Below are 110,279 nucleotides of genomic sequence, written 5' to 3'. Positions count from 1 at the left end.
GGCCGGCAACAGACAATATCTGTTGCCGGCCGCCGTTTTGCTGGGCAGAGGCTACTGCTGTGCAGCGTCGTACGCCTGGATGACTTCGCCGGTCTCGGCGTCCACCAGCAGGTAGCTGGAGAAGTCAGTAGTCTCCAAGGCGTCAAGGACGGCAGGATCGATGGCATCGCTGGAGAAGGATTCATAGCTGAAGAGCGGGCCGAGCGGCATCTCGAACGGCTTCTCCTGCGGGCCCAAGAGCTGTGCAATGTTCGCCCCGGAATTTTCGGTGCTCTCGGAAGCCTGGGCCGGAACCACCGCAGCTGTGGCTGCCGTCAACACGGCGGCACTTGCAGCGAGCAGTGATTTTGTCGTCTTGCGCATCGCGAATCAATCCTGTTAAAAAGTCGTCTGATCAGTGAAAAAATAATTCACTTCCAAGCCTGTCGAACCGAAATCGGGAATCGACCAGTTCATTGACCGTGTCTTCTCCGCCGACAGGTCTACTGCTGGCTGGCGAAGAACTCCCGATCCAACAAGCCCATGATGACCTCGTCGTGGAAGACCCCATCGTGGAAGAAGGAATCGCGTTCCCGACCCTCGATGCTGAACCCTGCCTTTTCATAGGCTCGCTGGGCCCGCGGGTTGAAGGACGCAACACGCAGCGATATGCGGTGCAGCCCCAATTCCCTGAAGCCATAGGCGGTCATGAGCTTCACTGCCCTGGTGCCCAACCCCTGCCCGACCCACGACGGCCCGATGATCACAGCCATCGACGAGGAACGGTGGGGGAGAACGCCGCCATAGAGTGTGATGTGCCCGATGAAGGAGCCGCTGGCCTTCTCGAAGATGCTGAAACCGGCATCCCCCGTATTGGTTTGATTCTGGCTCCAGGAATTGAATAGGTCAACCAACGAGGCCGTCTGCCTCGGCTTGATCACCCGCTGCTGCAAGACCGCCCAATGCGGGTCGTTCCACCACTCGGAGAGCTTCCTGAAGTCTTCAGCTTCCGACTCTCGAAGCACAATTGCTTCGTCTTCAAGCAACAACGAAGCATAGGCTTGGGCATCTTCTACAGTGTTCCACTCGCGGTTAGTCTCCATGCCAACTACGATAGACATAGTCTGTCGACTAACCGATTATTTGTTTCAGTCACTGCAAGAACTCGCCTCATCTGAAAGCGACGCGCATGGGAATCATCTACAACACCTCGATGAAGCCGGGCAAAGACGAGCTGGTCTCGGCCTGGCTGGTCAAGCAGGCATTTTTCACCAGCAAACGCGAGCCGAACCTGCAGCATGTTGGCGGCTTCCGCTTAGAAGACCCGGCTGGCAAAGTGGGAATTGAATTCAGGTTCTATGCCGACAACGCCGACCTGAGCGACGTCGTCTACCACGTCCCGCTGACCTATCGAGAGGCCCCTCTCAAGGGTGCCCAGCAATACCTGATCGGCACCAGTGAACATGGCATCCTCGGCACCCGCTATATCTATGACGCGCTCGGGGATCCTGTCTTCACCGCGCAAGTCGCCGCGCTGGCCGCTGGAACCGCCGTGGCCCAGCACCGCTATGAATCATTCACCGAGGAGCCGCGCGTACAGCGCAGGGGAGAGCTCGCAGGAAAGAAACTTGAGGTCGTGCGCAAGCCGGTCGTGGGCGGGCAGGAACCCGAAGGGATCATCGGTTTCTGGGAGAACGCCCTGGGTCAGGAACTTCGCGGACTGGTATTGCGCACAGCGTAGCTGATTGGCCACATTAGGGCCTTGATGGGCGCCGGTACGGGATAGACTTGTCTATGAAACCCAACCGCCCATTCTAGGGAGATATATGTCTGCCATCAGCCGTGAGGACCTTGTGCACCTGGCACAGTTGGCCCACATCGAGATGAGCGACGCAGAGCTGGACAAAATGACCGGTGAGCTTGGCGCAATCGTCAATGCCATCGCCTCTGTCAGCGAAGTCGCATCCTCCGACGTCCCAGCTACCAGCCACCCGATCCCGCTGACCAACGTCCTGCGCGAGGATGTCGTAGGCGAGACCCTGAGCATCGACGAAGTGCTGCTCAACGCACCGGATTCGGACTCGGATCGCTTCAAGGTCCCAGCAATTTTGGATGGTGAATAATTCCGTGACTGATTTGATCCGTCTTTCCGCCGCAGAGCTGGCAGCCAAGCTGCGCTCCGGCGAAGCAACCTCCGTGCAGGCAGTCCAGGCGCACCTGGACCGCATCGCCGAGGTTGACGGCACCCTGAACGCCTTCCTGCACGTGAACGCCGAAGAAGCGCTCGCCGTGGCAGCCGAGGTGGACGCCATCCGCGCCGCCGGCGGCGCCGAGGCAGAAGCACTGCACCCGCTGGCCGGCGTGCCGATCGCGATCAAGGACCTGATCGTGACCAAGGGGCAGCCGACCACCGCCGCATCGAAGATGCTCGAGGGCTGGATGAGCCCTTATGACGCGACCGTGATCGAGAAGATCCGCGCGGCCAAGCTGCCGATGCTGGGCAAGACCAACCTTGACGAATTCGCGATGGGTTCCTCCACCGAGCACTCCGCCTACGGCGTGACCCGCAACCCGTGGAACACCAACCGCATTCCGGGCGGCTCCGGCGGCGGCTCGGCCGCAGCAGTGGCGGCCTTCGAAGCTCCACTGGCACTGGGCACCGACACCGGCGGCTCCATCCGCCAGCCGGGCGCAGTCACCGGCACCGTCGGCGTCAAGCCGACCTACGGCGCGGTATCGCGCTACGGCGCGATCGCCATGGCTTCCTCGCTGGACCAGATCGGCCCGGTCTCCCGCACCGTGCTGGACTCGGCGCTGCTGCAGGAACTGATCGGCGGACACGACCCGAAGGATTCCACCTCGCTGCCCAACGCCCTTGAGGGATTGGTGGCCGCGGCCCAGGAAGGCGCCAGCGGCGACCTGAAGGGCCTGCGCGTAGGCGTCATCAAGGAGCTGCAGGGCGAGGGCTACCAGGAGGGCGTGCAGGCGCGCTTCAACGAGTCCCTTGAGCTGCTGAAGTCTGCAGGCGCCGAGATCGTCGAGGTCTCCTGCCCGAACTTCAAGTACGCGCTGGGCGCCTACTACCTGATCATGCCTTCGGAGGTCTCCTCCAACCTGGCCAAGTTCGACGGCGTGCGCTACGGCCACCGCGTACTTCCAGAAGAAGGCCCGGTCACCATCGAGCGCGTTATGGCTGCCACCCGCGCCGCCGGCTTCGGCGACGAGGTCAAGCGCCGCATCATCCTTGGCACCTACGCACTGTCCGCAGGCTACTACGATGCGTACTACGGTTCGGCCCAGAAGGTCCGCACCCTGATCCAGCGCGACTTCGACGCCGCGTTCGAGCAGGCCGACGTGCTGATTTCCCCCACCGCACCGACCGTGGCCTTCGAGCTGGGTGCGAACGACAACGACCCGCTGGCCATGTACCTGAACGACGTGGCCACCATCCCGGCAAACCTCGCAGGCGTCCCAGGCATCACCGTGCCCGGCGGCCTGAGCGAGAACCTGCCGGTGGGCATCCAGTTCCTGGCGCCAGCCTATGAGGACGCCCGCCTGTACCGCGCCGGCGCAGCACTTGAAACCCTGCTGGAAAAGCAGTGGGGCCACTCGCTGATTTCGCAGGCACCAGCCATCGAATCCGCCTCAGTTGCACAGGAGGCCTAGGAAGCATGAGCAACTACACCGATGAACTAGTCGACTTCGACGAGGCACTGGACCGCTATGATCCGGTCCTCGGCTTCGAGGTCCACGTAGAGCTGAACACCAAGACCAAGATGTTCTCCGACGCGCCGAATGCCTTCGGCGACGACCCGAACACCAACGTCACCCCGGTGGACCTGGGCCTGCCAGGCGTACTGCCGGTGGTCAACAAGACCGCAGTGGAGTACTCCATCCTGATCGGCCTGGCGCTGAACTGCCAGATCGCCGAGAAGTGCGGCTTTGCCCGCAAGAACTACTTCTACCCGGACACCCCGAAGAACTTCCAGACCTCGCAGTACGATGACCCGATCGCCCACGACGGCTGGCTGGACATCGAGCTGGAGGACGGCGAGGTCTTCCGCGTGGAGATCGAGCGCGCCCACATGGAAGAGGACGCCGGCAAGCTGACCCACATGGGCGGCGCCGCGGGCCGCATCCAGGGTGCCGACTACTCGCTGGTCGACTACAACCGTGCCGGCGTACCGCTGGTGGAAATCGTGACCAAGCCGATCGTGGGCGCCGGCAAGCGCGCTCCGGAGCTGGCCCGCGCCTACGTGGCTGCCATCCGCGAGATCGTGAAGAACCTTGGCGTTTCGGATGCAAAGATGGAGCGCGGCAACGTGCGCTGCGATGCCAACGTTTCGCTCATGCCAAAGGACGCCGAGAAGTTCGGCACCCGCACCGAAACCAAGAACGTGAACTCGCTGCGCGCCGTGGAGCATGCAGTGCGCTTCGAGATCGAGCGCCACGCAGCGGTGCTGGATTCCGGTGCGAAGATCGTTCAGGAAACCCGCCACTGGCATGAAGACACCCGCACCACCACCTCGGGACGCCCGAAGTCGGATGCGGATGACTACCGCTACTTCCCGGAGCCTGACCTGGTGCCGATCGTCACCACTGCAGAGTGGATCGACGAGCTGCGCGCCCGCCTGCCGGAGCCTCCAGCAGAGCGCCGCAAGCGTCTGAAGGCCGAGTGGGGCTACGCGGACAAGGAATTCCGCGACGTGGTCAACGCCGGTGTGCTTGACGAGATCGAGCAGACCGTGGCCGCAGGTGCCTCCGCAGCTGTTGCCCGCAAGTGGTGGATGGGCGAGATCGCCCGTCTGGCCAAGGCGGCTGACAAGGAGATCGCTGACCTGGGCGTCACCCCGGAGACTATCGTTGAGCTCAACTCCCTGATCCAGGGCAAGAAGATCAACGATAAGATCGCCCGCCAGGTGCTTGAATTCGTTCTTGCCGGCGAAGGCACCCCAAGCGAAATCGTTGAGAAGCGTTCGCTGGCAGTCGTGAACGACGACGATGCGCTGGGCAAGGCAGTCGACGAGGCCATGGCTGCTATGCCAGACGTGGTTGAGAAGATCAAGGGCGGCAAGATGCAGGCCATCGGCGCGCTGATGGGTCCTGTCATGAAGGCAACCCGCGGCCAGGCCGATGCAGGCCGCGTCCGTGAAATCGTGATGGAGAAGCTGGGACTCTAGCCCGAGCTGAACCACCATCAACCGAAGGCCCGCACTGTTCAAGTGCGGGCCATCGGTCTATGGTCAACCTGTATGAGGGAAATCAGCAACTCAGAGCTTCTGCGCCTCGTTCGCAGGCAGCTGGATGGACCAGGTTTTATGGAAAAAGAGCTGGGCCGCTATTGCGTGGAAATAATCGGCTCCCAGCTGGTGCTCCGCTATGAGGGAAGCGGGGCCAAGCAGGGCCGATTCAAGACTGTTGTTGACATTCCTGAATTCATCGGCGATGACATTTGGAACGACTATTGCAATGACAGCAGCGATATTGGCTATTGGATCATCTGGGCAGTGGTAGTTCCGGTGAGCGAGGCGTACTGCACCGGCGACATTTTCACGCCTATGGATTCCGACGGCTATATCAATTTGCCGCTGGTTCGATAGGGAGCCGAAGGCTGGGCCGGGAGCTAAGCATGCTGGTGCGTCAGCGACGCCACGACGAACTTGCCTGAAGCCTCTATGGGGGAGTCCTCCAGCAATTGCGCCGCATCCAGATACGACAGCTGCTCCCCGTTGAGGGTGCAAGTGTCCTCCAATGCAATGAGCACTTGCAGGACGCCGTCTTCGAACTGGAGCCGCGGCGAGTCGACGATGGACACCGCAGGATTCCAGCACTCCCTGAATCCCATGACATTCAGGTCGAGAAAGCCTTCGCTGTGAGGAGTCGCTGAAACATCGTCTTCCCCTTCAAAGACGATGGTTCCCTCTACTGGGAGGAGGACCTGCCGGCCATTGAGCACCAAGTCCACCGCACCCGGGCCCAGAGCCACCTGTCCTCGCCGGACGCCTGAATAGTGGCTGTATGGCTGCGTCCCGGTAATTTCAGCAATGCTGATCTTCCATGTCCACTCTCCGCTTGACTCGGAGGCATCGCTGAAAAGTGTGCGGGTGATGCCTTTGCCGTTCTTCCACGGTTGCGGCGGCAAATCTGCGTAGCGGACAATGGGCAATTTCGTCATGAGTATTTGGTCCTTCGTATTGTGGCGGGATGAATTAATGCTTACATTCCGAGGCCATTGTTCAGCGGTTGAATTTCAAGCAGTGTCTGAACAGCCATAATCGCCGCTGTGTGCGGTGCTCCGTTCCAGTTCCGCCGTGGGTAGGATGAAGCCATGGAGCTGCACTTCATTCCAATGGATGAGTCCGATGTTGACGCCGTCATTGAGTTTCTGACCAAGAACAAATTTCCCTACCATGTACGCAGCGAATGGACGGATGACGATGCCGCCAAAATTGTGGGAGATGGGCGATTCTGGAATGCATCGTCGCAGGGCTACTGGATCGTCGACGGCCACAAACGTTTGGGAATGGTCAGCCTTGAGGACCTGGATGATGACTCGCCCATGTTCGACTTGAGGCTGTCCGAGGAACACCGCGGCCGCGGCCACGGTGTCGATGTCCTCAAGGCTCTCACGGATAAGGTTTTCACCGAGATGCCCGAAGCCATCAGATTCGAAGGGCAAACGAGGGAAGACAACATTGCCATGCGGAGAACATTTATGAAGGCTGGGTTTTTGAAGGAGGCGCACTACCGGCTGGGTTGGCCTGTTGGCGGAGGCCAGTTCGTATCATCTGTGGCCTATGCAATGATTCGGCCCGATTGGAAATCCGGAAAGACTACGGAATTCGTTTGGGAAGATTTGGCTTGATTGTGGCATGATGGCATGAATAATTGCCGGTAATATTTCAGCAAATTAGCAGGCCCATTGATTATTGTTTCAACATGGGAAACTTTCGAGTATTAAGAAAACCATCGCAGTTGGCATTCCTTGGTTTCTGGGCGGTGCTGGTGCCCGCCGTAATGACGGGATGCAGCTCGACTCCCGATTTGCCGCCGCCGTGCATGCCGCCAAGTTTTTCGACGTCTGTCAGCGAAGCTCGGGCTGGGGATACGGTCATCATTTCAGCGCCTGCTGCAACGTGCAATCCGAGTTACGGAGCGGACGCCAAGGTGGAAATTTCAATCTCTACAGCTTCCGGCGAGAAGCTGCTTGATACAAAAGCCGCCATGGAAGATAACGGTGCCTTCGAATACTCCTACCGAATACCGAAATCGGCCAAACCCGGTGTGCTGGCGGTCAGCGCAGCGCCCGCTGATGTCGACTGGTGTGATGACACCGGGACCAACAACCGGCTCAAGAATCAATCCGACATCGATCGGACCTCCTGCATGCTTCCAGTGAAGCAGATAGCCATAGTCGACTAGCGACACCAAGGATAGAAGGCTGGAACGATAATTTTATCGTTCAGGAAGATCGGGCAGACCGACATTTTCGCTGCTCAATTTCGAGCTCGATTGCAGGGTCTTGGCCTCTCCACAAAATGTCGCCGAGTCTCTTATTTGAAGCTGCTAACTTGTCGTAATCCTCCGCACTGAGTAAAACGTGCGAACGGCGTCCGTGGTCGGTAATTGTCACTGGCCCACGGAGAGCGGCTTTCTTCGCAGCTGATATGTCCCGGTCGAACTCTTGGCTGGTAAAAGTTGTGTCCATCACAATCTCGCTAAAGTATCTTCAGTAACTACTGTAGGCATTTCTAGTCGTGCAGAGAATGGCGGAGGACATTTTGTGGGCTGTGATGCACTATTGCAACGTGAACCGCTTTCAATTGAAAAAGATGGTCCTACACGCCCAGAAATGAATCTGGTTGGCTAGGCTCGAAGGATGACGTTAGAAATTAGGCCAGCTACTCTCGACGACGTGCAATCCATCCAAGAGATTGGCCTGTTGACTTGGCCGCCAACATACCTTCCATTCACTTCGCCTGACTACGTGCTGGCAAATCTCAATTCTTGGTGGAGTGGATCTGCTGTACGAGAATCAATCATGGTCGATACGACCCTGGTTGCACTCGAAGCTGGCCGGGCCATTGGCACATGCACCATCGGTGAGTTCGAGGGTGATGCGGTGATCTGGAAAATCTACGTGGTGCCGTCGGCTCACGGTCAGGGCATTGGGGCCGCCTTGATGCGTGCGGCGCTTGATCACATTGGGCGGCGGGAAGTTCGCCTTGAATTCGTCAAAGGCAATGACCACGCCTCGAACTTTTATGAACGCTTTGGATTTCGGTTTGATTTTGAGGAAGAGCCGGGCGACGGAACTACTACTGTTTGGATGAAGCGCCCAGTGAAGTAGTGCTTCTAGCCTACGATGGAGCAATGACTCTTCCCTCTCCATCGATACCTGGACTGCCTCCGGCCGAAGTAAGCATCGACCTAAACCTAGTTCGAGAACTCATCCTGCAGCAGGCGCCACGATGGGCTGGGGAACAGATTTCCTATGTGGCTACCGGTTGGGACAACGAAGTCTACCGGCTCGGAAACGAGCTGATCATTCGACTTCCGCGACGAGAACTTGGCGACGTGATCGGTCATAGCGAACGCCAGTGGCTGCCCAAATTGGTCGCAGAAACTGGCTTGGATATTGCCACGGAAATCTTCCATGGAGAGCCGACAGCAATCTATCCATTCACCTTCTCGGTAACGAGATATGTTCCCGGAAAAAGCGCAGCGACGTTGGAACGGACAGACCGGAACGGCTACGCAGCACAGCTGGCAGACTACTTTAATCAGCTGCATCAGCGCGCGGTCGAGCCGAGACCGGTGAGCAGCTACAGGGGATGTCCGTTGTCTGGACTAGATGAAAATACCAGAGGACAAATCGCCCTGTTATCTCCTGAACTCCGGGCCGCCGCCTCCGGGCTGTGGCAGGAAGCGGTCAGCGCACCAGTTTATGCAGGTCAACCTGTGTGGCTGCACGGCGATCCGCATCCGCATAACACGATCGTTGTCCCGGAAAACCAAGGATTTCGGTTGTCAGGATTAGTTGATTTCGGGGACTTGTGCACTGGGGATCCTGCTTCCGACTTAGGCATGGCGTGGATGCATTTCAGTGTGGATTCCGTCGAGAAGTTCATGGCCGAGTATGGCGTACAAGCGGACGATGCAACGTGGCTTCGATCCCGCGGATGGGCTCTGCGATATTCCATGTTGACCGCTGGGCTTGAAGAAGGCGATCCTCTGGGGGCCGTTGGCAGGCAGACCTTGAAGATCCTTCTTGCCTAGCGTTGCTGCCCACTACGATTGCGGAAGCAACCATTCCGAATGTCAGAATGAGCTAAGTTACCAAACATGGTCTCAGCCAGAGAAAGGTGCCAGCTTCCATGCCCCGAAAGACCGACCCGGCGCGAACCCGGAACTACTCCATGGTGCTTCGCGAGATTTTTGCCGGCCCCGGTCGTTCCCGCAAGGAGATTGCCGATTCCATTGGCATCAGCGCCGCCTCGGTGACTAGCATTGCCTCGAACCTGTTGGGCGGTTCGCTGATTGTTGAATCGGCCCCCGTTGCTTCAGGCCAGGGCCGGCCGCGAGTTCCGCTTGCGATCGATGCCGACTCTCAGCTGGTGATGGGTATTCATCTGGGCCCGCGGGTGACAGGAATTGTGCTGACAGGATTGGATGGAATTGCCAAGGCCTCTGTGCTGGTTCCTCACTCCGGGTTGGATGCGAGCACATCTTTTGACCTGGTGATCGAACAGGCTCAGCAGCTCATCGCAGATCATGCCAAGGGACGCAGGGTCCTGGGCACAGGTGTTGCCACCGGCGGCATCGTTGATCGCGTCAACGGCCGAATTGTGGAGAATTTGGGTGCCGGCTGGCGGGAGGTTCCGGCGGTGCAGATGCTTGCAGGCTTGCCCCAGCCGTTGATCTTGGACAACAACGCCCGAGCGGCCGCCCAATCGGAGCTCTTCTACGGACACGGGGCGCGAGAGCAGGATTTCCTGTTGATGGTGATCACCTCGGATCTTGGTGCTGTCATGGTCAGCAACGGCAAGATTCGTGCTGGCTGGTCACAGCACGCCGGAAATATTTCCCACCTCAAGGTCAGTGACGACGGATTCATCTGCGAATGCGGCAGGCGAGGGTGCCTGCAGGTGATGGCAACTGATGAAGCCACGGTCAGGCGTGCCCACGAAGCAGGACGCATGGACGTGGCCAACTACGGCGACATTGACCGGCTCTATGAAGCGGGGGATGAACAGATTCGCGCGCTGGTCGCCGACCGAGATGCTTTTGTCGCCAAGGCTGCGGCAACACTGTTCGACCTGCTTGATCCCGGGCTGCTGGTCATCGCTGGCACCCCGGCCGAACGCCCCGAAACCTTGACTCACGTGAAGTCAGTGGTCTCTGAATGGGCCTACCAAGGCGCCACTGCCGGCAGCCGTGTCGTCTACTCCAGCGAGCATGAACTATCGCTGTCGATCTTCGCTGCGAGCATCATGGTCAATGAAGTTCTGGCAGATCCATTAAGCTTCCTCACCGCCGCAAGTGAGCTTTCCGCAGACATGTAACTTCTCCTGCACCTGTTGACAGGCGGATCACAACATGTTTATTTTATTTCATAAAATAAAACAATGTGGCCGTAATCACGAATGTCGAGTCTGTGTGGACGCCGCATCGAGGAAGGAACCCGATGAAGCAATCGAAGAAGCTTGCGTTTGTTGCAGGCATTGCATCGCTGATGCTGGCGGCAACAGGCTGCTCGTCATCCGGCGGGCAAGCAGGTGCCAGCTCTGGGAACGGCGATGCTTCACTGTCGTTCATGACAACTGAGCCAAAGAGCATTACCCCTCAGAAGGATCCGGGAAGCCAGATCGGCATGGCGCTGTGCGCAAACCTCATGGAGGTCAACTCGCAGACGCAGAAGCTTGAACCGCTGGCAGCCAAATCGGTGGAAAGCAAGGACGCCAAGGTCTGGGACATTGAGCTTCAAGACGGTTGGACCTTCCATGACGGAACCCCTGTCACCGCGAAGTCCTTCGCTGACGCCTGGAACGCAACTGCCACAGGATCCAACGCCTGGCAGGGCAATGGAACCTTCGTCGCTTTCGAAGGCTACGACAAGATGAATCCACTGGACGGGAGCAAGGCGACTGCCGATAAGCTCTCCGGCGTCAAGGTCGTTGACGACACCCATCTGCAGGTCACCCTGACCGCTCCCAATGCCGACTTCCCCAAGATCCTGAGCACCAACCCGACCTGCCCCATGCCTGAATCGGCGTTCAAGGATCTAGACGCCTACGAACAAGCGCCGGTTTCCAACGGCCCCTACAAGTTCATCTCTTGGGACCACAACCAGCAGGTAGTCCTTGAAAAATGGGACGGGTTCAAAGGCGGCGACGGATTTACCGGTGGCGCCAAGACCCTGGTCGGCAAAATCTACACTGCCGTTGACGCGGCCTATACGGATATGACCGCAGGCAACCTGGACATGATCCGCAACGTCCCGGCAACCATGGTGGACAAAGCCAAGAGCCAGCTTGGTGACGAATCCTTGTATGAGGTCAAGACTGCTTCCAAGCAGCAGACCCTGCAGATTCCCGAGTATGTGAAGGAACTGAAGTCCCCGGCCCTGCGCAAAGCGATCTCCCTGTCCATCGACCGCGATGCCATTTCCAAGTCGCTGCTCAAGGGCTATTCAACCCCATCTGATTCGCTGGTGCCGCCATCGCTGGCATCCTATGTTGCAGGATCCTGCGAGGACTGCGTCTTTGATCCAGAAAAGGCCAAGAAGATTCTGGCTGATGACGGCGGCTTCGACGGCACCCTGATCATTGAAAGCAATTCGGCTTCCGACCAGCAGCTGGTGCAGGCGATTGCCAAGCAGATCCAGGACAATCTGGGCATCAAGGTTCAGCTGAAGCCGACCCTTGGCACCGAACTGTCCGAACGCCGCAACAACCAGAAGCTTGACGGTGCTGTCTTCGGACTATGGGGCTGGTCCTATATGTCTCCTGACCAGTACCTGAGCCAGTATGAGACCGGTGGCGACGGCAATGCGGCTACCGGCTACTCCAACAAGGAAGTGGACAAGCTGCTGAAGGCGGCGCGCGGCGAACTGGACGAGGCCAAGGCCACCAAGCTGTACAGCCAGGCAGAATCCATCATCATGAAGGACATGCCGGCCATCCCGCTGTTCATCCCGACCGACTTCGGGCTGCAGTCCAAGTGCGCACAGCTTAACGATGTGCAGGGAGACCTGCAGTACTACCGCGCCGGTTACGGCTGCTAGCCACGTTCCATCAGCTGCTGGTGCGGCCATGGTCCAACTGGCTCATGGCCGCACCAGCGGCAAGTAATCACGGGAGAACCCATGCTGGGATACACTCTTCGGCGCATTCTGCAGATGATTCCGGTGCTGCTGGGAGCAACATTCATCATCTACGCGCTGACCTTCTTGATGCCCGGCGACCCCATCGCCGCATTGACCGGAGAACGCCCGCTGCCAGAGGCTACTGTGGCGCAGATCCGGCAGGCGTACCATTTGGACGACCCATTCTTTGTCCAGTACGGAAACTACATTCTTGGCGTCTTCCGCGGAGACTTCGGGATCGATTTCTTCGGGCGTCCGGTCCTTGACCTGATTCTCGAGCGGCTGCCGGTGACCTTTGCCCTCGCAGTCACCGCGTGGGGGCTGAAGCTGGTGATCGGCCTGGTCATCGGCGTGTACGGCGGACTGCGAGCAGGCAAGGCGGCCGACCACTTTGCTTTGGTCTTCACCGTCTTGTTCATGGGCATCCCCGGGTTCGTGATTGCGCTGGGCGGGCAGACCTACTTCGGCGTCCATCTTGGCTGGGTCGACCCTGCAGGCATCCGCGCGGGATGGCCAATGGCGTTTATTCTTCCAGCGCTCGTCATGGCCCTGGAAGCTGCCGCCGGATTGGCCCGCCTGACCAGAACTTCCCTCGTCGACGTGCTGCGGGCCGAGTATCTTCGCACTGCGAAGGCCAAGGGTCTTTCCCCGCAGCGGATCATCTGGGGGCATGCACTGCGCAATGCCATGATCCCGGTAGTGACCTATCTGGGACTGAGCCTTGCCGGGATGCTCGGCGGCGCGGTCATCATCGAAGCCATCTTCAATCTGCCGGGCATCGGCGGACTGATGGTTGCGTCAATCAACAACAAGGAAGGCACCGTGGTGGTCGGCATCGCCACCCTGCTGGTGCTGGTGTACCTGGTCTTCAATCTGCTGGTTGACCTGACCTACGGACTGATCGACCCACGGGTGAGAATATGAGCACAACGATTACGACAATCTCGACATCAGACGGCGCGGATGCCGTCGACCGGGCTCCGAGCCCAATGCGCGGAGCCCACCGCCGCTGGTGGCTGCGCCCGCGCTTCGCCATTTCGGGCACCATTGTGCTGCTCATGATCCTGATGGCCGCCTTTCCGCAGATTTTTACCGGCTTTGGACCCGGGCCCACCGAGAACTGCGACATCCTGCTGACCAACCAGCCACCGAGCGCGGCGCATATCTTCGGCATCGACATTCAAGGCTGCGACTATTACACCAACATCATCTATGGGGCCCGCGCCTCCATCCTGGTGGGCATCGTGGTATCAGCCATTGCCTTCGGCATTGCCGCGGTTGTGGGAGCCATTGCCGGATACTTCGGCGGCTGGATTGACGCATTGATCTCCCGCATCTGCGACATGGCCTTTGGTCTTCCGTTCATCCTGGCGGCAATCGTCGTCCTGCAGCTGTTCGGGCAGCGCAATATCTGGACAGTGATCTTTGCACTGGCGCTGTTCAGCTGGCCAGGCGGTGTGCGTTTCATGCGCTCTTCGGTGCTTGAAGTGCGCAACCGCGAGTATGTTCAGGCCGCCAAGCTTCTGGGAGCTTCCAACGGCCGCATTATCAAAAAGCATATTGTCCCCAACGCCATCACTCCGCTGCTGGTCCTGCAGACGCTTGGCGTCGGCGGAATGATCTCTGCCGAAGCTGGCCTGACATTCATCGGCATCGGACTGACGCCGCCGGCAGTCTCCTGGGGCCTGCAGCTTGCAGCCGCTAGGGACTACATTGACGCAGCCCCGCATCTGCTGATTTTCCCGGCGATTTTCCTCACCGTGACAGTGCTTGGCTTCGTCCTCTTTGGCGAAGCCCTGCGCGACGAATTTGATCCGAAGGGCAAGTAATGACGCAGCTTCTTGAAGTACGTGACCTTCGCGTCCAATTCTCCACCGCCCAGGGGACGGCCACGGCGATCAATGGCGTGAACCTGAGCCTGGAACACGGACAGTCACTGGGAATTCTCGGCGAATCAGGTTCCGGCAAATCGGTGACAGCTCGCACCATCATGGGGCTGCTGGACATGCCGCCAGCAAAAATCAACGGCGGAGAAATTCTGTTGGAGGGCGAAGACCTGCTCACCGCCACCGCCAAGCGCCGCCGCCAGCTTACCGGCCCGGTGATGTCCATGGTGTTCCAAGATGCGCTGAGCGCGCTGAACCCAGTGCATCCGGTGGGACGGCAAATCGGTGAACTCTACCGGGTCCACCGGGGCTATAGCAGGAAGGCCGCCAAGGCAGCGGCGATCGAGATGATGGACCGGGTTCGCATCCCTGCCGCAGCCAGCCGAGTCAACGACTATCCCCACCAGTTCTCCGGAGGAATGCGCCAGCGAATCGTCATCGCGATGGCGTTGGCGCTCGACCCGCAGCTGCTGATTGCCGACGAGCCGACCACCGCCTTGGACGTCACCGTGCAGGCACAGATTCTTGAACTGCTCAAAGAGCAGCAGGCGGAAAACAATATGGGCCTGATCTTGATCACCCATGACATCTCGGTCGTCCGAGAAGTGACAGACCAAGTAGCTGTCATGTATGCCGGCCGCATTGTTGAGCAGGGGCCTACAGCCCACGTGCTCGGCGATCCACGCCATCCCTATACCCTTGGCCTGTCCCAATCAGTGGCCAACGAGGACTTGAAAGGACGGCGGCTTCCAGCCATCGAAGGCAGCCCGCCGGACCTGCTTGCGCTGCCGCGCGGCTGTTCTTTTGCCAACCGCTGTCCGCTGGCCGATGAGCAGTGTTCTTCGTCGGCGCCGCCGCTGGAATCGGTTGGCGCAGGCCGCACCTCAGCATGCTTCCACTCGGGAAAGGTTGCCTCCAATGTTGCATACAGCAATTGACAACGACGAACGGGCAGTAGCCAGCAGTCCCATCATGGAACTTCGCGGCATCAAAATGCATTATCCGGTGGCCAAGCCCATGCCTTTTGCTCCCAAGAAGGTAGTCAAGGCACTGGACGGGGTCGATTTGAAGGTCTTGGGATCGCAGACCTTGGGAATCATCGGGGAGAGCGGCTGCGGCAAGTCGACGCTGGCCAGGGTGCTTTCAGGCCTTGAAAAGCCCACCGAGGGCAAGGTCCTGTTTGACGGCGTTGACATCAACGAACTGCGCGGGGCCGAACGCGCAGCGATGCGGCGCAACATCCAGCTGATCTTCCAGGACCCCTACGCCTCGCTGGACCCGAGAATGACCGTCGAGCAGATCCTTTCAGAACCCTTTGAGATTCACCCCGACCTGGTTCCAAAGGGCGGCCGGAAGGCGAAGATCGCCGAGCTGATGGAACTGGTGGGGCTGAACCCCGACCACCTGGGCCGCTACCCGCACAACTTCTCGGGCGGGCAGCAGCAGCGCATCGGCATTGCCCGGGGGATCGCACTGAATCCCAAGGTGCTGATCTGCGACGAGGCAGTATCGGCCTTGGACGTATCGGTCCGCGCCCAGGTGGTCAATCTGCTGCAGGACCTGCAGCGCGAATTGGGGCTCAGCTTTGTTTTCATCGCCCACGACCTGCAGATTGTCCGGCACATTTCTGACGCTGTGGCAACCATGTATCTGGGCCGAGTTGTCGAGCAGGGAAGCTACGCACAGGTCTACGACCACAGCTCCCACCCCTACACCCAGGCACTGCTGTCGGCTGCTCCGGAGCTGCGGCAGGGGTCAAATACCGCACGCGAACTGATCATGCTGCAAGGAGATCCGCCCTCGCCCATTGACCCGCCCGCCGGATGCCGCTTCCACACCCGGTGTCCCATTGCGCAGCCCAGCTGCTCGGCCAGCGAACCGGATCTGGAAGAAACGGCTCAGGGGCATCAGGTGAGATGCTTCTTCCCTGGGCCGCTCGCGGGACGCTTGAACTAATTTTTATGGCAGTCAGACATGACGCCAGCTATGACAAGGAGAACTATTAATGGACCTCAAGGTCGGAATTATTGGGTTTGGTCTTCGGTCCTCATTGCACCGCCACCTGCAGCGCCCGGGGGAGGGCAGCGTCGTCAGCATCGTCTGCGACACCAGCCAGCGAGGCCGCGAAGACGCCGCCGCGGCACTGCCGGATGCGCAGATCACCGGGGACCTGCAGGAACTGCTGGACTCGGGAATCGACGCGGTGCTCGTCTTGACCCCCGACTACACGCACCGGGACGTCGTGGTGCAGACGCTGGAGGCAGGCATTCCCACCTTTGTCGAGAAGCCGCTGGACATCAGCATCGAGGCGGCCGACGAGATTCTCGCCACCGCGCAGCGCACCGGGACCAGGCTCTATGTTGGGCACAACATGCGCCACATGCCAGTGATCTGGCAGATGAAGCAGATGATCGACGAGGGAACCATCGGCGAGGTCAAAGCCGTTTGGTGCCGGCACTTCGTCGGCAACGGCGGGGACTACTATTTCAAGGACTGGCACGCCGAGCGCCGCTACAGCAACACCCTGCTGCTGCAGAAGGGCGCCCATGACATCGATGTGATCCACTGGCTTGCCGGCGGCTACAGTACCCAGGTCTCCGGCATCGGCTCCCTGGCAGTTTATGGGGACGTGGTTGACCGCCGGGACAATGCCGACCGCCGGCTGCGCGACTGGTTCTCGCTGGAGAACTGGCCGCCAGCCGAACAGACTGCCTTGAACCCGAACTTAGACGTCGAAGACATCTCGATGGTCCAGATGAAGCTGGACAATGGGGTGCTGGCTTCCTATCAGCAGTGCCACTTCACACCGGACTACTGGCGCAACTATACGGTGATCGGGACCAAGGGAAGGATCGAGAACTTCGGCGACGGCCCGGGAGATTTCATCCATGTCTGGACCACCAGGACAACGCATGGCTTTACCGAGCCGGATCAGAAAGTCGAGGTCCTCGGCGACGAAGCAGACCACGGCGGAGCCGACCCGAATCTGATTGCCGAATTCCTGCGCTTCGCCAAGGACGGAGGCGCCACGGAAACGTCGCCGGTGGCAGCACGCGCCGCGGTGGCAGTCGGGGATCTGGGCGCCAGGTCGCTGCGCTCGCAAGGCGAAGCCCTGCAGATCCCGCAGCTGGAAGAGTCGACGCTGCGGTACTTCGCCGCCAACCAGAGCACCGAAAGCGTGCGCTAAAGCGAATCGCTCAGAGTCCCTTGCGAGTAGGGATTCTGAGCGATTTTTCTTTGTCTAATGCGAGGCCAGGTCCGGCAGCTCGGCCATGTCGTTGAAGACGTGGGCGGCGCCTGCATCGAGCAGCTTCTGCGGCGCCGTGCTGGTCGGCCCGTTATTGGAGAAGCCGAAGACCGTGGCTCCGGCGCCGATCCCCGCAGTTGCGCCGGTGGCAGTGTCTTCAATGACCAGCGCCTTTTCGGGGTCGATGCCTAGAGATGCCGCCGCGGTCAGGTAGACGTCGGGGGCTGGCTTGGACTTGGCGCATTCCATTCCGCTGAAGACCCTGTCGCCGAAGTATTTGGACAGGCCAGCGATTTCCAGTTGCATTTCCACCTTGGCCCGGTCCGCCCCGGTGACGCAGGCGATATTCTCGCCGTAGAGCTCGTGGATCGCTTTCACTGCCTTGACTGCGCCGGTGATCGGCTGCAAGTCGGTGCGCAGCGCCGTATCGCGCCGTGCCCTGAAAGAAGCAATCCAGGCTTCGTCGATGCGCACGCCGGTGTGTTCCAAAATCGGTTCCCACTGGTCCTTCAGGGCTTTTCCGATGAAGATGCGGATGCATTCCTCTGCACTGATATCCCAGCCCAGCTCTATGAGCATCTGACGCAGCACGGAATTCGTAATCGATTCCGAGTCGACGAGTACTCCATCGCAGTCAAAGAGCACGGCTGAAAATTTTGGTTCCACGGTGCGTGGGTCCTTTCAGTTGTTGCTATGAGGCGGGGATCTGGTGCAGGATCCGAGCCAAGGGGGCGAGTTCCGGCTGCTCTTCGGCCTGCGCCAAAACACGCTCCAATGTGGCATCGTGGATCGGCTTGGCCCGCTGGTACAGGTCCTGGCCGATCGGCGTCAGCTCTGTATAAATGCCTCGGCGGTCATCTGCGCAGAGGACGCGCGAGAGCAGGTTGCGGTCTTCAAGCCGGGTGACCAGACGGGTGGTGGCACTGGGGCTCAATGCTGTGGCGCGGGCTAGCTGGGCCATGCGCATATGCCAGCCGTCCTGGCGGTTCAGCGCGTCCAAAAGTGTGTACTCCACCACAGAAAGGCCGACCTCCTTGCTGAGGTCTTTTTCCAATGCGGCGTCGATAATTCCGTGCAAAGCCGCCAAAGTACGCCATCCGCGGGCGCGGATTTCGACAGCGTCATCTGCGATTCCCATAATTTCCTCCAGATCATTGCTTGCGCTTATTAGTTGCGTATGCAACCATTGTATTCATCGACGCAATAACAAGCGTCTGCAACTATCTATCTCTAGTCTATCAGGAGTAACGCTATGCCGCTCGGTCTTATTGCACTGGCCATAGGTGCCTTCGGCATCGGCCTGACCGAATTCGTCATCATGGGCCTGCTGCCCGAGGTTGCCGCGGACTTCGCCGTGAGCGAGGCTGCCGCCGGCTGGCTGATTTCCGGCTACGCCTTGAGCGTGGTTGTCGGAGCCCTGGGCCTGACCGCCGCCACCGTCCGCTTGCCGCGCAAGCCGGTCCTCGTCGGACTGCTGGTGCTGTTCATCATCGGCAACACGCTCACTGCGGTGGCGCCGAGCTACACGGTGGCAATGATTGGCCGCATTATCGCGGCCCTGTGCCATGGAGCATTCTTCGGCATCGGCTCGGTGGTCGCCGCGGACCTAGTCCCGGCCGATAAGAAGGCCCGCGCCATCGCCATCATGTTCACCGGCCTGACTGCCGCCAATGTGCTCGGCGTCCCCTTCGGCACCTTCCTGGGCCAGCAGGCCGGCTGGCGTGCAACCTTCTGGGCCATCTCCGGTATCGGCGTACTCGCCCTGGTCGGCATCATCTTCCTGGTCCCAGTGCTCAAGCACGTCGGCGAGCAGATCTCGCTGCGCAAGGAACTGGGAGCCTTCCGCAACTCGCAGGTATGGCTCTCCCTCGGAGTCACCGTGCTCGGCTACGGCGGCATGTTCGGCGCCTTCACCTACATCGCCTACACCCTGACCGAAGTTTCGGGCTTCGCCTCCGCTACCGTGCCGTGGCTGCTGGTCCTGTTCGGCGTGGGCCTGTTCGTGGGCAACTGGCTCGGCGGCCGCATGGCCGACGGAAACATCGACCGCACCCTGCTGATCTTCATCGGCGCGCTGCTGGTAGTGCTGATCGGCTTCGGCGCACTGGCCACCAGCCAGATCGCTACCATCATCGCCCTGTTCCTCATGGGCGGGTTCGGCTTCGGCACGGTTCCAGGCCTGCAGTCCCGCATCATGCAGTACGCAGGTTCGGCTCCTACGCTGGCCTCGGGTGCCAACATCGGCGCCTTCAACGTGGGCAACGCACTGGGCGCCTGGGCCGGCGGCGTAGGCATCGCGGCAGGACTTGGCTACACCTCGCCGATCTGGATTGGCGCGGCCATCACCGTCGCCGCACTGCTGCTGATGCTTGTCGCAGCGGGGACCGCCAAGAAGCTCAACGCCCAGCCTGTTGAACTAGTTGCCGTCAACTAGGCGCAGACAGAATTCACATCTTCCCTTCTTTATCAACCATCCACATAAGGAGAGTCTCATGACTACCGCAATCCCAACCATCACCCTGAACAACGGCGTAGAAATGCCACAGGTAGGCTTCGGCGTCTTCCAGGTGCCGAACGAGGAAACCACCGCCGCCGTTGCCGAAGCGCTGAAGGCCGGCTACCGCAGCATCGACACCGCTGCCATCTACGGCAATGAAGAAGGCGTTGGCAAGGCGCTGGCAGAATCCGGCATTGCCCGCGATGAACTGTTCATCACCTCCAAGCTGTGGATCGCAGACCTGGGCTACGAAGAAACCCTGAAGGCCTTCGATGAGAGCCTGCAGCGTTTGGGTCTGGACTACCTTGACCTGTACCTGATCCACTGGCCAGCACCTGCCAAGGAACTCTACGTGGATTCGTGGAAGGCGCTGGAGAAGCTGTACGCAGAGAAAAAGATCCGCGCCATCGGCGTCTCCAACTTCCAGCCTGCACACCTGGAGAAGCTAATCGAGGCTTCGAGCATCGTTCCCGCCATCAACCAGGTCGAGCTGCACCCAGCCCTGCAGAACCGCGAAGTCATCGCGGCGAACACCAAGCATGGCATCGTGACCGAGGCATGGAGCCCGCTGGCACAGGGCGCCATGCTTACCGATGAGACCATCCTTGCTATCGCCGAGGCCCATAAGGCCACCGCGGCCCAGGTGATCCTGCGCTGGCACCTGCAGGAGGGGCGCGTCATCATTCCTAAGTCGGTCACCCCATCGCGCATCGCCGCAAACCTGGACCTGTTCGGCTTCGAGCTGACCAGCGACGAGCTGGCAAGCATCGATGCACTGGACCGCGACGGCCGCACCGGCCCACACCCGGACCAGTTCAATGGCTAATTTCACCGCAGTTTCGAACTAACTGCCCGGGGCCGACTACCCCCGGTCGCTGCTCCCGCCCTGCGGCGGGAGCAGCTGCCATTTAATGTTCCAGATCAAGGGTCCCCACCCCGAGCTGTTCGGAAGGCATGCTGAAAAGCAGCTGCAGACATCCATCCGTATAAACCTGTTCGACAGTAATTCCATAAACCTCGTTCAGAAGTTCTGGTTTTAATACCTCTACCGGTGTTCCGGCCGCCACGATTCGCCCTTCAGAGAGCAAGACGAGTTTGGTGCAGTATCGGGCGGCCAAATTCAGATCATGCAGGACAACAACTGTGGTCAGCCCCAGCCGCCCCACAAGATCCAATAGTTCGTGTTGATACCGGATATCCAAATGATTGGTCGGCTCATCGAGCAACAGGTGATCGGCCTGCTGGGCTAGGGCGCGGGCCATGAGAACTCGCTGCTTCTCTCCACCTGACAGCGTTGCGTAGCTTCGATCTGCAAGGTGCCGCACCTCAAGCATCCTCAGGGCCGAGGCAGCGGTGCGATGGTCCTCTACCGTAAATGAAGCAAGGGCGCCACGATGCGGAGATCGTCCCAGGAGCACCGTTTCGGCCACGGTCACCGGAAGATCTCCCGGAGATTCTTGAGCCACCACCGCCACACGGCGTGCCAGGGCGGTGCCGCGCAATTCGCCAATCGGCTGACCATCCACGGTAACAAGCCCGGCTCGCGGGCGCAGAGCTGCATACAGCGTCTTGAGAAACGTGCTTTTGCCGCTACCGTTGGGACCGATCAGTCCAAGCACCTCGCCGCTGTCAACATGTAGCCCAGCACCGTGGACAATCATCTGCCCGTCATATCCAGCGGACACGTCGGAAGCTGAGATCATCTTTTACACCACCTTCGGAAGGAAATGACTAACTATTTGAATTGAGTCGGCGCACCAAGACGAAGAGTAACGGGGCACCCAGCAACGCAGTGACGATGCCCAGCGGCAGTTCTTGCGGAGCAACCAGTACACGGGCCAGCACATCGGCCCAGACCAAGAAGATCGCGCCGAGCAGCGCTGCGACCGGGAGCAGCGTGCGGTGCGTGGCTCCTACACATAAACGGGCAATGTGCGGAACAATCAGGCCCACAAAGCCAATGCCTCCGGAAGCGGCAACCAGCGCGCCGACGCATAAAGCCGTCACGATCATGACTGCCGCCCTCAGCTTCGTCGGAGAAATCCCCAACGTTTGCGCCGTCGCATCGCCGGAGGCCAGCGCGTCCAAGGGCCTAGCCCTATAGAGCAGCATCACCAGAGCTAGCACCACGGCAGCCCATGTGGTCAGCGCCGATGTTCCGGTCGCCTGGGTCAGGGAGCCCAAGGTCCAGAACAGCACAGAGCGCCCGGCATTTGGATCGTCGGACGCAAAAATCAAGAGCGATGTGAGCGCGTTGAGCACGTAGCCGACGGAAACTCCTGCAAGAACCAAACGCACGGAGGTCATCTGCGATCCGACGCGGGCCAGCAGAAATACCGCTATTCCTGCGCCCAGCGCCCCGAGGAATGCGCCCGAGGCCAAGGACACCGAACCGATGCCGGCACCGGCCCCGAAGAGGATCACCGAGGCGGAGACCGCCGACGCGCCGGATGTGACGCCAAGCAGGTATGGCTCCGCGAGGATGTTTCGAGTCAGCGCCTGCAACGCCACACCACAGAGCGCCAAACCAGCCCCGACCGCCGCCCCCAACAGCACGCGTGGGGTGCGCAGCAGCATGACAATGGATTCTTCGGAAGTGCTCCACGTCGCCGCCTGCGATTCCCCGGACACCTGGCCGCTGAAAATCCGCAGCACGGTGTCAAGCGGAACAGCAACTGGACCCAGCCCGACGGCCAGCAGCATGGTGACCGCAAGCATCATGCCAAGGCCAAGAACCCACCACATCGAAGTGCGCCTTCTGCGTCCGTGCTCCAGATCATCGGCCCCAAAGCCTGTGGCTGTTGAAGTCACTTCTATTTGATTCAACCTCATGAAGTCTGCCCTGCCGGTTCCGAGGGCGATGAACCTATATTTAGGGCGGCAATCAACGCGAGCACGGTGAACCCGACAAGCACGGCACAGGCTGCCGGATATCCGGCAGCGGCCAGGGCCGCTCCGCAGGCCGCAGTTCCGAGGAACAGACCCAAGCTCATGCCCGCCGCGTTCAGGCTCAAAGCAGTCCCGCGGACGTCGGAACACCGCTGCACCAGCAGCGTCGTTACCGCCGCCGCGACGACCGCATGACTGGCTGAAAGCACCGCGGTGCCTGCCAGCGCGAGGGGAAGAACCGGAGAAAAATAAACACAGAGCAGGGCACCCAGTGAAGTTCCCAAACAGGCGACCATCCACATTCGAGGCCGCGGCGAAGTCCCTTCAGTATTCAGCATGCGTCCAGCCAGCAGATGGCCAAGGAAGAACGAACCGCCGCTCAGCGACCAGACGAACGCGAACCAGCCGGTTGAGAGATGGAACTTCTCGGCGTACAGCGGTGCAAGAAAAGCCAGATGCCCCATGAACGCGCCGGCGCGTCCGAAGGAAACCAACAGCAGCGCCCGAGCTCCGCGGATGCGGCTGAGCGCCTTGAACGCTGCAACATACTTCAACGGAGGTTTCGGGCTTCCTAGTTGGGTGCTCTGCCTGCCGAAACGCAGCAAGGCTGGTGCTAACGCGAACGCAGCAATCGCAATGGCAATGAGGTTTCCCTGCCAGCTCCACCACATGGCAGGCAGCACCAGCAATGGCGCCCCGGCGGTGGAGGCAAGAGTCTGCGCTGTCATCACCAGTGTTGCCGCACGACCGGCGGCGGGGCCTTCGCCGAATCGATCTGCCGCCGCCGTGGAAAGCGCCGGGTACAGCAAGGCATTGGACATGCCGGTTGCCAGACAGAAGATCGCCAATGCCCACGTTCCGGAGAAGGTGCCGATGATTGCGGCCAAGCCCATGAGCACCAGCGCGGCGGCCGCAACCCTTCCGGGAAGGATACGACCAATTAACGGAGCAAGGACAACTCCGACGATGACTGCACCAATGCCCGCCAAGCCGCGCAGCGATCCGATCTCTGCCACGCCAGCACCGGTCCATTGCGCTATGGGAATGAGGAATGTCGACAAGAGGGTAAAGGGCAGCAAGCCCAGCGCAGAGGCCAGCAGAGCGGGCCAGACGGCGGCGACGATTCGACGTTCGCTGGGAAGCGCCAATGAGGGATTCACTCGCGTATTGCTCATGCGTTGACCCCGAGTTTTGTGAAGATGATGGAGAGATCATCGGCGAAGTCCTGCACTTCAAAAGCTGACGTCAGTGGATGGTTCAGCAGCGCTTCTGCGCTGCTTATAAGGGCGGATTCATAGCGGTTCACGAGCTTGTCTATGGTTGGGCAGGCCACCGCGAGCTGGTGGGCAAGGCCCTGGATGATTTTGGTGCGGTAGTAGTCCTCCTTAGGCATGCGCGGAATGTCCCAGCGTCCGGAATCGTCGAGAAAAATGGGGCGAATGGGGATTGCTGAGAAATCAAAGTACCGTCCCGCCGCATCCGGTTCGGAGTATGGATCGATCAGCAATGATGCATAGCGGACGTACACCAAATATTCCTGCTGTATTGCGGGAAGAGAGTCAAAGGATGAAACCAACTCCGCTTCGATGCTTTCGGGACGGATCCGGTAGCCGTCAGAGAGCATGAATTCAAGCAGGTTGACTCCTGTTCCGCCTAGGGCCTGGATCAGGTCGGTCAATTCTCTCCAGTAATCAACCATGCAGCGAATCAGCGTGGTGGTGATGGGCCCTTCGGGATAGAGCTTGTAAACGAATAGTTGAGGCCCCGAAGGATTAAAGACGGCGTTGAGGGAGACATCGTTCATGAACAGTGCCGGGTGCACGTACAGCGACATGTTCCTGGCCTCGGCATCCAGGGGACAGGCCAAGGAGCGTATCGTGGTGCCGAGCGATTCGAATAATGTGCATAGGTGTTGCAGAGTCGGGGAGCTGTCGAGGGTCGAGCCTGCATAAATTCGCGCCTTGAGCCCGGTTGTCAGGACGGCGTTTCCGGGTGATCCTTCAGGCCATCTGCTGTCTCCGAGGTAGCTTGAAAAGCTGATGACTTCTGCAGATGCTGCCCGAGCGTCGAGGTATTCCTGCACTAAGGTCCCGGACCCCAGAGTGGGGGAGAGCAGCAGAACGTGTTCAGTGCGTTCGAGCACTGCGGCCGGCAGCTGGCGCAGCACCGGAAGATACGCGTCGGCAGGCACGGTCAGGACTAAAGTCTTCCACTCGCCGTTGACCGTCTCATATCCGATAAAGCGCCGATCGATGTGCTGCCTTCCGGCAAGCGCTTGGTGCGCGGTATTTTGAACGGTGGCGCATAAGCTGCCCTCGGCGTCGTCAAGGTTCTGGAAAAATTCTTGCGAACGGCGAGTGTCCCTTCCGACGAGTCCCAGGGTGCCCGTCAGCCGTCCCAGCAACAAAGACATTTGGACGGCGGTTGGCCCCGTGCCTGCGATCAGTATTGGTCCCAGTTCGTCCATTGTTCAGAACCCCTGTCCCTGATCGTCTGGTTTTACATACAGTGCGATATCGAAGACTTGATCCGGTTGGCAGACGGTTCTCTCCAAGCGCCACAACCTAGAATCGACTGGTTGGCTCGGATAGTTGAACAGCGATTTCAGATTGTCGCCGAAGCGCATCGCCACCACGACGTCTTTCCTGGTGAGGGCATGAAGCTGCTCCAACAGCTCGTACTTCGCGGCAACAGTTGAACTGATGACGACGTGGGTCACCTGCCCAATGTCATCCAATTCATTGATGCGACGTTCTGACAACCCGATCTCCAACCCTTCGCCGAGAAGCTGAACGACCTGGCGGCCTAGAGCGATGGCTTCGTCGTCGATGTCGATGCCGTAAGTTGAGGCACCGGTGAGCTGGGCGGTTGACAGCAGCGTCATGGGGAACGCCCCGGAGCCGATGAGCAGAACCTTTGAATCAGCCTTCGGCGCCATGGCGCCGAATTCCTCGGCGATGCACGATTCGATATTCAAGAAGTATTCTGCGGGCCGGCTCTGTCCTGCCAGCAGGTGCAGTGCACGATACTTCTCCATGACCGCGACTCCTCGCGCCGAGATTTCGCGCAGCCGGATGATGAGTTCTTCACTTCCGGGCTGAGTGGAGAAAGCTGAAAATTCCTGAGCGAAGGGCTCGTGTGTAATGAAGGTCGAGTATTCGCCAAGCAGCTCGTCGAGTTCTTGGGCGCTGTGCGTTGACCCATCGTAATTGCCGATGGCTGATTCGAAACGCGGCACAAAGTTTTCTAGAGCGGTGCGCATTTCCTGCGCTGTCGTTGCCTGCTTCTGAGATGGGTCGGTCAATAGCTTAGACATGAACATAGGCCTTTCCTTCGGCGACGATAGATACTTCTCCCGTGACGCGGAGATTGGTGATTGTTCCTGCCCGGTTGTCGGCGGCGACGTGGAGGATGCCGCCCGGCTGCTTCACTGCCAGTGATATGGAACGTTGGGAGCGAACTGACAAAAAAGCACCGAGGGCTGCAGTTCCCGAACCGCAGCTTCCTTCCCAGATCATGCTTCCCACCGCAGGAACATGTACCAGGGGAGTAATTGAGCGGTCGGCGGGGTTGTAGAGCATGACGCCGACAACGCTGGCAGCCTCCCTGGCCGCTAACTGGCGGGCCGCTTCTAGGGCATGACGGCGAAGGTTCTGCGTAGGAGCGGGGACTTCAACTACCAGATGCACCGAGTCATGGAATTTCACCACGCTTGCTCTGGAATGCTCTGCGGGAAACGAATAAGGTTCGATCTGCAACGGAGATGCAATACCCAGTTGGCAGCGGAATCCCTTCGAGAACGGCTCGACTCGGCAGGCGATTAGTTCATTGGTTCCCGAGGCTTCGATGACAAGGTCTAGGGATGCTTCTTGCTTTTGCTTCACCGTATGGAGGGCTGCCAATGCCATGCAGGCATTGGCACAGAATTCACCGCCAGCCATGGTTAGCCGCAGTGGAGCCCGGTCCGACGCAGAGGGAAGAACGAAACCAATTTGCTCTGCATGCAGATGCTCGGCACTTAGCAGCTGTTCGGCGATTGTCTGATAGTGCTGTACCGGGTGGTGGCTGGTGATCAGCACCGTGGAATTCGACGTTGGATTCAACTTGACGAAATCAATTTCGGTGACGTGCCGAAGGGCGTTTCGCCGGCAAGTGACGCCAGCGGCAGATGGGGATAATACTGAAGTGTGTTGTGCAGTTTTCTGCGTCACTGGCCTGCCAACCGGTCTGCCAGCAGTTCAACGCCGTCGACCGCTAGGGGCCCCGGTGATGAGTAGTAGTAGTTGAGAGGGAAGACCGAGCCGACGGTGTCGACTGCAGGCAGTCCATTGAGTTCTGGACGCCGGCGGAGATCTTCAATCACCTGTTCATCATTCTCAAGTGATGAAGTTCCGGTGGGGAGATAGAGTGCAAAGATCTTCTCGGCTGCGCTGTCAACGAGGCTTTCTGTAGATGGCTCGAAATAGCGTTTGGCAACGTCATTGAAGACATTGTTCATGCCAAGTAGTTCCAGCTGCTCTGAGATCAGCGATTCATGCCCGTAAGAACCCAGGGTTCCGGCCGCAGGTACGTATAAAGGCAGTGCTTGTTCTCCGGTTGAGTTCTGAACCTTATCGGCTGCCGCGGCGACGCGCCCGCGCATGTCATCGATCGCTGCCTCGGCTGCCCGTTCCGTGCCAAATAATTTTCCGTAGGATTCCACATCGTGGTAGATCTGATCGAAACCGTTGAGTCCGCCGGTGGATCGATCCTCGAAACCAGCACAGTAGCCGCTGACCGTCAGCATCTTGATGCCTGCTTCCTCGAGGCGTTCTGCCAGAGAATTCAGGTCGACGCCCGAGGTGATGTCTGTGCCAATGACTACGTCGGCTCCGGAATTGATGATCATCTCGTAAGACACATCATGAGAGTCCTCAACGACTCTTTCGGCATGGGCGACGGCATGGCTGGTTCTGTTGTCGAAAGGAACGTTCAGGCTTCCGGCATAGTGGGTGAGCTTGTCGCCGGCGCCCGCAGCCGTCAACAGTGCGGGTGCTTCGGAACCCACTGCGAAAACACTCTCGGGTTGATCCGCAAATTCCACGTGGCGGCCACAGCTGTCGAGAACAATGGGGTCGTTAGAAGTTGAAGGTCTTGGCTCCTGGGCCATCCCGCTAGGTGCTCCGCAGGATGTGAGTGTCAGTAGAAGAATTGCAGGAAGGGACATCTGCCAAAAATTTGCTGTGCGCAAGGATGGTGCCTCAATTCATGGTGGGCGGAGAAACGAAGGGTGCTTAGTGCTGGGATGCGACTTCGAACTAAATGCTAATGAGAATTATTCTCATTAGTCAAGAAGGGGGAGGTGTTGTCCAGGCTCAACTGCTATCGGCAGGAATGGTGCATGGCTAGGCGATTTCATGCCTACGCAACGTAAAATCTGCGTGAAGCCAGCGCCGAATCGCGGGGTGGAAGCATCAAACAGGACGCTGCAAGTAAAGAAAAACTCGACCGGAAAAGTTCCGGTCGAGCATGAAATATTACGATTTGAGCGGTTGCATGATGCGGCTTTGCTAGTACCGATTGAGTCTTCGGTCCAGCTCGTTGCGCACCTGAGGCCATTCGGCAACGAGTATCGAGAAGACTACCGTGTCGCGCAGGGACCCATCAGCCATGCGGGTATGTGCTCGCAGTACTCCGTCCTGCTTGGCGCCGAGGCGGCTGATGGCGGCCCGAGACTGCTGGTTCATCCAGTGGGTGCAAAATACCACCGCTTCACAATTCATCTGCTCGAAGGCGTGGGTTAGGAGCAGTCGCTTGCTCTCTGCATTGGTGCCGGTGCCGTGGGCGCTTGCGGCATTCCAGGTGTAGCCGATCTCCACCTTGGGAACCGATAGGTCGATGTCGCAATAGGTCGTCATGCCGATGATCTTTCCCGGTTCTCCGGTCTGGGGGTCATTGAGGCGAGTGGTGAATGGAAGCATGGAGCCCTCGGCTTGCAGTTTCAACCGTTTCTGAATCTCTGCAGCCATAGCTTCCGGACGCGGCACCGAGGTATACCAGAGATTCCACAATTCTCCGTCGCTGGCTGCTTCTACCAGCCCATCGTGATGTTCAATGGACAGCGGCTCAAGGGTGACTAGTTTTCCGCGAAGGGACAGCGGCTCGAATTCTGGCATGGCATTACTGTATGCGTGTGTGGCGTTACGGGAAACCTAGCCATAGGGATTCTTGGAGTGTCGGAACTCATCCTTAGGATGTTGCATAAGCAAAGGCAAGCGAAGGATCTAACGTGGAGCAATTTCAACTCATTGAACAACCGCCAACACTGGAAGAATATCTTTCCCTGCGCCGCGAATCGGGGCTTTCGCCCAAAACCCCTGAGCAGGGCCGCGGCGCAATAGAAAACAGCTGGTACTTCTGCCACTTTGCCGATTCTGAAACCGGGCGAGCGGTAGCCATGGGTCGAGTGATCGGCGATGGCGGCTGGTATTTTCACATTGCCGATATGGCAACGCTTCCTGCGTATCAAGGAAAGGGTTTGGGGCGCAAGATTATCGATACGCTGATCGCAAAGATTCGATCTAGTGCACCTGAAAATCCCTACATCACGCTGATTGCTGATCCGCCCGGGCGTAGGTTGTATGAAAAGGTTGGTTTCCACGAAATCTCACGCTCGCGGGGCATGCAACTGCCCGTCCAGCCGCTCAACTGATCACCAGCCGCTGGACCGTGCTTCTAATTGCCTCGATGACTTCAACAACTGGAGCGCGATGCAAGTGCTCTGCACGTACCAAAAGGTCGATTTGTCGACCGGAATTCAACCCCTTGATTGGTCGTAAAGTCACTGTCTCGTCCAATGAGCGCCGTGCCGTATACCGAGGAAGAATCCCCAGGCAGCCGCTGGCTTCGACCAGGGCGCCTGCCGTGGCGTAGTCATTGACCCGGTGCTCAATCTGCGGTGCGCTGCCTGCTAGGGCAGCGATGGTTTCCAGCACGTCCGCAGGGGAATAGCCAGAGCGTGAAACCACCCAGCGCTCGCCGATGACCTGGGTCGGGGACAGCTGCTCGAACTTGGCTAGCGGGTGGTCGCGGTGCAGGGCGATGTCCAGCGGCTCGAAAGCCAGAGGGATCACTGAAATGCGGTTTTCCGGCCACGGAGCGGTATGCGGCATGCGGTGGGCGAGGACCAGATCGTAGATCGACGTCAGTCCCGGGAAGTCCTGCTGGGAGACGTCTTCATCGGAAAAATGCAACTGCGGAAGCTGACCTTCGGGGAAGGCGAGCAGCGGGGCGAAGATCGTTTGGCCAATGGAGTGGAAGCCTGCAATTTTCACTGGAGTCGTGCGGTCCTGGTCCTGGCTCTGGATTTTCGCCGTTGCCTGGGCCAGTGTCGAAGCTACGTCTCCTGCAGCTGAAGCGAGAATTTTCCCCTCGGCGGTGAGAACGAGCCTGCGCCCATCTTTCTGGGTGAGGGGAGCAGCGAACCCTCGTTGCAGTTGCGCCAAGTGCTGCGAAACTGCTGAAGGGGAAACATAGAGGGCCTTTGCTACGGCGTTGACGCTGCCCAGATCCGCCAGCTCGCGCAGGATCTTCAGCTGATGTAATTCCATGAAGTAAATACTAAATCGTAAGATCAGTAAATCGAGGATCAACTAAGGTGTTTTAGTGGGGCTCCCGGTGCGACACTTGAAGTGAATCACTTCGATATGTGTTGCTTGCAACCTCCGATACCTAAGGACGCCTTGATGAAAGCCCTGTATAAGTCCGGCCCGCACGCAGGCCTAGAACTCGTTGACCGTCCAGAACCAGAGGTCGACGTCCACGACGTCAAGATCCGCGTGATGACCACCGGCATCTGCGGCACCGATCTTCATATCGAAGCCTTTGACGAAGCCGCCAAGGCAATGATTAACACCCCGCTGGTTCCGGGCCACGAGTTCTACGGCGAGGTTGTCGAGGTGGGCGATTTCGTCCACAACGTCAAGATCGGCGACCGCGTCTCCGGCGAAGGCCACATCGTCTGCGGGCTGTGCCGCAACTGCCGTGCCGGCCGCAAGCAGATGTGCATCAATGTGGATTCGGTCGGCGTGCAGCGCGACGGCGCCTTCGCAGAATTCGTCTGCATCCCTGAAAGCAACGTCTACGTTCACCGCGACGAGCGCATCACCCCGCTGCTGGGCGCCATCTTCGACCCATTCGGCAACGCCGTGCACACCGCGCTGCAGTTCCCAATGGTCGGCGAAGACGTGCTGATCACCGGTGCTGGCCCGATCGGCCTGATGGCGGCCGCAGTGGCCCGCCACATCGGCGCCCGCAAGATCGCTATCACCGACGTCTCCGAGCAGCGCTTGGAACTGGCAAAGACCATGGGCGTAGACCTGGCAGTCAACGTTGCCAAGCAGCGCATCCGCGAAGCGCAGCAGGAACTGGGCATGATGGAAGGCTTCGACTACGGCATGGAAATGTCGGGCCACAAGACCGCGCTGCCTGAAATGATCGAAAACATGAACCACGGCGGCAAGATCAGCATGCTTGGCCTGCCCAGCGAGTCCATCGACATCAACTGGGGCAAGGTGGTCACCCACATGCTGACCCTGCGCGGCATCTACGGCCGCGAGATGTTCGAGACCTGGTACGCCATGAGCGCCATGCTCACCAGCTCCGAGCTGATGCGCGAACGCATTTCCTCGGTAGTCACCGACTTCGTGCCGGCCAGCGAATGGCAGGACGGCTTCAACGCCGCCCGCGGCGGTCACGGCGGCAAGGTGGTCCTGGACTGGACCGTCTTCAACAAGTAACTTTCCGACTAGTTTTCTGACAAGGAAGTAGTACCCATGTACACCGATCTCAAAGAACAGCTCGCCGGTGAACTGGCAGAGCTGAAGACTGCCGGCCTGTTCAAGGCAGAACGCCACATCGATTCGGCCCAGTCGGCCTCCATCCTGGCAGGCTCGCTGGGCGACGAAGCCCGCAAGGTGCTGAACTTCTGCGCCAACAACTACCTGGGCCTGGCCGATGATGCGCGCATCATCGAAGCCGCCAAGCAGGCAATGGACGAGCGCGGCTTCGGCATGGCCTCGGTCCGCTTCATCTGCGGCACCCAGGATGCGCACCTGGAACTGGAAGCCAAGCTGTCCTCGTTCCTAGGCACCGAAGATACCATCTTGTTCTCCAGCTGCTTCGACGCCAACGGCGGCGTTTTCGAGTCTCTGTTCGGCAAGGAAGACGCCATCATCTCCGATGCGCTGAACCACGCTTCGATCATCGACGGCATCCGCCTGTCCAAGGCGGCGCGCTTCCGCTACGCCAACCAGGACATGGCAGACCTGGAAACCCAGCTGCAGGCCGCCGCCGCAATGAACGACGGCAAGGGCGCGCGCCGCACTATCATCGTCACCGACGGCGTGTTCTCCATGGACGGCTACCTGGCTCCGCTGGAAGCCATCTGCGACCTGGCGGACAAGTACAACGCACTGGTTATGGTGGATGACTCGCACGCAGTGGGCTTCATGGGCTCCACCGGCGCCGGCACCCCGGAGCACGCTGGCGTCTCGGACCGCGTAGACATCTACACCGGCACCTTCGGCAAGGCCCTGGGCGGAGCCTCGGGCGGCTATGTTTCGGGCCGCGGCGAGATCGTTGCGATGCTGCGCCAGAAGGCGCGCCCTTACCTGTTCTCCAACTCGGTGGCCCCGTCCATCGTGGCTGCGACCCTGAAGGCGCTGGAACTGGTAGTGGACTCCGGCGAGCTGCGCGAGAAGCTCTTCGCCAACGCGGCGCTGTTCCGCTCCAAGATGGCGGAAGCCGACTTCGAGCTGCTGGAAGGCGAGCACGCGATCATCCCAGTGATGTTCGGCGACGCAGTAGTGGCAGGCAAGGTGGCTGAGAAGATGCTGGAGCATGGCGTGTTCGTCACCGCCTTCTCCTACCCGGTGGTGCCGCAGGGCCTGGCGCGCATCCGCGTCCAGCTCTCCGCAGCGCACAGCGAGGCAGACATTGAAGCCTGCGTGCAGGCATTCATCGCCAGCCGCGACGCAGTGCTCGCTGCCTAAATCCCGAGCACAGCAAGCAGGGGCCGCCAGCCGGCCGGATCAGTCTGTAATCCCAGACTCTCCGGCCGCTGGCGGCCCCTGTCGGGTTAAAAACCGCGCTAGGCTCATCCAAGGGCCTAGAACCCGCCCATCTGCGACACCACTACTAAGGGGATAGATCCATGGCCACGCTGCTGCTGACCAACATCTCACAGCTGAACACCGTCGACGCCGCACACACCGTGATCGCCGATGCTGCGGTACTCATCGAAGACGGCCTGATCAGCTGGGTCGGTGCCGCAGCCGACGCCCCTGCCGCAGACGAGATCCACGATCTGGGCGGACGTGCAGTGCTGCCGGGCTGGGTCGACTCCCACAGCCACCTGATCTTCGCCGGAGACCGCGCCGAGGAATTCGCCGCCCGCATGGCAGGCCAATCCTACGCCGCGGGCGGCATTGCCGTGACCACCGAAGCCACTCGCTCCCAGACCGACACCCAGCTGGCAGACCTGGTGTCCGCACGCCGCCGCGAGGCCCTGTCCATGGGCACCACCTGGATGGAGACCAAGACCGGGTACGGCCTGAACCTCTCGGAGGAGACCCGCCATGCGGCGCTGGCCAAGCCCTTGGTGGAGAACCTGACCTTCCTCGGAGCGCACCTGGTTCCCGCTGGGCAGGACGCTGACGAATACACCGCCCTGGTCGCCGGGCCGATGATGGATGCGGTGGCCGCCAACGTCGACTTCGTCGATGTGTTCTGCGAACGCGGAGCCTTCAACGAAGAACTGACCCGCACCGTGCTGACCTCCGCAGTGGCCCACGGGATCGCCACCAAGGTACACGGCAACCAGCTGGGCCCAGGCCCGGGCGTCAAGCTCGCCGTTGAATTCGGCAGCGCCTCGGTGGACCACGTGAACTACCTGGATGAAGACGACGTGCAGGCATTGGCCGGCACCTGGACCGGGTGGGACGCCGCTACCCGCACCGGAAGCGCTGGCACGGTGGCCACCTGCCTTCCCGCCTGCGACCTGTCCACCCGCCAGCCTCTGGCGCCGGGCCGCGAACTGCTGGATGCCGGGGTGCAGATTGCCTTGGCCAGCAATTGCAACCCGGGGACCAGCTACACCAGCAACATGAACTTCTGTGTGGCGACCGCAGTGCTGCAGATGCACCTGTCATTGGATGAAGCCATCGAAGCTGCAACCTACGGCGGCGCATTGGCGCTGGGTGTTGCCGACAAGGTGGGTTCCGTGGAGGTCGGCAAGCGGGCAGATCTGCACGTGCTGGATGCTCCTGTGGCGGCTCATCTTGCCTACCGTCCGGGAATGAACCTGACCCATAGCGTGTACCAGGGCGGCGCGCTGGTCAGCGAAGGCTAGGAAGCCCACCTAGATTTTCTTCGGTGGCTGCCGCCAATAATTCCTGTGTCTGTACGATGTCGGCGAATCCGCCGCCGTACAAGTTGGCGGCAGTCACTGCGGAAAGCTGTTCGGCGCTGAACCTGCGTCCAGCTGGTCCCAGCAAATCGAAAGTATGGCAGGCGTCGAGTGCCACTTTCGTGCTGAAGCCCAGGTTCCCCGCCATCCGGGTGGTGGTTTCGACGCACATGTTGGTCTGGATTCCGCAGATAACTAGCTCACTGATCTCTTCCATATGTAGCCATTGAGCCAAATCTGGGGTGCCCAGAAAAGCCGAATTAACGGTCTTCGTGATGTGCACTGCCGAAACAACACCGCGCAAGAATGGCTTCAACTGAGCTGATTGATGCTCTGGGTAGAAGCTCGATTCTGGGTTACTGGACGTATGCGTCACCATCACGATCGGTTGGCCGATGTCAGTCCAATGTTTGACCAGCAGGTCGATGTTTGCTTCTGCTGAAGGATTATCGCGCGTACCCCAATATGCATGATTGTCGAATGTGTTTTGGACATCGATGACGACCAGCGCAATTCGCTGAGATTTTGGTTTCATGCCTTCATCATCTATTGATTGACGACTTGGCGACAGTGGCGTAAATGTCATTATCCGATGGATTCCCGCCATAAGCTATTTGCATGATTACAGTGGCATTGCTGTTGATTCCAGGTGCACGCTTATTCGACGTAGCCCTTGTCAATGAGACATGGGCGCCAACTCGGCTGTCCTCCGGAGAATTGGATGTCGACCTTCGCAGGTGTTCGGTTGTTCGAAACGTGCCTTTGAGCGATGGGGCATCATGTGCTTCTGATGAAAATCTGGCGTGGGCAAAAACAGCAGACTTGGTGCTTGTTCCGGGCCTGGAAGACCTGAATTCTGAGCTAGACATTCGGTATCTGGACGTGATCCGTGCTGTTCATGCGCGCGGCGGAATTGTTGCATCACTGTGTTCTGGGGCGTTCGTGCTGGCGAAATCAGGGATATTGGATGGCCGGCGAGCAACAACTCATTGGGCTCTGTCAGAGAGGCTTGCTTCTGCATTTCCACAGGTAGAAGTCGACTCCGGGGCACTTTTCGTCGGTGAAGGAAATGTGTGGAGTTCAGCAGGAGTCGCTGCAGGGATTGATCTTTGCGTCGAATTGATACGGCGGCTGTTTAACGCCCGCACTGCGAATATGGTTGCTCGGTCCATGGTGATGGCGCCGCATCGTGAAGGCGGGCAGGCTCAATTCATAGAGTCGCCGATTCCTGTTTCGGAACTAGAAGGGAAAGTTTTCGAGGCTGTTAGAGCTCTATTGCATTCTCAGCCTGCTGCACAGTGGAGCGTTGCCTCACTGGCTGGCGAACTACGGATGTCCGAAAGAACTTTTCTGAGAAAGTTCAAGGATGAAACTGGAACGACTCCGGCTCGATGGATTGCCTCGTGGAGAATTTCTGAAGCCTGCCGCCTCTTGGAAGAGAGCGAAGCCAGTATCGGTCAGATAGCCAGCAAGACGGGGTTCGCCTCTGAAGTAGCATTTCGGCAACGTTTTATCGCACTAAAGGGGACTGCTCCGAGCGAATATCGAAGGTCATTTCAGCTCAAGTTGGAACGTGCTACCAACCTTTGAAGTTAGTAAGGTGCCTCGGCTTGGGATGGAGCTAGGCTGGCAGCACGAAAATGCCATCGGGTGCTTCGAATGGCCCGCGGAGATTTTTGACTGTGTAGACGCTCACCGACCATGGAGATTCGGGTGTGAAGGGGTTCAGGTGCCAATCGCTGAATCGTTGCTGCACATGCAGTCCGTGGGATTGCGCTAATTCGTCTAGGTAGGCTGTGCCGTGAGGGGCCGCAGAGCTGGTTCCGATGACAAGTGACCCGAAGTTTGTGAGCCTCTGGCGGGCGAAGTCGAAAACGATCTGGAGTTCCGTTTCAGTCAGGAATTCAGGGACATTCCCCGAGGCGAGAACTACATCGAACCGCTCGGGCAGTCCTGCTTCGGAGAGCTTTGGATCAAACAGGGCGCCTGCATTAATCTGTCGGAACCACGAGGCGTCGTGTAGCGCTGTGGCCGCGAGGAACAGTTCCGGGGTCGGATCAATACCGAAGGCCTGATGTCCTCGGGATCGCAAAGCCGCAACGGCATTGCCGATGCCGCAGCCAATGTCCAAGATGCGTGCTCGCCGCGGGACCAAGACATCAATGAATCGAGCATCAACCTCGAAATCTACTCCGCGCTCAACAAGTGTCAGCATCTTTCGCGTGTACTCGGCATAGTTTGTCTGGGCACCCATGGATAAAGTCTGACATCAATGGCTTCAACCGACTTATTGGGCTCGCAGTCGATACACATTTAGCGATGAAAAGCCCATCCGTGATAAACAAGAACCATGGCTAATACTGCTTTCCAGGGAACCCCTGTTCAGACCGTTGGAGAACTGCCAGCCGTTGGCTCGCAGGCTCCTGCTTTTACTCTTGTCGGCACCGACCTGGCTGACGTCACCAGCGAATCGCTGGTTGGCCGCCGCGTCGTCCTCAACATCTTCCCATCGGTAGACACCGGTGTGTGCGCCGCCAGCGTTCGTCGTTTCAACGAACTTGCAGCTGGTCTGGAGAACACCACCGTTGTCACCGCTTCGGCAGACCTTCCGTTCGCACTGGGCCGCTTCTGCGGTGCCGAGGGCATCGAGAACGTTGTTCCAACCTCCGCATTCCGTTCGAGCTTCGGCGCAGACTACGGCGTGACCCAGGCTGACGGCCCGCTGGCAGGCTTGTTCGCCCGCTCCGTCGTCGTTCTGGATGAAGCCGGCAAGGTTGTCTACACCGAGGTAGTCCCAGAGATCACCACCGAGCCTAACTACGACGCAGCTATTGCAGCGCTGAGCTAAGCAACCACCTTCGGCAGTGCTCGCGCTGCTGACGCCAATAAACGGTGTTCCCAAGCCCTTCGGGGTGCGGGGACGCCGTTTTTTGTTTCCAGCTTGAAGGGAAGCTGTAAGTTTCTCCACTTCTTTGCTCCAAAGGATTTTCAAGTGAAGCAACTATCCCTATACTCTTTATAGATTGCTTATGATTGTTCTCTGTGAAAAATGATCATAAAACATCACAGAGACTTCTCCGGCTGATTGGCCGGTTGCGATGGAGACTACGAGGGAGAGCGAAGATGAGCGAGCAGTCGATTCTGGGCGCACACATGGAAGAAGAACTGGTTTCACAGCCTGCAATGTGGCGCCGTGCCATCGACCAGCAGCAGTCCGAGGACCTGCTGCCCGCCAAGGGACTGAAGGTAGCAGTCGTCGGCTGCGGCACCTCATGGTTCATGGCTGAAGCCTATGCTTCGGCGCGAGAAGCAGCAGGGCACGGCGTCACCGACGCCTTCGCCGCTTCCGAGGCCCGCATCGCCGGCCGCGACTACGATGTCCTGGTGGCGATCACCCGCTCCGGAACCACCTCAGAGGTGCTGCAGCTGCTCGATGAGCTGGCAGGCAGCATCCGCACCGTCGCGATCATCGGCGACACCACCTCGCCGATCGTGCAGAAGGTCGACGCCGTCATCGAGCTGCCCTACGCCGACGAGCAGTCCGTGGTGCAAACCCGCTTTGCCACCACAGCCCTGGCCTACCTGCTCTCCAGCGTGGGCGAAGACCTTGAGCCGGCCATCGCCCAGGCCGCAGAACTGGTCAGCCTGCCCACTGCCAAGGAGCTGGTCGACGCCGAGCAGTTCACTTTCCTGGGCCGCGGCTTCTCGGTGGGCCTGGCCCACGAGGCGGCCTTGAAAATGCGCGAGGCAGTCCAGGGCTGGACCGAAGCCTACCCGGCCATGGACTACCGCCACGGCCCAATCTCCATTGCCGCGCCGAACCGGGTCACGTGGATGCTCGGCACCCAGCCAGAGGGCTTGGATGCTGATATTCAGCGCACCGGCGCCATCTACATCAACGAGGACCGCCACCCGCTGGCAGACCTCGCCTACATCCACCGGGTGACCCTGGACCGCGCCCGCGCGCGCGGCCTGGATCCAGACAGCCCGCGCAATCTGACCCGATCGGTCATCCTGGAAGGCTAAAGGCCATGAACGAACACTTCCTGCTCTTTGACGTCGGAGGCACCGACATCAAAGCGGGGCTGGCCGACAGCAATGGCGAGATCCTGCAGGTCCTGCGCGAGCCGACCCGCAAGGTGGCCCCGGAAGATTCAGCGGAGGTTCTGGTGTCGCAGCTGCAACAGCTGGGCACCCGCCTGCAAGACAGGGCGGGAGCCGCGGCGGCTTCCGCCGGCTTGATCGTCTGCGGGCTGGTTGACGCCGACGAGGGCATAGGCATCTTCTCTGCCAATCTGGGGTGGCGCAATGCGCCGCTGAAGGCCATGACATCCACTGCTCTGGGGCTTCCGGTGGGCTTTGGTCATGACGTTTCGCTGGCAGCGCGCGCCGAGCTCGAACTGGGCAGCGGCGCCAAGGATGAGGCCTTGCGCCACAATGCTGTGGTCATGATCATCGGCACCGGCATTGCAACGGCATTGATGGTCGACGGGCGTCTGATCAGCGCAGGCGGCTACGCGGGGGAGCTGGGCCATTCCCAGGTGCCCGGCGGGTTCGAATGCCCCTGCGGCGCGACCGGCTGCCTTGAGACGGTTGGCTCGGCAGGCGCCATCGCCAAACGCTACTTTGACAAGACCGGCCTGAAGGTCGGGGCCAAGGAAGTTTTTGCTGCCCGGGCCGCCGGTGACGAATTCGCGGCGTCGATCATCAATGATGCAGTTGAAGCATTGACCTTCACCATGGCGCAGCTGTGCTCCTCGGTAGCTCCGGAAGGCATTGTGCTCGGTGGCGGACTGGCCCAAGCGGGCCCGGAGTTCTTTGCCGAGCTGGAACAGTCCCTGGAATGCAGGCTCTCCTTCCACCGCCGCCCGCGGCTGATCTCCGCCCATCTCGGCGCGGATGCGGGACTGCAAGGCGCATTGATCCTGGCCCGCGAGGCCAGCGGAGTGCAAGCTGGACAGGCCTCATGATCCTGGCCTTCACGCCCAACCCGGCCATCGATGAAACCTATACCGCTCCGGGCGCCGCAATCGACGCCAGCCACCGGGTGACCCTGCGCCACCGCCAAGCCGGCGGCAAGGGAGTGAACGTCGCCCGGGTGCTGCACAGCCAGCAGTACGAGGCCAGCGCGCTTTTTCCCTTGGGCGGGAACACGGGGCGGGAGTTCTTGGAAGAACTGACAGCGGCCCAGGTGCCCTCTACTGCGGTACCGGTGGGCGCCGCGACGCGCCGCTCCATGTCGTTCTTCGATCCCAAGGCAAATACCACCAGCGTCTTCAATGAGGCAGGGGCGCCGCTGACCGCCCAGGAATGGGAACAGGTTCGGGCCACTTATCTGCAGCTGCTCGAATCAGCACAGGCGGTGGGCATCTGCGGCTCCTGGCCTGCCGAGACCCGCCGATCTGTAATGCGGTCCTTTATCGTCGATGCGACCAAGGCAGGGGCCTATACCCTGGTTGATACCAGCGGAGACCTGCTGCTGGAAGCCGCTTCCAACGGCGCGGTGCTCAAGCCCAACGAACATGAGCTGCTGGCGGCCACCGGCGCGCCAACCCTGCTGGAGGGGGCGCAGGAGCTGCTGCGGCGCGGATCCGCAGAAATCTATCTGAGCGCCGGCGAGCGGGGACTCTACCACTTCACCCAGGAGACCCCGCTGATTGCGCACGCCCACTTGGGGCGCAAGCTGTCGGGCAACCCCACCGGCGCCGGCGACTCAGCGGTAGCCGCAATTCTCGCCAGCCACGTGGACGGCGCCAGCAGGGAAGAAACCCTGCGGCGCGCGGTGAGTTGGTCGGCTTCCACAGTGCTGATGCCAACCGCCGGGGTGCTGTCCCCTGCCCACCAGGCCTTGAGACAAGAGGTCGCCTATCGAATCCTGCCTGAGGGCGAGGACATCTAAAGGAGCAATCCCATGCCGCTAGTACCTACTTCTCAGATTCTCGACCAGGCTGTGGCGGGAAACTATGGCCAGGGCGCCTTCAACGTCATCCACCTGGAAACTGCGCAGGCGCTCATTGCCGGTGCGCAGCAGGTGAACCGCCCGGTCATCTTGCAGATCAGCGAAAACTGCGTCAAGTACCACGGCTCCCTGCGCCCCATCGCGCTGGCCGCCTTGGCCATGGCAGACGAGGCCGCCGTCCCGGTGGCCCTGCACCTTGACCATGCAGAGGATGAAGTCCTGGTCTATCAGGCACTGGACCTCGGCTTTGGTTCTGTCATGTATGACGGCGCCAAGCTGCCCTTCGAACAGAACGTCGAGGCCACGCGCAGGGTGGTGGCCGCGGCTCGCCGGGCCGGCGCCAGCGTCGAAGCCGAGCTGGGGGAGATCGGCGGCAAGGACGGGGCACATGCGCCTGGTGTGCGCACCGATCCGGACGAAGCAGTGCAATTCGTGCAAAGCACCGGCGTCGATTCCTTGGCTGTGGCCGTCGGCTCCTCGCATGCCATGCTCGAACGCGGGGCGTCGTTGGATCTTGGGCTGATCGCCGCGCTGCATGAGGCAGTAGATGTTCCGCTGGTGCTGCACGGCTCCTCGGGGGTGCCCGATGAAACCTTGGTAGCTGGCATTCGCGCTGGCATGCGGAAGATCAACGTTTCAACGCACTTGAACGGCTACTTCACCCGCGCCGTGCGGGAGTGGCTGGCCGCCAACGAGCAGGCAGTGGATTCCCGAAAGTATCTGGCCGCTGGGCGAAAGGCCATGTCAGCAGAGGCTGGGCGGATGCTTGAGCTCTTCGCCAGCGCCTAGCTCGTGGAATTTGCAGTGACCGTTTGAGTGATTATTTGATTGATTATGATCTTTTCGATCATTATCAAGCCAAAAAAATCACAGTTTCCTCTTGACGCAGGGTATGGTGCACCTCATACTCGAATAGAACATGATTTTTCTTGATCGATATTTCACGAAAAAATCATGAATCGTTCACTTGCACCGGTGCTGCGGCATCCCAAACGATTGAGGAAGACAATGAAACGATCCAAGCGCACAGCGGCCCTTGCTCTCTCGGCCGCAGCCGCACTGCTGCTGACCAGCTGCGGTTTCTCCGGCGACAAGGGCGGCTCGAACACCGCCGAAGGCGGCCAGACCACCCTTGAAATGCTCGTTCCAACCTATTCCACCGGCACCAAGGCCCTGTGGGAAGGCGTCATCAAGGATTTCGAGGCAGAGCACTCGGACATCAAGATCGATCTGGAAGTGCAGTCCTGGGAGAACATCGAAAATGTTCTGAAGACCAAGCTGCAGGGCAACCAGGCTCCGGACATCTACAACGGCGGTGCGTTCGCTGAGTACGCTGCCGAAGGCCTGCTGGCTCCAGCCACCGATATTGCATCCCAGGCAACCATCGACGACTTCCAGCCGACCTTCGCCGACGCTGAGAAGTTCGAAGGCACCCAGTACGGCCTGCCGCTGATCGCCTCGGCCCGTGCGCTGTTCTACAACGAAGACCTGATGAAGGAAGCCGGCGTCACCGAGGTTCCGAAGACCTGGGACGAGCTCTACGATGCTTCAAAGGCCATCAGCGAGAAGACCAAGTCCGATGGCTACGGCATGCCACTGGGCAATGAAGAAGCACAGGGCGAAACCCTGATCTGGTTCGCCGGGAACGGCGGCAACTTCGGTGACGCCGAAAAGATCGCGGTCAACACCCCGCAGGATCTTGAAGCCGCAGAGTTCATGCAGAAGATGATCAACGACGGCGTCACCCAGAACGATCCGGGAGCCACCCAGCGCACCCCGATGCTGAACACCTTCATCCAGGGCAAGCTCGGCTTCGCCTACGGTCTGCCTCAGACCGTTGGCCAGATCGAGAAGGAAAACCCGAAGCTGAACTACGGCATCGCACCGGTGGCCACCAAGACCGGCGAGCCTGCCACCCTGGGTGTTGCCGACCGCCTGATGTCCTTCAAGAAGGACGGCAAGAACTCGGCTGCAGTCAAGGAGTTCTTCGACTACTTCTACTCGGCTGACGTTTACACCAAGTGGGTCAGCACCGAAGGATTCCTTCCAACCACCAAGTCCGGTTCTGAGAAGCTCTCCGGCGACAAGGCCCTGAAGCCATTCCTGGACCAGCTGCCCAACGCAGTCTTCTACCCAACCACCAACCCTGCATGGAATGCCACCGACGGCGCATTCAAGTCGCTGATGGGTGAGATTGCCACCGGCAAGTCCGCAAAGGACGTCCTTGACGCAATCCAGGCTAAGGCCGACGCCGCGGCGAAGTAGCCCGCAGCAGCACTCCTTAGCTCACAGGCAGAGGCCCGGCGTGAGAACGCCGGGCCTCTTGTCAAAACACCGCACCCATTCTGCCGGTCCCTTCCTGGGCCGAATGCAACGAAAGCGAGCCGAGAATGAGCTCCTCATCACTGCCAGTCAAAGCCCCGGCAGGGCGCAAACGCAAGCGCAGCACCGACAACCAGTCTTTTCTCTCTTCCCTCCCGTGGATCGGCCCGGCACTGCTGCTGATCCTCGCGATCGTCGTATTCCCCGCCGGATACATGATCTACAACTCGACCCGCAAGATCTCTTCGGTCGGCACCGATTTGAAATCGGTCGGCTTTGACAACTTCGCCACGATCTTCTCCGACCCGGTGCTTCCCCGCATCTTGCTGAACACCTTCTTCTGGGTGGTCTCGGTGGTGCTGATTACCGTGATCCTCTCCCTGGCGCTCGCGCAGTTCCTGCACAAGCCGTTCCCCGGACGCACCCTGGTGCGTATGGCAGTGGTCGTTCCCTGGGCAGCTTCGGTCGTCATGACCACCACCGTGTTCTACTACGGCCTGGACCCGAACTACGGCATCTTCAACCACTTCTTCGTCCAGATCGGCTTGATGGATGAAGGCTTCGGCTGGACCAAGAACGCGGTGCCGGCCATGGCAGTTTCGGTCATCGTCGCCATCTTCGTGTCCATCCCGTTCACCACCTACACCCTGCTGGCAGGACTCCAGGCGGTTCCCACCGAGACCCTGGAAGCAGCCCGTATGGACGGCGCAGGCCGCTGGAAGACCTACATCTTCGTCGTGCTGCCGCAGCTGCGCTCCGCCCTGGCAGTCTCCGTGCTGATCAACATCATCAACGTGTTCAACAACCTGCCGATCCTCAAGATCATGACAGGCTCCATTCCCGGCAACGACGCAGATACCCTGATGACCTACATCTTCAAGGTGCTGCAGTTCGACCGCCGACTGGATCTATCTTCCGCCCTCTCGGTCCTCAACTTCGCGATCGTGCTGGTCATCGTCGCTATCTACCTAAAGACCGTCAAGCCAATGGATGAGGTTTAATCGTGGCTTTCCTCGACACAGAAGACCGCGCACCGCGCAAGACAGTCATTGGCCGCATGATTATCGGGCTGGTCGTCGGCCTGGTCTTCATGATCCCGTACATCACCATGATGATCGGCTCGCTCAAGACCCAGGCCGAGATCCTGCAGATCCCGCCGAACTACCTGCCGCAGGACGGCGCCCAGTGGTCGAACTACGTGAGCATGTGGGACACCCCCGAGACCCCGGTTCCCTACAACCTGGTTTCCACCATCGTCATCTCCGTGTGCGCCACCTTGCTGGTGCTGCTGGTGGCTACTCCCGCCGCGTACTTCACCGCGCGCTTCAAGTTCCCCGGCAAGCTCGCGTTCATGTTCCTGGTAATCGTCACCCAGATGCTGCAGCCTGCGGTGCTGACCGCCGGCTTGTTCAAGCAGATGCTCGCCTGGAACATCAACGACACCTGGCTGGCGATGATCTTGATCAACGCGGCCTTCAACCTCGCCTTCGCGGTGTGGATCATGCACTCCTTCTTCGCCGGCGTCCCCAAGAGCATCGACGAGGCGGCGCAGATCGACGGTGCAGGCAAATGGCGTGTGCTGTTCAAGATCAACCTGCCGCTGGTCTGGCCGGGCATTGTCACCGCAGTGATCTTCACCTTCGTCTCCTGCTGGAATGAATTCGCCGCATCGCTGGTAATCCTGTCCACCGCAGAGAACCAGCCGCTGTCCGTGGCGCTGACCAAGTTCGTCGGCCAGTATGCCACCGCATGGCAGTACGTCTTCGGCGTATCGATCGTGGCAATTGTTCCGGTGATCATCCTCTTCGCGATGATCGAGAAGCGCCTGATCGGCGGCCTGTCCGCAGGCGCCGTGAAATAAGGGTGGAACACATGTCTGCCAAGCTTCCGGCCCTGGAAATCGTCGCCACCAGCGGTGCCTGCGCACAGGCCGCCGCTGGGGCGGGAGCCGATCGGATCGAAGCCTGCGAGGCGCTGGAGCTGGGAGGGATCACCCCGAGCCCCGAGGTGCTCGACGATATCCTGGAGCACCGCCCGGCACTGGGCGTGCACGCACTGCTGCGCTGCCGGCCGGGCGACTTCCACTACGACCTGGCCGATGTAGCGGTGATGGAACGCCAGGCCCGCCGCCTGGTACGGGCTGGAGCCGACGGCGTGGTGCTCGGCGCGCTGACCGCCGACGGGCAGCTCGACCTGCAGGTCATCGGCAGGCTGGCCCAGGCCAGCCTTGAGGTGAACCCGGAAGTGGAAATCACCATCCACCGAGCGGTCGATGCCAGCAGCGATCCGGTACACGCAGTCTCCCAGCTTTTGGCACTTGGGGTAAAACGAGTGTTGACTAGTGGTGGCAGTGATGCCGCCGGCGATGGCATGGAAACCATCGCGCGCATGGTGCAGCAGGCCGGAACCACGATTCAAATCATGTCCGGTGGCGGAATGCGGGTGCAGGACATCGCTGCAGCACAAGCTGCGGGCGTATCCGCGGTGCATTTCTCCGCCAAGACACAGCAGGCTGGCACCATCAGGGTGTCGGCAGACCACGTCCGTGAACTGCGCAGCGCAGTGAACGCGCTCGATCGATAGGGAGCAGGATCTATGAAACGCGAGGAGCGGCTTAACCACATCCTCGATCTGTTGGCCAACAAGGGGCAGATCGATGTGGATGAGATCGTGCAGCAGCTGGGAACCAGCCCGGCTACGGCCCGGCGCGACCTTGACTCCCTGGCCGCCGCCTCGCTGCTCACCCGGACCCACGGCGGGGCGGTGTCCAACACCGTCGCCTACGACCTGCCCTCGCGCTACCAGCGCGAGGACCACGACGAGGAAAAGATACAGATCGCCAAGGTCGCCGCGGCCATGGTGGGCAGGGACATGGTCGTCGGGCTGTCGGGCGGCACCACCACCAAGGCGATCGCCACCGAGCTGAGCCTGCGCCAGGACCTGGTGGGGGAGCCCGGGCGGGTGACCTTGACGGTGGTGACCAATGCGGTCAATATCGCCTCGCTGCTCGCGGTGCGCCCGCATATCCGGGTAATGGTCACCGGCGGCGTGCTCAACGACCGCTCCTATGAGCTGGTGGGGCCGCTGGCCCAGTCCTCGCTGTCGAAGATCACCATGGACCTCTCATTCCTCGGTGTCAACGGGCTGGACCCCGAGGACGGGCTGATGGTCTCCGATGAGATGGAAGCGGCGGTGAACGAACTGCTGATCAGGCAGGCCACCCGCAGCTTCGTGGTGGTCGACTCCTCCAAGATCGGCCAGCGCTCGTTTGTGATCCTCGACCGGGAAAACCTCACGGGCGTGATTACCGACCAGCACATCAGCAGCGAACAGCGTGCGGCGCTGAATGCGGCGGGCATGCCGGTGACGGTCTAGTCCTTCGATGGCTCTAGGCTAGAGGCCGCGGGAATCCGCGGCCTTTGCCGCGTTAATGATGCGCGGGCCGATTTTGCGCAGCAGCTTGCCCAGCTTCGGGTTATCCGTGCGGGAGACCGTGTCCGAGAGCCGTTCAAGGCTCATCAATCCAAGCCAGATCTGCGCGCGGTGCGCCTGCTCGGCATCAGGGGCGATCTGCTCGATGAGATCCTGCCCATGCCACAGCGACAGGTAGGCGGTGTTCAGGGCAGGATCCCAGGCCGCCGCCAGATCCCAGTCCAGAATGCCGCTGATCTTCCCGTCAATCCAGTGCATATTGTGTCCGGCAAGGTCCCCATGGACCAGAGACGGGGGCACCTGTTCCAAAGCCTCCAGCTGGTTCCAGATCGCCAGCGAAGGCTGGCGCAGTTCCTCGGGCAGGGCGTTGTAGCTTTCGGCGACACGCTGTTCGGTCCATGGGCCGCGGAAGGCAAATGGCTCGGAGAGGTATTCGCTCAGCCCCGCTAGGTCCACCGCCGCAAGGTCGGCAACCAGCTGGCGCAGTATCTTCGCGTCTCCATGGTGCGGCGGATGGGCGGCTCCGGGCAGGAAGGTCATTGCCACGCTGCTCAGCGTGCCGCGGGTGACGACGGGGCTGAGCGCAGTGGGTATCGGGTAGTCCAGCTGCTGCGCGAGCAATTCATGCAGCTTGAGGATCCGAGGCATCTGGGCGGAGGCCGCCTCGGTGCGGGCCATGCGGATCACGGCCTGGTCGTTGGCGATCAGCACGGTGTGGAACTGCCCGCCTTCTTCAACATGGGCGTTCTCCCAGGAGAACTGCGGGCACAGCTGCTCGGCCAATGAAAGTTCGGCAGTGGTGGCTGGACGTGTCACTGACAGTTGGCTCTTTTCGACGGTGCGGTGGATTCAAGGCAATGAGAACAGCCTATCTGCTGGGCCTGTTCACAGGCATTTCTGCTTATGATCAACGAGTGGAAGACCCAAAATTGGCGCCTGCGGCGCGGCGGAACCTCAAACTTGAAATCCTGCTGGTGATGGCCCTGTCGCTGGGGCAAAGCGCTGTGTATTCGCTGGTCAGCTTCGCAGACAAGGCAACCCGCGGCCCCCTGGGCGGCCAGACCACCGCAATGAACACCGCCAAGAACACGCGCGAGTATTTCGATCTGGCCTACCAGCTGTTGGAAATCGGCTTCGCCCTGGTTCCGGTGCTGCTGGCGCTGTACCTGATGAAGCGCAGCACCGGGACGACAGCGCGGATGATCGGCTTCGACCTGCGCCGCCCCGGCCGGGATTCGCTCGCCGGCCTCGGCCTGTTCCTGGCCATGGGGATCGGCACGCTCGGGGTCTATGCCGCGGGGCGTGCCCTGGGCATCACCACTGCGTTATCCACGGCAAACCTCGGCGACTATTGGTGGAGCATTCCGGTGCTGCTACTCTCGGCGGCCCGGCACGCGGTGGTGGAAGAAGTCATCATGCTCGGGGTGCTGTTCACCTATGGCAGGAAACTGGGAGCCGGGGCCTGGAAGATCATCATCATTTCGGCGGCCATCCGCGGCAGCTACCACCTGTATCAGGGTATTGGTCCGATGATCGGCAACATGATCATGGGTATTGTCTTCGGCTGGGTCTACCACCGGTTCGGCAGGGTCATGCCGCTGGTCATTGCCCATTTCCTGCTTGATGCCTTCGGATTCGTTGGTTTCCTGCTGCTGGGGCCCGCCATTGGCATCGGCGCCTGACTCCGCATAGCCTGAGCCAATGGACATCGCAGAACTTGAAGAAGCAATGATTCCCCAGGCAGTTGAGCTGTGGGAGCGTACAGGACTCACGCGCCCGTGGAACGATGCGGCTGCCGATGCGCGCCAAGCACTTTCCACCGAGACTTCGACAATACTGGCACTGGTCCACGGCGGGAGCCTGCAGGCAACGGCAATGGCAGGCTTCGACGGCCACCGCGGCTGGCTGTACTATGTGGCGGTCGACCCGCAGCTGCAGTCGCGCGGCTTGGGGAAGCGCATCGTGCAGGAGGCCATCGAATGGCTGAAGGGTCGCGGAGCGGTGAAGGTGCAGCTGATGATCCGCAGCGAGAACAAGAAGGTGGCTGAATTCTACGAAGCGCTCGGATTTGAGGATGCTTCCGTGCAGGTCCTCGGCAAGAGGATCGCTCCTTAACGACCCAGATGCGAGGAATCTGGCACGTAAGCGGATAGAGTTGCTCCGGTATGTAAATTATCCAACAGGATGACAAGAATCTGTCTGATGGCATCCAATCTGTCAACAGCAGTGGAAGGGCGCCGTGTCTGCAACAGAGCTTTGGAGCAAATCCCGTGCCTCCTTCGTGCTGATGGTGATCCTGATCTGCACCGAAGTCCTCGCCCTGCTGCTTCCTGTTGAAGTTGAAGACACGACGCGTGAAGGCATGAGCGTAGCCTCGTCTTTCGGGCTGGTGTTCTGCGGTCTGATTATTGCCGCCTACAGCGCATGGACGGCTTCGAATTTTGCCCCTCGGCTGCTGAAGGGCAAGTACGGTGCCCCGCAAAAGCTGTGCTCGGCACTCAAGCTTGCAGCTCCTGCCCTGATCATCGGCGCCAGCGCCTATAGCCTGGGATATCTGACGGTGATGTACCGGCTGAGGCAGGTGTTCGCCCTTGAACCCAAGATGATTGTACTGGCCGCGGTGATGCTTCTGGGATTGATCTTCGGCGGGCTCGGCGTGGGGCTGCTCCTGCCCCGTTGGGTTGCCCTGCCGGTAAGCATTGTGCTTTTTGGAGGCCTGCAGCTGGCAGCACTGGTTCAAAAGACGCCGATGGTTTCCAATATGGCGGGCCTTGCCAGATGCTGTTCCACCGATTCAACTGCCAATCCGCAGGTCATTACCGCAGTGGGCCTGTGCTATCTCGGGTGGTTGGCCTTTGGCATGGTGGTTCTGCTGCTCAAATCCGGTTCGCTGCAGCGATGCAGCCCCCTTGCCGTGGCCGCATGCTCGTCGCTGCTGGTCGGCGGACTCTGGTCGGCGGCGGCAGTCAACGGCTTCGAGGCAGGGGAGCAGCAGGCAGTTGACCTGACGCCGAATCTTCAGTGCGTTGCCGGCGGAGCGGGGGCGAAGCACGACTATTGCTTCTGGCCCAGCGAGGCGGGGCAGTGGGAAGAGCTTGGACAGAATCTCGTCCAGGGGGTGCAGCGGCTTGAAGATGCCAGCGGCATTGAGCTGCCTCGAATCATCACCACCAGCAAGGGCTACGCGGCCGCTACCGGGGGCGAGCATGTGAAGCTCGCTCAGCAGTACACGGTGGAATCGGCGATGTGGGATCTTGCCATGCGCAACGTCAACGAGCCCGATCAGCAATGCATGGCTTCGCTGGAGCAGTCGGCAGCCTATGAAGACATCGTCGAGGAGGAATACAACCCGCGGGTGGGCCATCGCCAGCGCATGCTCCACCAGGCTCGGCTGGTGCACCTGTGGTGGGCATCCAGGGCTGATGAAGGCTACCTTAATCTTGACGATGAGACGGCGTTGGAAGTCTTGCTGGAATTGCCCAAGGAGCAGCAGGCTGACTGGGTCCAGCAGGCCCGTGCGGGAATTGACGAGTGCCGGTTGGTGGCTCTTCCAACCTCAAGCCAGGCTTCCTAGATCGCGCAGCCGCAGTTTTCCCAACGGGTGGTTAACCAACTTGAGGTAGGTGGGGACGCCGTTGTCCCCGCCTACCTCAAGTCCGGTGCTGTTCGTGTCCTACAGTGCAGCCCCTAGAGGACTACTGTGCCGCGTTCGGTCTCGAACGTCACGGACAGGATTCCCGGATTGCCGTTTGGCGCCTGGTAATTGGTGGTGACCCCGCCCAAATTGACGTTCTCCGGTTGGCCCAGCCATTCAAGGACGCGTTCTTGGGAACCAGCAATCGAAATCTCACTGATGGAGCCTACCGGCTCCAGGGCCTTGGACGGGTGCAGCTCCTCGGTGCCGTCGTCCCAGCGCAGCAGATAGGGCACCTGCGGATCGGCGATTAGGCCCTTGATGCCGATCTGCTGCCACGTCAATTCGCGGCCGTCGGGGAATTTGCGGTTGCCCGGGACTGCCTTGCGGCCCAAACGCTCCTCAGCTGCGCTGAGGTCTTCCAGCGATACGCACCAGCCCATCCAGCCGCCGCCGAGCTCGGAACGAGCCCTGACTGCCTGGCCGAAAGGCGCCTTGTCGCTGGCAGGGTGGTTGAGCACCTCAACAACCTCAAGGAACTGGTCGTGCTTCAAGGGGAAGATGACATTTCGAGTTCCGAAACGTGGATGCACGCCTCCCTTGACGAATTCCAAGCCCAGGGACTGCGAAATTCTCTCAGCGGTTTGCAGCAGCCCGTCGGGGCCGCATGCGTACGTAACGTGATCTAGCCTCATCATGTGCCCATCATGGCAATATTGTGATCCGAGTCTCTACTTAGGTGTGCCTAACCCGAGAAAATTGATCGAATAGTATGCGACAAAAATGTGATTATGTATCGAATGTGAACGAATGAGACATTCTATCTGTCGGTGAATTGCGCAATTATTCGATTTTCAGGCACACTGGTTACAGGTCATGAGTTCCAGTAACAAGCCCCGGCTTACTGGACGGCAACCCTCCAACCGCGGTGGGGTGCCCCGGGTGAAGACCTGGCTCAACACGCACAAGGCGTGTTGAACAAGCGCGGGTTACCCCTCTGGAAGCACCTATGCCTAGGTACTTCCTGCTGGTGTGCTTTTCAGTGGCGTACCCCCATAGTTACAGAACTTTTGGAGGCAACCATGAGCAATAACTGGTCATTCGAAACCCGTCAGATCCACGCCGGCCAGGCGCCGGATCCAGTCACCGGCGCACGCGCGCTGCCGATCTACCAGACCACTTCCTTCGTCTTCCCTTCGGCCGAAAGCGCCGCTGCACGCTTCGCACTGCAGGAGCTGGAGCCGATCTACACCCGCATCGGCAACCCCACCGCGGACGCGGTGGAGACCCGGATCGCAGACCTCGAAGGCGGCGTGGGAGCATTGCTGCTGTCCTCCGGCCAGGCGGCCACCACCTTCGCCATCTTGAATATTGCCGAGGCCGGCGACCACATTGTCGCCAGCCCGAGCCTCTACGGCGGTACCCAGAACCTGCTCAAGCACACCCTGAAGAAGCTGGGCGTCGAGGTCACCTTCGTTGCGGCTTCCGATGACCTGCAGTCCTGGCGCGACGCGGTGCAGCCGAACACCAAGGCGTTCTTTGCAGAAACCATTTCCAACCCGCGCCAGGACGTCCTGGATATCGAAAACGTCGCGGCCATCGCGCATGAGGCAGGCGTTCCGCTGCTGGTGGACAACACCCTTGCCAGCCCATACCTGATCCGCCCGATCGAGTGGGGCGCTGACATCGTGATCCACTCGGCCACCAAGTTCCTCGGCGGACACGGCAGCGCCATTGCCGGCGTGATCGTGGATTCGGGCAACTTCGACTTCTCCAAGGACCCGGAGCGCTTCCCGACCTTCAACACCCCGGACGAGTCCTACAACGGTCTGGTCTACGCCCGCGACCTGGGCGTAAACGGCATCCTCGGCGCCAACCTCGCCTACATCCTCAAGGCCCGCGTGCAGCTGCTGCGCGACCTGGGTTCGGCGCCGGCGCCGTTCAATGCCTTCCTGATCGCCCAGGGTCTTGAGACCCTGTCGCTGCGCATCGAACGCCATGTGGAAAACGCCACCAAGGTGGCGAACTGGCTTGAAGGCCGCAGTGACGTCGAGACCGTGGCCTACGCCGGACTGGAATCCTCGCCATGGTACGAGCTGGGCAAGAAGTACAGCCCGAAGGGCGCAGGCTCGATCATCGCCTTCGAGCTCTCCGGCGGCGCGGAGGCGGGCAAGGCCTTTGTCTCGGCCCTGCAGCTGCACTCTCATGTGGCAAACCTGGGCGATGTCCGGTCGCTGGTCATCCACCCTGCCTCTACCACCCACGCGCAGCTCTCCGAGGAAGAGCGCCTGGCCGCCGGCGTGCGCCCGGGCTTGGTCCGCCTGAGCGTCGGGCTGGAGAACATCGACGACATCCTGGCAGACCTTGAACTCGGCTTCCAGGCAGTGGCGGCCCTTGATGCCAAGGAACTGCAGGAAACCCGTTAGGCATGACATCCATTGTGACTACCAAAGACACTGTGGGGGCGGCGACTATCACCGAGGGCGAGCACGGCATTCTGCGCCGTGCCGCCGTCGGCGCCTACGACTTCGAATTCGGCGGACACCTGCCGCAGGTCGAGCTGGCCTATGAAACCTGGGGCACCCTGAACGCGGACGGCGGCAACGCCGTGCTGGTAATGCATGCGCTGACCGGCGACGCCCATGTTTCGCAGGGGGACTCGCAGACCGCGGGCTGGTGGGAGGACTTCGTCGGCCCCGGACTGACGGTGGACACCGAGAAGTATTTCGTGGTGGCGGCCAACATGGTCGGCGGCTGCAATGGATCGACCGGGCCTTCTTCGCTGGATGAGTCCGGAACGCCCTGGGGGTCGCGATTCCCCTTCGTGACCATCAAGGACTCGGTGCGCCTGGAGCAGCGCCTTGCGCAGCAGCTGGGAATCGACCGCTGGCATGCGGTGATCGGCGGTTCCATGGGCGGGGCGCGGGCGCTGGAATACGCGGTGCAGTTCCCGGACGAGGTGGCCAACCTTGTGGTCATGGCCTCGACCGGGCAGTCCAGCGCGGAGCAGATTGCCCTGGCACAGGTGCAGACCCAGGCAATACGGCTGGATCCGCATTTTGCCGGCGGAGACTACTACCTGAACCAGGCGCGCCCGGATGCGGGGCTGGGGCTGGCGCGGCGCCTGGCCCATATCAGCTACCGCAGCGAGGCAGAGCTGGAAACCCGCTTTGGCCGAAGGGCCCAGGACGGGGAAGTCCCCGACGGCAGGTTCCACGGCGCCCGCGGACGCTACCAGGTGGAAAGCTACCTGGACCACCAAGCCAACAAGCTGGTCAACCGCTTTGACGCGAACAGCTACCTGGTGCTGACCGAGGCTCTGATGAGCCACGATGTGGCCCGCGGCCACGAATCCTACGAGGCGGCGCTGACGCGTCTGGCTCCGGTAAACGTGGTGGTCGCCGCGGTGAGCACCGACAGGCTGTACTTCCCTGAACAGTCCGAAAGGCTGGCCGCCGCGCTGGTGCGCAGCAAGCCGGTGCACTATATCCAATCGCCGATCGGGCATGACGGCTTCCTCACAGATGCCAAGCAGCTTGATCCGGTGCTGCGCACCCTGGTCTTCGACGACTAGGAATATGGCCCCATACGAAAAACCAGCCGCACCAGTAATCGGTGGCGGCTGGTTTTTTGTGTCCTTGTGCCCGGGGCCTAGTTGCTGCTGTCGCCGGCGCCCAGCGAATCGTTGGCTGCGGTCTGCGAGAACGGAGTGGGGGTAGGGCGCTTGGGGGTGATTCCGTCGCCCGAGGACTGGTGGCGTAGGCGGCGCAGCACCCACGGCGCCAGGTGCTCGCGGGCCCATTGGAGGTCTTCAATGCGCGCTTCGCGCCAGGTGCGGGTGTCCACCACGGCCTCGACGCTGGTGTCCAGCTGGTGCGGGACGTTCAAGGAATCCAGGGCCATGGCGGCGATGCGCTGGTGCCCCAAAGGGGAGAAGTGCAGGCGGTCTGCAGACCACATCTGCGGCTGGTGCAGGTCGCGCAGGGCCCACATGTCGGCGACGATCGCGTCGTAGCGGGCTGCCACGGTGCGCACGTTTTCGTTGTAGATGGCCACGCGGCCGCGGATGCTTCCGAGCACAGGAGTGTCGCGGATGTCCGGGCCGGTGAACAGCAGGATTGTTGCGCCTAAATCACTGAGCCTGCTGATCATTGAGTCGAGCAGGTCTGCAATCTTGTCCGGGTCCCCGCCCGGACGCAGCACGTCATTGCCTCCGGCGCAGATGGAGACCAGATCCGGCTTCAGGGCGATGGTTGCTTCAAGCTGTTCATCGATGATCTGCTGGATCAAGCGTCCGCGGATGGCCAGGTTTGCGTAGGCGAATTCCGGGACGGTGCGGCTCAGCTCTTGTGCCAGACGATCGGCCCAGCCGCGGAACGCACCGGGGTTCTCCGGGTCTGGATCGCCTACGCCTTCGCTGAAGGAATCGCCCATGGCGACATAGCGCCGCCAAGGATGCGCAGTTGAATTGGCTGAATCTGAGTTCTCAAAACTTGGGGAATTAGGCACAGACTACATTGTTACTTGCCAGTAGTGAGGTGTCAACGGGCTGGGCAGCTACTCCGAGAGAATCTTCATCCTTGCCGCGGAATACTCTTCGTCGGTGACCATTCCCTTTCGTTTGAGTCCGTCCAACTCTGCAAGCTTCTGCTCTTTGGTTTGGGCAGGAGCGAGGAACTGGGAGTTGGCAGCCTTGACCGCCAAGTCTGTCTGCAGGGTGAAGATGTCAGCTCCGGCCTCCTTGGCTTTGCGGTAATTGCGCACCCAGAGAACAATCGCAGCAACGAAAACTCCTGCGACCAAAAGCATGACCACGAGGAAAAAGATTCCCATACCGCCGGCAAACAATTCAAAGGAATTCGGCACGAGCGGATTATTGGTGTCATTAGTGAACTGGTCCTCGACGTACTGGACTTCGAAGTTCATGGATGGCAAAGAAATCATGGCGCCCGATCTGACTAGTGAGCAGAAGTGAAGAAACTCTTGACTTCACTAGTCAAGCACGAAATATCGAGATTTACAGGCAAATAGTTCAATCGTTATATTTTCATGACCTGAGAAAGCTTCAGGCGGGCTGGATCGCGCTGGGACGTCGGCACTCGCTAGGCTGAAGGAACTATGACTACCAATGACGCACAGCCGGTTGCGCTGATTTCACGCAACGACGATTCACGCCTTGGCACGCCGCTGCTGGTGTTCCTCCACGGATACGGTTCCAACGAGCAAGATCTGATGGGCCTGTCTCAGTACCTGCCCGATGAATTTACCTACCTTTCGGTGCGTGCACCGCTGCAGGCAGGGCCTGGCTTCAGCTGGTTCCCGCTAAGCCAGGAAATCGACTACAGCATTGAATCGGTGGAAGACAGCATCAGGTCGCTGTGGGCATTCCTCGAGCCGCTGGCGAAGCAGCATTCCTCTGTGACGCTGCTTGGCTTCTCCCAAGGCATGGCCATGGCCACGTCGCTGGCCCGCTACCAGCGGGAGGCGATTGCCGCGGTGGTCGGACTCTCGGGCTTTGCCATCGAGGCGCCGGAATCTGATTTGTTCAAGGACGAGGCACTCATCGCCGCGCCGCTGCCGATGTTTTGGGGCAGGGATCTTGCGGATCCGGTCATCACCCGGGACAAGATCGCCTACACCCTGGGCTGGGCTCCGAAGCACACCGAGCTCGTCCACGAAACGTATCCGCAGATCGCACACTCGGTATGCATGGAGGAGATCCAGGACGTCGCCGCGTTCCTGAATCGGGTAGTGCTGGACAAGCAGCAGGACTAGGCGCGCGAAGCAACCTTCACGCACTCGCCCTCAACGCAGACGACGTCGCCCGGGCGCACCTGGGCGCCGCGTCGGGTTTCAACTTGGCCGTTGAGGGTGACAATTCCTTCGGCAATCAGCTCCTTGGCGTGGATTCCGTCCTCCGCCAGGTTGGCAAGCTTGAGCAGCTGGCCCAGGCGGATCGACTCGTCGCGGATTTCAAGATCAAAAGCATCAGTTGCACTCATGTTCTCCATTGTTCCCTACCGGTGAACGCCTGGAAGCATGCAAGAGGGAAAATAGCGGGGAAGTTCACGCTTAAGTTACCTGCCGGCGCTTAGTGCCACAGCCCTGGTAACGATAGGCTTGGCAGGTATGTATTTTTCTGCGGACCGCAACCAGCGGCCTCGTAAGTCCCTATGGAGTTGATATGGCGCCACAGTCCAAGCTTGATCAGGTCATTTCCCTCGCAAAGCGTCGCGGGTTCGTCTTCCAGGCCGGTGAAATCTACGGCGGTTCCCGCTCCGCATGGGACTACGGCCCCCTGGGCACCGAACTGAAGGAAAACATCAAGCGCGAATGGTGGCAGAACTTCGTGCGCGGCCGCGAAGACATGGTGGGCCTGGATTCCTCCATCGTTCTTCCCAAGGCAGTCTGGGAAGCCTCCGGCCACGTCGCCACCTTCACCGACCCGCTGGTGGAGTGCACTCAGTGCCACAAGCGCCACCGCCAGGACCACCTGATCGAGGCCTTCGTCGCGAAGAAGGGCCGCGAACCGCAGGACGGCATGAGCGAGATCGCCTGCCCTGACTGCGGCACCAAGGGCCAGTTCACCGAGCCGCAGCAGTTCTCCGGCCTGATGAAAACCTTCCTGGGCCCGGTGGACACCGAAGCCGGCCTGGCCTTCCTGCGCCCGGAAACCGCGCAGGGCATCTTCGTGAACTTCGCCAACGTGCTCACCGCCAGCCGCAAGAAGCCGCCGTTCGGCATCGGCCAGATCGGCAAGTCCTTCCGCAACGAAATCACCCCGGGCAACTTCATCTTCCGCACCCGCGAGTTCGAGCAGATGGAGATCGAGTACTTCACCGCACCGGAGGACGCACCGAAGTTCTTCGATGAATGGGTCAAGGACTGCTGGAACTGGTTCATCGACCTGGGCATCAAGGAAGAGAACCTGCGCCAGTTCGACGTGCCGGAAGACGAGCGCGCCCACTACTCGGCCGGCACCATCGACTTCGAGTACCGCTTCGGCTTCCAGGGTTCGGAATGGGGCGAACTCATGGGCGTGGCCAACCGCACCGACTACGACCTGTCCTCCCATGCCAAGGCCTCCGGCGCCGAGCTGTCCTACTTCAACCAGGCCAGCGGCGAACGCTACACCCCGTACGTGATCGAGCCTTCCTTCGGCCTGACCCGTTCGATGATGGCATTCCTGGTCGACGCCTACACCGAGGACGAAGCCCCGAACACCAAGGGCGGCGTGGACAAGCGCACCGTGCTCAAGCTGGACCCACGCCTGGCACCGGTCAAGGCCGCCGTGCTTCCGCTTTCCCGCAACGAGAACCTTTCGCCGAAGGCCAAGGACCTTGCCAACGAGCTGCGCAAGCGCTGGAACATCGACTTCGACGACGCCGGAGCGATCGGCCGCCGCTACCGCCGCCAGGATGAGATCGGCACCCCGTTCTGCATCACCGTGGACTTCGACACCCTCGAAGACCAGGCAGTGACCATCCGCGAGCGCGACACCATGGCCCAGGAGCGCGTATCCCTGGACCAGGTCACCGCCTACCTGTCCGAGCGTCTGAACGGAGCCTAGCCCGACGATGAACGAACTGGCATTCCGCCCCTGGCGTTCGGGCGACGACCTGCAGCTGCTGCAGATCTTCGGCGACCCGCGCTCGCCGCAGGCCCACCAGGACCGCACCATGCTGCGCGAAAACTCGGACGCGCCGTTCTCCCGCACGCTGGTGGCCACCGTTGACTCGGTGGCCATTGGCGCCGGCGTGGTCTTCGCTTCCTCGCTGCACCCGCAGCGCCTGTGGCTCTACGTCGAGGTGGCCCCGGACCAGCGCCGCAACGGCGTAGGCACCGCACTGGTGGAGCAGCTGCGCGCGCAGATCCCCGCATCCCAGGTCGGTGAGCTCAAGGCCCGCTACACCGTGACCGCCGGTGACGACGCCCAAGCGGCCGCCGGGTTCTGCACGGCGCTGGGGCTGGGGGAGATCCAGGTCTCGCGTGATGTCATCATCGAGCCCGGCGCCCTGGCCGAACCCGTCTTCGACACCAATGACCGCGTCATCGAGGACCTGGCCACCGGCAGCGTCGAGCTGACCAAACTCGTCATGGACTTCTACAACGCGGTGCATGAGGGCTGGGACCCGGCGAAGATGACCGTCGGCTCCGCCCAGAAGATGCTGCTGGATGAAAACACCGGCGCCCAGGGCGCCCTAGTGCTGCGCGACAAGCCGAAGTCTGAGGGCGGCGTGCCGCTGGCCTTCGCCATCAGCTACATTCCGGCGCGTGAGAACGCGCCGACCGATGTGCTGGTGGGCTACAACCCGGTGTTCAGCGACGACGAGGTGGCCGAGGCGATCCGCGACATGGTGGCCATGCTGGTCTACCAGTACCCGGTGAAGCTCGAAGTCGACTCCTCGATGTTCGTGCTCTCTTCGCTGGTGGATGCGCTGGCGAGTGTCGAGCAGGCAACTGTCATCTCGACGACGCATATTGTGGCTTCCGACGCCTAGCCGGAACTTCGACAGCACGGGATCCCCGCTACGGGGATCCCGTGATGTCGTTAAAAGACTTGTTAACCAAATGTTTGCCTTGCTGGCCTAGGCTGAAGTTCATGGAAAAACAGCATTCACCTGCCAAGGCGCTGGAAGTCTTCCGGGTGTTTCTCAAGCTTGGCGTGACATCTTTCGGCGGCCCCATTGCGCACCTGGGGTACTTCCGCACCGAAGCAGTCCAGCGCCGGCGCTGGCTGGAAGACCAGCAGTATGCAGACCTGGTGGCGCTGTGCCAGTTCCTGCCGGGGCCTGCCAGCAGCCAGGTAGGTTTTGGCATCGGCCTCTACCGGGCTGGACTGCGTGGTGCCATCGCTGCCTTCCTCGGCTTCACCTTGCCTTCGGCGGTGCTGATGGCGCTGTTCGCCTATGGTGCTTCGCTGTTTTCCGGGCCTGTCGGCCAGGGGCTGCTCCAAGGGTTGAAGATCGTGGCCGTGGCAGTGGTCGCCCAGGCGGTGCTGGGGATGGCCAAGTCGCTGACGCCGGATGCCCAACGCGCGAGCATTGCCGTCGCCGCTGCTGCGGCGGTGTTGTTGATCGGAGGAACTTTTGGCCAGGTGCTGGCCATCGCCGCCGGCGCGGCCGCAGGGTTTTTCCTTCTCAAAAACAGCGCCTCGCAAAGATCGCTGGGCCTGAATTTTCCCGTGAGCAGGCGGTTTGGAATGTGGTGCCTGGCGGCCTTCGTCCTGCTGCTTTGTGGGCTGCCGCTGCTTGCGGCGTCCACTGGATGGGCGGACCTGCAGCTCTTTGACGCATTTTTCCGCTCCGGGTCTCTGGTCTTCGGCGGCGGCCACGTGGTTCTGCCGCTGCTGCAAAGTGCCGTGGTCGAGCCGGGCTGGGTCACGGACCAGCAGTTCCTTGCAGGCTATGGCGCCGCGCAGGCAGTGCCGGGGCCCTTATTCACCTTCGCCGCCTATCTGGGAACCTTGTCCACCAGTGGCTCCGGCGGCATTCTCGGAGCCGCGATCGCGCTGGCGGGAATCTTCCTGCCAGGGTTCCTCCTGCTGCTGGGAGTCCTGCCATTCTGGAACTTGTTGGGCACCCGTCCGGCAGCCCAAGCTGCAATGGGCGGAGCCAGCGCCGCGGTGGTTGGCATCCTCGCCGCTGCACTCTATGACCCAGTATTTACCAGCGCAGTGACAGGGGCCGAAGAATTCGCGCTGGCCCTTCTATGTTTCGTCCTGCTGGCCTCTTGGAAGCTGCCGCCGTGGATCGTCGTGGTTGTCGGCGCACTTGGGGGAGTTGTTGTGGCGATCGCTAGTTGACCCTGGCGTCGACGACTTGCGTACCTGCGGCCAGGTCGTGCGGCCCGCGGCGATCGCGCTGAAACGCCACGCTTGCTACGTAGGCAAAAGGCAAGGCATCGGCGAGGAGTGTCACTGCCATGAGCCGGCGGTTGAAAGCAGGCTGGCCGGAGGAAACTCGTGCCACGATATGCCATACGGCAAAGTGCGCGATTTCCCAGGGGAGAAGTTTTATGGCTGTGCGCAGCAGGACCTGTGCCTTGGACGGCTTCCCGCCTGTCGCGGCATCGACTACCTTCAGCCCGAGCTTGGCCTTGCCCCACGTTGCCTGTGCTGAGAATGACTCGGTCGCATAGAGATAGATCCCCACCGGTGCTACCAAGACGAGGAAGCCCAGCGCCTGGGCGCCGGTGACTCCCAATTCCAGCCAGTTGTGGACTTTTCCGGTCAGCAGCCACAGCAGCAGAGTTGCCAAGGCGAGAACCGCCATCCACCCGAGGATCACTGAGTAGTCCAGGAGCATGGCCTTGAGCCTACGCGGGAATCGAGGCGGAACCAGAGCTGGCGAGAGCGGCATGCCCCGCAGTCTAGCATGGGGCAAATCACCTGAAAAGGGCACCTGATCCGGGCAAATAATGCTATTTTTCAACTATGAGCATCCTGCGGATCGAAGATGTTGAACAGGCGGCCTCCTTCCCAGAAGGTATGGAAATGGCTACCGAGAACGTCTGGGGCTACCTCCTGCTGCTTTGCCTGCAGGAATCGGGCCATGGTTCACGCATCGTGCGGGTCTCCCGCGAGCAAGAACCCATCGAATACCGCACAGAAATCGATGAGGGCATCCGCTCTCATGTCGCGGATGTTGACGGCGTGGATTATGCGCCGGGGTTCTTGGACTGGGCCTGGTACTTCCAAGCGCCAGGTCCGTGGATCAGCTTTTGGTCGAGGCTCGCCGATGCCATGGAGCCGCTGCTGGCTTCTGAGGCACCGACGCCGACGGAAAACTATCAGGCCATGAAGCAGGCGGTCGCGGCGCTGTTTGCCGACCGCTGACCTTAAGCAGCCGCTGGCGTTGGAAGCTACCCGGACTCTGCCCGGAAGCATGAGGCGAGGGCTATCCTTGAGCCATGTCTGGACAGCTGAAGTCCGCTGAAACCTCGGCTGCCGCGCTAGCCGGTTTCGCACTGATTGCGGCTGTTGCGGTGCTTGCGGGTTTGTATGGTTCGATTTTCGGACCGTACTACTCCGGTGCGCTCGCCATCATTATGCTGCTATGTGCTTTTCGGGCTTTGCGCATTCATCGCGCTGCGCGGGCACATGTTCTGCTGGTCATCAGTGCTGGTCTCATCGCAGGAATCTCGACCTATATTGTCCTGGGACTCGCTGGCTGAAGACCTGAAGGCCCGGCGGACCGGGATGCCTCGTGTTTCGCGGCGAATACTGCCTTGATCGGACTCGGGTCGCAGTACAGCTCATAGCGCGCGATCTTGCCCGCCTCATTAAACGTGACGACCTCGGTCTCGGGGTAGTCGAGCGGTTCGCCGAGAATCTCCAGATGATTGTTCATGGTGGCGAAAACAGTTGTGGCAGAAGCGTCGAGGCCGTGCACGATCACGCGGCGCTGGAGCATTTTCCAGTACACCAGGGTCTTTTTCAGATCTGCTATGACAGCATCGATGCCTTTGGATGCAGGAGCGTCCATCCCTCCAAAATAGAGGACGCAGTCCTCGGCAAGAAAAGCGGTCATCGCATCCCACGCTGATTGCGGTGAATCCAGGGTGAGTCCGATGATGGCGTCCCACCACTCTGAAAGTGTTTGGTGAAGCGCTGGGGCTTGAAGAATCGGATCGGTCATTGGGCGTCTCTTTCGTCTGTGACGGCTTCGCGACTGGCGATGGCTGTCCTGTAGCTGATGATCTTGTGATCGATGGCGGCAAGGTGCCGTTGAGTTTGTTCCAGTTGCTCGATCACGCGGGTGCGATGCTCTTCGAAGAAGGCCAGGCGCTGGCTCTCTGTGCCATCGCGGCGGCTCAGATCTGCGATCACACGGATGCTGGCAATCGGCATTCCGGTCTTGCGCAGCAGCACCAGGCCTGAAATCCATGCCAAATCCCGGGCACCGTAGCGCCTGCGGCCTCCTGCATCTCGTGGCGTCGCCCGCAGCAGCAGGCCTTCGCGTTCGTAGTAGCGCAGCGCCTCGACGCCTACACCGAGAACTTCGGCGGCTTTCCCGATCGGTAATCCATCGGCAGGCACCTCGAAATCAATGTGGGGCAGCAAAGGGTCAGACATGTTTCCATTGTCTGGCCTGTAGCGCACTACAGGTCAACTTTGGGCCATGAAGGGGTGGTCCGGAGCAGATGGTACGAATTTGATAGGCCATGATTGCGCTCTGCTGCGCAGAATTCTGCGACGCCGCGAGGAGCTTGCACGCCGCTTTGACCTCCACCTGAGATCAGCATATTACAGGCAGCAGCGCCCGAGATACCGGGCGCCGCTGCCTGTCGGTCATCTAGCGCCAACCGATGGCCGGGGCCACATGGGTCATGAATGCTTCCAGCACATGCGTGTTGTAGTCGACTCCCAGCTGCGTTGGAAGGGTCAGCAGCAGCGTATCCGCCGCCTGCAGCGCTTCATCCTTCAACAGCTGTTCAATCAGCGCATCAGGTTCATCGGCGTAGGAACGGCCGAAGACCGCGCGGGTGCGCTCGTCGATATTGCCGAACTGGTCTCCGCGCTCGCCGCTGCCCAGGAAATAGCGGCGGTCTTCGTCATTGGTGATGGCGAAGATCGAACGCGAGATGGATACCCGCGGGGTGAAGCCGTGGTCATGCTGCGCCCACTGTTCGTGATAGGCCTCGATCTGCTTGCGCTGCTGAACATGGAACGGCTCGCCGGTCTCGTCGTTCTTCAGCGTCGACGACATCAAATTCATGCCCTCGTCCGCCGCCCAGCGCGCGGTGGCATCCGAGCCCGCGCCCCACCAGATGCGTTCGCGCAGGCCGGGGGAGTGCGGTTCGATGCGCAGCAGCCCCGGCGGGTTGGGGAACATCGGCCGCGGGTTTGGCTGGGCGAACTTCTTGCCTTCGATGGCCGTGAGGAATTCGAGGGTGTGGCGCCGCGCCATGTCCGCGTCGTTTTCTCCCGCGGCGGGCTCGAAGCCGAAGTACTTCCAGCCGTCGATCACCTGCTCGGGTGAACCGCGCGAAACACCCAATTGCAGCCGCCCTTGGGAAATCAGGTCGGCGGCGGCAATGTCTTCGGCAAAGCCCAGCGGATTGGAATAGCGCATGTCCACCACGCCGGTGCCGATTTCAATGCGCTTGGTGCGTGCGCCTACCGCTGCCAGCAGCGGGGCAGGCGTGCCCAGCTGCTGAGCGAAATGGTGCACTCGGAAATAAGCGCCGTCTGCACCGATCTCCTCCGCGGCAACCGCAAGATCGATCGACTGGAGCAGCGAATCGCCGCCGGTGCGGACCTTCGAATCTGGGTGGTCCATCCAATGTCCAAAGGACAGGAATCCAATTTTCTTTGGCATGCCAGTGACAACCTTGCCGGGGTGGAAGTTATTCCTAGAACTGCGAGGCCACGTGTTTAAACAACCGCAGTTAGAGCACGTAGCTGCCGATCAGCTGGGACAGCGCTCGGATGTTCACCTGACCCTTGAACTCGAGGCGGACCTTACCTAAACCGCTGAACCAGAGATCAAGTTCAGCGTCAAGGTCAAAAGTTCCTGCGGTTTCCACAGAAAATGCCTGGACCTTCGAATAGGGCAAAGAAGTGTAATCGCGCTTTTTGCCGGTGATGCCTTGGACGTTCACGGCGATCAGTCGTTTGCTTGTGAACACGACGTAGTCTCGTGCTCCCTTGAACGCCGCGTGCAGCTCCTCGCCTTGGACCAGCAGCGGGGTGATTTCAGATGACACTTGGCCAAGGTCCCATGGGCCGAGCTTGAATACGGAAGAATTGTTGAAATCAATCATGTATCCGAGGCTAGACCGTCAGACCGACGGTATAGAAACGGAGAGTCGACTGGACCAATGACCGGGGCAGCTTATTTTTCGCCTGGTCGAACAGAGATTTCTTCTGTACCGAACTGGGTATAGCTTGATGAATCTGCTTGCCGCGGGCTAACTGGAGCAGTACCCAGTTATTGGACGGTCGCCAAATGCATGTCTGAGAGCCAGGAGCCGCAGCCGCTACTTTCTGACGCTGCCTGCGGAATGGGGCGTTCAATGGCTCACTATTCATGGAACGGAAGTACACGCACCGCATGGGAGCAAGGAAGCATGAAGGACGACGGCCCGATTCTTCTGCATCCTCTCGCCGCTGCTGAGCGTGCTCTACGGGTTCACCGGGTTCAAGATCGAGAAAAGTGCCCCGGACCAAGCCGACGCCTGAAGTTGAGCAAGATCTCACCCTCCGATTTGCCCGGATGGGCGATAATGGATAGGTGACGATTCTGACTGATGCGCAAAATGACACGCCGACCCTGAAGCTGCCGCCGCTGCAGCTGGGCAAATTGACCATCGAGACTCCGGTGGTCCTCGCCCCCATGGCCGGCGTGACCAACCGCGCCTTCCGCCGCCTGTGCCGTGAATACGGTGGCGGGCTCTACGTGACCGAAATGGTCACCGCCCGCGCCCTGGTGGAACGCAACCCGGAATCCCTGCGCATCATCTCCCATGACCCGGATGAAGAGATCCGCTCCATCCAGATCTACGGCGTGGACCCTGCCACCGTGCGCGCCGCAGTGCGCCTGGTGGTTGAAGAAGACCGCGCAGACCACATCGACTTGAACTTCGGCTGCCCGGTGCCCAAGGTGACCCGCAAGGGCGGCGGCTCGGCCCTGCCGTGGAAGACCGACCTCTTCACCGGCATCGTCGCGGCCGCCACCGAAGAAGCCGCGAAGGGCGATATCCCGCTGACGGTCAAGGTCCGCACCGGCATCGACAAGGACCACCTGACCTACATCGATTCGGCCAAGATCGCCCGCGACCACGGAGCGGCTGCCGTCACCCTGCACGCTCGCACCGCAGGCCAGTACTATGCCGGCCACTCGGACTGGTCGGCAATCACCACCCTGCGCGAGGCAGTGGACGACATCCCGATCTTGGGCAACGGAGACATCTTCAGCGCTGAGGACGCCATCGAGATGGTGGAGCAGACCGGAGCGGCCGGCGTGATGATCGGCCGCGGCTGCCAAGGCCGCCCATGGATCTTCGGCGACCTGCAGGCAGCATTCGAAGGCCGCCCCGACCGCTTCCGCCCGGGCGTGCGCAAGGTGGCTGAAACCGTATACCGCCATGGCGAACTGCTCGCAGAATTCTTCGAGGACGAAGGCAAGGGCATGCGCGATATCCGCAAGCACATCGCCTGGTACTTCAAGGGCTACCCGGTGGGCGGCGAAATCCGTTCGCAGCTGGCCCAGGTGCCGTCGCTTGAACGCCTGCGCGAGCTGCTCAACGAGTTGGACCTCGACCTGCCGTACCCCGGCATCGGCGCCGAAGGCACCCGCGGCCGTGCCGGCCACCCGAAGAAGACCCACGTTCCGGACGGCTGGCTGGACACCCGCACCATGACCGATGCGCACCGTGAAATGATCAAGGCCGCCGAACTGGACATCTCCGGCGGCTAGGGCGCGGCGGCACTTCGCTACGCCTACGGTGGATAACTGAAGCGCACCGCTAATTAGTTACTAGACTTGGAGCTATGACTCAGATCCCCGGATACACCGAAGCCGATGCGGAACGCTGGGTTCCGGAGCCGGCCAAGAAGTCGTACCGCACCGCCTTTGAACGCGACCGCGCCCGCGTGCTGCATTCCTCGGCGCTGCGCAGGCTCAGCGCCAAGACCCAAGTGGTAGCGCCCTACCAGAACGACTTCATGCGCAATCGGCTGACCCATTCGCTGGAAGTCGCACAGGTGGGCCGGGAGCTCGGCGCGGCCCTGGGCTGCGATCCGGATGTAGTGGACACCGCGTGCCTGGCCCACGACCTGGGGCACCCTCCCTTTGGCCACAACGGCGAAAAGGCGCTGAACAAGCTGGCCGCGGATATCGGCGGCTTCGAGGGCAACGCACAGACCCTGCGCCTGCTGACCCGGCTGGAGACCAAGACCTTCAGGCACAACGGGCATTCGGCGGGATTGAACCTTTCGCGTGCCTCGCTGGACGCCGCCTGCAAGTATCCTTGGCTGCGCGAGGACGCGCCGGAGGTCAACGGCAAGAAGAGCCGCAAGTTCGGCGTCTACGCGGATGACCAGCCGGTGTTCGACTGGCTGCGCGCCGTGTCCGATGCGAAGCCCGGGGTGGTGTGCATGGAGGGCCAGGTTATGGACTTGGCCGACGATATCTCCTACTCGGTGCACGACGTGGAGGACGCAATTGTGGGCGGCGCCCTGCAGCTGCGCTGGCTCAAGCAGGACTCGCCCCGGGACCGCGCCCTGCAGGTCACCCGCGACTGGTACCTTCCGAACACCGCTGAACAAGACATCGACGCCGCGCTGCGCAGGCTGGAACGCAGCCAGGAATGGGTGGCGCACTTTGACGGGTCGCGGCGCTCAATGGCTGCGTTGAAAGACATGACCAGCCAATTCATCGGCCGCTTCGCCGCCGCCGCGATGGATGCCACGCGCGCCCGCTACGGCGCCGGCCACCTGACCCGCTACAACGCGTCGCTGATCGTGCCGGAGGAAACCGAGCATGAAATCGCGGTCATGAAGGGCATCGCGGCCAGCTATGTGATGACTTCCGAGGGCCGCCAGCCGCTGTATGAGGACCAGCGCACGCTGCTGGCGGAGCTGGTGGAACTGCTGTATTCCACAGGCAAGGAAAACCTCGAACCGATCTTCGCCGCAGACTGGGAAGACGCGGCGGATGCCAGCGCCCAGCTGCGCGTGGTGATCGACCAGGTCGCTTCGCTCACCGACGTCTCGGCCATCGAATGGCACTCCTACCTGGTCAAGGGCGAAGCCCCAGACATCAAGCTGTTTTAGAAGGGAATCATGGCAGGGCTGATCAAGCGCGAAGACATCGACGAGGTGCGCAACCGCACCGACCTGCGCGAGGTCGTCGAATCCTATGTCACGCTCAAATCCGCGGGCATCGGCTCCTACAAGGGCCTGTGCCCCTTCCACGACGAGCGCAGCCCCTCGTTCCACATCCGCCCGCAGCTGGGCACCTTCCACTGCTTCGGCTGCGGCGAATCCGGAGACGTGATCGCCTTCATCCAGAAGATGGACCACTCCTCGTTCACTGAAACCGTGGAGCTGCTGGCGGCCAGGATCAACTACGAGCTGCACTATGAGGACGGCGGTCCGGGGCCGAACCGCGAAGATTACGGAAAGCGCCAGCGCCTGGTCGACGCCCACAAGGTGGCCGAAGAATTCTTCCGCTCCCAGCTGGCCACCGAAGAAGGCGCCATCGCCCGCGAATTTCTGGCCGGCCGGGGATTCGACGAGCAGGCAATCGCCACCTTCGCCGTCGGCTATGCCCCCAAGGGCTGGGACGCGCTGCTCAAGCACCTGCGCTCCAAGGGATTCGTCGACGAGGAGCTCAAGCTCACCGGCATGTTCTCCGAGGGCTCCCGCGGGATCTACGACCGCTTCCGCGGGCGCGTCATCTGGCCTATCCGCGACCTGTCATCGGCCACCATCGGCTTTGGCGCGCGCAAACTCTACGAGGACGACCAGGGCCCCAAATACCTGAATACCCCGGAGACCCAGCTTTACAAGAAGTCCCAGGTGCTCTACGGGCTGGACCTGGCGAAGAAGCAGATTTCAAAGAACCGCCAGATTGTCGTGGTGGAGGGCTACACCGACGTGATGGCCTGCCATCTTGCGGGAATCACCACGGCGGTGGCTACCTGCGGCACCGCCTTCGGCACCGACCACATCAAGATTTCGCGGCGGCTACTGCAGGACGACGGCACCGGCGGAGAAGTGATCTTCACCTTCGACGGTGACGCCGCCGGACAGAAGGCCGCGCTGCGCGCTTTTGAGGAAGACCAGCGCTTCATCGCCCAGACCTATGTCTGCGTTGAACCCACCGGGGCCGACCCCTGCGATCTGCGGCTGCACCGCGGCGACGAGGCGGTGCGAGAGCTCATTGAGCTGAAGCGCCCGCTGTTTGAATTCGCCATCCGCGCGGAGCTGAAGAAATTCAACTTGGACACGGTTGAAGGCCGGGTCCAGGCGCTACGCCAAACGGCGCCCATCGTCGCCGCCATCCGCGACTCGGCTATCCGCCCCGCGTATTCCCGCGAGCTGGCCGGCTGGCTGGGCATGAACAATGAAGACGTCAACCGTTCGGTGGCCGCGTCGATCAAGAGGGCAAAGCTGCCGCGCAACACCCCAACCCATCAGCCACCGGCTGGGACCGAACCGCAGCCGGCGCCGGCCGCGCCTGCCTTTGAACGTCCCGACAGCAGGGATCCGGTGATGCGGCTGGAACGCCAGGCGCTGGAAGTTGTCATCCAACAGCCGCAGCGCTTGAACGATGAACAGTGGCAGGCGTTCTATGAGGCCAGGTTTATGGCTCCTGCCCATGCTGCGGTGCACGATGGAATTGTCGCCGCATCGACGGCTGGCGCCTCGGCCGCGTCCTGGGTGGAAGTGATTCGAGAGGAAGTTCCTGAGCAGCTGCGCAGCTTCGTTTCCGAGCTGGCGGTGTCGATCATCCCAGCCTCCGATGAACATAACCTGACACGCTATTGCTCTGACATCATCAACGGGTTGATTGAGCTTCAAATCACACATCGCAAGGCGGAGCTGATCGGCAGGCTTCAGCGTGCTGAAGTAGCTCCGGAGGGTGAGGAATACGCCCAGATCAACAGGGAATTGATGGAACTTGAAATGCGCCGGAGAATCCTCCGGGGCAACTAGCGGATCGATTTTGCAAACGAGGATAACTCGGGTAAAGTTATATCTCGTTGCAATCCTCCATAGCTCAATTGGCAGAGCATTCGACTGTTAATCGAAGGGTTACTGGTTCAAGTCCAGTTGGAGGAGCGAATAAGAATCTCCCAGCCGTCTCACGGCTGGGAGATTTGTTTTTGCCGGACCGTAATCCCAATTCGGCGGCCTTCACGAAACTGGCTCGGCACAGAAATTTTTCTGGCCGAAGTTCATTACCTAACTTTGAAGTCTCTTGGGTTGGGTCCTGCCAAGAACGAAGACTATGAGTAATGAGGCTGCAATCAAAAGAAGCCCAACGGTAGTAAAAGCCCACGGGTTCCATGCATCAATGCAAGATGTTCCTGAACCGCTGCTGCTGCAAACCTCTCCAGGTCCACCTCTGTTCAGCCAAGCCAAATAGAAGACAACGAGAGCAAATCCTGCCAGGGCTGCGGCCACAGATCTGTTGCATAGCCTTGTTGTCCAGAGCCCAAACACGGCAAGGGCCGCCCCAATAGGAACGATGAATATCCCGATCGTGAGTATTGATGCGGCCCCTAGACCCAGCAAAACTCCACAGACAAGCCAATAAGCATACTTCCACACAGGTGTGTGTCTCACGAGAACGAGAGAACGATGATTATCCGAAGTCATTTTTTCCACCTGAAGTTCAGCGCTGAAAATCCGGTATGACTTTAGGCGGTTGCCGTCTTCATTGGAGCAGCATCACTTTTGGGCCGTCGCATCCGCATCAAGCCAATAATGACGTAAAGCATGAGGAACGGCAGCGTCCAGACCCACTGAGTCCAGGGCAATAACTCTCCTGAGACTGTCGAAACACTTGCCTCACCGACTATCCGGTCTAGCCATGGCAACAGGAGTTGCTCACCGAAGACTGGCGTAAGAAACCATGCAAGCCCTGCCGAAGCAAACCACCAAAGCTGGCTGCCAAGAGTACCTGCCTTGAACAAAAGTGCGCCGAAGCTCAGCGTGAACATCAAGGGGACCATGGGGAGGCCTGAAACACCTAGAAGCAGGCCAGGCAAGAGCAGATATGGGACTAAGTATGCAAGAAGGAAAATTGCGATGAGAACTGATAGTGCCGTGAAGTTGTCAGTCAACAGAGTTCGCCACGTGATCGACGTTCCCGCAGCACCTGGGTCGCGTGTCATGACCACGATGCTACTCCTAAGTCAGCTCCCCGTATACGCTGATGGCCATCCGCTGCGGAAGTCAAAATCCCACAAACGCCGCGATTCCAGATACCAGAAATAGGCAAACAAGCTGATCTGATACCACTCGATGATGAACACTGTTTGTGCGATGCCGCTAAGCTTCAGGATCGGCCAGGCAATCAAACCAGCCCCCATGAGATACAGCAGGACCGCGTAGTGGATCCTTTTGCCTCCGCTGGTGTCATCGGCACAGAGCGACCGGTGGCCAAGATGGCTGGCGATTGCCACACCCATCGAGGTAATCAGCAGCGCCGCGGCGCTGGTGTGGACCCACGCAAATTCGGTGCCTTCGATGGCACGCCACAGAACCAAGATCAGGAATGCCGCGAGCAGCACGGCGCATCCGATGCTCAGATACTTCGTCCAAGAGCTGAAGAGGAATTCTCCCTTGGGCCAGCGGTTGGTTCTCATTCCAAGAAAGACGAAAACCGCACTCACAATGATGATGGCAGCGATGCCCACTCGCACCGAAAGAATCTGTTTCTGCTGCGCGTCTGGATCCAGCAGTTTCAGCGAGTTTCCCAGTTGGGTTGGCACCAAGGCGATGAACATTGCGTAGAATCCTGCGAGGTTCAGTGCGAAGTCTTCCAGCGGCGGGCCTGAATAAACCACCAGGAGTACTCCTGTAGTAACCATCATTGCTACGAACAGATCCCGGGCAGGGCCCAAATAGTAGGAGCTGATCGAGTCTTCGACGCGGTGGTTCACCACGGCATAGACGATGATGGCCACGATCATGAGCAGCGGAACGACAAGGAGCATCAAGCGCACATAGCGCAGCGTGTCTTGTCCATATGACGATCTGACCTCATGACTCATGCTTGCATTCTGCATTGCCGGGCAACTTCGTGTGAAGAGATGACAAGCCTCGGCGCGTCGGCGAGGTTATCGGCCGACGCGCCGAGACTTGGAGAAGCCGCCGGTGCTATGCCCCGATCTTCTTGCGATAGATCACCAGGGAAAGGACCCATGCAACGCCCATCAAACCGACCAGCCAGGCCAGCGCAATCCAGATGCTGCCACCGGCGCTTTGGCCATCGAGCAGGGAACGGATTGAGTCGACGATTGCAGTCACCGGCTGGTTCTGTGCGAACCAGGCCACCGGGCCGGGCATTGACTGTGTTGGAACGAAAGCGGAACTGATGAACGGCAGGAAAATCAGTGGATAGCTGAACGCGCTCGCGCCGTCCACGCTTTTGGCGCTGAGGCCTGCAACGACCGCGATCCACGTCAGCGACAGCGTCGTGACCGCCAGAATTCCGGCAACAGCAAGCCAGGCTAGGAATGAGGCATGGGAACGGAAGCCGCACAAGAAGGCGACGGCTACGACAATCAACAGCGATGCCGCATTGGCCGCTAGCGACGTCAGCACATGCCCCCAAAGGATGCTTGACCTGGAGATCGGCATTGTCTGAAGCCGGGGGATCAGACCATCGCTCAAGTCCAGGAACAGTCGATAGGACGTGTAGGCGACGCCGGAGGCAATGGTAATGAGTAGGATTCCGGGGAGAAGATAGTTGACGTACGGCTCAGATCCAGTGGACTGAAGTGCACCGCCGAAGACGAAGACAAAGAGCAGCATCATGGCAATCGGAGTGACCGCTGTGGTGATGATGGTGTCGGGGCTGCGCAGGATATGCCGCAGCGATCGGCCGGTGAGGATCCTTGTTTCCTGAAGTGCCGCGATGCTCATGACTGGGCTCCTTCTTCGACGTTGGCGGATGGCGAGACGAGGCTGAGGAAGATGTCTTCGAGGGTTGCCTGCCGAACTACCTGTTCCACGCGTGGAGCAGGCATCAGGGTCCTCAGTTCTGCCAAGGTGCCTTCTTGGATGATCGTTCCTTCGTGGAGGATCGCGATCCGATCGGCAAGTTGTTCTGCCTCATCTAAATACTGGGTTGTCAGCAGCACTGTGGTTCCAGCCGCTGCCAGATCTTTGATCGACTGCCAGGTCTGGATTCGGGCTTGGGGATCAAGCCCTGTGGTCGGTTCATCGAGTATTACCAGCAGAGGATCGCCCACGAGGCTCATGGCAATGTCCAGACGTCGGCGCATGCCTCCGGAATATGTGGAGACTTTCCGTGCTGCGGCATCGGTGAGGTTGAAGCGCTCCAGCAGGCCATCTGCGATTTTTCCTGCGTGAGGCAGCTTGCGCAGCCGCGCGATGAGTTCCAAGTTTTCTCGGCCGGTGAGCACGGCGTCGGTGGCGGCGAACTGTCCGGTGACGCTCAAGGAAGCTCGCACCTGTGCTGGCTCAGCGGAGACATTGAAGCCGTTGACCATTGCCTTGCCTGAATCCGGTTTGAGAACGGTGCTCAGGATTTTTACCAGCGTAGTTTTACCTGCGCCATTGGATCCGAGCAGTGCGTAGATGCTGCCGGATGGGATGCTGAGATCCACTCCTCGCAGCACATCGAGGTCGTTGAATGATTTATGCAGCGAATGAACTTCTACGGCATTCATGGTTCTTGTCTTTCTGATTCGGATTCGGCGCGGTTGATCGACTCGATCAGGCGATTGCGTTCCTTGTCGATCCAGCGTTCTCCGCCGTAGGCCTTCGTGAAGTCTTCGGCGAATTCCACAGGATCGTCGGAAACGATGTCGCGGATCGGAGTCTGTTCGGCAGCGGCTGCTTCAAGGAGATCTGCTAGATCCGAGAGCATGTCGACGAGGATTTGTCCGTCGGTGACGCCTCCCTGGTAGAGGAAGTAGCGCTGCAGGGCGGCTGCTGTTTCTGCGTACGGCCGTGGCAGGGCCTTGAGCCTTGCTGAGCTCAACTTGTACTGCTTCTTCTGTTCGAGGGATCCGGTGAAGGTTTCGATCCATTTGGCGGCCATGATTAGTTTCCTTTGCTTGTGTTGTTTTGATTTGGAAGGTGGTTGATGCGTTCAACCAGTTGATTCCAGGTGCTCCAGAACTCGTTGAGTTCTAGTTGTCCGGCGGCATTGAGCGTGAAGACTTTCCGCGGAGGGCCCTTTTCTGATGCGACCTTCTCGACGCTGACCAATGACTTCCGCTCGATTCGGACCAATAGGGCATAGATCGTGCCCTCGGCAATATCGGTGAAGCCCCGGTCGCGCAGCTCTGCGGTAATTTCGTAGCCGTATGCTGGGCGCTCGGCGAGGATGGAAAGAACAATGCCTTCGAGTGTGCCTTTGAGCATTTCTGTCATCTGTGTTCCCATGCGTTTCACCCCTCTCTACTTAGCGTTGTTAAGTACAAGTAGATAGTAGAACTAAGTACCACTATTTAGCAACACTTAGTACTGAAGTTTTTTTGGGCATTGGAAAGACCCGAACTTGACTTGGGGAAGTGTGAAATTATTGAACGTGCCGTTGATCGATAGCTAGTGTGGCGCCATGGAACCTAGGCATGAGTGGCGCATCATTGACCAAGAACGTGCACGGCTTGATTCGCTGTTTTCGGATCTTAATGCAGACAGCTGGAACGCAAAGAGTCTCTGCAACAACTGGTCGGTCCAAGAAGTAGCAGCCCACCTCAGCGCCGCCTCGCAAACGGGGTCAACAGCCTGGCTGGTGAATATGGCTCGCTGTGGATTCAACACGGATCGACACAATCAGCGTCTCCTGGAGCAGTTCGTCGGCACAAGCTTTGACCAGACTTTAGCCCGTTACAAGGAAGGGATTTCGGCGCGGAAAGCGCCGTTGGGTTCAAGGATGGGCTTGTTGGGTGAAGTCATCGTCCACGGGCAGGATATTGCCCGGGCGCTGGGCAGAAAGTTCAATCCTGCGCCTGAAGCCGTGCTGCTGGTAGCCGAGTTCTTTTCTTCCAAAGACTTCGCGGTAAACAGCAGGAGCATGATCAAGTCGATCTCAATCGTCGCTGATGACCAAGATTTCACGGCAGGTTGCGGTCCAGCCGTACACGGCGAGTTGCTTGATCTGGTCATGGCAATGGCTGGGCGCAAACAGAGTTTGCAGAGCCTGTCCGGTCCAGGCCTGTCGAAGTTGACGGCCGCAATGGCATAGGACCCCGTGGCGCATGTTCGAGCAGAACATGCCACGGGGTCCTGGAGGATGAACTTTCGGTCTATCTATTCAACGGCTCGGCACCACTGCTGCTGCCAGTGGATTCTCCAAGTCTCCGGCGTAGAGCAGACCGCCTGATTGGTCGCTCAGATCAAGCATCTGCTGGTTATTTCGAAGCTGAAGGCGATTGAGGCAAGACAGCGGGAAGGTTTCGGCAAAGAGCCCCAGTTGATCAAAATACTCGGCGAACTGCGGGTGCTCGGCCCTATAGGACAGCAGGCTCTCTGCCACAATGGCCCAGAAAGAGCTTTCCGGTACCAGTCCTTCACCATCCAGTAAGGGAGCTAGGAATCTGAAGAACGAGTCGAAGATATCGGTAAACACCGAAAGCACCGGATCTCCTCCCGTGCGGACTCGCCGGATTTGCTCCGGCAGTTCGACCCTGTCGGACAGCACAGCAATTTCCTCGCCAAGATCCTTCAAAAGTACGCGTTCAACCAGCCCGTCCTTGAGGACCATGATGACATTCTCGCCGTGGGGCATAAAGACCAGATCATAAGCGGCAAGACAGTGAACCAATGGAATGAGGTAGGCGTCCAAGTACTGCCGCAGCCACTTTTCCGGAGCAACCCCGCTGCTCCTAATGAGTGCGGCAGCGAAGGAGCCTCCCTGTGCATCAACATGCAAAAGGCTGGCCATGGTGGCCAAGCGCTCGCCGTCATTGAGCATTCCAATTGGAGATTCCCTCCACAGTGCGGCCAGCATCTTGCGCTGCGCCGCTGCAGCATTCGTGGCTGCTTCGAATTGTGGGTTCCGATAGCCTACGGCCGCAATCTCGCGCAGCAGTGCGACAGGCTGGGAACGGAGCACTGGATCGCTGTTGAACAGTTCGCCGAGCCATTGGTTGATAGCGGGAGTGACCTTCATGTATTCGGCACTCAACCCGCGCATGAATCCCATGTTCAAGATCGACATTGCCGTCTTCACGTAGTGCCCTTCGGGACGGTCTACGTTGAAAAACGTGCGGATCGATTGCTGTGCTTGATACTGTTCCGAGGCCGTCCCCAGCCACACGAGCTGCTTGCGGGCGATGTCGTTGGCGAAGGTAATCGAGAGCCTGTTTTCCCACTGCCACGGATGCACCGGAAGCAGAAGATAGTCCGAGGCTTCCAGCCCGGTGCCCACAAGCGTCTGGCTAAGCACACGTTCGAAGCGCTCCCGGTCGGCTGGGCTCAGTTCGGAGGCCAACAGTGATTCATAGTCTTGGGAGTCAATGGAATTGAACTGCGCGCGGGAACGATGCGCGGCAGCCCAGCCCAAGCGCACCGCTGACCCGGTCTCCGGAGCGAAGCGAAGATAATCGGATCGGCCAAGCCCCAACCGGCCGTTGTTCGCGACAAAGCACGGATGTCCTTCTGTCATCGAGGACTCAATGCGCTGGAACGACTGGGCCGCGGTGCCGGCGAATTGCGCAAGCTGGGTGCTGGTGGACTGAGAATGCAGTTGCTTGTAGCAATGGCTGGTGAGTGTGGAAGATAGTTCTTCGAGATACGTTGGAAGCTGGGCAGCAGACAAAGTCAGCTCAGTTTGGAACAGCGTCACGAAATCCAGCACGTCAATGTCTGCAGGCGTCCACTGGCCCGTGGCATAGACCTCATGGCGTAGGCTTTCAGGATCCACCACCCAATGGTTCAGCTGATATCGGCGGGCGCTGAAGAGATAACGATGGTTTTCCTTGTGCACGCTGAACTCGCCGTGTCCATGTCCAGCGGGATCAAGCAGCCGTTCATGGCTGAACTCTCCCAGCGCCTTGGCAAGAACGTGGCGATTGGCAGTTTCCCAGCGCTGCGGAGATAGGTAGGTCGCGGCAGATACGACACCGGTGGCCTGCTCAAAGTCGGTTCGAGTAAGAACTGAAAGCAGCGCATCTTTGATAGAACCATCATGTTCAAGCAGCTGTACCGGGGCAATCACTTGGAAGCCGACCCTTGCGTTCAGGGCGTGTATAGCCTTGTTGCGAATGTCCGGCTCGACAATGATCCGCTCCACCGATGGATCGTCGAAGGCGTGCTTGACCGCAGCAGTCATCGCATCGAGCGTAAAGCCGGATTGCGACTCCTGTACTTTTGGCGACAAGAAATGCAGTCCCCGGTCGCCGGAAACGTATGCGTAGCGCCCAGATAAGGGTGAAGTGGCTGGATCATAGAGCTCGATCAGAAATCGCTCTTCCCCTTCTTGCAGTCCTAGGAGGACTTGGTAGTCATCTGTGTTTGCCAGCTGTTCGTATTCAGCGAGAATTTGGTCCTGCGAAGCATCGGGCATACCCCAGAAGGCGGCATGGTCATTGGCAATCCACGAATGCAGCAATGCTGCATCGTCAGGGAGAGCGAGCGGGCGAAAGGAGAAAGTCATGGGAATCCTATACGTTGCTTGAAGTGGACGTTGGAAGGCAGTCGAGCGAAGCGGCGCCGAATTGCTGGAATGCTACGCGCTCTTCTACCTGATAAGCAGTTGTCGAAGTGATGCGGTTGAGCAGTACGGAATTGCGATAGGCACCCATGCCCAGGTCGGGCGCGGTGAAACCGTGGGTATGCAGCTCGGCATTCTGGACGAAGATGTCTTGGAAAGCACCAATGGAGTAGTTGCGGTCGACGTCGTACCGGCCGTCGGCAAGGAAATTCACGCGGTCTTTGATTCCTTCGAGGAAGGAAGGGATCTCTGCCCGGTATCCTGTCGCCATGACCAAGTGATCCGACGCGAAGCGCAGCTGTTCATTTGTCCGCTCATGCAGGAGCGTCACGTCGAGGCCGTTGGGGGAGCAGTCGATGGATTGGGCAACGCAGCCGGTTCTCAGATGGACATTGACTGTTTGTTCGATGCTGCGCTGGTAGAGCTCTTCGTGAATCTCATTAATCAGGTCGGCGTTGATGCCCTTATATAAGCCCTTTTGCTGCGAGGAAAGACGATCCCGTTCGGACTGCGGGAGCGCATGGAAATGGTCGATATATTCGGGAGAGGTCATTTCCAAGGTGAGCTTGGTGTACTCCAGCGGGAAGAAGCGTTCCGAACGGGTAGCCCAAACGAGGTGGTCGTCTTCTGGAAGGCTGCGCAAAAGGTCCAGGAAAACCTCTGCGGCGCTTTGGCCGCTGCCGATCACCGTCGTGACGTGGGGTCGTTCGCGTGGCGTAGCGAGCAGCTCGTCCCGGTTAAAGACGTAGTCGCTGGTGTGGATGAGACGTCCTGTGGCTGAGCCGGCGACGATCGGCGGGATAAACGGCTTGGTTCCGGTCCCGAGGACGAGCTTGTCTGCAGTGAATTCCGTGATGCCGGTATCGGTGAGGACCGAAAGCTGATATCTGCCTTCTGCATGGGAAACTGCCAATACCTGGTGGTTGAAGCGGACGCTGTCCAGGCCCTCGGCGGCCCACGCCAAATAGTTGCTGTACTCCTGTCTCAGAGCATAGAAGTCTTCTCGGATGTAGAAGGGATAGATCCGATTCTGGGTTTTCAGGTAGTTCAAGAACGAGTAGCGGTTCGTGGGGTCCGCCAAAGTGACAAGATCTGCCATGAACGGTACTTGGAGATGCGTTCCGGGCAGCATCATCCCTGGGTGCCAAACAAACTTGTCCTTGGCTTCGAATACGGCTACGCGAAGATTGGGCAGCGGCTCGGCAAGCGCCGCAAAACCCAGGTTGAAAGGTCCGGCACCGATGGCGATGACATCGAAGTGCTTCATAGGTTTGCTCCAGTGTTTTGTTCGTCGAGGATTGCCCGTCCGACCCGGCAGATGGCGTCGAGGATCTGGGAGATATCGCTCAAGGTGGTATTTGGATTCAAGAGGGTGAGCTTCAGCAGCCGCTGGCCATTGACGGTGGTAGCGGCGATCATGGCTTCGCCGCTGGCATGCAGGCGTTTGCGGATGAGATTGATGAACGCATTGGCCTCGTGCTGGGGGTAAGTGTCTGCCGGCAGCGAATATCCGAAGACGAGTGTGCTCAGCTGCACCGGTGCAACGAGGAAAAGTTCGTCGCGTACCGCGATTTCGCGCTCGGCCATTTGTGCGAGTGAAATAACCTGGTCAAACATGGATCCGAGCTCTTTGACGCCAAGGGTTCGCAATGAAACCCAGAGCTTGAGCGCGTCGAATCGTCGGGTCGTCTGCAGCGACTTGTCGACTTGGTTGGTGCTTTGGGCCGCTTGATCACGTGGGTTCAAGTACTCGGAGTAATGGGCGATTGATTGGAAGCTGTCGGCGTGCCGCACAACTAGAGCACTTGAGCCAATGGGCTGGAAGAACGATTTGTGGAAGTCCAGGGTCACGGAGTCTGCAAGTTCAATGCCTTCCAAGCGTTCCTTGTGGATGTGGGAAATCAGCAGGCCGCAGCCGTAAGCCGCGTCGACATGCAGCCATGCGCCGACCTGATCGGAGATCTGCCGCAGTTCGATCAGCGGATCAATTGCCCCGAAATCGGTAGTTCCCGCGGTGGCGCTGATCGCCATCGGGACGAGCCCGGCTGCCATGTCAGTTTCCAGCTGTAGTTGCAGGGCTTTGGCATCCATGCGATGCAGATCATCGGTTTTGATAGCAATGGCTGCCTCGGTTCCCAATCCCAGCAGCATTGCGGCATTGCGGATTGAGAAATGAGCGTCTTCGGAGCAGTAGATTCTGAGCTTGCTCAACCTTTCGGGAAATGACCCGGCTAGTCGCCCTGCAGCGCGATTCCGTGCAATGAGCATGGCTTGAAGATTTGATTGGGTTCCGCCAGACGTGAATATCCCGTCTGCTTCGGCTGGAGCGAAGCCGATGAGCTCGGCGCTGAAGTCAATAAGCTTACGTTCGATCAGTGTAGCCCCAGCGCTCTGATCGAACGTATCCATGGAAGTGTTAATGCTCGTGACCAGTGATTCCGCGGCCACCGCTGGGATAAGCACGGGGCAGTTCAGATGCGCCGCATACTTGGGATCGTGGAAATAGATCGCGTCGTGCAGGTACAACTGCGAAAGTTCGGAGAGCGTCTCATCCAAAGAGCTCAACGGTGTGCTGAGATCCACCGCTTCGATTGCAGGCTTGAGTTCGTCTGCAGTTGCGCCAGTACTCGGTGATGACACTCGGGCGAGGTGGCTCGCCGCATGTTGCAGTGCTTGAATGCTCTGCCCAGTAAATTCGCCAGTCGTTCCGGAGTTAAGCAGTGCGGGAAAGGAAACTGGCGTGTCAGACAAGGTGTCTTGAAAAGTCGGAGTGGGGATACCCAAGGGCATGCTCCTTGATCTGCGATCGATTGATATTTGGTCAGGCTCACCTAACTGAAACTATTAACATCACACACTAATTAGTTAATGCAAGCCGACTAACTGGAGGCGGGGTTGCCGAAAAATCGGATGAAGGTATGTTGGAGTCATTTGATGATCTCAATTAATAGCATTTGACTAGTCATTTTGATGGCAGTGAGATGGTATTCGCGCGATCGTTGCTCTAGACGGTCCTCGAGATGCAAGTGGCAGAAATTCGTAGAATCGGATGACGTTAAAAAAGTGACGTATTTGGCTTTGAGAGTGATAGGTTTCCTCTGAACTGATCGAAAGGCATGAAGTTGTCGGAACTCCAAGGGCAGAAACGCCTTGTGGCATCCAATGCTGCAGACGCGGCGGGACGCGGGCTGAGCGATTTCACGTTGGAAATGCTTTTTGTGGTTACGCTCAGTGCCTCGGCTTTTCAGATGGGACTGCTGAATGCGCTGGGCTCTGTCGCGTTCGTAGTTGCAACCATTCCTGCCGGCTATCTGGTGGACAAGATCAGCGCGCTGAGAATTCTGCGCTTAGGCCTTGGCGCCAAAGTAGTTCTTCTCGCCTGTCTGCTGATGCTGACAGTCACTCAAACACTGAATATTGCCGTTGGCTTGGTGCTGGCCACGTTGCTTGGATTCTGCAATGTATTCTCAGAGACGTCGCAAGTCGCGGCAGTTCCTGAGGTAGATCGAGGGCGCAAGTCCCTTGGAGCTCTCATTGCCCGATTGGCAGCTGCAGACCAAGCGATCGGTATTATCATTCCTGCAGTTGCTGGTACCCTTTTTGCCCTATTGGGTGCTGCCCCGCTCCTTGCCGCCAGCCTGACCCTTGCTTTGGCAGCGTTGGGATTAGCCTATGCAATTCACCGTGCCAGAGATCCGCACAAAGATGCCCCTGCAGTGGACGCAAGCTTGCGGGGTGATGTGAGCTTCTTCGGGGGAGTTAGATATTTGTTTAGCAACCGCACCCTGGTCGCACTAACTTTTTCTGTAATGTTCTGCAATCTCGGCCTCGCCATCGGTTCGGCAGTCGAAGGAATTTTTGTGGTTAATGAACTGCAATTCGGCGCTCAAGGGTACGGCGTCTATGCAGCAGTGGGTGGCATCGGAGGACTGATTGGAGCTGCGGTTTCATCGCGGCTGGCCCAGCGGTTCACTCCCGTCCAGCTTGCAGTCCCAAGCGTCGCTGGCCAGATCGTGTTCTCGGGATTCGTCCTGCTGGCGAATTTCACAGACCGGCATTGGGCAATGATCCTCCTGGTAGTACACGCACTTGGCTGGGGTGTTGTGGTCATCGTATTCAACATTGCCGTCTCGACCTGGGTTGTGGAAGTTACCCCGGAAGATCTTCTGGGACGTTTACTCAGTGCCCGCCGGCTTTTCACCTTTGGTGTCGTGCCGCTGGGCGGATTACTGGGCGGCTATCTGGGCAGTACGTTTGGGATATACATTGCGCTGGCAGCGTGGGTTGGTTCGTCCCTGATGGGATTGCTGTGCTTCGCCGTATTCAAGCCGCGGAGTTTCGACTCGCAGCTAGATGATCAGACGGAAGCAGTTGCAGAATAGGAGCCGGTAGGCTGGAAGCTGATCCGTTATCTAACAAAAGGCTGCTCAGCACGTGAAACTCGTAATCGACGCCAGATACACTCGAATCACGCATCACGACGGCATCAGCCGCTATACCGCAGGTCTGATTGAAGCCGTCCGCGGCAAAGCTGATGTCACCATGCTGATTCATGATGAGCGTCAGTTGAGGATGCTGCCGGAAGTTCCCTATCTAAAAGTCAGCTCTCCTACGAGCGCATTAGAGCCATTTGTCGCCTTGCAGGTTAACAAGCTTCGACCTGACGTCGTCTTCTCTCCTATGCAGACTATGGGCACTTTAGGACGCCGGTATCCGGTTATTCTGACTTTGCATGATTTGATCTATTATTCCCACCCTCATGCACCAAAGTTTCTTCCAGCACCAATTCGCTGGGGTTGGTATCTCTTCCATCAGGTCTATTGGCCGCAGAGAGTCTTGCTCAACCGGGCAAATGCGGTGGCAACCGTGTCCGAGACAAGTGCCGGGCTCATGCGTCGGCATCACCTGACACGTAAACACATCGGCCTAGTCTCCAACGCCCCCAGTGGATCTTTTTCCTCGCGAGACACCAGAGTTCCTCCTCGGAAGACTCTGCTTTATATGGGCTCCTTCATGGAATATAAAAACGTGGAAACCCTGATTATCGCGATGGCCGAGCTCCCTGACTACGAATTGCATTTGCTCAGCACCATTGCGCCCGAGCGCAAAGATGAACTGGAACAGCTGATATCAGACGGATCGCAGGTTGTTTTCCATAATGGAGTCAGCGACGAGGAATACGAAGAGTTGCTGCGAGAGTGCACTGCCCTAGTCACGCTGTCCAGGGAAGAAGGCTATGGGCTTCCATTGGTCGAAGCCATGAGCATGGGGACGCCGGTTGTGGTGACGGACATGCCGATCTTCCGCGAGGTTGCCGGTGAGGATGCACTTTTTGCATCTCCAGACGATCCGATGCAATTCGCGTGCAATGTTCGACAATTGGACGATATTGAAACTTGGAAAAATTACTCGCGCCGGGCGCTGAAGCGTGCTTCCAATTACTCTTGGGAACGATCTGCTGAGCAATTGCTCGATCTTGCGCAATATGCGATAGATCACAAATAGGGTTTTGGATTCACTTGAGCTCAGGGCGGCGGGTGAACGAGCAGAATTCCCGATAATTCACGGAAAATGGCTTGTTCTCCGGCGGTCGGTCCTGGATTTGAATACCGGGACTGGCTAGTGCTAAGGTATTACACGTTGCAATCCTCCATAGCTCAATTGGCAGAGCATTCGACTGTTAATCGAAGGGTTACTGGTTCAAGTCCAGTTGGAGGAGCGAAAGAAGCTCCGAATTACTTTTTGTAATTCGGAGCTTCGTTTTTATTCGTTTTGGAATCTAGAAATTGACTTCGGAATCCAGCAGCGAACTTTCTTCTGATAGTAGACGTATTCCTCTCCGAAGCGTCGGCGAAGATCAGCCTCCTCATCTGGCCTGACAAGCCAATGCCAAAATACCGCGCCTGATAATGCGTAAAGAACCACAAGCCACGAACCTAAGATAAGTCCCACCGCGATTCCTTGGGCTATGCCGGCAACGGCCATTGGATTTCTGAGCCATGCGTAGGGCCCGCTGACGACCAATCGAGAAGGCATCTGGGAAGGCAGGGGAGTTCCTCGCCCCTTGATGGACATGCAGAACGCAGACCATAGTCCGAGTGCTGTCCCCAGGAATAACAGGAGCATCCCTAGGCTTGTCGCGGTCAAAGTTCTCGGGAGAGCCAAACCTGCACGCGCTTCAAAGGACGCGACAGCCCATGGGACGACGACAAGAAAAACCAACCAGAAGAAGAGCGTCTGGCCGCTGGTTTTGAGGATGTAACTACTGGTGGAAGTCCGAGCTGCTGTATGAAATGCGAATGGTCCACGAAGCAGCAAATGGGTGGGAAGTCGAGGAAAGTAGAGAATTGCACCGCAAGAAATGGTGAATCCAGTGGCGAGCGTCATGAGGAGCGATCCCCATCCTGCCTCACCGGTGATGCAGGTGTAAGAAACCATGAATGTGGTCATAGCTACGGTGTATGGCACAAGCACGATTAAGGCGCACTTATGACCGAAAGCTGCCAGTGCCGAGGGCAAAACGAAGAGTGCAAGGTCGAGGAAAAGAATGGCAGTAAGCGGCAATGCCGACAAAGTTGCATGGCGTACGTCCGGGACCTTGAACACCAGTATCCACCACACAACAGCAAGGACGCACTGTGAAGCGAAGTAGCCGCGTGAAAGATCGCGAACCAGATTGTGGAACTTTACCAGCATAGGCTTCAGCCTAGAGTAATTGCTTGGTTCTAGATGATTTCCCCCGTCGAGGCCTATTAGCAGTGGCATTAGCCGTGACACGCAAAGGCATCACATCAGTACCAAGCTGTGAGCGGCCTCTGGTGGAAATTTGATGCGTTCAGGATTTTGATTCCAGACCAAATGACGATACATTTTTATCTGTATTCCTCCATAGCTCAATTGGCAGAGCATTCGACTGTTAATCGAAGGGTTACTGGTTCAAGTCCAGTTGGAGGAGCCAGGAAAGCTTTCCAACCGCTCAACACGGTTGGAAAGCTTTTTTCATTTCCAGGTTGGTCGTGTCTTTGGTCACTGGCGGGATCCGTGAGAATTTAGTGCATCTCTTAGAGTCGTGGCTAATCAGACGATAGACTTTCGATTCGAGAAGAGATACACCCATGGCATGAGACATAGCTGTGGGTTTTACGCCTGAAGACTGAGTCGTCGAGTGCAACGCGGGTGCTAGCGTAAGTTGTACCGGTTGCCCGGCGATCAAGAATATGGAGAAGCCATGTCTGAAGCTGAATCGACACAAACTGATGACAGTTTGAAGTCGAGCGTCAAGAGTGCCAAGGAACAGGTCAACGGACTCAAAGAACTTGTTCCGCAGCAGATTTCCGACGAGATCAAGCTGGCGACCACCCTGCTTAAGAGCAAGGGAATCAGCCTAGGAGTTGCGGCGGCCTTAGCTGTTGGCGCTCTAGTGGTTGTTCTGCTTTTCGTGATCGCCGTGGTGGTGACGCTGGTGAACGTACTGTCGATTTGGCTGCCGGGCTGGGCCGCCGGACTGATCGTCACCGGTTTCTTTTTGATTGTTGCCCTAATCCTGGCCTTGGTCGGGTACAGGAAAATCAAGAAGGCCATGCCGCTAACTCCAGATGCCGCGATACGAGGCCTGCGCCACGATATCGGTGTGCTTAAGGAAGGAAGCAGCTTTGATGTGAGTTCATTGGACGAACCGCTTCGCAAGAAGTCGGATGACGAGGACAAGAACAACAAGTCCAAGGAACCAAAGGCTCCGGCTCCTACTGCCGACGAACTTGTGCTGCGCACCAAGCGCCGCCGCCGTCAGATTCAGGCGCTGCGTGACAATCTGGGCGAGAGTATCCAGGTGCCACTGGCCAAGGTCAACAAGGTTCGCAATTTTGCTGAATCCACTGGTGACAAGGTTGGCGGCGCAGCTGCCAAGGTCCGCAGCTTCGTTCGACCTTCGTCTTCAAATACTGAAGACCAATCGGAGGCTGACAGGGCCAGCGCTGAACGAATGGAAAAAGCCAAGCCCTTTGTGGTGATTGCAGGTTCTGCTGCCGCGCTGGGCGCGGTAATTCGTAAGCTCGTCAAGCGTTCCTAAACTTATTCTTCATCCGTCGGACTGCCAACCGACTAAAGCTACGACACTGAGGCCAGAAAGGCACTGACATGGTTTGGATCGCTATCTTAGCGGCTCTATGCAGTGCCTTTTGCCTTGCCTTTGGAGCGCACTTTCAGGCAATGGCAGTGCGTACTTCGGTCGATGGCCTAGAACTTCGCCTCGGCAATATCGGCAAGCTTGTTTCCAATGGACGGTGGATGGGCGGCTTGCTGCTCATGATCCTGGGCATGGCCTTGAATGTATTTGCCTTGGCCAACGCGCCATTGACGGTTGTCCAGCCAATTGGCGCGATTGCCTTGGTCATAACGGCTCTCGTCAATGCCCAAGAAACCGGAATGACGCTGAACAAGCCGACGATCTTGGCCATCATCAGCTGCATGGTGGGTTCGGCGAGCTTTGTGCTAATGGCCATCATGGTCATCAACGACGACCAAACCATGACAGAAGCCGAAGCTCATCTCATTGAGATCATCTTGGCTGTAGTTGTAGCGCTGGTGGGCATTGCAGCGGCAATCTTCCATAAGAGGCTCGGAGCTTTCTTCTACATAGCTGCCGCAGGTGTCCTGTTCGGCTTCGTCGCAGTATTGGTCAGGATGATCGCAGTGACGGTCCTGCACATTGAAGAATCCACCGTCAGCAGCCTGCCTTGGCTGGCCGGATTGTCGGTGGCTGTCGCAGGCCTGCTGGGATCCTATTTCGTTCAGAAGGCTTACTCGAAGGGTCCTCCGGATTTGGTCATCGCCGGGCTGACGGTCATCGATCCGATTGTCGGTATAGCCATTGGCGTCATGATCCTGGGAGAACTTCGCCCGGATGTCCCACTTTTGCTGACAGCCGCCATGGTGGTTGCAGGTGTTCTAGCAATTATCGGTGTCGTGGCCCTATCGCGGCACCACCCAGATGTTGTTGAACGTAAAGCGAAGCGTGCAGAGCAACACGCACGCGACGCGCATCAATAAATTCCAGATTTGTGCAGCGTTGCACGAGAACAAAAAGTACATGTAGAAGAACGACAAAGGATGCTTGTGGCCGAGGAAAAACCGCTGACCATCGTCATCGCTGCCGATACCTATCCACCAGACGTGAATGGTGCGGCCATGTTCTGTTTCCGCCTTGCGACGGCCATGCATGCACGAGGGCATCGCGTCCACGTGCTCGCTGTTCGAGGCGAAGCTGGGGACACCTTCACGGAGGTACGCGACGAAGCGATTGTTCATCGATTGAAATCCCACTCGGTTCCAACCCACGAGTATTTTCGAATTGTCTTTCCATGGGAAGTTAATCGAAAGATCGACAAGCTTCTCGATGAGATCAACCCGGACGTGGTTCACGCCCAAAGCCACTATATGATCGGCCAAGAAACCTTGTCGTGGGCACGTAAAAATCAGGTTCGGTCTGTGGCGACGAACCACTTCATGCCCGAAAATCTGGACCCGTTCCTGCCATTTCCAGTGTGGTTCAAGAAAATTGTTGCCAGGAATTCGTGGAAAGACATGGGCAAGATCTTCGGACAGGCAGATGCCGTCACAACGCCAACGCCCTTGGCTGCAAAGGCCATGCGCGAGCGGGCAAAACTAAAGAACGTGATGCCGCTGTCCAACGGGATTGAAGTGGGAAACTACGAGTTGGAAGACGGCGAGACCATCACCAAGAATGATGCTCCCACCATTCTGTTCGCCGGTCGCCTTGCTGTAGAGAAAAATGTCAATGAATTGATCGAGGCGCTTGCCTTGATGAAAAGTGTTCCACAGGCGATATTGGAAATCGTCGGCGGGGGAGAACAGCGCAAGTTCTTGGAAAAGATCGTTGCTGAGCATCATCTTGGCGCCCGCGTGCGCTTCCTGGGCCATGTTTCGGATGAAGAGCTGCGACGGGCATACCTTCGCTGTGATGTCTTCTGTCAGCCGGGAACCGCTGAGCTGCAGTCACTGGTGACCTTGGAAGCGCTCTCAGCGTCGAAGCCAGTGGTCCTCGCCAACGCCATGGCGCTTCCTCACCTTGTAGATGAAGGAGTCAACGGCTATCTGTTTAGGCCCGGAGACCGACAGGACTTGGCCGACAAATTGGACAGAATCCTGAGCATGGATGAAGCTGGCCGAGCGAAGCTTGGAGCTGCTGGACACAACAAGGTGATGAACCACGCTCAAGACAAAACGATGAATGCCTTCGAAGCTCTTTATCGCGGTGAAAGCATCAGCGCGCACTGAAAACTGTCGTTACTGTCGTGGTACTCGAATCGGTGTTTTGGCATGTGATGCCCTAGAATATTTCAGGTGTGCAAAGACATTATGTGCTTGGCATATGGTTCGGGGAGTTAGCTCAGTTGGTTAGAGCAGGGGACTCATAATCCCTTGGTCGTCGGTTCAAGTCCGTCACTCCCTACCAAAGACAATCGCCCGGTGACCTGTGAGAACAGGTTGCCGGGCGATTCTTGGTTCATGGCCGAATGGCTACTTTTGCCGAAATTTTGGTTTCAGAAATCAAGGATGAGCGGCGTCTGCAGGTCGGCTAGTGCAGTTCACTGGCAAGTTGCCTGCTTGTCTTGCCTGTGATCTGCAACGCATGCCAAGATCGAGACAGTCGACGGAAATGGCTTTTCGGACCGCCTGTGATTGGACTCGTCGTCGCCGAGGAAAAGCCTCCGTCAAATCCTGTAAATGGGTCCGAACCCGGACTTCACTACCCAGACGGTCCGATATATTCGCCGGTGACAAGGTATTTGAGTGAAAGCACCGACGGAAGTAGCGGACAAGGCTGAACCGATGAGAAAAATTCCGGTGAACACCCCAGGTTGTGCTTCGTGCTTCATTGCCTTTGCGTTCTTGAAAAATCTACAAGATGGTGTCGCATTATCGAATAAATTGAATGCATCGCCTTCGACTAGGCTTTAAGAAAAACTTACATGTGGAAGGAATAGAGCGATCCTCTCGTCAATTTTCCGAAAAACCCCGACGAATACTGCGGTGCTAGAGATTGCCTTCGTTTTGATAGCAATTCTTATGATTACGTGGATCGATCCTCCAAATGGGCTGGACCTCAAGGTTTATCGAGAGGGCGGTTTGGCGCTGCTTAACAACCCCAGCTCGCTCTACGATCCCATTCTCGGGCCGGTGAATGACCCCGGATTGCCTTTCACCTATCCACCTTTTGCAGCACTGCTGTTTATTCCGATTGCGGTGCTGCCCTTTAATGCATCCCTGCTTTTGGCTACGGTGGCTTCGCTGGTTATCACCCTGCTGATTGGCCATGATCTGGCACAGCGCGTAGCAGCCCGATGGGCGCATCTGCAACCATATTTCACCACGCTGACCATCAGCTCATTGCTGGTTATTTCTGGCCCCTTTAGGGATACCCTATGGTTCGGTCAAATCAATATCCTTATATTGGGTGCTTGCTACCTAACCTTCGTGAGGTTCAAGTCTCTGACTCCATTTGTCATCGCAGTAGGCATTTTCGCCGGGATTAAGCTGACTCCGATCGCATTGCTCATCCTGCCTCTGGCAATGAAGCAGTGGCGGGCGATGTTCATTGGAATTGCCTCGTTCGTGGGGACTCAGGTGATCGGCCTTTTGGTTTCGGCGCACAACACCATTCACTACTGGACTGTGGTGCTCCGTGATCCGACGCGCGTCGGGGATTTGAGTTTTCTGGACAACATTTCACTGCAAGCCGTCATTGATCGCTCTGGACTTTCCCAAGGCGTTTGGTTCGTGATTGCGCTAGCTGTGGGTGTTTCTTTCATCGCCTTGCTGTGGAAAATTGCTCCGCTGGTCGACCGCGCTGCCTTGATCGGCGTCGCTTCGGCTTGCCCGCTGCTTGTTTCGCCGGTCAGTTGGTCGCACCACTGGGTATGGTGGCCGATTATTGCTTACGGTTGGTTCTGCGTCGCCAGTCTGATGCTTAACCCGCTGAATAAGCTTGCTATTGCCCTCACCACAGTGTCCAGCATCGCGCTGGTGATCGCGCCAAAGTATGTGGTCAATCTCGTTGGTATTTATCCCGGCGGCCCGCTGCCGATCTGGGCGTATGTCATTCCAACGATCCCAGTGCTGGCGAATATTATTTGCCTGTATCTTTCACTGGGCAGCATCAAAACCAAAGCGCCTGCCGTTCGCGAAGACGTCTTGCTCTAGTCTGCGGTTACTAACAATAAGTTTTCTCCCTGTTTGATCTTCAAGCAGGGAGAAAGTTTTTTTGTGCCTAGGCCAGTGGAAGCAGGATCGACGGACGCAGGTCTTTGATCAATAGCGCCGGATCAATATATTCACCATCTAACCGAACACCCCAATGTAGGCACCGATTAGAACAGTGCGCGCCGGTAGAGACCGTGCCGATTTTGGAGCCGGCCTCAACCCACGTGCCCACCGATAGGTCGCTTTCGGCAGGCTCGAGACTTGTTTTGAAGCCTGAACCGTGGTCGATGACGATCACAGGCCGATCCACGACTGTCGAACGAAACGTCACCCTGCCCTTATTGGGTGCATAGATTTGGTCACCTTGATCCGCCGACAAGTCGATGCCTCGGTGGCCCGAGGACCAGCGCTGTTCTGGCTTGTCGAACGGAACCAGGATTCTTGGTTCGCCTGCGGTCGGCCAACTCCATCCGGACTCTTGGCGCAGCATTTGCGTCGGGGTCTGGGGGAGTGTTGGAACGCTCGCGGGGCTCGAGGTCAGTGACGCTACAAGGGCGATGGCTTGGATCGTGGCTAGGAGCAGGTGTTTCTTCATGGTTCAAGGGTGGGATGGGCGTACGGTGCCGAGCCTCATAATGATGCCGATTGTGGGCAACTTTTGTGGAGCTAGATCACCTTTCATCCCGTGCCGCTGCTCATAACCGGTGTAGTACACTTGAGATTGCAGTTTTCTTACTTAGCCGTGTCCAAAATGGGCCGGTTTCATCAGGAAATTGACTTCGCGTACAAGCTCTTCCGCCGTGGATGGTGGAAACCGGCAGTTCCAGTGGTCCGAGAGAATCGGTGGACGCCGGGCAGGATGCCAAGCATTCCGGGGTTTGTACTAGGGCGGATGAACACAACGTTGATCTGCAACAACCCAAACCAACTAGGGCAGTTACCGCGGGCGTTTGCGCGCCCGGTCCGCTACTGCTGAAAGGAGTTGCGACATGCCAGTCGTAACCATGCGAGAGCTGCTGAACAGCGGCGTCCACTTCGGCCACCAGACCCGTCGCTGGAACCCAAAGATGAAGCGCTTCATCCTGACCGAGCGCAACGGCATCTACATCATCGACCTGCAGCAGTCGCTGTCGTTCATCGACCGCGCCTACGACTTCGTCAAGCAGACCGTTGCACACGGCGGCTCGATCCTGTTCGTCGGCACCAAGAAGCAGGCTCAGGAAGCAATTGCTGAGCAGGCTAACCGCGTTGGCCAGCCATACGTGAACCAGCGCTGGCTCGGCGGTATGCTGACCAACTTCCAGACCGTCTCCAAGCGCGTTCAGCGCATGAAGGAACTGGAAGAGATCAACTTTGACGATGTTGCCGGTTCGGGCCACACCAAGAAGGAACTGCTGCTGCTGAAGCGCGAGCTGACCAAGCTGCAGAACAACCTCGGTGGTATCCGCAACCTGAACCGCACCCCATCGGCAATCTGGATCGTTGACACCAAGAAGGAACACCTGGCAATCGACGAAGCTCAGAAGCTGGGCATCCCTGTTGTCGCCATCCTGGACACCAACTGCGACCCAGACGAAGTTACCTACCCAATTCCGGGTAACGACGACGCTATCCGCTCCGTCAACCTGCTGACCCGCGTTGTTGCCGACGCTGTGGCCGAAGGCCTCATCGCCAAGAACAACAAGGCTGCAGGCAAGACCGAGGGCGCCGCTGAGCCACTGGCTGAGTGGGAGCGCGAGCTGCTTGAGGGCGAGAAGGCTAAGGCCGAGGCTGCTGCCGAGACCGAGGCTCCAGAAGCCAAGTAGTCATTTTGATGACTCTCGGAGTTTGCCTGCAGGCGCTAACCTGCCTGTAGGACAACTCCAAACTCTCGTGGGACGGGTTGGTGATCCGACCCGTCCCACGGGCAAACTAACTTGAAAACTCCTAGCTGAATGGGATTGCACGTGGCAAACTACACCGCTGCTGATATCAAGGCACTGCGCGAGCGCACCGGCGCCGGCATGATGGACGTTAAGAAGGCTCTGGACGAGGCCAACGGCGACGCCGAGAAGGCCATCGAGATCATTCGCGTCAAGGGCCTGAAGGGCGCTACCAAGCGCGAAGGCCGTTCGACCGCCGAGGGCCTGGTTGCCGCCAAGGTCGAGGGCAAGGTCGGCGTCATGATCGAGATCAACTGCGAGACCGACTTCGTTGCCAAGAACGACAAGTTCATCACCCTGGCAAACAAGGTTCTGGACGCAGCTGTTGCTTCCGGCGCTGCAGACGTTGAGGCTCTGCTGGCATTCGAGGTTGACGGCAAGACCGTTGGCGACACCGTCATCGAAGAGGGCGCAATCCTCGGCGAGAAGGTTGTTGTCCGCCGCGTATCCCGCGTTGAGGGCGAGCACGTTGCTGCTTACCTGCACAAGACCAGCAAGGACCTGCCTGCACAGGTTGGCGTTCTGCTGGCCGTTGACTCCGCTTCGGAAGCCGCTGCAGCCATCGCACACGACGTTGCTGTGCACACCGCCGCAATGGCTCCTACCTTCCTGACCCGCGACGAGGTTCCAGCAGAGAAGGTTGCCGACGAGCGCCGCATCGCTGACGAGACCGCTCGCGCCGAAGGCAAGCCAGAGGCTGCACTGACCAAGATCGTTGAAGGCCGCCTGACCGGCTTCTTCAAGGAGATCGTCCTGGTTGACCAGGCTTTCGCCAAGGATGCCAAGAAGTCCGTCGGTTCCGTACTGGAAGAAGCAGGCACCAAGCCTGTTGCTTTCGCACGCTTCCGCGTCGGCGCCTAAGCATTTTCGCTTTCGCCGGCTGACTAAAGCATTTCGCGGCGGTTGACCCCGCTGCACCAAAGAAAAGGGAGGTGAGCACCGAGCACAACTCGGTGGCTCGCCTCCCTTTTCTTGAGCCCGAATCACAGGGTAGTTTAGATTCGGATTGATAAGATCCCCTCAGATTTACGACTTGCAGGAGTTAGACCCCATGTCAACCAGCCCAGAAACCAAACGACGCCGCGTACTGCTCAAGCTTTCCGGAGAGGTGTTCGGCGGCGGCAAGGTGGGCGTCGACCCCAAGACCGTGCGCGGCATCGCCGAACAGATCGCACAGACCGTGGGCGAGGTCGAGGTGGCAATCGTCGTCGGCGGCGGCAACTTCTTCCGCGGCGCCGAGCTGTCGGCTTCAGGCATGGACCGCTCCCGCGCAGACTACATGGGCATGCTGGGCACCGTTATGAACTGCCTGGCCCTGCAGGACTTCCTGGAGCAGTGCGGCGTTGAAACCCGCGTGCAGTCGGCCATCGCCATGGCCCAGGTCGCAGAAAACTACATCCCGCGCCGCGCCATCCGCCACATGGAAAAGGACCGCGTGGTCATCTTCGGTGCCGGCGCTGGCCTGCCGTACTTCTCCACCGACACCGTCGCTGCCCAGCGTGCGCTGGAAGTCGACGCCGACGAAGTGCTGATGGCCAAGTCAGGCGTGGACGGCGTGTACACCGCCGACCCTAAGACCGACCCCACCGCCACCAAGCTGGACACCCTGACCTACACCGAGGCGCTGGTCAAGAACATCCGCGTGATGGACCAGACCGCCATGACCATGTGCAAGGACAACAAGCTGGACATGCTGGTCTTCGGCATGGAAGGCGAAGGCAATGTGGCACGCGCCATCCGCGGCGAGCGAATTGGCACCACCGTCACCGCATAAGCGGTGATCGTGGCATAGGATTGAACTAGATTTAAACTTTTTGTACTTGAGGAGTACCGGTGATTGACGAAACTTTGGCGGAGACCGCCGAAAAGATGGACCGCACCATCGAGGCAGCCAAGGAGGACTTCGCGACCATCCGCACCGGCCGCGCACACCCAGGCATGTACTCGAAGGTCATGGTTGACTACTACGGTTCGCCAACCCCGCTGCAGCAGCTGGCATCCTTTGCAGTGCCTGAAGCGCGCACCATCACCATCACCCCGTTCGACGTGACCGCACTGCGCGAAATCGAAAAGGCCCTGGGCGACCCGGAGGTCGGCGCCAACCCATCCTCCGACGGCAAGATGATCCGCGTGGTGCTTCCGGTGCTGACCGAAGAGCGCCGCAAGGAGTATGTGAAGCTGGCCCGCGCCAAGGGCGAGGACGCACGCGTGGCGCTGCGCAACCACCGCCGCAAGGCCAAGGACGCCATCGACAAGCTGGTCAAGGACGGTGAGGTCGGCGAGGACGACGGCAGCCGCGGCGAGAAGGAACTGGACGCGCTGACCAAGAAGCACGTGGATGCGGTAGACGAGATCTTGAAGAACAAAGAAGCCGAGCTGCTGGAAGTCTAATGCCAGGCTCGACAGAAAACACTGAGGGCACAGCTTCGGCGGTGCCCTCAGTGGCATCCGGTGACGGCGCCCCGCTGACCAGACGCGAAGCACGGGCGCGGCGCGAGGCCCAGGAAAAGGCCGCCAAAGCCGGCACGGCCGAGCCGGGCCAACAACTGCAGGAAGCAGCCGCCGCGGTAGAGCCTGCCTCGTCGGTGCAGGCTTCGCCCGAGCCGGACGAGCCAGTTGAAGCGCCGCCGGCCCCGGAGCCTGCGGCGATTGCCGTGCCGTTGAACCCGGCCGCGGCGGTGGCCGCACCGCCGGCAGCCCAGCCCAAGGCCTCGCGGGCCGGGCGCAACCTGCCGGCAGCCATCGCCGTCGGCGCGCTCATGCTCGGGCTGGTGCTGGCGGGGCTGTTCTGGTTTGAACCGCTGCTGGTCTTCCTGGTGGTGCTGATCTCCGGAGTGGGCTGCTGGGAAGTCGCCCGGGCCACTACGCATGCCAAAACCTCGGTGCCAATGCTGCCGCTGTTTCTCGCCTCGGCCCTCATGCCCATCAGCGCGCTCTGGGGCGGCTTGGAAGCACTGGGCTTCACCTACCTGGTCAGCCTGCTGATCGCCCTGCTCTTCAGGCTCATGGAGGGGCTGAAGGGCGCCGCCGCCTCGGTGATGAGCAGCGTGTTCATAATCAGCTGGGTGCCGTTGCTGCTGTCCTTTGCGCTGCTGATTCTCGAAGGCCCGCGCGGCCAATGGATGATCGCCACGATCCTGCTGCTGGCTGTCAGCAACGACACTTTCGGCTATATCGTCGGGGTCTTGTTCGGCAAGCACCCGATGGCCCCGAAGATTTCCCCCAAGAAGTCATGGGAGGGCTTTGCCGGCTCGATGCTCGGCTCGATGCTCGTCGGCGCGCTGGCTATGCATTTCTGGATGGACATGCCTTGGTGGACCGGCATCATCCTGGCGTTCTTCACCACCATCGCCGCAACCACCGGAGACTTCTCCGAATCAATGGTCAAGCGGGAACTAGGCATCAAGGACATGAGCAGCCTGCTGCCGGGCCACGGAGGCATCATGGACCGGCTGGACTCGGTGCTCTTCGTGATTCCGCTGGGCTACCTGATTTCCCACCTGCTCACCTGGAGCCTTTCGCTGAGCTAAAAGCAGGCCGGGGGTGTGGCCATTAAGCAATGTTTTGCCAGAACCCATAGAATAACTAGGGACGTTGGGCGCAAGCCGCCCACCTAGAAACCCAAGACAGAAAAGGAACAGTGTCGTGTCGCAGCAGCAAGATGCTCCGTTTTCCCGAGTACCGGAAACGGAATTCGGCTACAGCGTTAAGCAGGTTGATGCGTTTCTCAGCCGGTCCCGTGCCACCTTCAACGGGGAAGGCAATGACGACGCCGTGGTCACCAGCCACCTGATCCGCCGCACCACTTTCGCCCCGCAGAAGGGCGGCTACCAGGCCCGCGAAGTCGACGGCGCGCTGGACCGCCTGGAAGACGTCTTCGCCAAGCGCGAGCGCGACGACTTGATCGCGCACCAGGGAGAAGAAGTCTGGCTGCAGCAGGTGGGCCGCCTGGCAGCGATCCTGCGGGCGCGCCTGCACCGGGCCAAGGGCGAGCGCTTCCGCCGCCCCTCGCGCTCGAACGCCTCAAGCTACAACATCAAGGACGTCGACCGGTTGTGCGACCAGCTCATCGACTACTTCGAGCGCGACGTGCCGATGTCTGTGGACGCCGTGCGCCGCGTGGAGTTCCGCTCCGCCACGGGAACCGACGGCTACGAGGAGTCGCAGGTCGACGCGTTCCTGGACCGCGTGGTCGAACTGATGGCATCGATCGACTAGGCATCACCTTCACGGCAAGCCGCCGCAGCGGGAGCATCTTCCCGCCGCGGCGGCTTGTCCTGTATTCGGATGCATTCCAGTGGCAGGATGCTTCGCGCGGCCCGGCGGATCCTAGAGCTGGGCCCCGCGGTCCGGCACATGAAGCCGCGCCATGACCGTATCGGTGTTCGAAGGGACCGCGCGGCGGGTCGAGCGGGACACAGCAATCATCACCGCGAAGGCCAGAGGCACGCTCCAGGCGGCAGGCTGGCGCATCATATGGAACCAGAGCTCGTCCACCGGCGGAATCACGCTGGAAAGCATTAACGCCAGTCCACAGGTCACCGCGCCGACCAGCATGCCGGCCATCGCCCCCTTGGCGGTCAGCGACCTCCACCAGATGCCCAGTAGCAGCAGCGGGCAGATGGTCGAGGCAGTGAACGCAAAGACGTTGCCAATGGCCCCGGCCAGCGCCAGCGAATTGGTCACTACAGCAATCAGCACAGGCAGCGCGGTGGCCAGCACCGTGGAGATCCTGAAGCCGCGCACTGTGCCGGCGAAGAATTCCTGGGACAGAGCGCCGGCCAGGGACACCACCAGGCCGGAGGTGGTGGACAGGAAGGCGGCAAAGGCCCCGCCGACAACAATGGCGGTCAGCGCGTCGGCGAGGAAGCCGTCGAAGATTGCCGAGGGTAGCAGCAGCACCGTCGCGTCGGTCTCGTTCGTGGATCCCAGCCATGGCATATAGAGCAGCCCCAGCACGCCCAGGGTGGTGGGCAGCAGGTAGAAGGCGGAGAGCAGCCCGAGCACGATCACCGTGGTGGTGCGGGCCGTGTGGCCAGTGGGGTTGGTGTAGAAGCGGACCAGCACATGCGGCAGCCCCAGGGTGCCGAAGAGCAGGGCAAGGATGATGGAGATCGTTTCGTAGAGGTTCAGCCCGGAGATGTTCTCCAGCTGCGTGCCCAGGCTGCGCAGCCTGTCTGCGGTGTCCTGCTCGGGGATCACCTGGATCAGCAGGAAGATTGTGGGGATCACCAGCGAGGCGAGCTTGAACCAGTATTGGAATGCCTGCACGAAGGTCACCGAGCGCATGCCGCCGGAGACCACGGTGATGGCCACCACCGCCGCTACCACGACCGGCCCCACCCAGCCCGGAAGCCCGGTGGCGATGGACAAGGTCAAGGCGGCCCCGTGCATCTGCGGCACGATGTACAGCCAGCAGATCACCACCACCAGGTAGGTGGTCAGCTTGCGCAGGGACTTTGAATCCTCAAAGCGGATCTGCGCGAAATCAGGGATCGTATAGGCCTGGGAGCGGCGCAGCGGCGCGGCGACGAACAGCAGCAGCATCAGATAGCCGGCCGTATAGCCGATGGGGAACCACAGGCCCGACTGCCCGGTGAGCATGATCAGCCCGGCCACGCCGAGGAATGATGCGGCGGAGAGGTATTCGCCGCCGATCGCTGAGGCGTTCCACCAGGGCTTCACGCTGCGGCTTGCCACGTAGAAGTCGCTGGTGGTGCGCGAGAGGCGCAGCCCGTAGAACGCGATCAGCATCGTGGTGACGCAGACGACGACCAGTGCGAGCGATGAAAAAAGACTAGTCACGGCTGATGCTCCGGTAGCGTTCCTCGTTGCGGGCCGCCGCGCGGTTGTAGAGCACCCCGGCGATGATGATCAGCGGGTACATGCCGATGCCCAGGATCCACCAGGGCAGCGGGATGGCCAACAGGGTGAACTCATAGGCCGTCGGCCACAGCGCCAGCAGAGCGCTGATGCCCACCAGCATGGCCAGCAGCCCGGCGGCCACTGCCACGGCAAGGCGTAGCTGCGAGCGGATCAGCTGGCGGACGTAGAATTCCTGAGCGGTATTGTGCTCCGGGCGGGCCAGGGGAACATTCAGCGACGCATCCTGCGGGGCTTGGACCCTGATGCGCTGCGGGCGCTGCGAGGCAAGGCGGCCGGGCAGCTGCTCTGGTTGCTCGTTTTGCTCGTTGCTCACTGGGCGGGCCGCCGGCTACAGCGGGCGGACGCGGTTGGCGGCCAGGCGCTCGCGCAGGTAGGGCAGGGCGCGACGGGAGATCGGCAGCTCGGTGCCGTTGACCAGCACCGCGGCCTTGCCGGTCTGCAGCCTCACGTTCTCGATCTTGTCCATGCTGACAAGGTATGAGCGGTGGATGCGCACATATCCCGATTCGGCCCACTGCTGCTCGAGGTCGTTGAGCGGCACGCGGATCAGGTAGCTTGAATCCTTGGTGTGCAGCCGGGCGTAGTCGCCCTGGGCCTGCACATAGGAGATTTCGCTGCGCGGGATCAGCTTGGTGATGCCGCCCTGGTCCACGGTGATCATTTCCGGCTTGGCGGGGGTCTCTTCGACCAGTTCGCACAGCCGGCGCACCGATTCTGCCAGGCGCTGCGGGCGGATCGGCTTCAGGACGTAGTCCACGGCGGCCAGCTCGAAGGCCTGGAGCGCCTGGTCTTCGTCGGCGGTGACGAAAACTACTAGCGGGGGATGGGAGAAGCGCGAGATGACCCGGGCGATGTCCAGCCCGGACAGGGCCGGCATATGGATGTCGAGGAACAACGCGTCGACTTCGTTTTCCTCCAGGGCCTTGAGCGCGGCGGCTCCGGAGGTGGCCCGGTGGATCTTCCCAATCCTTGAATCCTGGCTCAGCAGGAAAGCGATCTCCTCTACCGCAGGGAGTTCGTCGTCGGCGACCACCACATTAATCATGATTCGATTCTACCTAGTCTATGTTCAGCGTGTTCAGGCGCCGGTGCCGGCCGGGCGAGGGGGCCTGAACTTCGGGATCCTCATGGTGATCTGCGTTCCAGCCCCGGGCGCCGTATCGATGATCAGCCCATTGGCGTTGCCATAGAGCTGGCGCAGGCGCACATCGACATTGCGCAGACCCACATGCATGTTCACGGTGGTGCCGGCGAGCACGCTGGCCAGCTGCTCAGGGTCCATGCCCACCCCGTCGTCCTCCACGCTGATCACCGCATGCAGCCCGTCCTCGGTTGCGGTAATGGAGATGACCCCGCCGTCCTCGCGGGCCTCCAGGCCGTGGCGCACAGCATTTTCCACCAGCGGCTGCAGCGAAAGGAAGGGGATCTGGGTGGGCAGCACCTCGGGGGCGATGCGCAGCGAAACCTTGATCCGCTCGCCGAAGCGGGCCTTTTCCAACAGCAGGTAGCGGTCGATGGCCTCCAGCTCCTCGGCCAGCGTGGTGAATTCTCCGCGGCGGCGGAAGGAATAGCGGGTGAAGTCGGCGAACTCGATGACCAGTTCGCGGGCGCGGGCCGGATCGGTGTTGATGAAGGAGGCGATCGCATTTAGCGAGTTGTAGATGAAGTGCGGGGAGATCTGCGCGCGCAGCGCCCGCATCTGGGCTTCGAGCAGCATCGCCTTGTTCTCGTCGAGCTGCGCGGTGGAAACCTGTGCGGAGACGAAGACCGCCACCTCGGAGACGGCTCGGACGAATCCCGCACCGGCTCGCGGGGTCAGTGCTGTCACGGTTCCCACCGCCTGGTCTCCGACCATGATGGGGGCCGAGACGAAGTCCTGCCCCGACGAGCGGTTCACCTGCGTCTTGCCGGTGGCCAGGGCGGTGGAAAAAGCCTTGCCTGCCTCCTCTTCCAGCGCCGCGGTGAAATCGATCCCGGAATCCGTAGCAAGGATGCTCCGGGTGTCGGAGATCAACAGCACTGGGCAGTTCAGCAGCCGACGCAGTGCCTTGGCGCTCTTGGCGGCTCCCTCGCTGGTCAGGCCACGTTCCAGATGGGGGACCGCAACGGACATGTGATGCAGCGTGGTGAATGTTGCCTCCTCCGCGTCGGTCCCCATCTCCTTGGTTGACCTGGAGATTTTGAATCCGAAATAGCCGATGGCGGCAATGCCGACAGCCACGATGGTGGCGATGAGCGTGATCTGCAGCGCGGGAGACATAAAAACAATCTTACGATCTGCGCCGTAACCATGACCGCTTGCCGACCGGCGGTGCGCCGTTGAGCGCAGGATTTGCTCCGTTGAGCCACGCGGGCTCTCAAAGCACTAGTGGGAAGCTCGTTTATCACTAATAGTGAACTTAGTCACAGAAAGGGTGTGCCCCTGGTCACACCATTGGAAATGTATTCATCACTCGCACAAGGAGGGCATCATGAGTGCCAATCCCCACAACGAAGTCGGGAGCGACATCGACTTTGTGGCGGAGAGCCAGTCCGAGGAGTTCCAGGAGCTGCGCCGCACCCACCGCAGCTTCGTATTCCCCATGGCGATCTTCTTCATCGTCTGGTATTTCGCCTACGTACTTTTGGCTGACTACTTCCACGAGTTCATGTCGATCAAGGTCATCGGCAATGTCAACATGGGCATCGTCCTAGGCCTGTTGCAGTTTGTTTCGACCTTCACCATTACCGCCCTGTATGTGCGGTTCTCCAATAACAAGCTAGATCCAAAGGCCACCAAGATCCGCGAGCGCCTTGAGAAGCAGGGAGGCGTAAAGTGAACCACCTGAGCATTTTGGCGCAGGCCGCTGAAAAGACTACCGTCGGCAACCCGATCGTGAACATTGCGATCTTCGTGGCGTTCGTCGGTGTCACGCTGGTCATCGTGCTGCGGGCCAGCAAGAACAACAAGACCGCCGCCGACTACTACGCTGGCGGGCGCTCCTTCTCCGGCACCCAGAACGGAACAGCCATTGCCGGCGACTACCTTTCCGCAGCCTCCTTCCTGGGCATTGTTGGAGCCATCGCCATCAACGGTTACGACGGCTTCCTGTACTCCATCGGATTCCTGGTGGCTTGGCTGGTAGCCCTGCTGCTGGTTGCCGAGCTGCTGCGCAACACCGGCAAATTCACCATGGCCGATGTGCTGTCCTTCCGCCTCAAGCAGCGCCCGGTGCGCATTGCTGCGGCAGTTTCCACCCTTGCTGTCTGCGTCTTCTACCTGCTGGCCCAGATGGCCGGCGCGGGCGCGCTGGTTTCGCTGCTGCTGGGCATCGATTCGAAGGCCGGCCAGTCGCTGGTCATCGTGATCGTCGGCGCGCTGATGATCCTGTATGTACTGGTTGGCGGCATGAAGGGCACGACCTGGGTGCAGATCATCAAGGCAGTGCTGCTGATTGCCGGCGTGCTGGTGATGACCGTCTGGACCCTGGCACTCTTTGGCTTCAACTTCTCCGCTCTGCTGGGCAAGGCCGCCGAAGTGGCAGGAAACCCTGAAATCCTGAATCCGGGCCTGCAATACGGCAAGACCGGGACCACCAAGCTCGACTTCATCTCACTGGCCTTGGCCCTGGTGCTTGGCACCGCCGGCCTGCCTCACGTGCTGATGCGCTTCTACACGGTGCCAACCGCAAAGGAAGCCCGCAAGTCGGTGGTTTGGGCGATCTGGCTGATCGGCGCCTTCTACTTGTTCACCCTGGTGCTGGGCTTCGGCGCCGGTGCGCTGATCGGTCCGGACAAGATCAAGGCCGCCCCGGGCGGCGTGAACTCGGCGGCTCCGCTGCTGGCCTATGAACTGGGTGGAACCGTCTTGCTGGGCCTGATCTCCGCGGTGGCTTTCGCAACGATTCTGGCGGTGGTTGCCGGCTTGACCATCACCGCAGCGGCTTCCTTCGCCCACGACATCTACGCATCGGTGATCTCCAAAGGCAAGTCGAATCCCGAGCAGGAAATGAAGGTTGCCCGCCGCACCGTTGTGGTCATCGGCCTGTTCGCCATCGCCGGCGGCATCGGCGCCCAGGGTCAGAACGTGGCATTCCTGGTGGCGCTGGCCTTCGCAGTCGCCGCTTCGGCCAACCTGCCGACTATCCTGTACTCGCTGTTCTGGAAGGGCTTCAAGACCCGCGGCGCTGTTTGGTCGATGTATGGCGGCCTGATCTCGGCCATCGTGCTGATCATCTTCTCGCCGGTATTCTCCGGCAAGGAAACCTCGATGATTCCAAGCATCGACATCTCCATCTTCCCGCTGGCCAACCCTGGCCTGGTCTCCATCCCGCTGGCATTCCTGCTCGGCTGGATCGGTTCGATCACGGACCCTGGTACGGAAGACCGGGAAAAGGCTGCAGAGATGGAAGTCCGCTCGCTGACCGGTGTCGGTGCTGAAAAGGCGGTCGACCACTAAAGCGCAGAAGCGCTGCAGATAATTCAATAAGAGCGTCCGGGGGCCAGCGCGAGCTGGTCCCCGGACGTTCTTCGATTAGCTTCAGGATTTGAGCGAGTGGGCCAGGAGATTAGTCGTGCGGTAGGGGACCAGCTCGGCCATCGACAGGGCCGAGTCGGCCCGGTTGACTCCTTGGATGTGCAGCAGCTGGCCGTGGACGCGGAAGAGTTCCTGCGCGTCCTTAGCCGCCACCCGGACCAGGATGTCGGCGCTTCCGGTCAGCCCATGCGCTTCTAGCACTTCAGGGATCAGCCGCAGCTGCGCCGCGATGTCTTCGAGATGGCGCTGGTCGACGTGGAGCTCCACAAAGGAGAGCAGCCCGTAGCCCAGGGCGGCCGGCGGGACTCGATGGTCGATGGAATCGAGCACCTCATTTTCAAGCCGCGTCATCCGGGTCTGCACTGTGTTGCGCCCCAGCCCTAGGGTGGCGGCAATGGCGGAGCCGGTCTTCTTTGCGGCGGTGGAAAGCGCCAGCAGAATACGGCGGTCTGTTTGGTCCAGAAGCTGCATAGTGTGCACGTTATCACCGAAGTCAGGTCCATAACAGGGCTTTTTACACTAATTGTTTCCAAGCCATTGTGCAATCTGCGTTGCGTGAGTAGCATCACATTAAAGGCGATGTGAGAATCCATATCGCTATACCGACAACGCAAGAGTAAGGATGCTGATCGTGTCCACCAAGCATGTTGACGTTGCAGCGGAGAACATACCGACGCAACAGCTGCTAAACGTCGCCGGGGAACGAGTTCCCGATTCAGAACTAGACCACTATGTTGCCAAGCTGACCGAATCGGATCTTGCAGATTTCCTGCGGGACATGGTCGTGCTGCGCCGCATGGACACCGAAGCCACAGCGCTGCAGCGCCAGGGTCAGCTGGGGCTGTGGGCTCCGCTGCTGGGCCAGGAAGCGGCGCAGATCGGCTCCGTGCGCGCCACCCGAGATACCGACTTCATCTTCCCCTCCTACCGCGAGCACGGCGTCGCCTGGGCCAGGGGAGTGAAGGCTGAAGACCTGCTCAGCGTCTGGCGCGGAGCCCAGGCCAGCGGCTGGGATCCGCATGAAGTGAACATCGCCTGCCAGCAGATCGTCATCGGCTCCCAGGCCCTGCACGCCGCCGGCTACGGCATGGGCATCAAGTTCGACGGCGGAGATGAAACCGCCATCGCCTACTTCGGCGACGGGGCCACCAGCCAGGGCGACGTCAACGAAGCAATGGTCTTCGCCGCCAGCTACCAAGCGCCGGTGCTGTTCTTCTGCCAGAATAACCAGTGGGCCATCTCCGAGCCGGTAGCCCTGCAAAGCCGCACCCAGATCGCAGACCGCGCCCACGGCTTCGGGCTGAAGACTTGGCGCGTCGACGGCAATGACATTCTGGCGGTCTACGCGGCTACCCAGGCGGCGCTGGCCCATTGCCGCAACGGTCTGGGCCCGACCTTCATCGAAGCAGTCACCTACCGCATGGGTTCGCACACCACCGCGGATGATCCAAAGCGCTACCGCAAGGACTCCGAGCTGGAAAAGTGGCGGGCCAAGGACCCGATCGACCGGCTGGTCAAGTACCTGCATGTGATCGGCGCCGATGTGCAGTCCTATGAACAGCGGGCGCAGAACGCGGCCGACGAACTGGCAGCCCAGCTGCGCGCGGCAATCACCGCGATGCCTGATCCAACGGTGGAGCAGATGTTTGACAATGTCTACGCCGAGGCGCATGAGCCAAGCCGCCGTGCGCGCGATGAGTACATGAACTACCTTGCAGGATTTGAAGGGGATGGGCGCTAAATGGCAACAACAATGCTCAAGGCATTGAACCAGTCCCTGCACGATGCCCTGAGCGATGACGAAAAGGTCATCCTGCTCGGCGAGGACATCGGCACCCTGGGCGGCGTTTTCCGCGTGACCGACGGACTGAAGAGCGAATTCGGCGAACACCGGGTGGTGGACACCCCGCTGGCCGAGTCCGGCATCGTGGGCAGCGCCATCGGCCTGGCCTACCGCGGCTACCGCCCGGTGGTGGAAATCCAGTTCGACGGGTTCACCTATCCAGCCTTCGACCAGCTGGTCTCGCAGCTGGCTAAATTGCACTACCGCTCGCGCGGACGCGTGAAAATGCCAGTCACCGTGCGCATTCCCTACGGCGGCGGCATCGGCTCGCCGGAGCACCACTCGGAATCTCCCGAAGCCTACTTCGCCCACACCGCGGGCCTGCGCGTCTTCGCCCCGTCCAGCGTGCAGGACGCCTACACCATGCTGCGCCAGGCGATCGACTGCGACGATCCGGTGATTTTCTTCGAACCCAAGCGCCGCTACCACGAGAAGGCGGACATCGACCTGTCCACACCTGCCAAGGACGGCTCGCCCAAGGCCAAGGTGGTCCGCGAGGGCGAGGACGTGACAATTGTCGGCTATGGCCCCACCACCTACACGCTGCTTGAAGCAGCCCTAGCGGCAGAGGATGAAGGCGTCAGCCTTGAAGTGATCGACCTGCGCACACTTGACCCGCTGGATATCGACACAGTGGCCAACTCCGTGAAGCACACCGGCAAGCTGGTGGTCGTTCATGAGGCCAGCCGGACCAGCGGCGTGGGCGCAGAAATCTGCGCGCAGATCACCGAAACCTGCTTCGACTACCTGGAGCATGCCCCGCTGCGGGTGACGGGATTCGACATTCCCTATCCGCCATCCCGGCTTGAAAGCCACCACCTACCTGACCTGGATCGGGTGATGCACGCGGTGGACACCGTGATGCGCCACCACGAGGCAACCGAAGGAGCTGCCAAGTGATGACCGCCCAAACTTTCAACCTGCCGGACCTCGGCGAAGGCCTGACCGAGTCCGAGGTGCTCAACTGGAAGATCAAAGTCGGCGAGCATGTTTCGCTGAACCAGATCATCGCCGAAGTGGAAACCGCCAAGGCAGTGGTGGAGCTGCCTTCGCCATTTGCAGGCATCGTCCAGAAGCTCCATGCCGATGAAGGCCAAGTTGTCCCAGTCGGGGCTGCACTGGTCACCTTTGACAATGACAAGGCCCCTGAAGATGCCGGGGGCGATACGCCGGCACCAACCGGCGAACGCACTCCTACCCTGGTGGGCTACGGCGCTCCGGCCGCCAGCGGAAAGCGTCCGGCGCGCCGCGGCCGCAGCGCCGCACCGGCTGCCGCCGAGCAGTCGGCCACGCCGGAGCCGGTCGTGCACCACGAGGTTGCACGCAGCACCCCGCCGGTGCGCAAGTTCGCCCGTGATCATGGAATCGAGATCTCCAGTGTCGTCGGCACGGGCCCCCACGGGCTGGTGCTGCGCCGGGATGTTGAAGCGCTTCTGAGGCAGCCGGCTGCCGCGGCTGCCCCGGCCCAGTCCTCCGTTCCCGCCGCCTCTGGCGGCCAAGACCGCCGGATCAAGATCAGCGCCATGCGCAGGGCAACCGCCAAGGCGATGGTCCAATCCGCCTTCACCGCGCCGCATGCCACGGAATTCCTGACGGTGGACGTCACCAAGTCCTTGGAACTGATCGACAAGCTGCGCCAGCGCAGAGAGTTCCGTGACACCAAGGTCAACTTCACCTCGCTCAGTGCGCTATTGGTTTCCCGCCTGCTGCTGAAGTTCCCTGCCTTGAACTCGCGCTGGGATGAGGTAAATGACGAAATTATCCAGTTTGGCGCTGTAAATCTGGGCATGGCAGTCGCCAGTGACCGCGGACTACTTGTCCCTGTGGTCAAAGAGGCACAGAATAAGGCATTAGAACCACTTGCCGCAGAATTGAACCAGCTGGTTGCCCTCGGACGCTCGGGCGACTTGACACCGGCCCAGCTCAGTGGCGGGACATTCTCTATCACTAACGTCGGGGTGTTCGGCGTCGACGCCGGTACACCTATTCTGCCTCCCGGGCAGACGGGAATCTTGGCCTTGGGCCAAGTCAAACCACGCCCTTGGGAGTACCAAGGAGAATTGGCCCTGCGCAGCACCTGCACGCTGGCATTGTCCTTCGACCACCGTGTTGTCGACGGCAAGGAAGCCAGCGAGTTTTTGGCTGGTATTGGCGCGGTGCTTGAGGACCCAGGGATGATGAACTTTTTTATCTAATTTTCATCACCCTCTTGACAAGCGACAAAATCAGCTACTTGAATGAAATAGTGGATCTCAAGCGTAAGCTTCATTAATATTCATTGGTTGTTTCGCAATATTTGATGTAATCTCATTCACTAAGTGCTATAGCTCACGCTATGACGCACAGCTGACGCGAATTGCGGAAGCAGCAACGAACTGTTGAGGAGAAAAAGGATGCGATACTCGCACGCATCAAAGGCACTGGCTCTGTCCGGCGCCTTGGCACTGACCCTGTCTGCATGTGGCGGCGGCTCGTCCGACAAGCCAGCTGACAACAATGCTGAAGGCGGCAACGCTTCGTACGTTGTCACTGCCAACACCACCGAACCGCAGAATGGCCTGTTGCCGGCTAACACCAACGAAGTTGGCGGCGGCCGCGTCATGGACCTGATCTTCACCGGCCTTGTCAGCTACGCAGCTGACGGCACCACTCAGAACGAGCTAGCAGAGTCCATCGAAACCAAGGACTCTAAGAACTACACCATCAAGCTGAAGAAGGGCCAGACCTTCTCGGATGGTTCGCCAGTGACTTCGGCTTCCTTCGTGGATGCATGGAACTTCGGCGCTGCAGCGAAGAACGCTCAGCTGAACTCGTACTTCTTCGAATCCATCAAGGGCTTCGACGAGGTCAACGCAGCCAAGTCCACCAAGGACAAGATGTCCGGCCTGAAGATCGTGGACGACACCACCTTCACCGTCGAGCTGTCCAACCCTGAGTCGGACTTCCCGCTGCGCCTCGGCTACACCGCCTTCATGCCACTTCCAGAAGCAGCATTTAAGGATCCAAAGGCCTTCGGCCAGAAGCCAATTGGCAACGGCCCATACAAGCTGACCGAGTGGAACCACGACGTCAACCTGAAGCTGGATGTCAACGACAAGTACCAGGGCCCACGCGCCGCCAAGAACGGCGGCATCGACTTCAAGGTGTACCAGTCCACCGAGTCGGCATACAACGACGTCATGTCCGACACCTTGGATGTCCTGGACCAGATCCCGCCAAATCAGCTGGCTTCGTACCAGACCGACTTGGGCGACCGCTGGGTCAACTCGCCATACGCAGGCAACGCCACCATCACGATCCCTGGCTACTTGGATCACTTCAAGCAGGGCGAAGAGGGCAACCTGCGCCGTGCGGCCATCTCCCGCGCCATCGACCGCCAGCTGATCATCGACAAGGTGTACCAGGGCGGCAAGGTCAAGGCTGAGGACTTCACCGCACCAGTTCTTGAAGGCTACAACAAGGACATCCCAGGCTCGGATGTGCTGGACTTCAACGCTGACGAAGCAAAGAAGCTGTGGGCACAGGCCGATGAGATCTCCAAGTGGGCTTCGGATGCTGAGTTCACCGTTGGCTACAACGTCGACGGCGCCGGCAACAAGGAATACGTCGAGGCTGTTGTGAACCAGCTGAAGAACAACCTTGGCATCAACGCAGTTGCACAGCCATTCAGCTCCTTCAAGGAACTGCGCAACAAGGTCACCAGCCACAAGATGACCGGCGGCTTCCGCACCGGTTGGCAGGCCGACTACCCATCGCTGTACAACTTCCTGGGCCCACTGTTCGGCACCGGAGCCGGTTCCAACGACGGTCTGTACTCCAGCAAGGAATTCGACGCAAAGCTCTCCGAGGGCTTGGCAGCGACCGATCCAACTGAGGGTGCAAAGATCTTCAACCAGGCCCAGGAAATCCTGTTCAAGGATCTTCCTGCCATCCCGCTGTGGTACCAAGCAGTGCAGGGTGGCTGGAGCAACAACGTTTCCAACGTTCACTTCGGCTGGAACGGCGTACCGCTGTACAACGAAATCACTGGCAAGTAAGTCTCTTCCTTCAGCAATTGGCCTGATCAAGGCCAAATCTGACTGAAAACACGTCAAGGGAGGCCCAACATAATGAGGGTCTCCCTTTGGCGTGTCTGTCCTACCTCGCAAAAAATATCGTCAGACGACCTCTGACGGAAAGAGGAAAATAATGGCCAAGTGCCCTCTGGTGTCTCGAGGTGAGATGCAAGCATGTTAAGTTTTACCCTCAAGCGAATCGCGCAGCTGATTCCGGTATTTATCGGTGCCACGCTGCTCGTGTACTTCCTGGTCTTCGCGACTCCCGGCGATCCAATTGCCGCGCTGTCCGGCGGCAAGCCGATGAGCGATGCCACCCGCGAAGCGCTCACAGCGCAGTACAACCTGGACAAGCCCTTCTGGGTGCAGTACGGCCTGTACCTGAAGAACCTGCTGACCTTCGATCTGGGCATGTCCTTCTCAGGCCAGGAAGTCAGTGACCTGCTCGGACGCGCATTCCCAGTCACTGCCCGTCTAGCAGTTCTGGCATTGCTCATTGAAGGCATCTTCGGCATCCTCTTCGGTGTCATCGCCGGTATGCGCAAGGGCAAGCTCTTCGACTCCACCGTGCTGATCGCATCGCTGATCGTCATCGCAGTTCCAACCTTCGTTCTGGGCTTCGTGCTGCAGTTCGTCATCGGCGTGAAGCTGCAATGGGTGAAGCCGACAGTATCCGGTGCGGCAACATGGGGCGAATTGATCCTGCCTGCACTGGTGCTTGGCCTGGTATCCCTGGCCTACGTCATTCGCCTGACCCGTACCTCGGTCATTGAAAACAAGACCGCAGACTACGTCCGCACTGCAACCGCCAAGGGCTTGTCCCGCCAACGCGTCATCACGGTGCACATCCTGCGCAACTCGCTGATTCCAGTAGTGACCTTCCTCGGCGCCGACCTCGGCTCCCTGATGGGCGGCGCGATTGTCACCGAGGGCATCTTCAACGTCCCCGGCGTTGGCAACCTGCTTTACCGGGCAATCCTCAAGGGCGAAACCCCGACAGTGGTTGCCGTGGTCGGTGTTCTGGTGATCGTCTTCGTGCTCGCCAACCTGATCGTGGATATGCTGTACGCACTGCTTGACCCAAGGATCCGTTATGCCTGAGAACCAAAATAATAATCCTGAAGCTGGTCTGCCGATCAGCAGCCACCGTGCCGGCAAGGTCTCCAAGTACAAGATCGAGCACTACGTTGCTCCTTTGGAGGAGACCCCGCTGCAGGCAGTCGATTCGGTCAAGGCGGCCGGCAAGCCGCTGTCCATGTGGGCCGAGGCATGGCGTTCACTGCGTAAGCAGCCGCTGTTCATCATCTCGGGAATCTTGATTCTTGCAGTCATCGTGGTGGCGGCATTCCCGCACCTGTTCACCTCGATTGATCCCACAGGCAAGGAAGCTTGCCAGCTGGAGAATTCTAATGAACCTGGCCGCGCTGGCCATTTCATGGGATTCAACCTGCAGGGCTGCGACATCTACGCACGAGTCATTTTCGGCACGCGCGCATCCCTGATGGTCGGCGTCATGACCACCATCGTCGTAATCATCCTCGGCGGCGCCATTGGTGCGCTGGCAGGATTCTACGGCGGCTGGATCGACACCGTGCTTGCACGCCTGGGCGACATCTTCTTCGCACTGCCAATGATCCTGGGCGCCATCATCGTGATGCAGCTGCCTGCCTTCCGCGACAACAAGAGTGTGTGGACGGTGATCGTCACGCTTTCGATCTTCGGTTGGCCTCAGCTGGCCCGCATCACCCGCGGCGCAGTGATCGAGGCGCGCAATGCGGACTTCGTCAAGGCTTCGCGTTCGCTGGGCCTGTCCAAGTTCAAGTCGCTGGTGCGCCACGTCATTCCGAACTCGCTGGCTCCAATCATCGTTGTGGCCACCGTGAACCTCGGCGTCTACATCGTGGCCGAGGCGACGCTGTCATTCCTGGGCGTCGGACTGCCGCCGGACATCATGAGCTGGGGCAATGATATTGCCTCGGCCCAGACCCAGCTGCGTACCAACCCGATGATGCTGATGTGGCCTGCACTGTTCCTATCGGTAACGGTTCTGAGCTTCATCATGCTCGGCGATGCAGTGCGCGATGCACTGGATCCCAAGGCCCGGAAGGGAGCCTAAGCCATGACTGAGAACGCAACCCCAAAGCCGTTGCTGGAAATCAAGGACTTGGCGATTACCTTCTCCACTCCTGATGGACCGGTCCACGCAGTGCGCGACGCGAATTTCACCGTGATGCCCGGCGAGACCGTGGCCATCGTGGGCGAGTCGGGTTCCGGCAAGTCCACCTCGGCGCTGGCTGCCATCGGCCTTTTGGCTGGCAACGGCCGCGTCTCCGCTGGACAGATCCTGTTCGATGGAGAAGACATTGCCCATGCCAGCGAGAAGCGCTTCGTTGAGCTGCGCGGCAACCACATCGGCATGGTTCCCCAGGACCCGATGTCGAACCTGAACCCAGTGTGGAAGATCGGCTTCCAGGTCAAGGAAACCCTGAAGGCCAACGGCTTGGCGGGGGACAACCCCAAGAAGCGCGTGGCCCAGGTGCTGGCCGATGCCGGCCTGCCCAACCCCGAGACCCGCGCGGGTCAGTACCCGCACGAGTTCTCCGGTGGCATGCGCCAGCGTGCGCTGATCGCCATCGGCCTAGCCTGCCGCCCGCGTCTGCTGATCGCTGATGAGCCGACCAGTGCGCTGGACGTGACTGTGCAGCAGCAGATCCTGGACCACCTGGACAACATGACCAACGAGCTGGGCACCGCGGTGCTGCTGATTACCCACGACCTTGGTCTGGCAGCGGAGCGTGCCGAGAAAGTCGTCGTGATGTACAAGGGCCGCGTCGTTGAATACGGACCAGCTCTTGAAATTCTGCGCAACCCGAAGCACCCATACACCCAGCGCTTGATCAACTCCGCACCTTCGCTGTCTGCACAGCGCGGAGACAAGCACGAGGCTGCCGTGGACGAGGTGGCCGCTGCGAAGGCAGAGCCGCTGCTGAAGGTCAGCAACCTGACCAAGGTCTTCGACATCCGCAAGGGCTTTGGCAAGAAGGAGAAGTTCACCGCGGTGGACAACGTCTCCTTCGAGATTCCCAAGGGCACCACCACTGCTGTGGTGGGCGAGTCGGGCTCGGGCAAGTCGACCATCGCCCAGATGGTGCTGAACCTGCTTGACTCGACCAGTGGCGAGATCCACTTCGACGGCGAGCAGATCGGCAACCTCAGCGAGAAGAAGCTGTTCAAGTACCGCCGCCGTGTACAGCCGATCTTCCAAGATCCTTATGGTTCCCTGGATCCGATGTACTCGATCTACCGCACCATCGAAGAGCCGCTGCGCATCCACGGCATCGGTAATTCGGCGTCGCGGCAGAAGAAGGTCAAGGAGCTGCTGGAGCAGGTTTCCATGCCGGCAGCGACTATGCACCGCTTCCCGAATGAGCTCTCCGGTGGCCAGCGCCAGCGCATCGCCATCGCGCGTGCACTGGCACTGCAGCCGGAAATGATCGTCTGCGACGAGGCAGTCTCTGCGCTCGACGTGTTGGTCCAGGCCCAGGTCCTGGAGCTGCTCGACGAGCTGCAGCGCGAAATGGGCTTGACGTACTTGTTCATTACCCACGACCTCGCGGTGGTCCGCCAGATCGCCGATGACGTGTGTGTGATGGAACGCGGAAAGATCGTTGAGCAGGGATCTGTCGACGAGATTTTCGATGCGCCGAAGAGCGACTACACGCGCAACCTGTTGAATGCGATCCCAGGTGCGAGCCTGATCTAGTTCTACAGAAGAATCTTCGAGAAGGGCGCCGTTTGCCAAAAG

Annotated in this window: 112 protein-coding genes, 4 tRNA genes and 1 riboswitch; of the genes, 73 read left to right on the top strand and 43 right to left on the bottom strand. The window is 59.7% G+C overall.

What is annotated here, in order from left to right:
- Positions 1-51: 51 nt before the first annotated feature.
- Together AUR04nite_RS12385 and AUR04nite_RS12380 are read right to left on the bottom strand one after the other, a co-directional pair.
- Complete coding sequence (locus AUR04nite_RS12385; protein ID WP_141365464.1) at positions 52-363, bottom strand: hypothetical protein; 312 nt, start codon at positions 361-363, stop codon at positions 52-54.
- A gap of 119 nt (positions 364-482) precedes the next feature.
- A complete protein-coding gene (locus AUR04nite_RS12380; protein ID WP_170184198.1) occupies positions 483-1,082 on the bottom strand; it encodes a GNAT family N-acetyltransferase in 600 nt (199 codons plus the stop codon).
- An 86-nt stretch (positions 1,083-1,168) separates the two neighbouring features.
- Here AUR04nite_RS12380 and AUR04nite_RS12375 point away from each other — a divergent pair, with 86 nt between their 5' ends.
- From AUR04nite_RS12375 to AUR04nite_RS12355, 5 genes are all read left to right on the top strand, one after another.
- Positions 1,169-1,720, top strand: a complete 552-nt coding sequence (locus AUR04nite_RS12375; protein WP_141365460.1) for a maltokinase N-terminal cap-like domain-containing protein — start codon at positions 1,169-1,171, stop codon at positions 1,718-1,720.
- An 85-nt stretch (positions 1,721-1,805) separates the two neighbouring features.
- A complete protein-coding gene (gatC, locus tag AUR04nite_RS12370) occupies positions 1,806-2,102 on the top strand; it encodes an Asp-tRNA(Asn)/Glu-tRNA(Gln) amidotransferase subunit GatC (protein ID WP_141365458.1) in 297 nt (98 codons plus the stop codon).
- Positions 2,092-3,645 carry an Asp-tRNA(Asn)/Glu-tRNA(Gln) amidotransferase subunit GatA gene (gene gatA, locus AUR04nite_RS12365; RefSeq protein WP_141365456.1) on the top strand — a complete coding sequence of 518 codons (1,554 nt, stop codon included), beginning with the start codon at positions 2,092-2,094 and terminating at the stop codon, positions 3,643-3,645. Before gatC ends, gatA begins: the two co-directional genes overlap by 11 nt.
- Positions 3,646-3,650: 5 nt before the next feature.
- A complete protein-coding gene (gene gatB / locus AUR04nite_RS12360) occupies positions 3,651-5,159 on the top strand; it encodes an Asp-tRNA(Asn)/Glu-tRNA(Gln) amidotransferase subunit GatB (RefSeq protein WP_141365454.1) in 1,509 nt (502 codons plus the stop codon).
- Positions 5,160-5,297: 138 nt separating this feature from the next.
- Positions 5,298-5,579 carry a hypothetical protein gene (locus AUR04nite_RS12355; protein ID WP_141365452.1) on the top strand — a complete coding sequence of 94 codons (282 nt, stop codon included), beginning with the start codon at positions 5,298-5,300 and terminating at the stop codon, positions 5,577-5,579.
- A gap of 23 nt (positions 5,580-5,602) precedes the next feature.
- On the opposite strand, the gene AUR04nite_RS12350 is transcribed toward AUR04nite_RS12355, so the two are convergent.
- Positions 5,603-6,154, bottom strand: a complete 552-nt coding sequence (locus AUR04nite_RS12350; RefSeq protein ID WP_141365450.1) for a HutD family protein — start codon at positions 6,152-6,154, stop codon at positions 5,603-5,605.
- 153 nt (positions 6,155-6,307) lie between these two features.
- Between AUR04nite_RS12350 and AUR04nite_RS12345 the strand changes: the two genes are divergently transcribed.
- Positions 6,308-6,844: a GNAT family N-acetyltransferase gene (locus AUR04nite_RS12345; protein WP_141365448.1), complete on the top strand. Its 537-nt coding sequence runs from the start codon at positions 6,308-6,310 to the stop codon at positions 6,842-6,844.
- A 74-nt stretch (positions 6,845-6,918) separates the two neighbouring features.
- Positions 6,919-7,401, top strand: coding sequence for a hypothetical protein (locus AUR04nite_RS12340; protein WP_141365446.1), 483 nt, complete (start codon positions 6,919-6,921; stop codon positions 7,399-7,401).
- Between the two features lie 40 nt (positions 7,402-7,441).
- Here AUR04nite_RS12340 and AUR04nite_RS12335 read toward each other — a convergent pair whose 3' ends face one another.
- Positions 7,442-7,687: a type II toxin-antitoxin system prevent-host-death family antitoxin gene (locus AUR04nite_RS12335; RefSeq protein WP_141365444.1), complete on the bottom strand. Its 246-nt coding sequence runs from the start codon at positions 7,685-7,687 to the stop codon at positions 7,442-7,444.
- Positions 7,688-7,858: 171 nt separating this feature from the next.
- On the opposite strand from AUR04nite_RS12335, the gene AUR04nite_RS12330 reads away from it, so the two are divergent.
- The 9 genes from AUR04nite_RS12330 to AUR04nite_RS12290 all read left to right on the top strand — a co-directional run bounded on the left by AUR04nite_RS12330 (position 7,859) and on the right by AUR04nite_RS12290 (position 17,419).
- On the top strand, positions 7,859-8,329 hold the full coding sequence (locus AUR04nite_RS12330) for a GNAT family N-acetyltransferase (RefSeq protein ID WP_141365442.1): 471 nt from the start codon (positions 7,859-7,861) through the stop codon (positions 8,327-8,329).
- Positions 8,330-8,352: 23 nt separating this feature from the next.
- On the top strand, positions 8,353-9,258 hold the full coding sequence (locus AUR04nite_RS12325) for an aminoglycoside phosphotransferase family protein (protein WP_141365440.1): 906 nt from the start codon (positions 8,353-8,355) through the stop codon (positions 9,256-9,258).
- A gap of 98 nt (positions 9,259-9,356) precedes the next feature.
- Positions 9,357-10,544 carry an ROK family transcriptional regulator gene (locus tag AUR04nite_RS12320; RefSeq protein ID WP_141365438.1) on the top strand — a complete coding sequence of 396 codons (1,188 nt, stop codon included), beginning with the start codon at positions 9,357-9,359 and terminating at the stop codon, positions 10,542-10,544.
- A gap of 122 nt (positions 10,545-10,666) precedes the next feature.
- The gene (locus AUR04nite_RS12315; RefSeq protein ID WP_141365436.1) at positions 10,667-12,265 is read left to right on the top strand and encodes a peptide ABC transporter substrate-binding protein; all 1,599 of its coding nucleotides are present in this window, start codon (positions 10,667-10,669) and stop codon (positions 12,263-12,265) included.
- Positions 12,266-12,346: 81 nt separating this feature from the next.
- Positions 12,347-13,270 carry an ABC transporter permease gene (locus tag AUR04nite_RS12310; RefSeq protein WP_141365434.1) on the top strand — a complete coding sequence of 308 codons (924 nt, stop codon included), beginning with the start codon at positions 12,347-12,349 and terminating at the stop codon, positions 13,268-13,270.
- Positions 13,267-14,175: an ABC transporter permease gene (locus AUR04nite_RS12305; RefSeq protein ID WP_246055518.1), complete on the top strand. Its 909-nt coding sequence runs from the start codon at positions 13,267-13,269 to the stop codon at positions 14,173-14,175. Before AUR04nite_RS12310 ends, AUR04nite_RS12305 begins: the two co-directional genes overlap by 4 nt.
- Entirely contained in the window at positions 14,175-15,170 is a 996-nt protein-coding gene (locus tag AUR04nite_RS12300; RefSeq protein WP_141365432.1) for an ABC transporter ATP-binding protein, read from the top strand. The genes AUR04nite_RS12305 and AUR04nite_RS12300 overlap by 1 nt, the downstream gene beginning before the upstream one ends.
- Positions 15,151-16,188, top strand: coding sequence for an ABC transporter ATP-binding protein (locus AUR04nite_RS12295; protein WP_141365430.1), 1,038 nt, complete (start codon positions 15,151-15,153; stop codon positions 16,186-16,188). The genes AUR04nite_RS12300 and AUR04nite_RS12295 overlap by 20 nt, the downstream gene beginning before the upstream one ends.
- A gap of 49 nt (positions 16,189-16,237) precedes the next feature.
- The gene (locus AUR04nite_RS12290; protein ID WP_141365428.1) at positions 16,238-17,419 is read left to right on the top strand and encodes a Gfo/Idh/MocA family protein; all 1,182 of its coding nucleotides are present in this window, start codon (positions 16,238-16,240) and stop codon (positions 17,417-17,419) included.
- 54 nt (positions 17,420-17,473) lie between these two features.
- Here AUR04nite_RS12290 and AUR04nite_RS12285 read toward each other — a convergent pair whose 3' ends face one another.
- Positions 17,474-18,145, bottom strand: a complete 672-nt coding sequence (locus AUR04nite_RS12285) for an HAD family hydrolase (protein ID WP_141365426.1) — start codon at positions 18,143-18,145, stop codon at positions 17,474-17,476.
- Positions 18,146-18,170: 25 nt separating this feature from the next.
- Positions 18,171-18,617, bottom strand: a complete 447-nt coding sequence (locus tag AUR04nite_RS12280) for a MarR family winged helix-turn-helix transcriptional regulator (RefSeq protein WP_141365424.1) — start codon at positions 18,615-18,617, stop codon at positions 18,171-18,173.
- A 114-nt stretch (positions 18,618-18,731) separates the two neighbouring features.
- On the opposite strand from AUR04nite_RS12280, the gene AUR04nite_RS12275 reads away from it, so the two are divergent.
- Positions 18,732-19,913: an MFS transporter gene (locus tag AUR04nite_RS12275; protein WP_141365422.1), complete on the top strand. Its 1,182-nt coding sequence runs from the start codon at positions 18,732-18,734 to the stop codon at positions 19,911-19,913.
- Between the two features lie 58 nt (positions 19,914-19,971).
- Positions 19,972-20,802, top strand: a complete 831-nt coding sequence (locus tag AUR04nite_RS12270; protein ID WP_141365420.1) for an aldo/keto reductase — start codon at positions 19,972-19,974, stop codon at positions 20,800-20,802.
- Between the two features lie 82 nt (positions 20,803-20,884).
- Here AUR04nite_RS12270 and AUR04nite_RS12265 read toward each other — a convergent pair whose 3' ends face one another.
- The 8 genes from AUR04nite_RS12265 to AUR04nite_RS12230 all read right to left on the bottom strand — a co-directional run bounded on the left by AUR04nite_RS12265 (position 20,885) and on the right by AUR04nite_RS12230 (position 29,020).
- Positions 20,885-21,679, bottom strand: a complete 795-nt coding sequence (locus AUR04nite_RS12265) for an ABC transporter ATP-binding protein (protein ID WP_141365419.1) — start codon at positions 21,677-21,679, stop codon at positions 20,885-20,887.
- A 28-nt stretch (positions 21,680-21,707) separates the two neighbouring features.
- Complete coding sequence (locus AUR04nite_RS12260) at positions 21,708-22,787, bottom strand: FecCD family ABC transporter permease (RefSeq protein ID WP_246055517.1); 1,080 nt, start codon at positions 22,785-22,787, stop codon at positions 21,708-21,710.
- Between the two features lie 17 nt (positions 22,788-22,804).
- Positions 22,805-24,040: an MFS transporter gene (locus tag AUR04nite_RS12255; protein ID WP_141365415.1), complete on the bottom strand. Its 1,236-nt coding sequence runs from the start codon at positions 24,038-24,040 to the stop codon at positions 22,805-22,807.
- A complete protein-coding gene (locus AUR04nite_RS12250) occupies positions 24,037-25,332 on the bottom strand; it encodes an opine metallophore biosynthesis dehydrogenase (protein ID WP_141365413.1) in 1,296 nt (431 codons plus the stop codon). The genes AUR04nite_RS12255 and AUR04nite_RS12250 overlap by 4 nt, the downstream gene beginning before the upstream one ends.
- Before the next feature lie 3 nt (positions 25,333-25,335).
- The gene (locus AUR04nite_RS12245; RefSeq protein WP_218024681.1) at positions 25,336-26,181 is read right to left on the bottom strand and encodes a class I SAM-dependent methyltransferase; all 846 of its coding nucleotides are present in this window, start codon (positions 26,179-26,181) and stop codon (positions 25,336-25,338) included.
- Complete coding sequence (locus AUR04nite_RS12240; protein WP_141365411.1) at positions 26,174-27,076, bottom strand: diaminopimelate epimerase; 903 nt, start codon at positions 27,074-27,076, stop codon at positions 26,174-26,176. The genes AUR04nite_RS12245 and AUR04nite_RS12240 overlap by 8 nt, the downstream gene beginning before the upstream one ends.
- Positions 27,073-28,014, bottom strand: a complete 942-nt coding sequence (locus AUR04nite_RS12235) for an ABC transporter substrate-binding protein (RefSeq protein WP_246055516.1) — start codon at positions 28,012-28,014, stop codon at positions 27,073-27,075. The genes AUR04nite_RS12240 and AUR04nite_RS12235 overlap by 4 nt, the downstream gene beginning before the upstream one ends.
- Positions 28,015-28,414: 400 nt before the next feature.
- Positions 28,415-29,020 (bottom strand): GNAT family N-acetyltransferase, encoded by a 606-nt coding sequence (locus tag AUR04nite_RS12230; RefSeq protein WP_141365407.1) that lies wholly within the window; start codon positions 29,018-29,020, stop codon positions 28,415-28,417.
- 113 nt (positions 29,021-29,133) lie between these two features.
- Here AUR04nite_RS12230 and AUR04nite_RS12225 point away from each other — a divergent pair, with 113 nt between their 5' ends.
- On the top strand, positions 29,134-29,556 hold the full coding sequence (locus AUR04nite_RS12225; RefSeq protein WP_141365405.1) for a GNAT family N-acetyltransferase: 423 nt from the start codon (positions 29,134-29,136) through the stop codon (positions 29,554-29,556).
- Here the strand turns inward: AUR04nite_RS12225 and AUR04nite_RS12220 are convergent.
- Entirely contained in the window at positions 29,549-30,454 is a 906-nt protein-coding gene (locus AUR04nite_RS12220) for a LysR family transcriptional regulator (protein ID WP_141365403.1), read from the bottom strand. The genes AUR04nite_RS12225 and AUR04nite_RS12220 overlap by 8 nt on opposite strands.
- 135 nt (positions 30,455-30,589) lie before the next feature.
- On the opposite strand from AUR04nite_RS12220, the gene tdh reads away from it, so the two are divergent.
- The 3 genes from tdh to hutI all read left to right on the top strand — a co-directional run bounded on the left by tdh (position 30,590) and on the right by hutI (position 34,254).
- On the top strand, positions 30,590-31,642 hold the full coding sequence (gene tdh / locus AUR04nite_RS12215) for an L-threonine 3-dehydrogenase (protein ID WP_141365401.1): 1,053 nt from the start codon (positions 30,590-30,592) through the stop codon (positions 31,640-31,642).
- Positions 31,643-31,678: 36 nt separating this feature from the next.
- Complete coding sequence (locus AUR04nite_RS12210; protein ID WP_141365399.1) at positions 31,679-32,896, top strand: glycine C-acetyltransferase; 1,218 nt, start codon at positions 31,679-31,681, stop codon at positions 32,894-32,896.
- Between the two features lie 161 nt (positions 32,897-33,057).
- The gene (hutI, locus tag AUR04nite_RS12205; RefSeq protein ID WP_141365397.1) at positions 33,058-34,254 is read left to right on the top strand and encodes an imidazolonepropionase; all 1,197 of its coding nucleotides are present in this window, start codon (positions 33,058-33,060) and stop codon (positions 34,252-34,254) included.
- Here the strand turns inward: hutI and AUR04nite_RS12200 are convergent.
- Positions 34,241-34,897, bottom strand: coding sequence for a cysteine hydrolase family protein (locus AUR04nite_RS12200; RefSeq protein ID WP_246055515.1), 657 nt, complete (start codon positions 34,895-34,897; stop codon positions 34,241-34,243). The two genes, hutI and AUR04nite_RS12200, sit on opposite strands and share 14 nt — an antisense overlap.
- Positions 34,898-34,929: 32 nt before the next feature.
- Between AUR04nite_RS12200 and AUR04nite_RS12195 the strand changes: the two genes are divergently transcribed.
- Entirely contained in the window at positions 34,930-35,901 is a 972-nt protein-coding gene (locus AUR04nite_RS12195) for a GlxA family transcriptional regulator (RefSeq protein WP_141365394.1), read from the top strand.
- A 31-nt stretch (positions 35,902-35,932) separates the two neighbouring features.
- Here AUR04nite_RS12195 and AUR04nite_RS12190 read toward each other — a convergent pair whose 3' ends face one another.
- Positions 35,933-36,565, bottom strand: coding sequence for a class I SAM-dependent methyltransferase (locus AUR04nite_RS12190; protein WP_141365392.1), 633 nt, complete (start codon positions 36,563-36,565; stop codon positions 35,933-35,935).
- Between the two features lie 96 nt (positions 36,566-36,661).
- Here AUR04nite_RS12190 and tpx point away from each other — a divergent pair, with 96 nt between their 5' ends.
- From tpx to AUR04nite_RS12140, 10 genes are all read left to right on the top strand, one after another.
- On the top strand, positions 36,662-37,159 hold the full coding sequence (gene tpx, locus AUR04nite_RS12185; RefSeq protein WP_141365390.1) for a thiol peroxidase: 498 nt from the start codon (positions 36,662-36,664) through the stop codon (positions 37,157-37,159).
- A 275-nt stretch (positions 37,160-37,434) separates the two neighbouring features.
- Positions 37,435-38,337, top strand: coding sequence for an SIS domain-containing protein (locus tag AUR04nite_RS12180; protein ID WP_141365388.1), 903 nt, complete (start codon positions 37,435-37,437; stop codon positions 38,335-38,337).
- Positions 38,338-38,342: 5 nt separating this feature from the next.
- The gene (locus AUR04nite_RS12175; RefSeq protein WP_141365386.1) at positions 38,343-39,281 is read left to right on the top strand and encodes an ROK family protein; all 939 of its coding nucleotides are present in this window, start codon (positions 38,343-38,345) and stop codon (positions 39,279-39,281) included.
- Entirely contained in the window at positions 39,278-40,210 is a 933-nt protein-coding gene (locus AUR04nite_RS12170; protein ID WP_170184197.1) for a 1-phosphofructokinase family hexose kinase, read from the top strand. Before AUR04nite_RS12175 ends, AUR04nite_RS12170 begins: the two co-directional genes overlap by 4 nt.
- Positions 40,211-40,222: 12 nt before the next feature.
- A complete protein-coding gene (locus AUR04nite_RS12165; protein ID WP_141365382.1) occupies positions 40,223-41,059 on the top strand; it encodes a class II fructose-bisphosphate aldolase in 837 nt (278 codons plus the stop codon).
- Between the two features lie 219 nt (positions 41,060-41,278).
- Positions 41,279-42,535 (top strand): extracellular solute-binding protein, encoded by a 1,257-nt coding sequence (locus AUR04nite_RS12160; RefSeq protein WP_141365380.1) that lies wholly within the window; start codon positions 41,279-41,281, stop codon positions 42,533-42,535.
- A 125-nt stretch (positions 42,536-42,660) separates the two neighbouring features.
- A complete protein-coding gene (locus tag AUR04nite_RS12155; RefSeq protein WP_141365378.1) occupies positions 42,661-43,593 on the top strand; it encodes a carbohydrate ABC transporter permease in 933 nt (310 codons plus the stop codon).
- A gap of 2 nt (positions 43,594-43,595) precedes the next feature.
- Entirely contained in the window at positions 43,596-44,453 is an 858-nt protein-coding gene (locus AUR04nite_RS12150; RefSeq protein WP_246055514.1) for a carbohydrate ABC transporter permease, read from the top strand.
- A gap of 11 nt (positions 44,454-44,464) precedes the next feature.
- A complete protein-coding gene (locus AUR04nite_RS12145; RefSeq protein WP_170184196.1) occupies positions 44,465-45,175 on the top strand; it encodes a copper homeostasis protein CutC in 711 nt (236 codons plus the stop codon).
- Positions 45,176-45,187: 12 nt separating this feature from the next.
- A complete protein-coding gene (locus AUR04nite_RS12140) occupies positions 45,188-45,967 on the top strand; it encodes a DeoR/GlpR family DNA-binding transcription regulator (protein WP_141365374.1) in 780 nt (259 codons plus the stop codon).
- Between the two features lie 18 nt (positions 45,968-45,985).
- On the opposite strand, the gene AUR04nite_RS12135 is transcribed toward AUR04nite_RS12140, so the two are convergent.
- A complete protein-coding gene (locus tag AUR04nite_RS12135; protein WP_141365372.1) occupies positions 45,986-46,840 on the bottom strand; it encodes an aminoglycoside phosphotransferase family protein in 855 nt (284 codons plus the stop codon).
- A 113-nt stretch (positions 46,841-46,953) separates the two neighbouring features.
- On the opposite strand from AUR04nite_RS12135, the gene AUR04nite_RS12130 reads away from it, so the two are divergent.
- From AUR04nite_RS12130 to AUR04nite_RS12120, 3 genes are all read left to right on the top strand, one after another.
- Positions 46,954-47,706: a CPBP family intramembrane glutamic endopeptidase gene (locus AUR04nite_RS12130; RefSeq protein ID WP_407646697.1), complete on the top strand. Its 753-nt coding sequence runs from the start codon at positions 46,954-46,956 to the stop codon at positions 47,704-47,706.
- 19 nt (positions 47,707-47,725) lie between these two features.
- On the top strand, positions 47,726-48,139 hold the full coding sequence (locus tag AUR04nite_RS12125; RefSeq protein WP_141365368.1) for a GNAT family acetyltransferase: 414 nt from the start codon (positions 47,726-47,728) through the stop codon (positions 48,137-48,139).
- A 124-nt stretch (positions 48,140-48,263) separates the two neighbouring features.
- Positions 48,264-49,598 carry a hypothetical protein gene (locus AUR04nite_RS12120; protein WP_141365366.1) on the top strand — a complete coding sequence of 445 codons (1,335 nt, stop codon included), beginning with the start codon at positions 48,264-48,266 and terminating at the stop codon, positions 49,596-49,598.
- A 113-nt stretch (positions 49,599-49,711) separates the two neighbouring features.
- Here AUR04nite_RS12120 and AUR04nite_RS12115 read toward each other — a convergent pair whose 3' ends face one another.
- Complete coding sequence (locus AUR04nite_RS12115; protein WP_141365364.1) at positions 49,712-50,356, bottom strand: VOC family protein; 645 nt, start codon at positions 50,354-50,356, stop codon at positions 49,712-49,714.
- Positions 50,357-50,530: 174 nt separating this feature from the next.
- Positions 50,531-50,649, top strand: a riboswitch (SAM riboswitch).
- Between the two features lie 91 nt (positions 50,650-50,740).
- Here AUR04nite_RS12115 and AUR04nite_RS12110 point away from each other — a divergent pair.
- Together AUR04nite_RS12110 and metX are read left to right on the top strand one after the other, a co-directional pair.
- On the top strand, positions 50,741-52,084 hold the full coding sequence (locus tag AUR04nite_RS12110) for a bifunctional o-acetylhomoserine/o-acetylserine sulfhydrylase (RefSeq protein ID WP_141365362.1): 1,344 nt from the start codon (positions 50,741-50,743) through the stop codon (positions 52,082-52,084).
- Between the two features lie 2 nt (positions 52,085-52,086).
- Positions 52,087-53,232, top strand: a complete 1,146-nt coding sequence (gene metX, locus AUR04nite_RS12105) for a homoserine O-acetyltransferase MetX (protein ID WP_141365360.1) — start codon at positions 52,087-52,089, stop codon at positions 53,230-53,232.
- Between the two features lie 77 nt (positions 53,233-53,309).
- Here the strand turns inward: metX and AUR04nite_RS12100 are convergent, their stop codons facing one another.
- Complete coding sequence (locus AUR04nite_RS12100) at positions 53,310-54,092, bottom strand: SGNH/GDSL hydrolase family protein (RefSeq protein WP_141365474.1); 783 nt, start codon at positions 54,090-54,092, stop codon at positions 53,310-53,312.
- Positions 54,093-54,215: 123 nt separating this feature from the next.
- Complete coding sequence (locus tag AUR04nite_RS12095) at positions 54,216-54,602, bottom strand: SHOCT domain-containing protein (protein WP_141365358.1); 387 nt, start codon at positions 54,600-54,602, stop codon at positions 54,216-54,218.
- A 174-nt stretch (positions 54,603-54,776) separates the two neighbouring features.
- On the opposite strand from AUR04nite_RS12095, the gene AUR04nite_RS12090 reads away from it, so the two are divergent.
- Positions 54,777-55,433 carry an alpha/beta hydrolase gene (locus AUR04nite_RS12090; RefSeq protein WP_141365356.1) on the top strand — a complete coding sequence of 219 codons (657 nt, stop codon included), beginning with the start codon at positions 54,777-54,779 and terminating at the stop codon, positions 55,431-55,433.
- On the opposite strand, the gene AUR04nite_RS12085 is transcribed toward AUR04nite_RS12090, so the two are convergent.
- The gene (locus AUR04nite_RS12085; RefSeq protein WP_141365354.1) at positions 55,430-55,660 is read right to left on the bottom strand and encodes an RNA-binding S4 domain-containing protein; all 231 of its coding nucleotides are present in this window, start codon (positions 55,658-55,660) and stop codon (positions 55,430-55,432) included. The two genes, AUR04nite_RS12090 and AUR04nite_RS12085, sit on opposite strands and share 4 nt — an antisense overlap.
- A 182-nt stretch (positions 55,661-55,842) precedes the next feature.
- Between AUR04nite_RS12085 and AUR04nite_RS12080 the strand changes: the two genes are divergently transcribed.
- The 3 genes from AUR04nite_RS12080 (at position 55,843) to chrA (ending at position 59,463) form a co-directional block, all read left to right on the top strand.
- Positions 55,843-57,228: a glycine--tRNA ligase gene (locus AUR04nite_RS12080; protein ID WP_141365352.1), complete on the top strand. Its 1,386-nt coding sequence runs from the start codon at positions 55,843-55,845 to the stop codon at positions 57,226-57,228.
- Between the two features lie 7 nt (positions 57,229-57,235).
- Complete coding sequence (locus AUR04nite_RS12075; protein ID WP_141365350.1) at positions 57,236-58,159, top strand: GNAT family N-acetyltransferase; 924 nt, start codon at positions 57,236-57,238, stop codon at positions 58,157-58,159.
- Between the two features lie 101 nt (positions 58,160-58,260).
- Entirely contained in the window at positions 58,261-59,463 is a 1,203-nt protein-coding gene (gene chrA, locus AUR04nite_RS12070) for a chromate efflux transporter (RefSeq protein ID WP_141365348.1), read from the top strand.
- On the opposite strand, the gene AUR04nite_RS12065 is transcribed toward chrA, so the two are convergent.
- Positions 59,456-60,019, bottom strand: coding sequence for an RDD family protein (locus AUR04nite_RS12065; protein ID WP_141365346.1), 564 nt, complete (start codon positions 60,017-60,019; stop codon positions 59,456-59,458). The genes chrA and AUR04nite_RS12065 overlap by 8 nt on opposite strands.
- 74 nt (positions 60,020-60,093) lie before the next feature.
- Here AUR04nite_RS12065 and AUR04nite_RS12060 point away from each other — a divergent pair, with 74 nt between their 5' ends.
- Both AUR04nite_RS12060 and AUR04nite_RS12055 read left to right on the top strand, forming a co-directional pair.
- The gene (locus tag AUR04nite_RS12060) at positions 60,094-60,495 is read left to right on the top strand and encodes a hypothetical protein (protein ID WP_141365344.1); all 402 of its coding nucleotides are present in this window, start codon (positions 60,094-60,096) and stop codon (positions 60,493-60,495) included.
- A 74-nt stretch (positions 60,496-60,569) separates the two neighbouring features.
- Positions 60,570-60,833 carry a hypothetical protein gene (locus tag AUR04nite_RS12055; RefSeq protein ID WP_141365342.1) on the top strand — a complete coding sequence of 88 codons (264 nt, stop codon included), beginning with the start codon at positions 60,570-60,572 and terminating at the stop codon, positions 60,831-60,833.
- Here AUR04nite_RS12055 and AUR04nite_RS12050 read toward each other — a convergent pair.
- The 4 genes from AUR04nite_RS12050 to AUR04nite_RS12035 all read right to left on the bottom strand — a co-directional run bounded on the left by AUR04nite_RS12050 (position 60,806) and on the right by AUR04nite_RS12035 (position 63,425).
- Positions 60,806-61,297, bottom strand: coding sequence for a nuclear transport factor 2 family protein (locus tag AUR04nite_RS12050; protein WP_141365340.1), 492 nt, complete (start codon positions 61,295-61,297; stop codon positions 60,806-60,808). The two genes, AUR04nite_RS12055 and AUR04nite_RS12050, sit on opposite strands and share 28 nt — an antisense overlap.
- Positions 61,294-61,734, bottom strand: coding sequence for a MerR family transcriptional regulator (locus tag AUR04nite_RS12045; protein ID WP_141365338.1), 441 nt, complete (start codon positions 61,732-61,734; stop codon positions 61,294-61,296). The genes AUR04nite_RS12050 and AUR04nite_RS12045 overlap by 4 nt, the downstream gene beginning before the upstream one ends.
- 220 nt (positions 61,735-61,954) lie before the next feature.
- Positions 61,955-62,980, bottom strand: coding sequence for an LLM class flavin-dependent oxidoreductase (locus tag AUR04nite_RS12040; protein WP_141365336.1), 1,026 nt, complete (start codon positions 62,978-62,980; stop codon positions 61,955-61,957).
- A 70-nt stretch (positions 62,981-63,050) separates the two neighbouring features.
- Positions 63,051-63,425, bottom strand: coding sequence for a PH domain-containing protein (locus AUR04nite_RS12035; RefSeq protein WP_141365334.1), 375 nt, complete (start codon positions 63,423-63,425; stop codon positions 63,051-63,053).
- A 476-nt stretch (positions 63,426-63,901) separates the two neighbouring features.
- Here AUR04nite_RS12035 and dusB point away from each other — a divergent pair, with 476 nt between their 5' ends.
- The 4 genes from dusB to AUR04nite_RS12015 all read left to right on the top strand — a co-directional run bounded on the left by dusB (position 63,902) and on the right by AUR04nite_RS12015 (position 68,451).
- Complete coding sequence (gene dusB / locus AUR04nite_RS12030) at positions 63,902-65,080, top strand: tRNA dihydrouridine synthase DusB (RefSeq protein ID WP_141365472.1); 1,179 nt, start codon at positions 63,902-63,904, stop codon at positions 65,078-65,080.
- A 74-nt stretch (positions 65,081-65,154) separates the two neighbouring features.
- Positions 65,155-66,438 (top strand): deoxyguanosinetriphosphate triphosphohydrolase, encoded by a 1,284-nt coding sequence (locus AUR04nite_RS12025; protein ID WP_141365332.1) that lies wholly within the window; start codon positions 65,155-65,157, stop codon positions 66,436-66,438.
- Positions 66,439-66,447: 9 nt separating this feature from the next.
- A complete protein-coding gene (gene dnaG / locus AUR04nite_RS12020) occupies positions 66,448-68,325 on the top strand; it encodes a DNA primase (protein WP_141365330.1) in 1,878 nt (625 codons plus the stop codon).
- Between the two features lie 53 nt (positions 68,326-68,378).
- Positions 68,379-68,451, top strand: a tRNA-Asn gene (locus AUR04nite_RS12015).
- A 581-nt stretch (positions 68,452-69,032) separates the two neighbouring features.
- On the opposite strand, the gene AUR04nite_RS12010 is transcribed toward AUR04nite_RS12015, so the two are convergent.
- From AUR04nite_RS12010 to AUR04nite_RS11985, 6 genes are all read right to left on the bottom strand, one after another.
- Positions 69,033-69,509 carry a hypothetical protein gene (locus AUR04nite_RS12010; RefSeq protein WP_141365328.1) on the bottom strand — a complete coding sequence of 159 codons (477 nt, stop codon included), beginning with the start codon at positions 69,507-69,509 and terminating at the stop codon, positions 69,033-69,035.
- Positions 69,510-69,530: 21 nt separating this feature from the next.
- Positions 69,531-70,391, bottom strand: a complete 861-nt coding sequence (locus tag AUR04nite_RS12005; protein ID WP_141365326.1) for a hypothetical protein — start codon at positions 70,389-70,391, stop codon at positions 69,531-69,533.
- 106 nt (positions 70,392-70,497) lie between these two features.
- The gene (locus tag AUR04nite_RS12000; RefSeq protein WP_141365324.1) at positions 70,498-71,265 is read right to left on the bottom strand and encodes an ABC transporter permease; all 768 of its coding nucleotides are present in this window, start codon (positions 71,263-71,265) and stop codon (positions 70,498-70,500) included.
- Positions 71,262-72,035: an ABC transporter ATP-binding protein gene (locus AUR04nite_RS11995; RefSeq protein WP_141365322.1), complete on the bottom strand. Its 774-nt coding sequence runs from the start codon at positions 72,033-72,035 to the stop codon at positions 71,262-71,264. Before AUR04nite_RS11995 ends, AUR04nite_RS12000 begins: the two co-directional genes overlap by 4 nt.
- On the bottom strand, positions 72,032-72,409 hold the full coding sequence (locus AUR04nite_RS11990) for a DUF1048 domain-containing protein (RefSeq protein WP_141365320.1): 378 nt from the start codon (positions 72,407-72,409) through the stop codon (positions 72,032-72,034). Before AUR04nite_RS11990 ends, AUR04nite_RS11995 begins: the two co-directional genes overlap by 4 nt.
- 2 nt (positions 72,410-72,411) lie before the next feature.
- Positions 72,412-72,756, bottom strand: coding sequence for a PadR family transcriptional regulator (locus AUR04nite_RS11985; RefSeq protein ID WP_141365318.1), 345 nt, complete (start codon positions 72,754-72,756; stop codon positions 72,412-72,414).
- 175 nt (positions 72,757-72,931) lie between these two features.
- Between AUR04nite_RS11985 and AUR04nite_RS11980 the strand changes: the two genes are divergently transcribed.
- Positions 72,932-73,561 carry a maleylpyruvate isomerase family mycothiol-dependent enzyme gene (locus AUR04nite_RS11980; RefSeq protein WP_141365316.1) on the top strand — a complete coding sequence of 210 codons (630 nt, stop codon included), beginning with the start codon at positions 72,932-72,934 and terminating at the stop codon, positions 73,559-73,561.
- 69 nt (positions 73,562-73,630) lie between these two features.
- On the opposite strand, the gene AUR04nite_RS11975 is transcribed toward AUR04nite_RS11980, so the two are convergent.
- The 3 genes from AUR04nite_RS11975 to AUR04nite_RS11965 are packed head-to-tail and all read right to left on the bottom strand — an operon-like array spanning position 73,631 to position 78,820.
- Positions 73,631-75,973 carry a GNAT family N-acetyltransferase gene (locus tag AUR04nite_RS11975; protein WP_141365314.1) on the bottom strand — a complete coding sequence of 781 codons (2,343 nt, stop codon included), beginning with the start codon at positions 75,971-75,973 and terminating at the stop codon, positions 73,631-73,633.
- A gap of 7 nt (positions 75,974-75,980) precedes the next feature.
- Positions 75,981-77,297: a lysine N(6)-hydroxylase/L-ornithine N(5)-oxygenase family protein gene (locus AUR04nite_RS11970; protein ID WP_141365312.1), complete on the bottom strand. Its 1,317-nt coding sequence runs from the start codon at positions 77,295-77,297 to the stop codon at positions 75,981-75,983.
- Positions 77,294-78,820 carry a pyridoxal phosphate-dependent decarboxylase family protein gene (locus tag AUR04nite_RS11965; RefSeq protein WP_141365310.1) on the bottom strand — a complete coding sequence of 509 codons (1,527 nt, stop codon included), beginning with the start codon at positions 78,818-78,820 and terminating at the stop codon, positions 77,294-77,296. The genes AUR04nite_RS11970 and AUR04nite_RS11965 overlap by 4 nt, the downstream gene beginning before the upstream one ends.
- Positions 78,821-79,182: 362 nt before the next feature.
- Between AUR04nite_RS11965 and AUR04nite_RS11960 the strand changes: the two genes are divergently transcribed.
- From AUR04nite_RS11960 to AUR04nite_RS11950, 3 genes are all read left to right on the top strand, one after another.
- On the top strand, positions 79,183-80,412 hold the full coding sequence (locus AUR04nite_RS11960; protein WP_170184195.1) for an MFS transporter: 1,230 nt from the start codon (positions 79,183-79,185) through the stop codon (positions 80,410-80,412).
- Between the two features lie 52 nt (positions 80,413-80,464).
- Complete coding sequence (locus tag AUR04nite_RS11955) at positions 80,465-81,535, top strand: glycosyltransferase family 4 protein (protein WP_141365306.1); 1,071 nt, start codon at positions 80,465-80,467, stop codon at positions 81,533-81,535.
- Between the two features lie 141 nt (positions 81,536-81,676).
- Positions 81,677-81,749, top strand: a tRNA-Asn gene (locus tag AUR04nite_RS11950).
- Between the two features lie 44 nt (positions 81,750-81,793).
- On the opposite strand, the gene AUR04nite_RS11945 is transcribed toward AUR04nite_RS11950, so the two are convergent.
- Positions 81,794-82,726, bottom strand: coding sequence for a methyltransferase family protein (locus tag AUR04nite_RS11945; protein ID WP_170184194.1), 933 nt, complete (start codon positions 82,724-82,726; stop codon positions 81,794-81,796).
- 186 nt (positions 82,727-82,912) lie between these two features.
- Here AUR04nite_RS11945 and AUR04nite_RS11940 point away from each other — a divergent pair.
- The 6 genes from AUR04nite_RS11940 to AUR04nite_RS11915 all read left to right on the top strand — a co-directional run bounded on the left by AUR04nite_RS11940 (position 82,913) and on the right by AUR04nite_RS11915 (position 88,252).
- Positions 82,913-82,988: transfer RNA gene (locus AUR04nite_RS11940), tRNA-Asn, on the top strand.
- A 240-nt stretch (positions 82,989-83,228) separates the two neighbouring features.
- Positions 83,229-84,098 carry a phage holin family protein gene (locus AUR04nite_RS11935; RefSeq protein WP_141365302.1) on the top strand — a complete coding sequence of 290 codons (870 nt, stop codon included), beginning with the start codon at positions 83,229-83,231 and terminating at the stop codon, positions 84,096-84,098.
- A 68-nt stretch (positions 84,099-84,166) separates the two neighbouring features.
- Positions 84,167-85,078, top strand: a complete 912-nt coding sequence (locus tag AUR04nite_RS11930) for a DMT family transporter (protein ID WP_141365300.1) — start codon at positions 84,167-84,169, stop codon at positions 85,076-85,078.
- A 60-nt stretch (positions 85,079-85,138) separates the two neighbouring features.
- Positions 85,139-86,326 (top strand): glycosyltransferase, encoded by a 1,188-nt coding sequence (locus tag AUR04nite_RS11925; RefSeq protein ID WP_141365298.1) that lies wholly within the window; start codon positions 85,139-85,141, stop codon positions 86,324-86,326.
- A 101-nt stretch (positions 86,327-86,427) separates the two neighbouring features.
- Positions 86,428-86,504, top strand: a tRNA-Ile gene (locus AUR04nite_RS11920).
- Between the two features lie 578 nt (positions 86,505-87,082).
- Entirely contained in the window at positions 87,083-88,252 is a 1,170-nt protein-coding gene (locus AUR04nite_RS11915) for a glycosyltransferase 87 family protein (protein WP_141365296.1), read from the top strand.
- 67 nt (positions 88,253-88,319) lie between these two features.
- Here the strand turns inward: AUR04nite_RS11915 and AUR04nite_RS11910 are convergent, their stop codons facing one another.
- Positions 88,320-88,847 (bottom strand): M23 family metallopeptidase, encoded by a 528-nt coding sequence (locus tag AUR04nite_RS11910; RefSeq protein ID WP_246055511.1) that lies wholly within the window; start codon positions 88,845-88,847, stop codon positions 88,320-88,322.
- A 394-nt stretch (positions 88,848-89,241) separates the two neighbouring features.
- Here AUR04nite_RS11910 and rpsB point away from each other — a divergent pair, with 394 nt between their 5' ends.
- The 6 genes from rpsB to AUR04nite_RS11880 all read left to right on the top strand — a co-directional run bounded on the left by rpsB (position 89,242) and on the right by AUR04nite_RS11880 (position 94,392).
- Complete coding sequence (rpsB, locus tag AUR04nite_RS11905) at positions 89,242-90,057, top strand: 30S ribosomal protein S2 (protein ID WP_141365294.1); 816 nt, start codon at positions 89,242-89,244, stop codon at positions 90,055-90,057.
- Between the two features lie 141 nt (positions 90,058-90,198).
- Positions 90,199-91,035, top strand: coding sequence for a translation elongation factor Ts (gene tsf / locus AUR04nite_RS11900; RefSeq protein ID WP_141365292.1), 837 nt, complete (start codon positions 90,199-90,201; stop codon positions 91,033-91,035).
- Positions 91,036-91,225: 190 nt separating this feature from the next.
- Positions 91,226-91,948 carry a UMP kinase gene (gene pyrH / locus AUR04nite_RS11895; protein WP_141365290.1) on the top strand — a complete coding sequence of 241 codons (723 nt, stop codon included), beginning with the start codon at positions 91,226-91,228 and terminating at the stop codon, positions 91,946-91,948.
- A gap of 59 nt (positions 91,949-92,007) precedes the next feature.
- The gene (gene frr / locus AUR04nite_RS11890; RefSeq protein WP_141365288.1) at positions 92,008-92,565 is read left to right on the top strand and encodes a ribosome recycling factor; all 558 of its coding nucleotides are present in this window, start codon (positions 92,008-92,010) and stop codon (positions 92,563-92,565) included.
- On the top strand, positions 92,565-93,704 hold the full coding sequence (locus tag AUR04nite_RS11885; RefSeq protein WP_141365286.1) for a phosphatidate cytidylyltransferase: 1,140 nt from the start codon (positions 92,565-92,567) through the stop codon (positions 93,702-93,704). The genes frr and AUR04nite_RS11885 overlap by 1 nt, the downstream gene beginning before the upstream one ends.
- Before the next feature lie 115 nt (positions 93,705-93,819).
- The gene (locus AUR04nite_RS11880) at positions 93,820-94,392 is read left to right on the top strand and encodes a DivIVA domain-containing protein (protein ID WP_141365284.1); all 573 of its coding nucleotides are present in this window, start codon (positions 93,820-93,822) and stop codon (positions 94,390-94,392) included.
- Between the two features lie 111 nt (positions 94,393-94,503).
- Here the strand turns inward: AUR04nite_RS11880 and AUR04nite_RS11875 are convergent, their stop codons facing one another.
- From AUR04nite_RS11875 to AUR04nite_RS11860, 4 genes are read right to left on the bottom strand one after another with little or no spacing between them, the layout of a single operon-like run.
- Positions 94,504-95,928 carry a sodium/solute symporter gene (locus AUR04nite_RS11875; RefSeq protein ID WP_141365468.1) on the bottom strand — a complete coding sequence of 475 codons (1,425 nt, stop codon included), beginning with the start codon at positions 95,926-95,928 and terminating at the stop codon, positions 94,504-94,506.
- A 43-nt stretch (positions 95,929-95,971) separates the two neighbouring features.
- Positions 95,972-96,373, bottom strand: coding sequence for a hypothetical protein (locus AUR04nite_RS11870; protein ID WP_141365282.1), 402 nt, complete (start codon positions 96,371-96,373; stop codon positions 95,972-95,974).
- 15 nt (positions 96,374-96,388) lie between these two features.
- Positions 96,389-97,105 carry a LytR/AlgR family response regulator transcription factor gene (locus tag AUR04nite_RS11865; RefSeq protein WP_141365280.1) on the bottom strand — a complete coding sequence of 239 codons (717 nt, stop codon included), beginning with the start codon at positions 97,103-97,105 and terminating at the stop codon, positions 96,389-96,391.
- 33 nt (positions 97,106-97,138) lie between these two features.
- The gene (locus AUR04nite_RS11860) at positions 97,139-98,320 is read right to left on the bottom strand and encodes a sensor histidine kinase (RefSeq protein WP_141365278.1); all 1,182 of its coding nucleotides are present in this window, start codon (positions 98,318-98,320) and stop codon (positions 97,139-97,141) included.
- Positions 98,321-98,531: 211 nt separating this feature from the next.
- On the opposite strand from AUR04nite_RS11860, the gene AUR04nite_RS11855 reads away from it, so the two are divergent.
- Entirely contained in the window at positions 98,532-98,879 is a 348-nt protein-coding gene (locus AUR04nite_RS11855) for a DUF485 domain-containing protein (protein ID WP_141365276.1), read from the top strand.
- The gene (locus tag AUR04nite_RS11850) at positions 98,876-100,498 is read left to right on the top strand and encodes a solute symporter family protein (protein ID WP_174787881.1); all 1,623 of its coding nucleotides are present in this window, start codon (positions 98,876-98,878) and stop codon (positions 100,496-100,498) included. Before AUR04nite_RS11855 ends, AUR04nite_RS11850 begins: the two co-directional genes overlap by 4 nt.
- 81 nt (positions 100,499-100,579) lie before the next feature.
- On the opposite strand, the gene AUR04nite_RS11845 is transcribed toward AUR04nite_RS11850, so the two are convergent.
- On the bottom strand, positions 100,580-101,047 hold the full coding sequence (locus AUR04nite_RS11845; RefSeq protein WP_141365274.1) for an Lrp/AsnC family transcriptional regulator: 468 nt from the start codon (positions 101,045-101,047) through the stop codon (positions 100,580-100,582).
- A gap of 151 nt (positions 101,048-101,198) precedes the next feature.
- Between AUR04nite_RS11845 and pdhA the strand changes: the two genes are divergently transcribed.
- From pdhA to AUR04nite_RS11810, 7 genes are all read left to right on the top strand, one after another.
- The gene (pdhA, locus tag AUR04nite_RS11840) at positions 101,199-102,317 is read left to right on the top strand and encodes a pyruvate dehydrogenase (acetyl-transferring) E1 component subunit alpha (protein ID WP_141365268.1); all 1,119 of its coding nucleotides are present in this window, start codon (positions 101,199-101,201) and stop codon (positions 102,315-102,317) included.
- On the top strand, positions 102,318-103,319 hold the full coding sequence (locus AUR04nite_RS11835; protein ID WP_141365266.1) for an alpha-ketoacid dehydrogenase subunit beta: 1,002 nt from the start codon (positions 102,318-102,320) through the stop codon (positions 103,317-103,319).
- Entirely contained in the window at positions 103,319-104,614 is a 1,296-nt protein-coding gene (locus AUR04nite_RS11830; protein ID WP_141365264.1) for a dihydrolipoamide acetyltransferase family protein, read from the top strand. Before AUR04nite_RS11835 ends, AUR04nite_RS11830 begins: the two co-directional genes overlap by 1 nt.
- Before the next feature lie 198 nt (positions 104,615-104,812).
- The gene (locus AUR04nite_RS11825; protein WP_141365262.1) at positions 104,813-106,456 is read left to right on the top strand and encodes a peptide ABC transporter substrate-binding protein; all 1,644 of its coding nucleotides are present in this window, start codon (positions 104,813-104,815) and stop codon (positions 106,454-106,456) included.
- A gap of 192 nt (positions 106,457-106,648) precedes the next feature.
- Positions 106,649-107,575, top strand: coding sequence for an ABC transporter permease (locus AUR04nite_RS11820; protein WP_141365260.1), 927 nt, complete (start codon positions 106,649-106,651; stop codon positions 107,573-107,575).
- On the top strand, positions 107,568-108,590 hold the full coding sequence (locus AUR04nite_RS11815) for an ABC transporter permease (RefSeq protein ID WP_141365258.1): 1,023 nt from the start codon (positions 107,568-107,570) through the stop codon (positions 108,588-108,590). Before AUR04nite_RS11820 ends, AUR04nite_RS11815 begins: the two co-directional genes overlap by 8 nt.
- A gap of 3 nt (positions 108,591-108,593) precedes the next feature.
- A complete protein-coding gene (locus tag AUR04nite_RS11810) occupies positions 108,594-110,237 on the top strand; it encodes an ABC transporter ATP-binding protein (protein WP_141365256.1) in 1,644 nt (547 codons plus the stop codon).
- Positions 110,238-110,279: the final 42 nt, after the last annotated feature.

This window comes from Glutamicibacter uratoxydans (assembly GCF_006539925.1).
In the GTDB taxonomy this organism is placed as follows: Bacteria; Actinomycetota; Actinomycetes; order Actinomycetales; family Micrococcaceae; genus Glutamicibacter; species Glutamicibacter uratoxydans.
Note: the sequence above shows the minus strand (reverse complement) of the source record. Positions and strands in the feature narration are given on the sequence as shown.

What these genes read in the sequence shown, in the direction of transcription:
- AUR04nite_RS12100 (WP_141365474.1), bottom strand. Translation starts at nt 54,092, where the DNA reads ATGGGCGATTCCTTCAGCGAAGGCGTAGGCGATCCAGACCCGGAGAAC.
- AUR04nite_RS12055 (WP_141365342.1), top strand. Translation starts at nt 60,570, where the DNA reads ATGTCTGGACAGCTGAAGTCCGCTGAAACCTCGGCTGCCGCGCTAGCC.
- AUR04nite_RS11855 (WP_141365276.1), top strand. Translation starts at nt 98,532, where the DNA reads ATGAGTGCCAATCCCCACAACGAAGTCGGGAGCGACATCGACTTTGTG.
- AUR04nite_RS11830 (WP_141365264.1), top strand. Translation starts at nt 103,319, where the DNA reads ATGACCGCCCAAACTTTCAACCTGCCGGACCTCGGCGAAGGCCTGACC.
- AUR04nite_RS11925 (WP_141365298.1), top strand. Translation starts at nt 85,139, where the DNA reads ATGCTTGTGGCCGAGGAAAAACCGCTGACCATCGTCATCGCTGCCGAT.
- AUR04nite_RS12180 (WP_141365388.1), top strand. Translation starts at nt 37,435, where the DNA reads ATGAGCGAGCAGTCGATTCTGGGCGCACACATGGAAGAAGAACTGGTT.
- AUR04nite_RS12255 (WP_141365415.1), bottom strand. Translation starts at nt 24,040, where the DNA reads ATGAGCAATACGCGAGTGAATCCCTCATTGGCGCTTCCCAGCGAACGT.
- AUR04nite_RS12110 (WP_141365362.1), top strand. Translation starts at nt 50,741, where the DNA reads ATGAGCAATAACTGGTCATTCGAAACCCGTCAGATCCACGCCGGCCAG.
- AUR04nite_RS12265 (WP_141365419.1), bottom strand. Translation starts at nt 21,679, where the DNA reads ATGATCTCAGCTTCCGACGTGTCCGCTGGATATGACGGGCAGATGATT.
- AUR04nite_RS11835 (WP_141365266.1), top strand. Translation starts at nt 102,318, where the DNA reads ATGGCAACAACAATGCTCAAGGCATTGAACCAGTCCCTGCACGATGCC.
- metX (WP_141365360.1), top strand. Translation starts at nt 52,087, where the DNA reads ATGACATCCATTGTGACTACCAAAGACACTGTGGGGGCGGCGACTATC.
- tpx (WP_141365390.1), top strand. Translation starts at nt 36,662, where the DNA reads ATGGCTAATACTGCTTTCCAGGGAACCCCTGTTCAGACCGTTGGAGAA.
- AUR04nite_RS11990 (WP_141365320.1), bottom strand. Translation starts at nt 72,409, where the DNA reads ATGGCCGCCAAATGGATCGAAACCTTCACCGGATCCCTCGAACAGAAG.
- AUR04nite_RS12295 (WP_141365430.1), top strand. Translation starts at nt 15,151, where the DNA reads ATGTTGCATACAGCAATTGACAACGACGAACGGGCAGTAGCCAGCAGT.
- AUR04nite_RS12290 (WP_141365428.1), top strand. Translation starts at nt 16,238, where the DNA reads ATGGACCTCAAGGTCGGAATTATTGGGTTTGGTCTTCGGTCCTCATTG.
- AUR04nite_RS12300 (WP_141365432.1), top strand. Translation starts at nt 14,175, where the DNA reads ATGACGCAGCTTCTTGAAGTACGTGACCTTCGCGTCCAATTCTCCACC.
- AUR04nite_RS12045 (WP_141365338.1), bottom strand. Translation starts at nt 61,734, where the DNA reads ATGTCTGACCCTTTGCTGCCCCACATTGATTTCGAGGTGCCTGCCGAT.
- AUR04nite_RS12250 (WP_141365413.1), bottom strand. Translation starts at nt 25,332, where the DNA reads ATGGACGAACTGGGACCAATACTGATCGCAGGCACGGGGCCAACCGCC.
- chrA (WP_141365348.1), top strand. Translation starts at nt 58,261, where the DNA reads ATGGAAAAACAGCATTCACCTGCCAAGGCGCTGGAAGTCTTCCGGGTG.
- AUR04nite_RS12170 (WP_170184197.1), top strand. Translation starts at nt 39,278, where the DNA reads ATGATCCTGGCCTTCACGCCCAACCCGGCCATCGATGAAACCTATACC.
- AUR04nite_RS12330 (WP_141365442.1), top strand. Translation starts at nt 7,859, where the DNA reads ATGACGTTAGAAATTAGGCCAGCTACTCTCGACGACGTGCAATCCATC.
- AUR04nite_RS12355 (WP_141365452.1), top strand. Translation starts at nt 5,298, where the DNA reads ATGGAAAAAGAGCTGGGCCGCTATTGCGTGGAAATAATCGGCTCCCAG.
- AUR04nite_RS11865 (WP_141365280.1), bottom strand. Translation starts at nt 97,105, where the DNA reads ATGATTAATGTGGTGGTCGCCGACGACGAACTCCCTGCGGTAGAGGAG.
- AUR04nite_RS12155 (WP_141365378.1), top strand. Translation starts at nt 42,661, where the DNA reads ATGAGCTCCTCATCACTGCCAGTCAAAGCCCCGGCAGGGCGCAAACGC.
- AUR04nite_RS12315 (WP_141365436.1), top strand. Translation starts at nt 10,667, where the DNA reads ATGAAGCAATCGAAGAAGCTTGCGTTTGTTGCAGGCATTGCATCGCTG.
- AUR04nite_RS12375 (WP_141365460.1), top strand. Translation starts at nt 1,169, where the DNA reads ATGGGAATCATCTACAACACCTCGATGAAGCCGGGCAAAGACGAGCTG.
- rpsB (WP_141365294.1), top strand. Translation starts at nt 89,242, where the DNA reads ATGCCAGTCGTAACCATGCGAGAGCTGCTGAACAGCGGCGTCCACTTC.
- AUR04nite_RS12245 (WP_218024681.1), bottom strand. Translation starts at nt 26,181, where the DNA reads ATGTCTAAGCTATTGACCGACCCATCTCAGAAGCAGGCAACGACAGCG.
- AUR04nite_RS12115 (WP_141365364.1), bottom strand. Translation starts at nt 50,356, where the DNA reads ATGATGAGGCTAGATCACGTTACGTACGCATGCGGCCCCGACGGGCTG.
- AUR04nite_RS11985 (WP_141365318.1), bottom strand. Translation starts at nt 72,756, where the DNA reads ATGGGAACACAGATGACAGAAATGCTCAAAGGCACACTCGAAGGCATT.
- dnaG (WP_141365330.1), top strand. Translation starts at nt 66,448, where the DNA reads ATGGCAGGGCTGATCAAGCGCGAAGACATCGACGAGGTGCGCAACCGC.
- AUR04nite_RS12000 (WP_141365324.1), bottom strand. Translation starts at nt 71,265, where the DNA reads ATGAGCATCGCGGCACTTCAGGAAACAAGGATCCTCACCGGCCGATCG.
- AUR04nite_RS11825 (WP_141365262.1), top strand. Translation starts at nt 104,813, where the DNA reads ATGCGATACTCGCACGCATCAAAGGCACTGGCTCTGTCCGGCGCCTTG.
- AUR04nite_RS11930 (WP_141365300.1), top strand. Translation starts at nt 84,167, where the DNA reads ATGGTTTGGATCGCTATCTTAGCGGCTCTATGCAGTGCCTTTTGCCTT.
- pyrH (WP_141365290.1), top strand. Translation starts at nt 91,226, where the DNA reads ATGTCAACCAGCCCAGAAACCAAACGACGCCGCGTACTGCTCAAGCTT.
- AUR04nite_RS11910 (WP_246055511.1), bottom strand. Translation starts at nt 88,847, where the DNA reads ATGAAGAAACACCTGCTCCTAGCCACGATCCAAGCCATCGCCCTTGTA.
- AUR04nite_RS12095 (WP_141365358.1), bottom strand. Translation starts at nt 54,602, where the DNA reads ATGATTTCTTTGCCATCCATGAACTTCGAAGTCCAGTACGTCGAGGAC.
- AUR04nite_RS12040 (WP_141365336.1), bottom strand. Translation starts at nt 62,980, where the DNA reads ATGCCAAAGAAAATTGGATTCCTGTCCTTTGGACATTGGATGGACCAC.
- AUR04nite_RS11995 (WP_141365322.1), bottom strand. Translation starts at nt 72,035, where the DNA reads ATGAATGCCGTAGAAGTTCATTCGCTGCATAAATCATTCAACGACCTC.
- AUR04nite_RS12275 (WP_141365422.1), top strand. Translation starts at nt 18,732, where the DNA reads ATGCCGCTCGGTCTTATTGCACTGGCCATAGGTGCCTTCGGCATCGGC.
- AUR04nite_RS12175 (WP_141365386.1), top strand. Translation starts at nt 38,343, where the DNA reads ATGAACGAACACTTCCTGCTCTTTGACGTCGGAGGCACCGACATCAAA.
- AUR04nite_RS12350 (WP_141365450.1), bottom strand. Translation starts at nt 6,154, where the DNA reads ATGACGAAATTGCCCATTGTCCGCTACGCAGATTTGCCGCCGCAACCG.
- AUR04nite_RS11975 (WP_141365314.1), bottom strand. Translation starts at nt 75,973, where the DNA reads ATGACTTTCTCCTTTCGCCCGCTCGCTCTCCCTGACGATGCAGCATTG.
- AUR04nite_RS12140 (WP_141365374.1), top strand. Translation starts at nt 45,188, where the DNA reads ATGAAACGCGAGGAGCGGCTTAACCACATCCTCGATCTGTTGGCCAAC.
- gatC (WP_141365458.1), top strand. Translation starts at nt 1,806, where the DNA reads ATGTCTGCCATCAGCCGTGAGGACCTTGTGCACCTGGCACAGTTGGCC.
- AUR04nite_RS12230 (WP_141365407.1), bottom strand. Translation starts at nt 29,020, where the DNA reads ATGCCAGAATTCGAGCCGCTGTCCCTTCGCGGAAAACTAGTCACCCTT.
- AUR04nite_RS12010 (WP_141365328.1), bottom strand. Translation starts at nt 69,509, where the DNA reads ATGACACGCGACCCAGGTGCTGCGGGAACGTCGATCACGTGGCGAACT.
- AUR04nite_RS12090 (WP_141365356.1), top strand. Translation starts at nt 54,777, where the DNA reads ATGACTACCAATGACGCACAGCCGGTTGCGCTGATTTCACGCAACGAC.
- AUR04nite_RS12025 (WP_141365332.1), top strand. Translation starts at nt 65,155, where the DNA reads ATGACTCAGATCCCCGGATACACCGAAGCCGATGCGGAACGCTGGGTT.
- gatA (WP_141365456.1), top strand. Translation starts at nt 2,092, where the DNA reads ATGGTGAATAATTCCGTGACTGATTTGATCCGTCTTTCCGCCGCAGAG.
- AUR04nite_RS12385 (WP_141365464.1), bottom strand. Translation starts at nt 363, where the DNA reads ATGCGCAAGACGACAAAATCACTGCTCGCTGCAAGTGCCGCCGTGTTG.
- AUR04nite_RS12200 (WP_246055515.1), bottom strand. Translation starts at nt 34,897, where the DNA reads ATGACATTTACGCCACTGTCGCCAAGTCGTCAATCAATAGATGATGAA.
- AUR04nite_RS12325 (WP_141365440.1), top strand. Translation starts at nt 8,353, where the DNA reads ATGACTCTTCCCTCTCCATCGATACCTGGACTGCCTCCGGCCGAAGTA.
- AUR04nite_RS11945 (WP_170184194.1), bottom strand. Translation starts at nt 82,726, where the DNA reads ATGCTGGTAAAGTTCCACAATCTGGTTCGCGATCTTTCACGCGGCTAC.
- AUR04nite_RS12380 (WP_170184198.1), bottom strand. Translation starts at nt 1,082, where the DNA reads ATGGAGACTAACCGCGAGTGGAACACTGTAGAAGATGCCCAAGCCTAT.
- AUR04nite_RS12190 (WP_141365392.1), bottom strand. Translation starts at nt 36,565, where the DNA reads ATGGGTGCCCAGACAAACTATGCCGAGTACACGCGAAAGATGCTGACA.
- AUR04nite_RS12005 (WP_141365326.1), bottom strand. Translation starts at nt 70,391, where the DNA reads ATGAGTCATGAGGTCAGATCGTCATATGGACAAGACACGCTGCGCTAT.
- tdh (WP_141365401.1), top strand. Translation starts at nt 30,590, where the DNA reads ATGAAAGCCCTGTATAAGTCCGGCCCGCACGCAGGCCTAGAACTCGTT.
- AUR04nite_RS12340 (WP_141365446.1), top strand. Translation starts at nt 6,919, where the DNA reads ATGGGAAACTTTCGAGTATTAAGAAAACCATCGCAGTTGGCATTCCTT.
- AUR04nite_RS12195 (WP_141365394.1), top strand. Translation starts at nt 34,930, where the DNA reads ATGATTACAGTGGCATTGCTGTTGATTCCAGGTGCACGCTTATTCGAC.
- AUR04nite_RS12060 (WP_141365344.1), top strand. Translation starts at nt 60,094, where the DNA reads ATGAGCATCCTGCGGATCGAAGATGTTGAACAGGCGGCCTCCTTCCCA.
- AUR04nite_RS12305 (WP_246055518.1), top strand. Translation starts at nt 13,267, where the DNA reads ATGAGCACAACGATTACGACAATCTCGACATCAGACGGCGCGGATGCC.
- AUR04nite_RS12335 (WP_141365444.1), bottom strand. Translation starts at nt 7,687, where the DNA reads ATGGACACAACTTTTACCAGCCAAGAGTTCGACCGGGACATATCAGCT.
- AUR04nite_RS12280 (WP_141365424.1), bottom strand. Translation starts at nt 18,617, where the DNA reads ATGGGAATCGCAGATGACGCTGTCGAAATCCGCGCCCGCGGATGGCGT.
- AUR04nite_RS11980 (WP_141365316.1), top strand. Translation starts at nt 72,932, where the DNA reads ATGGAACCTAGGCATGAGTGGCGCATCATTGACCAAGAACGTGCACGG.
- AUR04nite_RS12160 (WP_141365380.1), top strand. Translation starts at nt 41,279, where the DNA reads ATGAAACGATCCAAGCGCACAGCGGCCCTTGCTCTCTCGGCCGCAGCC.
- AUR04nite_RS12345 (WP_141365448.1), top strand. Translation starts at nt 6,308, where the DNA reads ATGGAGCTGCACTTCATTCCAATGGATGAGTCCGATGTTGACGCCGTC.
- AUR04nite_RS12075 (WP_141365350.1), top strand. Translation starts at nt 57,236, where the DNA reads ATGAACGAACTGGCATTCCGCCCCTGGCGTTCGGGCGACGACCTGCAG.
- AUR04nite_RS12065 (WP_141365346.1), bottom strand. Translation starts at nt 60,019, where the DNA reads ATGCCGCTCTCGCCAGCTCTGGTTCCGCCTCGATTCCCGCGTAGGCTC.
- AUR04nite_RS12035 (WP_141365334.1), bottom strand. Translation starts at nt 63,425, where the DNA reads ATGATTGATTTCAACAATTCTTCCGTATTCAAGCTCGGCCCATGGGAC.
- AUR04nite_RS11965 (WP_141365310.1), bottom strand. Translation starts at nt 78,820, where the DNA reads ATGCCCTTGGGTATCCCCACTCCGACTTTTCAAGACACCTTGTCTGAC.
- AUR04nite_RS12270 (WP_141365420.1), top strand. Translation starts at nt 19,972, where the DNA reads ATGACTACCGCAATCCCAACCATCACCCTGAACAACGGCGTAGAAATG.
- AUR04nite_RS12310 (WP_141365434.1), top strand. Translation starts at nt 12,347, where the DNA reads ATGCTGGGATACACTCTTCGGCGCATTCTGCAGATGATTCCGGTGCTG.
- AUR04nite_RS12080 (WP_141365352.1), top strand. Translation starts at nt 55,843, where the DNA reads ATGGCGCCACAGTCCAAGCTTGATCAGGTCATTTCCCTCGCAAAGCGT.
- AUR04nite_RS12165 (WP_141365382.1), top strand. Translation starts at nt 40,223, where the DNA reads ATGCCGCTAGTACCTACTTCTCAGATTCTCGACCAGGCTGTGGCGGGA.
- AUR04nite_RS12050 (WP_141365340.1), bottom strand. Translation starts at nt 61,297, where the DNA reads ATGACCGATCCGATTCTTCAAGCCCCAGCGCTTCACCAAACACTTTCA.
- gatB (WP_141365454.1), top strand. Translation starts at nt 3,651, where the DNA reads ATGAGCAACTACACCGATGAACTAGTCGACTTCGACGAGGCACTGGAC.
- AUR04nite_RS11845 (WP_141365274.1), bottom strand. Translation starts at nt 101,047, where the DNA reads ATGCAGCTTCTGGACCAAACAGACCGCCGTATTCTGCTGGCGCTTTCC.
- hutI (WP_141365397.1), top strand. Translation starts at nt 33,058, where the DNA reads ATGGCCACGCTGCTGCTGACCAACATCTCACAGCTGAACACCGTCGAC.
- AUR04nite_RS11885 (WP_141365286.1), top strand. Translation starts at nt 92,565, where the DNA reads ATGCCAGGCTCGACAGAAAACACTGAGGGCACAGCTTCGGCGGTGCCC.
- AUR04nite_RS12235 (WP_246055516.1), bottom strand. Translation starts at nt 28,014, where the DNA reads ATGGCCCAGGAGCCAAGACCTTCAACTTCTAACGACCCCATTGTTCTC.
- AUR04nite_RS11810 (WP_141365256.1), top strand. Translation starts at nt 108,594, where the DNA reads ATGACTGAGAACGCAACCCCAAAGCCGTTGCTGGAAATCAAGGACTTG.
- AUR04nite_RS12210 (WP_141365399.1), top strand. Translation starts at nt 31,679, where the DNA reads ATGTACACCGATCTCAAAGAACAGCTCGCCGGTGAACTGGCAGAGCTG.
- AUR04nite_RS12125 (WP_141365368.1), top strand. Translation starts at nt 47,726, where the DNA reads ATGGACATCGCAGAACTTGAAGAAGCAATGATTCCCCAGGCAGTTGAG.
- AUR04nite_RS12145 (WP_170184196.1), top strand. Translation starts at nt 44,465, where the DNA reads ATGTCTGCCAAGCTTCCGGCCCTGGAAATCGTCGCCACCAGCGGTGCC.
- AUR04nite_RS12320 (WP_141365438.1), top strand. Translation starts at nt 9,357, where the DNA reads ATGCCCCGAAAGACCGACCCGGCGCGAACCCGGAACTACTCCATGGTG.
- AUR04nite_RS11875 (WP_141365468.1), bottom strand. Translation starts at nt 95,928, where the DNA reads ATGCTGATCGCGTTCTACGGGCTGCGCCTCTCGCGCACCACCAGCGAC.
- AUR04nite_RS11820 (WP_141365260.1), top strand. Translation starts at nt 106,649, where the DNA reads ATGTTAAGTTTTACCCTCAAGCGAATCGCGCAGCTGATTCCGGTATTT.
- pdhA (WP_141365268.1), top strand. Translation starts at nt 101,199, where the DNA reads ATGCTGATCGTGTCCACCAAGCATGTTGACGTTGCAGCGGAGAACATA.
- AUR04nite_RS12220 (WP_141365403.1), bottom strand. Translation starts at nt 30,454, where the DNA reads ATGGAATTACATCAGCTGAAGATCCTGCGCGAGCTGGCGGATCTGGGC.
- AUR04nite_RS11860 (WP_141365278.1), bottom strand. Translation starts at nt 98,320, where the DNA reads ATGTCTCCCGCGCTGCAGATCACGCTCATCGCCACCATCGTGGCTGTC.
- AUR04nite_RS11815 (WP_141365258.1), top strand. Translation starts at nt 107,568, where the DNA reads ATGCCTGAGAACCAAAATAATAATCCTGAAGCTGGTCTGCCGATCAGC.
- AUR04nite_RS11970 (WP_141365312.1), bottom strand. Translation starts at nt 77,297, where the DNA reads ATGAAGCACTTCGATGTCATCGCCATCGGTGCCGGACCTTTCAACCTG.
- AUR04nite_RS12085 (WP_141365354.1), bottom strand. Translation starts at nt 55,660, where the DNA reads ATGAGTGCAACTGATGCTTTTGATCTTGAAATCCGCGACGAGTCGATC.